This is a genomic window from Arthrobacter sp. ISL-72 (assembly GCF_018613755.1).
GTDB lineage: Bacteria > Actinomycetota > Actinomycetes > Actinomycetales > Micrococcaceae > Arthrobacter.
Genome location: NZ_JAGGPP010000013.1, coordinates 225109 through 339711, shown reverse-complemented (window position 1 = coordinate 339711; position 114603 = coordinate 225109). Strand labels below are relative to the sequence as shown.

Annotated in this window: 105 protein-coding genes and 6 pseudogenes (2 of these 111 cut by a window edge); 60 read left to right on the top strand and 51 right to left on the bottom strand. The window is 64.2% G+C overall.

The features are described 5' to 3' along the window. The 4 genes in view from J7I92_RS13800 to J7I92_RS13785 are tightly spaced (at most 37 nt apart) and all read left to right on the top strand, a layout consistent with a single transcriptional unit that may run on beyond the window. Window positions 1–387, top strand: the 3' portion of a protein-coding gene (locus J7I92_RS13800; protein ID WP_214841310.1) for an ABC transporter ATP-binding protein. Its footprint begins 465 nt before the window's first position; only the last 387 of its 852 coding nucleotides appear in the window; the start codon falls outside the window, past its left edge; it ends in the stop codon at window positions 385–387. Further along, window positions 384–1640 (top strand): MFS transporter, encoded by a 1257-nt coding sequence (locus J7I92_RS13795; protein WP_214841308.1) that lies wholly within the window; start codon window positions 384–386, stop codon window positions 1638–1640. Before J7I92_RS13800 ends, J7I92_RS13795 begins: the two co-directional genes overlap by 4 nt. Window positions 1641–1677: 37 nt before the next feature. Beyond that, window positions 1678–3210: an ABC transporter substrate-binding protein gene (locus tag J7I92_RS13790; protein WP_214841306.1), complete on the top strand. Its 1533-nt coding sequence runs from the start codon at window positions 1678–1680 to the stop codon at window positions 3208–3210. After that, window positions 3210–4997 (top strand): ABC transporter permease subunit, encoded by a 1788-nt coding sequence (locus tag J7I92_RS13785; protein WP_214841304.1) that lies wholly within the window; start codon window positions 3210–3212, stop codon window positions 4995–4997. Before J7I92_RS13790 ends, J7I92_RS13785 begins: the two co-directional genes overlap by 1 nt. 28 nt (window positions 4998–5025) lie before the next feature. Here J7I92_RS13785 and J7I92_RS13780 read toward each other — a convergent pair whose 3' ends face one another. Continuing rightward, on the bottom strand, window positions 5026–5289 hold the full coding sequence (locus J7I92_RS13780; RefSeq protein WP_214841302.1) for a hypothetical protein: 264 nt from the start codon (window positions 5287–5289) through the stop codon (window positions 5026–5028). 184 nt (window positions 5290–5473) lie between these two features. Between J7I92_RS13780 and J7I92_RS13775 the strand changes: the two genes are divergently transcribed. Next, window positions 5474–6346 carry a class I SAM-dependent methyltransferase gene (locus tag J7I92_RS13775; RefSeq protein ID WP_214841300.1) on the top strand — a complete coding sequence of 291 codons (873 nt, stop codon included), beginning with the start codon at window positions 5474–5476 and terminating at the stop codon, window positions 6344–6346. A gap of 105 nt (window positions 6347–6451) precedes the next feature. Here J7I92_RS13775 and J7I92_RS13770 read toward each other — a convergent pair whose 3' ends face one another. Further along, the gene (locus tag J7I92_RS13770; protein WP_214841298.1) at window positions 6452–6946 is read right to left on the bottom strand and encodes a hypothetical protein; all 495 of its coding nucleotides are present in this window, start codon (window positions 6944–6946) and stop codon (window positions 6452–6454) included. Window positions 6947–7130: 184 nt separating this feature from the next. Next, window positions 7131–8772, bottom strand: a pseudogene (locus J7I92_RS13765) (alkaline phosphatase D family protein). Window positions 8773–9164: 392 nt separating this feature from the next. On the opposite strand from J7I92_RS13765, the gene J7I92_RS13760 reads away from it, so the two are divergent. From J7I92_RS13760 to J7I92_RS13750, 3 genes are all read left to right on the top strand, one after another. Next, window positions 9165–9656, top strand: coding sequence for a hypothetical protein (locus J7I92_RS13760; RefSeq protein ID WP_214841296.1), 492 nt, complete (start codon window positions 9165–9167; stop codon window positions 9654–9656). Window positions 9657–9798: 142 nt separating this feature from the next. Further along, entirely contained in the window at window positions 9799–10104 is a 306-nt protein-coding gene (locus J7I92_RS13755; protein WP_214841294.1) for a DUF1905 domain-containing protein, read from the top strand. Window positions 10105–10185: 81 nt separating this feature from the next. After that, window positions 10186–10578, top strand: coding sequence for a DUF6176 family protein (locus tag J7I92_RS13750; RefSeq protein ID WP_214841292.1), 393 nt, complete (start codon window positions 10186–10188; stop codon window positions 10576–10578). Window positions 10579–10753: 175 nt separating this feature from the next. On the opposite strand, the gene J7I92_RS13745 is transcribed toward J7I92_RS13750, so the two are convergent. The 12 genes from J7I92_RS13745 to J7I92_RS13690 all read right to left on the bottom strand — a co-directional run bounded on the left by J7I92_RS13745 (window position 10754) and on the right by J7I92_RS13690 (window position 21483). Beyond that, a complete protein-coding gene (locus J7I92_RS13745) occupies window positions 10754–11986 on the bottom strand; it encodes a Gfo/Idh/MocA family protein (RefSeq protein ID WP_214841290.1) in 1233 nt (410 codons plus the stop codon). Window positions 11987–12044: 58 nt separating this feature from the next. Further along, a complete protein-coding gene (locus J7I92_RS13740; protein WP_214841288.1) occupies window positions 12045–12788 on the bottom strand; it encodes a ThuA domain-containing protein in 744 nt (247 codons plus the stop codon). A 1-nt stretch (window position 12789) separates the two neighbouring features. Further along, window positions 12790–13893, bottom strand: a complete 1104-nt coding sequence (locus J7I92_RS13735; RefSeq protein WP_214841286.1) for a Gfo/Idh/MocA family protein — start codon at window positions 13891–13893, stop codon at window positions 12790–12792. Window positions 13894–13964: 71 nt separating this feature from the next. After that, window positions 13965–14864 carry a carbohydrate ABC transporter permease gene (locus tag J7I92_RS13730; protein WP_214841284.1) on the bottom strand — a complete coding sequence of 300 codons (900 nt, stop codon included), beginning with the start codon at window positions 14862–14864 and terminating at the stop codon, window positions 13965–13967. Then, window positions 14861–15805 carry a carbohydrate ABC transporter permease gene (locus tag J7I92_RS13725; protein WP_214841282.1) on the bottom strand — a complete coding sequence of 315 codons (945 nt, stop codon included), beginning with the start codon at window positions 15803–15805 and terminating at the stop codon, window positions 14861–14863. Before J7I92_RS13725 ends, J7I92_RS13730 begins: the two co-directional genes overlap by 4 nt. A 2-nt stretch (window positions 15806–15807) precedes the next feature. Further along, complete coding sequence (locus J7I92_RS13720; protein WP_311380351.1) at window positions 15808–17187, bottom strand: ABC transporter substrate-binding protein; 1380 nt, start codon at window positions 17185–17187, stop codon at window positions 15808–15810. 211 nt (window positions 17188–17398) lie between these two features. After that, window positions 17399–18397 carry a LacI family DNA-binding transcriptional regulator gene (locus tag J7I92_RS13715; protein WP_214841280.1) on the bottom strand — a complete coding sequence of 333 codons (999 nt, stop codon included), beginning with the start codon at window positions 18395–18397 and terminating at the stop codon, window positions 17399–17401. A 198-nt stretch (window positions 18398–18595) separates the two neighbouring features. Beyond that, the gene (locus J7I92_RS13710) at window positions 18596–18799 is read right to left on the bottom strand and encodes a cold-shock protein (RefSeq protein ID WP_190606256.1); all 204 of its coding nucleotides are present in this window, start codon (window positions 18797–18799) and stop codon (window positions 18596–18598) included. 237 nt (window positions 18800–19036) lie between these two features. After that, a complete protein-coding gene (locus tag J7I92_RS13705) occupies window positions 19037–19384 on the bottom strand; it encodes a PRC-barrel domain-containing protein (protein WP_214841278.1) in 348 nt (115 codons plus the stop codon). Continuing rightward, window positions 19371–19778 carry a hypothetical protein gene (locus J7I92_RS13700; RefSeq protein ID WP_214841277.1) on the bottom strand — a complete coding sequence of 136 codons (408 nt, stop codon included), beginning with the start codon at window positions 19776–19778 and terminating at the stop codon, window positions 19371–19373. The genes J7I92_RS13705 and J7I92_RS13700 overlap by 14 nt, the downstream gene beginning before the upstream one ends. After that, window positions 19775–21004, bottom strand: coding sequence for an Nramp family divalent metal transporter (locus tag J7I92_RS13695; RefSeq protein WP_214841276.1), 1230 nt, complete (start codon window positions 21002–21004; stop codon window positions 19775–19777). Before J7I92_RS13695 ends, J7I92_RS13700 begins: the two co-directional genes overlap by 4 nt. Next, a complete protein-coding gene (locus J7I92_RS13690; protein ID WP_214841275.1) occupies window positions 21001–21483 on the bottom strand; it encodes a hypothetical protein in 483 nt (160 codons plus the stop codon). Before J7I92_RS13690 ends, J7I92_RS13695 begins: the two co-directional genes overlap by 4 nt. 176 nt (window positions 21484–21659) lie before the next feature. On the opposite strand from J7I92_RS13690, the gene J7I92_RS13685 reads away from it, so the two are divergent. The 10 genes from J7I92_RS13685 to J7I92_RS13645 all read left to right on the top strand — a co-directional run bounded on the left by J7I92_RS13685 (window position 21660) and on the right by J7I92_RS13645 (window position 32928). Then, complete coding sequence (locus tag J7I92_RS13685) at window positions 21660–22433, top strand: alpha/beta fold hydrolase (protein ID WP_214841274.1); 774 nt, start codon at window positions 21660–21662, stop codon at window positions 22431–22433. Window positions 22434–22551: 118 nt separating this feature from the next. Then, complete coding sequence (locus J7I92_RS13680; protein WP_214841273.1) at window positions 22552–22938, top strand: TfoX/Sxy family protein; 387 nt, start codon at window positions 22552–22554, stop codon at window positions 22936–22938. 430 nt (window positions 22939–23368) lie between these two features. Continuing rightward, window positions 23369–23659, top strand: a complete 291-nt coding sequence (locus J7I92_RS23950) for a hypothetical protein (protein WP_251039880.1) — start codon at window positions 23369–23371, stop codon at window positions 23657–23659. Between the two features lie 33 nt (window positions 23660–23692). After that, window positions 23693–23968 (top strand): trehalase-like domain-containing protein, encoded by a 276-nt coding sequence (locus J7I92_RS23945; protein ID WP_251039879.1) that lies wholly within the window; start codon window positions 23693–23695, stop codon window positions 23966–23968. A gap of 18 nt (window positions 23969–23986) precedes the next feature. Next, entirely contained in the window at window positions 23987–25558 is a 1572-nt protein-coding gene (locus tag J7I92_RS13670; protein WP_311380343.1) for a glycoside hydrolase family 15 protein, read from the top strand. 217 nt (window positions 25559–25775) lie between these two features. After that, a complete protein-coding gene (locus J7I92_RS13665; RefSeq protein WP_214841271.1) occupies window positions 25776–27218 on the top strand; it encodes a DUF3375 domain-containing protein in 1443 nt (480 codons plus the stop codon). Continuing rightward, a complete protein-coding gene (locus tag J7I92_RS13660) occupies window positions 27215–27889 on the top strand; it encodes a DUF4194 domain-containing protein (protein WP_214841269.1) in 675 nt (224 codons plus the stop codon). The genes J7I92_RS13665 and J7I92_RS13660 overlap by 4 nt, the downstream gene beginning before the upstream one ends. Beyond that, entirely contained in the window at window positions 27886–31293 is a 3408-nt protein-coding gene (locus J7I92_RS24220) for an ATP-binding protein (RefSeq protein WP_214841267.1), read from the top strand. Before J7I92_RS13660 ends, J7I92_RS24220 begins: the two co-directional genes overlap by 4 nt. Beyond that, window positions 31283–32524, top strand: coding sequence for a Wadjet anti-phage system protein JetD domain-containing protein (locus J7I92_RS13650; protein WP_214841265.1), 1242 nt, complete (start codon window positions 31283–31285; stop codon window positions 32522–32524). The genes J7I92_RS24220 and J7I92_RS13650 overlap by 11 nt, the downstream gene beginning before the upstream one ends. 95 nt (window positions 32525–32619) lie before the next feature. Continuing rightward, complete coding sequence (locus J7I92_RS13645; protein WP_214841263.1) at window positions 32620–32928, top strand: hypothetical protein; 309 nt, start codon at window positions 32620–32622, stop codon at window positions 32926–32928. Window positions 32929–33562: 634 nt separating this feature from the next. Here the strand turns inward: J7I92_RS13645 and J7I92_RS13640 are convergent. After that, window positions 33563–34201 carry a LysE family translocator gene (locus J7I92_RS13640; RefSeq protein WP_214841262.1) on the bottom strand — a complete coding sequence of 213 codons (639 nt, stop codon included), beginning with the start codon at window positions 34199–34201 and terminating at the stop codon, window positions 33563–33565. A gap of 100 nt (window positions 34202–34301) precedes the next feature. Between J7I92_RS13640 and J7I92_RS13635 the strand changes: the two genes are divergently transcribed. Then, window positions 34302–34535 carry an HNH endonuclease gene (locus tag J7I92_RS13635; protein ID WP_311380358.1) on the top strand — a complete coding sequence of 78 codons (234 nt, stop codon included), beginning with the start codon at window positions 34302–34304 and terminating at the stop codon, window positions 34533–34535. Between the two features lie 366 nt (window positions 34536–34901). On the opposite strand, the gene J7I92_RS13630 is transcribed toward J7I92_RS13635, so the two are convergent. Continuing rightward, window positions 34902–35051 (bottom strand): hypothetical protein, encoded by a 150-nt coding sequence (locus J7I92_RS13630; RefSeq protein WP_214841261.1) that lies wholly within the window; start codon window positions 35049–35051, stop codon window positions 34902–34904. Window positions 35052–35410: 359 nt separating this feature from the next. Between J7I92_RS13630 and J7I92_RS13625 the strand changes: the two are divergent. Next, window positions 35411–35866, top strand: a pseudogene (locus J7I92_RS13625) (DUF4383 domain-containing protein). Between the two features lie 107 nt (window positions 35867–35973). Here the strand turns inward: J7I92_RS13625 and J7I92_RS13620 are convergent. Both J7I92_RS13620 and J7I92_RS13615 read right to left on the bottom strand, forming a co-directional pair. Further along, entirely contained in the window at window positions 35974–36822 is an 849-nt protein-coding gene (locus J7I92_RS13620) for a triacylglycerol lipase (protein WP_214841260.1), read from the bottom strand. 402 nt (window positions 36823–37224) lie between these two features. Next, on the bottom strand, window positions 37225–37803 hold the full coding sequence (locus J7I92_RS13615; RefSeq protein ID WP_214841259.1) for a dihydrofolate reductase family protein: 579 nt from the start codon (window positions 37801–37803) through the stop codon (window positions 37225–37227). Between the two features lie 170 nt (window positions 37804–37973). Here J7I92_RS13615 and J7I92_RS23930 point away from each other — a divergent pair, with 170 nt between their 5' ends. Together J7I92_RS23930 and J7I92_RS24630 are read left to right on the top strand one after the other, a co-directional pair. Continuing rightward, window positions 37974–38345, top strand: a complete 372-nt coding sequence (locus J7I92_RS23930; protein ID WP_251039878.1) for a nuclear transport factor 2 family protein — start codon at window positions 37974–37976, stop codon at window positions 38343–38345. Beyond that, entirely contained in the window at window positions 38284–38514 is a 231-nt protein-coding gene (locus J7I92_RS24630; RefSeq protein ID WP_396020387.1) for a styrene monooxygenase/indole monooxygenase family protein, read from the top strand. Before J7I92_RS23930 ends, J7I92_RS24630 begins: the two co-directional genes overlap by 62 nt. Here the strand turns inward: J7I92_RS24630 and J7I92_RS13605 are convergent. The 3 genes and pseudogenes from J7I92_RS13605 to J7I92_RS13595 form a co-directional block, all read right to left on the bottom strand. Next, a pseudogene (locus tag J7I92_RS13605) lies at window positions 38435–38791 on the bottom strand (DUF4440 domain-containing protein); the annotation flags it as partial. The gene J7I92_RS24630 and the pseudogene J7I92_RS13605 sit on opposite strands and share 80 nt — an antisense overlap. A 108-nt stretch (window positions 38792–38899) precedes the next feature. Then, a complete protein-coding gene (locus tag J7I92_RS13600) occupies window positions 38900–39370 on the bottom strand; it encodes a sensor histidine kinase (protein ID WP_214841256.1) in 471 nt (156 codons plus the stop codon). 538 nt (window positions 39371–39908) lie between these two features. After that, window positions 39909–40814, bottom strand: a complete 906-nt coding sequence (locus J7I92_RS13595) for a LysR family transcriptional regulator (RefSeq protein WP_251039877.1) — start codon at window positions 40812–40814, stop codon at window positions 39909–39911. Between the two features lie 275 nt (window positions 40815–41089). Here J7I92_RS13595 and J7I92_RS13590 point away from each other — a divergent pair, with 275 nt between their 5' ends. The 3 genes from J7I92_RS13590 (at window position 41090) to J7I92_RS13580 (ending at window position 44724) form a co-directional block, all read left to right on the top strand. After that, window positions 41090–42208, top strand: a complete 1119-nt coding sequence (locus J7I92_RS13590) for a PrpF domain-containing protein (RefSeq protein WP_214841253.1) — start codon at window positions 41090–41092, stop codon at window positions 42206–42208. A 25-nt stretch (window positions 42209–42233) separates the two neighbouring features. Beyond that, entirely contained in the window at window positions 42234–43679 is a 1446-nt protein-coding gene (locus J7I92_RS13585) for an SLC13 family permease (RefSeq protein WP_396020390.1), read from the top strand. A 262-nt stretch (window positions 43680–43941) separates the two neighbouring features. Next, entirely contained in the window at window positions 43942–44724 is a 783-nt protein-coding gene (locus J7I92_RS13580; protein ID WP_214841252.1) for a GntR family transcriptional regulator, read from the top strand. Between the two features lie 17 nt (window positions 44725–44741). Here J7I92_RS13580 and J7I92_RS13575 read toward each other — a convergent pair whose 3' ends face one another. Then, on the bottom strand, window positions 44742–46019 hold the full coding sequence (locus tag J7I92_RS13575; protein ID WP_214841251.1) for a S8 family serine peptidase: 1278 nt from the start codon (window positions 46017–46019) through the stop codon (window positions 44742–44744). Between the two features lie 239 nt (window positions 46020–46258). On the opposite strand from J7I92_RS13575, the gene J7I92_RS13570 reads away from it, so the two are divergent. The 4 genes from J7I92_RS13570 to J7I92_RS13555 are packed head-to-tail and all read left to right on the top strand — an operon-like array spanning window position 46259 to window position 53049. Continuing rightward, window positions 46259–47707, top strand: coding sequence for a DUF3375 domain-containing protein (locus J7I92_RS13570; protein ID WP_214841250.1), 1449 nt, complete (start codon window positions 46259–46261; stop codon window positions 47705–47707). Continuing rightward, on the top strand, window positions 47704–48357 hold the full coding sequence (locus J7I92_RS13565) for a DUF4194 domain-containing protein (RefSeq protein WP_214841249.1): 654 nt from the start codon (window positions 47704–47706) through the stop codon (window positions 48355–48357). The genes J7I92_RS13570 and J7I92_RS13565 overlap by 4 nt, the downstream gene beginning before the upstream one ends. Beyond that, window positions 48354–51749 carry an ATP-binding protein gene (locus J7I92_RS13560; protein WP_214841247.1) on the top strand — a complete coding sequence of 1132 codons (3396 nt, stop codon included), beginning with the start codon at window positions 48354–48356 and terminating at the stop codon, window positions 51747–51749. Before J7I92_RS13565 ends, J7I92_RS13560 begins: the two co-directional genes overlap by 4 nt. Next, on the top strand, window positions 51739–53049 hold the full coding sequence (locus J7I92_RS13555) for a Wadjet anti-phage system protein JetD domain-containing protein (protein ID WP_214841245.1): 1311 nt from the start codon (window positions 51739–51741) through the stop codon (window positions 53047–53049). The genes J7I92_RS13560 and J7I92_RS13555 overlap by 11 nt, the downstream gene beginning before the upstream one ends. 3 nt (window positions 53050–53052) lie before the next feature. Here the strand turns inward: J7I92_RS13555 and J7I92_RS13550 are convergent, their stop codons facing one another. From J7I92_RS13550 to J7I92_RS13520, 7 genes are all read right to left on the bottom strand, one after another. Next, on the bottom strand, window positions 53053–54060 hold the full coding sequence (locus J7I92_RS13550; protein ID WP_214841243.1) for an Lrp/AsnC family transcriptional regulator: 1008 nt from the start codon (window positions 54058–54060) through the stop codon (window positions 53053–53055). A 100-nt stretch (window positions 54061–54160) separates the two neighbouring features. Next, a complete protein-coding gene (locus J7I92_RS13545; protein WP_214841241.1) occupies window positions 54161–55402 on the bottom strand; it encodes an amidohydrolase in 1242 nt (413 codons plus the stop codon). A gap of 65 nt (window positions 55403–55467) precedes the next feature. Continuing rightward, entirely contained in the window at window positions 55468–56199 is a 732-nt protein-coding gene (locus J7I92_RS13540) for a hypothetical protein (protein WP_214841239.1), read from the bottom strand. Between the two features lie 22 nt (window positions 56200–56221). Beyond that, window positions 56222–56956: a DUF5058 family protein gene (locus J7I92_RS13535; RefSeq protein WP_214841237.1), complete on the bottom strand. Its 735-nt coding sequence runs from the start codon at window positions 56954–56956 to the stop codon at window positions 56222–56224. Window positions 56957–57280: 324 nt separating this feature from the next. Continuing rightward, entirely contained in the window at window positions 57281–57607 is a 327-nt protein-coding gene (locus J7I92_RS13530; RefSeq protein ID WP_214841235.1) for a type II toxin-antitoxin system PemK/MazF family toxin, read from the bottom strand. Then, on the bottom strand, window positions 57604–57807 hold the full coding sequence (locus J7I92_RS13525; RefSeq protein WP_214841233.1) for an antitoxin MazE-like protein: 204 nt from the start codon (window positions 57805–57807) through the stop codon (window positions 57604–57606). Before J7I92_RS13525 ends, J7I92_RS13530 begins: the two co-directional genes overlap by 4 nt. Before the next feature lie 52 nt (window positions 57808–57859). Beyond that, on the bottom strand, window positions 57860–58615 hold the full coding sequence (locus tag J7I92_RS13520; RefSeq protein WP_214841232.1) for a FadR/GntR family transcriptional regulator: 756 nt from the start codon (window positions 58613–58615) through the stop codon (window positions 57860–57862). Window positions 58616–58796: 181 nt separating this feature from the next. On the opposite strand from J7I92_RS13520, the gene eat reads away from it, so the two are divergent. From eat to J7I92_RS13485, 7 genes are all read left to right on the top strand, one after another. After that, complete coding sequence (gene eat / locus J7I92_RS13515) at window positions 58797–60236, top strand: ethanolamine permease (RefSeq protein WP_214841231.1); 1440 nt, start codon at window positions 58797–58799, stop codon at window positions 60234–60236. Window positions 60237–60310: 74 nt separating this feature from the next. Continuing rightward, on the top strand, window positions 60311–61693 hold the full coding sequence (locus J7I92_RS13510; RefSeq protein ID WP_214841230.1) for a glutamine synthetase family protein: 1383 nt from the start codon (window positions 60311–60313) through the stop codon (window positions 61691–61693). Next, window positions 61674–62438 carry a gamma-glutamyl-gamma-aminobutyrate hydrolase family protein gene (locus J7I92_RS13505; RefSeq protein WP_214841229.1) on the top strand — a complete coding sequence of 255 codons (765 nt, stop codon included), beginning with the start codon at window positions 61674–61676 and terminating at the stop codon, window positions 62436–62438. Before J7I92_RS13510 ends, J7I92_RS13505 begins: the two co-directional genes overlap by 20 nt. After that, window positions 62419–63786, top strand: coding sequence for an aldehyde dehydrogenase (locus tag J7I92_RS13500; RefSeq protein WP_214841228.1), 1368 nt, complete (start codon window positions 62419–62421; stop codon window positions 63784–63786). The genes J7I92_RS13505 and J7I92_RS13500 overlap by 20 nt, the downstream gene beginning before the upstream one ends. Before the next feature lie 22 nt (window positions 63787–63808). Continuing rightward, window positions 63809–64588 (top strand): 3-oxoacyl-ACP reductase, encoded by a 780-nt coding sequence (locus tag J7I92_RS13495; RefSeq protein WP_214841226.1) that lies wholly within the window; start codon window positions 63809–63811, stop codon window positions 64586–64588. Window positions 64589–64671: 83 nt separating this feature from the next. Continuing rightward, window positions 64672–64854, top strand: coding sequence for a hypothetical protein (locus J7I92_RS13490; RefSeq protein WP_214841224.1), 183 nt, complete (start codon window positions 64672–64674; stop codon window positions 64852–64854). Between the two features lie 45 nt (window positions 64855–64899). Beyond that, window positions 64900–65061, top strand: a complete 162-nt coding sequence (locus J7I92_RS13485; RefSeq protein ID WP_214841351.1) for a hypothetical protein — start codon at window positions 64900–64902, stop codon at window positions 65059–65061. A 29-nt stretch (window positions 65062–65090) separates the two neighbouring features. Here J7I92_RS13485 and J7I92_RS13480 read toward each other — a convergent pair whose 3' ends face one another. Further along, a complete protein-coding gene (locus J7I92_RS13480; RefSeq protein ID WP_251039875.1) occupies window positions 65091–65699 on the bottom strand; it encodes a TetR/AcrR family transcriptional regulator in 609 nt (202 codons plus the stop codon). Window positions 65700–65732: 33 nt separating this feature from the next. On the opposite strand from J7I92_RS13480, the gene J7I92_RS13475 reads away from it, so the two are divergent. Continuing rightward, on the top strand, window positions 65733–66797 hold the full coding sequence (locus J7I92_RS13475; RefSeq protein WP_214841222.1) for a DMT family transporter: 1065 nt from the start codon (window positions 65733–65735) through the stop codon (window positions 66795–66797). A gap of 389 nt (window positions 66798–67186) precedes the next feature. On the opposite strand, the gene J7I92_RS13470 is transcribed toward J7I92_RS13475, so the two are convergent. Continuing rightward, window positions 67187–67735 (bottom strand): TetR/AcrR family transcriptional regulator, encoded by a 549-nt coding sequence (locus J7I92_RS13470; protein ID WP_214841220.1) that lies wholly within the window; start codon window positions 67733–67735, stop codon window positions 67187–67189. 114 nt (window positions 67736–67849) lie between these two features. Between J7I92_RS13470 and J7I92_RS13465 the strand changes: the two genes are divergently transcribed. Beyond that, entirely contained in the window at window positions 67850–69259 is a 1410-nt protein-coding gene (locus J7I92_RS13465; RefSeq protein ID WP_214841218.1) for an MFS transporter, read from the top strand. A gap of 166 nt (window positions 69260–69425) precedes the next feature. Here J7I92_RS13465 and J7I92_RS13460 read toward each other — a convergent pair whose 3' ends face one another. Both J7I92_RS13460 and J7I92_RS13455 read right to left on the bottom strand, forming a co-directional pair. Further along, window positions 69426–70436, bottom strand: a complete 1011-nt coding sequence (locus tag J7I92_RS13460) for a nucleoside hydrolase (RefSeq protein ID WP_214841216.1) — start codon at window positions 70434–70436, stop codon at window positions 69426–69428. A gap of 44 nt (window positions 70437–70480) precedes the next feature. Next, window positions 70481–71914, bottom strand: a complete 1434-nt coding sequence (locus J7I92_RS13455) for an MFS transporter (RefSeq protein WP_396020386.1) — start codon at window positions 71912–71914, stop codon at window positions 70481–70483. A 134-nt stretch (window positions 71915–72048) separates the two neighbouring features. Here J7I92_RS13455 and J7I92_RS13450 point away from each other — a divergent pair, with 134 nt between their 5' ends. The 9 genes and pseudogenes from J7I92_RS13450 to J7I92_RS13410 all read left to right on the top strand — a co-directional run bounded on the left by J7I92_RS13450 (window position 72049) and on the right by J7I92_RS13410 (window position 78404). Continuing rightward, a complete protein-coding gene (locus tag J7I92_RS13450; RefSeq protein WP_214841214.1) occupies window positions 72049–72921 on the top strand; it encodes a ribokinase in 873 nt (290 codons plus the stop codon). Between the two features lie 20 nt (window positions 72922–72941). Continuing rightward, complete coding sequence (locus J7I92_RS13445) at window positions 72942–73418, top strand: GNAT family N-acetyltransferase (RefSeq protein ID WP_396020385.1); 477 nt, start codon at window positions 72942–72944, stop codon at window positions 73416–73418. Continuing rightward, window positions 73351–74006: pseudogene (locus J7I92_RS13440) on the top strand (DeoR/GlpR family DNA-binding transcription regulator); the annotation flags it as partial. The gene J7I92_RS13445 and the pseudogene J7I92_RS13440, both read left to right, overlap by 68 nt. Window positions 74007–74307: 301 nt before the next feature. Next, window positions 74308–75945, top strand: a complete 1638-nt coding sequence (locus tag J7I92_RS13435) for an AAA family ATPase (protein ID WP_214841212.1) — start codon at window positions 74308–74310, stop codon at window positions 75943–75945. A 4-nt stretch (window positions 75946–75949) separates the two neighbouring features. Next, window positions 75950–76378, top strand: a complete 429-nt coding sequence (locus J7I92_RS13430; RefSeq protein WP_214841210.1) for a hypothetical protein — start codon at window positions 75950–75952, stop codon at window positions 76376–76378. Further along, window positions 76378–76599 (top strand): hypothetical protein, encoded by a 222-nt coding sequence (locus J7I92_RS13425; protein WP_214841208.1) that lies wholly within the window; start codon window positions 76378–76380, stop codon window positions 76597–76599. Before J7I92_RS13430 ends, J7I92_RS13425 begins: the two co-directional genes overlap by 1 nt. Beyond that, complete coding sequence (locus J7I92_RS13420; protein WP_214841206.1) at window positions 76596–77357, top strand: helix-hairpin-helix domain-containing protein; 762 nt, start codon at window positions 76596–76598, stop codon at window positions 77355–77357. Before J7I92_RS13425 ends, J7I92_RS13420 begins: the two co-directional genes overlap by 4 nt. Beyond that, complete coding sequence (locus J7I92_RS13415; RefSeq protein WP_214841205.1) at window positions 77354–77977, top strand: 4Fe-4S single cluster domain-containing protein; 624 nt, start codon at window positions 77354–77356, stop codon at window positions 77975–77977. Before J7I92_RS13420 ends, J7I92_RS13415 begins: the two co-directional genes overlap by 4 nt. A gap of 79 nt (window positions 77978–78056) precedes the next feature. Next, window positions 78057–78404: a PH domain-containing protein gene (locus J7I92_RS13410; protein ID WP_214841347.1), complete on the top strand. Its 348-nt coding sequence runs from the start codon at window positions 78057–78059 to the stop codon at window positions 78402–78404. A 344-nt stretch (window positions 78405–78748) separates the two neighbouring features. Here the strand turns inward: J7I92_RS13410 and J7I92_RS13405 are convergent. Continuing rightward, a pseudogene (locus tag J7I92_RS13405) lies at window positions 78749–79637 on the bottom strand (IS5 family transposase). Between the two features lie 344 nt (window positions 79638–79981). Between J7I92_RS13405 and J7I92_RS13400 the strand changes: the two are divergent. Beyond that, the gene (locus J7I92_RS13400) at window positions 79982–81052 is read left to right on the top strand and encodes an IS110 family transposase (RefSeq protein ID WP_214841203.1); all 1071 of its coding nucleotides are present in this window, start codon (window positions 79982–79984) and stop codon (window positions 81050–81052) included. A gap of 277 nt (window positions 81053–81329) precedes the next feature. After that, a complete protein-coding gene (locus tag J7I92_RS13395) occupies window positions 81330–81515 on the top strand; it encodes a hypothetical protein (protein ID WP_214841202.1) in 186 nt (61 codons plus the stop codon). A gap of 349 nt (window positions 81516–81864) precedes the next feature. Here J7I92_RS13395 and J7I92_RS13390 read toward each other — a convergent pair whose 3' ends face one another. Together J7I92_RS13390 and J7I92_RS23925 are read right to left on the bottom strand one after the other, a co-directional pair. Further along, window positions 81865–82113 carry a hypothetical protein gene (locus tag J7I92_RS13390; protein WP_214841201.1) on the bottom strand — a complete coding sequence of 83 codons (249 nt, stop codon included), beginning with the start codon at window positions 82111–82113 and terminating at the stop codon, window positions 81865–81867. Between the two features lie 692 nt (window positions 82114–82805). Beyond that, window positions 82806–83018, bottom strand: a complete 213-nt coding sequence (locus J7I92_RS23925; protein ID WP_251039922.1) for a hypothetical protein — start codon at window positions 83016–83018, stop codon at window positions 82806–82808. Here J7I92_RS23925 and J7I92_RS23920 point away from each other — a divergent pair. Next, window positions 82938–83207 (top strand): HNH endonuclease signature motif containing protein, encoded by a 270-nt coding sequence (locus J7I92_RS23920; RefSeq protein WP_311380327.1) that lies wholly within the window; start codon window positions 82938–82940, stop codon window positions 83205–83207. The two genes, J7I92_RS23925 and J7I92_RS23920, sit on opposite strands and share 81 nt — an antisense overlap. A 228-nt stretch (window positions 83208–83435) precedes the next feature. Here J7I92_RS23920 and J7I92_RS13380 read toward each other — a convergent pair whose 3' ends face one another. The 10 genes from J7I92_RS13380 to J7I92_RS13335 all read right to left on the bottom strand — a co-directional run bounded on the left by J7I92_RS13380 (window position 83436) and on the right by J7I92_RS13335 (window position 101641). Then, window positions 83436–86861, bottom strand: coding sequence for a DEAD/DEAH box helicase family protein (locus J7I92_RS13380; protein WP_251039873.1), 3426 nt, complete (start codon window positions 86859–86861; stop codon window positions 83436–83438). Window positions 86862–87051: 190 nt separating this feature from the next. Beyond that, window positions 87052–88836 (bottom strand): DUF262 domain-containing protein, encoded by a 1785-nt coding sequence (locus tag J7I92_RS13375; protein ID WP_214841200.1) that lies wholly within the window; start codon window positions 88834–88836, stop codon window positions 87052–87054. 22 nt (window positions 88837–88858) lie between these two features. Continuing rightward, window positions 88859–90055 (bottom strand): restriction endonuclease subunit S, encoded by a 1197-nt coding sequence (locus J7I92_RS13370; RefSeq protein WP_214841199.1) that lies wholly within the window; start codon window positions 90053–90055, stop codon window positions 88859–88861. Next, on the bottom strand, window positions 90052–91548 hold the full coding sequence (locus tag J7I92_RS13365) for a class I SAM-dependent DNA methyltransferase (RefSeq protein WP_214841198.1): 1497 nt from the start codon (window positions 91546–91548) through the stop codon (window positions 90052–90054). Before J7I92_RS13365 ends, J7I92_RS13370 begins: the two co-directional genes overlap by 4 nt. 329 nt (window positions 91549–91877) lie before the next feature. Beyond that, window positions 91878–95033 carry a DUF3427 domain-containing protein gene (locus J7I92_RS13360; RefSeq protein WP_214841197.1) on the bottom strand — a complete coding sequence of 1052 codons (3156 nt, stop codon included), beginning with the start codon at window positions 95031–95033 and terminating at the stop codon, window positions 91878–91880. 372 nt (window positions 95034–95405) lie between these two features. Continuing rightward, entirely contained in the window at window positions 95406–96059 is a 654-nt protein-coding gene (locus tag J7I92_RS13355) for a DUF2290 domain-containing protein (RefSeq protein ID WP_214841195.1), read from the bottom strand. Next, on the bottom strand, window positions 96052–98184 hold the full coding sequence (locus J7I92_RS13350; RefSeq protein ID WP_214841193.1) for a DEAD/DEAH box helicase: 2133 nt from the start codon (window positions 98182–98184) through the stop codon (window positions 96052–96054). The genes J7I92_RS13355 and J7I92_RS13350 overlap by 8 nt, the downstream gene beginning before the upstream one ends. Window positions 98185–98539: 355 nt before the next feature. Then, window positions 98540–99361, bottom strand: coding sequence for a nitrilase-related carbon-nitrogen hydrolase (locus tag J7I92_RS13345; RefSeq protein ID WP_311380325.1), 822 nt, complete (start codon window positions 99359–99361; stop codon window positions 98540–98542). Between the two features lie 50 nt (window positions 99362–99411). Further along, entirely contained in the window at window positions 99412–100665 is a 1254-nt protein-coding gene (locus tag J7I92_RS13340; protein ID WP_251039872.1) for an APC family permease, read from the bottom strand. 97 nt (window positions 100666–100762) lie between these two features. Beyond that, window positions 100763–101641, bottom strand: a complete 879-nt coding sequence (locus J7I92_RS13335; protein WP_214841191.1) for a carbon-nitrogen hydrolase family protein — start codon at window positions 101639–101641, stop codon at window positions 100763–100765. A gap of 95 nt (window positions 101642–101736) precedes the next feature. On the opposite strand from J7I92_RS13335, the gene J7I92_RS13330 reads away from it, so the two are divergent. Continuing rightward, window positions 101737–102510, top strand: a complete 774-nt coding sequence (locus J7I92_RS13330; RefSeq protein ID WP_214841188.1) for a FadR/GntR family transcriptional regulator — start codon at window positions 101737–101739, stop codon at window positions 102508–102510. Between the two features lie 10 nt (window positions 102511–102520). Here J7I92_RS13330 and J7I92_RS13325 read toward each other — a convergent pair whose 3' ends face one another. Continuing rightward, a complete protein-coding gene (locus J7I92_RS13325; RefSeq protein ID WP_214841186.1) occupies window positions 102521–103873 on the bottom strand; it encodes a hypothetical protein in 1353 nt (450 codons plus the stop codon). A 61-nt stretch (window positions 103874–103934) separates the two neighbouring features. On the opposite strand from J7I92_RS13325, the gene J7I92_RS13320 reads away from it, so the two are divergent. The 4 genes from J7I92_RS13320 to J7I92_RS13305 all read left to right on the top strand — a co-directional run bounded on the left by J7I92_RS13320 (window position 103935) and on the right by J7I92_RS13305 (window position 106640). Continuing rightward, entirely contained in the window at window positions 103935–104162 is a 228-nt protein-coding gene (locus tag J7I92_RS13320; RefSeq protein ID WP_214841184.1) for a hypothetical protein, read from the top strand. Between the two features lie 151 nt (window positions 104163–104313). Beyond that, a complete protein-coding gene (locus J7I92_RS13315; RefSeq protein ID WP_214841182.1) occupies window positions 104314–105414 on the top strand; it encodes an endonuclease NucS in 1101 nt (366 codons plus the stop codon). A 361-nt stretch (window positions 105415–105775) separates the two neighbouring features. Further along, on the top strand, window positions 105776–106114 hold the full coding sequence (locus tag J7I92_RS13310; RefSeq protein WP_214841181.1) for a hypothetical protein: 339 nt from the start codon (window positions 105776–105778) through the stop codon (window positions 106112–106114). 16 nt (window positions 106115–106130) lie between these two features. Beyond that, complete coding sequence (locus tag J7I92_RS13305; RefSeq protein WP_214841179.1) at window positions 106131–106640, top strand: hypothetical protein; 510 nt, start codon at window positions 106131–106133, stop codon at window positions 106638–106640. A 153-nt stretch (window positions 106641–106793) separates the two neighbouring features. Here the strand turns inward: J7I92_RS13305 and J7I92_RS13300 are convergent, their stop codons facing one another. Beyond that, window positions 106794–108206 carry an amino acid permease gene (locus J7I92_RS13300; protein ID WP_214841177.1) on the bottom strand — a complete coding sequence of 471 codons (1413 nt, stop codon included), beginning with the start codon at window positions 108204–108206 and terminating at the stop codon, window positions 106794–106796. A gap of 52 nt (window positions 108207–108258) precedes the next feature. Then, complete coding sequence (gene hisC / locus J7I92_RS13295; protein WP_214841175.1) at window positions 108259–109356, bottom strand: histidinol-phosphate transaminase; 1098 nt, start codon at window positions 109354–109356, stop codon at window positions 108259–108261. Between the two features lie 93 nt (window positions 109357–109449). Here hisC and J7I92_RS13290 point away from each other — a divergent pair, with 93 nt between their 5' ends. From J7I92_RS13290 to J7I92_RS24625, 4 genes and pseudogenes are all read left to right on the top strand, one after another. Further along, the gene (locus tag J7I92_RS13290; protein ID WP_214841173.1) at window positions 109450–109962 is read left to right on the top strand and encodes an Lrp/AsnC family transcriptional regulator; all 513 of its coding nucleotides are present in this window, start codon (window positions 109450–109452) and stop codon (window positions 109960–109962) included. Window positions 109963–110071: 109 nt separating this feature from the next. Further along, window positions 110072–111730: a thiamine pyrophosphate-binding protein gene (locus J7I92_RS13285; protein ID WP_214841171.1), complete on the top strand. Its 1659-nt coding sequence runs from the start codon at window positions 110072–110074 to the stop codon at window positions 111728–111730. Between the two features lie 323 nt (window positions 111731–112053). Continuing rightward, window positions 112054–112484 (top strand): annotated as a pseudogene (locus J7I92_RS13280) (VOC family protein); the annotation flags it as partial. Continuing rightward, the gene (locus J7I92_RS24625; RefSeq protein ID WP_214841345.1) at window positions 112461–113231 is read left to right on the top strand and encodes a DUF6994 family protein; all 771 of its coding nucleotides are present in this window, start codon (window positions 112461–112463) and stop codon (window positions 113229–113231) included. The pseudogene J7I92_RS13280 and the gene J7I92_RS24625, both read left to right, overlap by 24 nt. 203 nt (window positions 113232–113434) lie before the next feature. Here J7I92_RS24625 and J7I92_RS13270 read toward each other — a convergent pair whose 3' ends face one another. Next, on the bottom strand, window positions 113435–114169 hold the full coding sequence (locus tag J7I92_RS13270) for a hypothetical protein (RefSeq protein ID WP_214841169.1): 735 nt from the start codon (window positions 114167–114169) through the stop codon (window positions 113435–113437). A 194-nt stretch (window positions 114170–114363) separates the two neighbouring features. Between J7I92_RS13270 and J7I92_RS13265 the strand changes: the two genes are divergently transcribed. Further along, window positions 114364–114603, top strand: the beginning of a protein-coding gene (locus tag J7I92_RS13265; RefSeq protein ID WP_214841167.1) for a PEP/pyruvate-binding domain-containing protein. The gene runs 2415 nt beyond the window's last position; only the first 240 of its 2655 coding nucleotides appear in the window; it begins with the start codon at window positions 114364–114366; its stop codon lies off the right edge, out of view.

Here is a 114603-nt window from a genome sequence, read left to right as displayed (position 1 = left end):
GTGGACCTGGACGCCGCGATGCTGCGGAGCACGCCGAGGGAGCTGTCCGGCGGCCAAAACCAGCGCGTCGCAATCGCCCGCGCACTGGTGGTCTCCCCGAAATTCCTGCTCGCCGATGAGCCCGTCAGCGGCCTGGACCTGCCCCTGCGCAACTCAGTCCTGTTCCTGTTCCGGGACCTGGTCAGCCGTGACGGGCTGGGCCTGCTGTTCGTCTCGCATGACCTGGCCGCCGTCGCCAGTATTTGCCCGCGCGCCGCGGTGCTCTCGGCCGGAAAGATCGTGGAGCAGGGTGCCACCGCGGAGGTGTTCGCCGCTCCGCAGCATCCCTGCACCCGCGAGCTCATCGAATCCATTCCCCGCCCCGCAAGGACACTTACAACCGCATGACCACCACCGCCGCCCCGGCCGTCGTCCACGCTCCCGACGCACGGCTGCTGCTGACCAGCCAGCTCATCTTCAACATCGGGTTCTACTCGGTCATCCCCTTCCTGGCCGTCTCCATGAGCAAGGACTTTGCCATGGGAGCGACGGCTGTGGGCATCGTCCTGGGTGCCCGAACCTTCGCCCAGCAGGGGATGTTCCTGGCCGGCGGCGCCATCGCGGACCGGTGGGGTCCGCGGTACGCCATGATCGTCGGCTGCCTGATCCGCGTCGCCGGCTACGTGCTCCTGGCCGCGGCCGCCGATTTCCCGCTCTTCCTGCTGGGGGCCGTTGTCACCGGGATCGGCGGGGCGCTGTTTTCGCCGGCCCTGGAGAGCCTGCTGGCCGGCGCCGAAGTCCGGCGCAAACCCAGTGCCACCGCGGACCGGCCCACCCTCTTCGCCCTGCTGGTGATCTTCGGCGAGATCGGCGCGGTGGCCGGCCCCTTGGTCGGCGCACTCCTGCTCGGGATCGGCTTCGACGCGGCGCTTTACCTCGGCGCGGCCATTTTCACCGTGATGGCATTCGTGTTCTGGCGCCGCGTACCGGCCGGCCGGCCCGGCGCTACACCAACCAAGCGGCGCCCGGAACTCCTCTACTGCCTGACGCAGAAGCGCTTCATCGGGTTCGCGGCCTTCTACAGCGGCAACCTGCTGGCCCACAACCAGCTCTACTTCGGCCTGCCTGTTGAACTGGAACGCAGCGGCCTGGGTACAGGGTGGCTCGGTGCCCTGTTCGCCTACGCATCCCTGCTCACCATCGGACTTCAGTGGCCGGTCGCGAAGCTCATGCGCCGTGCTGCCCCGCAGACGGCCCTCACGGCCGGTTTCGCCGTGCAGGCCGCCGGGTTCGCAACAATTGCCGTCCTGGCGACGTTCCCGCAGGCCGCCGAACTGAAGCTGCTGCCCGCCGTCGTACTGGTAACAGGACTGTGCCTGGGGCACATGTGCGTGGCGCCGGTGGCCATGGACCTGGTGCTGGAGTTCGCCGGCGGCCGGCCCACCGGCGCCTTCTACGGTCTGCTCGCCAGCTGCGGCGGGGTGATGGTCCTGGCAGGCAACACCGCGCTGGGCCCAATGTACGAACTTGCCGGCCAGCCGTCGTCGGGTGCCGGAGCCTGGCCGTGGCTGCTTATTGGACTTCTTGCCGCCGTTTCCGCCGCTGGCATCCGCCGTTTTACGCCGGGACGCACGACGGCGGACGCCGGCCTCCGCGCCTGAGGCGCCCCTTCAGCCGCACCCAACTAGAAAGACAACGATGATCCTTCCACGCCCTAAAACCATCCTGACCGTCCTGACCGCAGCTTCCCTCGCGGTGAGCCTCAGCGGCTGCTTCTCGGCAAACAGCGCCTCGGACGGTGCCGCCGCCGGCAACGACGGCCGCATCCGGGTGGCGATGCTGCAGCCGCCGCGCTCCGGCCTGACACCGCTGAGCGACGACGCGTTCAAGCTCTCCCGCTGGAAGACGGCCGAGACCCTGGTGGTCCTGGACGAGCTCGGCGACGCCCAGCCGTCACTGTCAACATCCTGGGATCAGCTGGACAGCAGGAACTGGCGCTTCGAGCTGCGGGAAGGGGTCACGTTCCATGACGGCACTCCCCTCACCGCAGAGCAGGCGGCGGCATCGCTGACGGCGGCCGCCACCGCCAGCCCCAAGCCGCGGATCCTGGACGGCGTCGAGCTGACGGTCCGGACGGACGGTGCGAACGCCGTCGTCGTCATCACCGCGACGGACGATCCGCTGGTGCCGCAGCGGCTGTCCAGCCCGCAGCTGTCCATCCTGGCGGCATCGGCCTACCAACCCGGCGACGTGGTGAATCCGGTCAACGCCGGCACCGGTCCGTACGCCCTGGCATCCGTCGACGGAACCAGCTCCGCCACGCTCAACCGCTTCGACGGATACTGGGGTGAAAAGGCTGCTGCGAGCGGGGTGGACGTGCAGTTCGTGCCGGACGGCACCGCCCGTGCCGCCGCGCTGCGGACCGGAAGCGCCGACGTCGTCGAGGCCATTCCGGTGGGCCAGGTGGCGCAGATCGATCCCGAGCTTGTCCACGAAGTGCCCATGCCGCGAACCAACACCCTGTACTTGAAGAGCAGGACCGGCCCGTTCGCCGATCCGGCCGTCCGGGCCGCCGCACGCGAGGCGCTGGACCGGGCCGCGGTCGTGGAGCGGGTGTACGAGGGCCGGGCCAACACCGCCGAGGGGCTGCTGGGACCGGCACTGCCCTGGGCCGCGGACGAGCGCAAGAACGCGTCCTATGCCAAGGCCCTCGAAGGCCGCAGCAAGGCGGCCCCCGTCAACGGCGTCCGCATCTCGCTGGGGACCTTCACCGACCGCGCCGAGCTGCCCGAAGTGGCCGTCCAGCTTGAGCAGCAGCTGGAAGCGGCGGGGTTCATCGTGGAACAGGACGTGCGCGAATACAGCCATATCGAGGCCGACGCCCTCGCCGGAAAGTTCGATGCCTTCATCCTGTCCCGCGCCACCGTGCTCGATTCCGGCGACCCCGTGGCGTACATGTTCAGCGACTTCTCCTGCAAGGGCTCGTTCAACATCTCGCAGTTCTGCGACCCGGCAGTTGACTCGGCACTGGTCACTGCGGCCGCTATTCCGGCGGGATCGGAACGCCGGACGGCGATCGGCACGGCGGAGGCCATGATCCTGGCCCGCGACGTTGCCCTCCCGCTGCTGCACGAACGCGTCATCCAAGGTGAATCAGCCCGGATCGCGGACGTGGAACGCGATCCCCGCGAGCGCGCGCTGATCACCGAACGGACGGGAATCGCGCGCTGATGCCGATTTCAATTGGGGGGAAGGATTTCTGGACGACCGCGGCGTCCCGCGCCGTTGCGCTCGGAGCCGTGGTGGTGCTGATCGGCCTCCTGCCGTGGCTTTCCGGCCAGAGCCCCGAATACACCATCCTGCGCGCCCGGTACGCGGACCGCGAGGCGACGCCCGAGACGCTGGCGATGATCAGGGCCGAGCTCGGCCTGGACCGCGGCCCGGTGCACGTCTTCCTCGGCTGGGCCGGGGGTGTGCTCCGGGGCGATCTCGGCAACTCGTGGATCACCAACACGCCGGTGGGCCCGGGAACGCTGGAGAGTCTGGGCGTCTCCGTCACCCTGATGGGCTTCGCCATGGTGGTCGCGGCGGTCACGGCCGGGTGCCTTTGCCTGCCCGCCGTGGTCCGCGGCCTGAAAGGCGTTCCGGCACGCGGTGCCGGGGCGCCGGCGGCCGCGCTGACAGCGGTGCCGGAGTTCCTGCTGGCCGCGATGCTGCTGGTGATCGGCGCCGTGTGGCTCGGCTGGTTCCCGCCGTACGGGTGGGACGGCATCCGATCCGCGGTCCTGCCTGCGCTGTCGATGGGGCTGCCAGCCGGCGGGCTGATCGGGCGGCTGCTGGCCGACGCCGTCAGCGGAGCCTTCGCCGAGAAGTGGGTGGCAACCTGGCGGATGGCCGGAGCCGGCAACGGACAACTGGCCGCAGCGGTGTTCCGGCGTGCCTTGCCTTCCGTGACGGGCCAGATGGCCCTGGTGCTGGTGGGGCTCACCGGCGGCGCGGTGGCGGTGGAGAAGGTGTTCGCCATTCCGGGCCTGGGCCGTGCCGTCCTGGGGGCGGCGGGCGCGCAGGACATCCCGGCGCTGCAGGCGGGGGTCCTGGCACTCTTGGGTCTTGCCGCCCTGGTGGGTGCTCTGGCTGCCGCTGCCCGCCGCCTGCTGCTGGGCCCGGCGCTCCGTTCGGGCACCCTGCCGTCTCCGGCGACCGCTGAGGAGGCCCGACGGCGGGACGGTGCGGTGCCGCTGATCACGGCGGGGCTGCTTGCCGTCATGGTGGTGGCCGGCCTGCTCCGCGATCCGTTCACGTCCGGCTATGCGCGTCTGGCGGCGCCCAGCATGATGCTTCCGTTCGGTGCCGACGCCAGCGGCCGTGACCTGCTGGCCCGGGTGGGCCATGGCGCCGTCACGACGCTGGGGACGGCGTTGCTGGTGGCGCTTGCGTGCCTTGCCATCGGGCTGCTGATCGGGCTGTTTCCCTCGGCGGCGACCGGGCTGCTGGAGGTCACGAATGCCGCCCCGCCCGTCCTGGCCGGCCTCATCGTGGCCGTCATCACCGGTCCGTCCGCGCACGGTGCCGCCGTCGCCGTGACCGTGGCCAGCTGGGCTCCGCTGGCCGCGCACACCGCGGCGCTGGTCCAGGAAGCCAGGGCGCAGCCGTATGTCCGGATCCTCCCTGTCCTGGGGGTTGGGAGGATTTGTATCCTGTGGCGTTATGTCCTTCCCGCGGTGGTGGCTCCGGTGTTCCGGCACGCCATGTTGCGGGTTCCCGGCGTGGCATTGGCCCTGGCGGCCCTGGGCTTCCTAGGGTTGGGTCCGCGGCCGCCGGCTCCGGAGTGGGGGCTGGTGCTGGCCGAGGGCATCAACTATGTGGAGCGGGCGCCGTGGGCTGTTGTTGCCCCGGCGTCGGCGCTGGTCCTGGCATCGGTGCTGGCTGTGTCGCTGTCGAGCCTCGGGTGGCGGCGGGGTCGGGGTGCTCAGGCTGGGGCTGTCGCGCCTGAGCCGGCCGGAGCGGTTGGCCTTTGACCGTGGCCTGAACCTGCTGGCGCCCCGCTCAGCCGCCCATGCCGGGGCGGACCGGCACGAAGTCGATCTTGTTTCCGGAGCCGGTCTTCTTCGGCGACCGCGAGAAGCCCTTGGCGTCCAGGTGGTTCTGCACCCGGTATTCGGCCAGGGCTTCGTCGTAGGCCTGGTTGAGGCGGCGTCCGGTGAGTTCCTCAACAGTGCCGTCGGCAAAGGTGACGGCGACGAGGACGCTGTCCGGGAAGTGCCGGTTCATCCGGATGAAGCCTTCGGCATCCTGCTGGAGTTTGATCACGGTGGTCCGCCTTCGGTATGTGGGCTTCCAGTCTCCCGCAATTTCCGGCGGGAGAGCTAACAAAGCCGGTAACCCCCGGCACCTTTACATCCCCTCCGTCCGCGGCCACAATGACTCACATCACAGCCTCATACGGGGCCCAGTGCCCTGTCACCCACAACCTGCCACAGCAGAGGGGCACATCATGAATGACAAGACCGACACCACCGAAGCGGACCGGGAACTGAAGCAGAAGCACCGGGCCATGTGGGCGCAGGGCGACTACCCCGCCCTCGCCGCCGAACTGATTCCGGACCTCGGCGCCATCCTCGTTGAGGCCTGCGGCATCAAACCCCGCCAGAAGGTGCTGGACGTGGCCGCCGGTGCCGGCAACGCGGCCATCCCGGCCGCGATGATGAATGCGGACGTCACCGCGAGCGACCTCACCCCGGAAATGTTCGACGCCGGCCGCCACCAGGCCGCCGACCGCGGCGTTGAGCTGGAATGGAAGGAAGGGGACGCGGAGGCGCTGCCGTTCGCCGACAACGAGTTCGACGTCGTCATGTCCTGCCTGGGCGTGATGTTTGCACCGCACCACCAGGCGAGTGCGGACGAGCTGGTGCGGGTCTGCAAACCGGACGGCACCATCGGCCTGATCAGCTGGACGCCGGAAGGGTTCATCGGGAAGATGTTCGCCGCCATGAAGCCGTTCGCTCCCCCGCCCCCGCCCGGCGCCCAGCCTCCGCCTCTGTGGGGCAGCGAGGACCACGTCCGCGAGCTCTTCGGTGACAAGGTCACCGATATCCACACGACCAAAAAGACGGTGACCATCAGGAGCTTCCACCATCCGGAGGACTTCCTGCACTACTTCAAGTCCCACTACGGCCCCACCATCTCGGTGTACAAGTTCCTGGGTGAGGACGGCGAGAAGAGCGAGGCACTGGACAAGGCCCTGACGGAGCTGGCCGACACGTTCCTGGACGCCCACGGCGACGCGACGGCCCAGATGGAGTGGGAATACTTGCTGTTCACGGCCAAAAAGGTGCGCACTCTGGAGACTACCGGGGTCGGGCCGTAACCGGGCCGTGCCGCCGTCGTCGGGAGCGTTAAAAACCCAAGGCCCGGATGGGGGTTCCGGGCCTTGGACGTGTGGGGAACCGGCGTCAGCGGCCCCGATAGAGCGTCAGTTCGACATTGAAGTGACGCCGCTGTAGTACCAGCCGGTGTACGGCGACCAGACGCCGTTGCTGCCTTCCTGGAAGCTGACCTTCTGGTAGAGCTCCTCGTTGCCGATCTCGCCGTCCACCAGGGTGCGGACGTTGGAGATGGTCACGGCGCCGCTGTACTGGTTCAGGTGCCGGCTGAAAGTCGAGGTACCCAGGTGGTCGTCGCCGTTGGGCCAGTCGTCCTGCTCCCAGCGCTGCTGGGTGATGTTGATGTAGCGGTCGGTGTTGCAGTAGACGCGCATCCGGTAGTCCACCAGCTTCACGCCGGAGGAGTTGTGGCCGGCGAACACCGGGGCGAGCGGGGTGACCGAGCAGGCGTAGCTGGTGCCGGCCGCCTGGGCCGGGGCGGCCAGGGCGAACGGTGCCGCGACCACGCCGAGCCCGAGGGCGGTCAGCAGGGCGATCTTGCGGCGGACGGGGTGGGACTTTTGGGTGGTTGATGCATTGGACATGGACGTGCTCCTGAGGGAAAGATGCGGTGTGGATGAGGTGAGCTGCCCGACACTTCCTGGGCCTCGGATTCCCCGTGATTTCGGTGAATCCGATGTATCCATGGTGGCTCCGGGCACCCCTCCCGCACTTCCGTGCTAGCACTGAAATCTACTGGCCAGTATCCAACGGGCCTTGTTCCATCCGCTACCGCTCCGGGTGTAGGTCCTTGCTCCACAGGACGGTGCCGTTGGCGTTGCGGAGGCTGACGGTGAAGACGTCGTCCTCGCCGAGGTCCACGTGGCCGAAGAACTGGTTCTCGCCGGTGCGCGGGGACTGGTTGGCGTAGGCGCCGGTCTTGAAGAAGGCCCGCTCGGGGCCGAAGGTGCCGTCCAATTCACCGGGGCCGAAGCTGCCGGCGTTGATGGGGCCGGCCACGAATTCCCAGAACGGGTCGAAGTCGGTGAAGCTGGCGCGCTCCGGCGAGTAGTGGTGGGCGGCGCAGTAGTGGACGTCGGCCGTGAGCCACACCACGTTTTTAACCCGGTTGCGCTTGAACGCGGATAGCACCCCGGCGATCTCGAGCTCCTTGCCCAGGGGTGCGCCGTCGTCGCGGTTGGACAGGGATTCCTGGTTCACCGGGCCGTCGGGGACGATCAGTCCGAGCGGGAGGTCCGCGGAGATGGCCTTCCAGGTGGCCCTGGACTTGCTGACTTCACGGATGAGCCAGTCGGCCTGCTCCTGGCCAAGGATATGGGTGAGGTGCGTTTCCTTGCCGTCGGTGTTGGGGTCCTTGAAGGTGCGCATGTCCAGGCAGAAGACGTCCAGCTGGGGGCCGCGTGAGATTTTGCGGTAGATGCGGGCGGGTTCGAAGCCGGTGCTGCCGTCGCCGATCCGGGTGCTGAGGCCGGAGACGGGCTGGTATTCCTGCCAGGCCTGGCGGCCGCGGGCGGCGAGGACGTCCACGCGTCGTTCGGAGTAGCGGGGATCGGTGAGGATCTCGCCGGGGTACCAGTTGTTGGTGGTTTCGTGGTCGTCCCACTGGGCGATCACCGGCACCTCCGCGTACAGCGCGCGGATGTTGCGGTCCATGAGGTTGTAGCGGTGCCGGCCGCGGTACTCTTCGAGGGTTTCAGCCACCTTGGAGACCTCCTCGGTGACGATGTTGCGCCAGATTTGCCCGTCGGGCTCGGTGACCTGGGCGGCGATGGGCCCGTCGGCGTAGATGGTGTCGCCGGAGTGGATAAAGAAGTCCGGCTTGGTGGCGTGCATGGCCGCGTAGCCGCGCATGCCGCCGATCTCCTCGTTGATGCCCCAGCCCTGGCCGGCGGTGTCGCCGGTCCAGACGAAGCTCTGTTGGCGCGGTGCCCGGCCGCTGCAGTCCGGTTCCGTTTGCGGGCGAACCGGGGGCGGTGTTGAAGGAGCCCTGCGCGGTTTCGCCGGCGTTGCCTTCGGCGTCCTCGAAGTGCAGGGTGAGGGCGAAGCGGGTGCCGGCCGGGAGCTGCTCGGCGTTGATCCGGGCGGTGAAGTCGGTGGCTTCGCTGGCGGCGCTCCCCCGCAGCACCCGCTGGAAGGCGCGGCCGCCGCTGAGCGGGGATCCGTCGTCGTCGACGGCGAGCAGGCTGGCCGCCAGCCGGCCCGGGCCCGACGCGCGGGACCACAGGACGCCTGAATCGGCGGTGACATCGCCGGTGGCGATGCCGGACGGGATCGTCAGGCGGTGGCGGACCAGCGGGATGGCGGACGGCCGGGCAGCGCTTGCCGTCCCCGTGGTGGCGGGCACGACGGCGGCAGCACCGGCCGCGGCCAGCGCCCCTTTGAGGACATTTCGGCGGGTGAAAGCAGTCATGCGGTCAGCGTGTACGGCGCGGGTAAACCGGCGGTGGCGGCGGTGTGAACGGTGCTTGAGGGTGGCGACCGGGGAATCTTGAAATCTACCTTGGTGGCTCAAGCCAGTTCAAAAGATATCGGAGAAATTAAATCAATTCCCTTCACAAATGCACGGGCCAGCCGCTAATATCCTGCTACGACGCATCCCTAAAAATTCCGATGCCGAGAGTTGCCCCTTACTTTCGAGTAAGGACTAATGAGCGAATTGGTGCAGTGCACTGCCCGCGGGGGGTACTCATTCGCGTCATTCTCCTAGTGAGAAAGTCGCCTCCCTTGAATATCCGATGTGGAATGCGCGCATTTAGCTGACAGGCACTTAGATGCGCCACCAACACTTTTGAGGAGTTCCTCATGAAAAGGTTCCTTACCCCAGTGTGTCTTCTGGCAGCCATCGTCGCCGCGGCAACGCCCGCGACCGCGGCGCCGAGCGGACCACCCACCGCTTTCACAGAGAACGGCAGCCTCCCGGCAAGCGTTTGCGGCTTCCCGATCTCCTATACCCTCACGGGCAAGACCAAAGTGATCAAATCCCCCACTGGACGAACCATCATCACCTCGCCAGGACAGAAGATCACCCTGGTCAACGAAGGTACTGACGCGAGCGTAAGCTACGTCATCACGGGTGTACGGCGGGAGACGCTGGTGGATGTGCCTAATACCGATGTCGACACCATCGAAACTGTGGTGACCGGCAGGAATATCGTTGTGAACTTCGAGTCCGCCCGCCCGGGCTTGTTTGTGCTCATTGGTGAATTCAACTATGCGATCAACACCAACTTCGAGGAAGTAAGGGTCTTCAGTGGAAACGGCCAAGTGATCGATATTTGCGCCGCTCTCGACTGATCCTGCTTTTCAGTAACAAATTTCCCGGGGACCACGTGCTTTTAATTAATGAATAACACCCTAAGGACACTCGGGCTGAACAAAGCTGGGCCCGTTGGCAGCGAAACCAACGGGCCCAGCCGGCGCCTGCCATACTCGGTGAGTGACGACGTCGTACTCGTTCCAGGGGGAGCTGTGGCACTATCCGGAGGAAGCCGGGTGGCATTTCATCACGCTGCCGCAGGACCTGGCGGATGAGATCAGGGACGAGGCGGCTCCGTTCCGCAAGGGATTCGGCTCGGTGAAGGTCACGGCGTTGATCGCCGGGCAGCGCTGGTCCACGTCGATCTTTCCGGACAGCAAGAGCAACTCGTACCTCCTGCCGGTCAAGAAGAGCGTCCGGACCGCGGCGGGCATTCGGGCCGGTGACGAAGTGGATGTGGAACTGGTCTTGGAGCTTGCCAGCTGATTTAGACGTCCGGCCGCATCGACCGCCCCACTTGCCGAAGGCTCTATACCGCCGCTTGCTGCAGGACTACTATGCAGCTTCATGGAATGCATTACGTGGTTTGTGCCGATTCTGCCGGGAAAGCTGGACGAGTGGAAGGCACTCATCGAGGAGATAAACGGCCCGGGCAAAGAGGAATACCGGCGCTCCCATGAGCGCCTGGGCCTGACCCGGGAAGTGGCCAGCCACATGCAGACGCCGCAGGGGGATTTTGTGGCCATGTACCAGGAAGCCGAAGATCTCGCTAAGGCCTTCCATGGGCTCGCCGCTTCAAACGATCCCTACGATGTGTGGTTAAAGGAGAAACTCCAGGAAGTTCACGGCATCACGGCTGAAATGCTGCAGGGCCCCCTCCCCGCGTCGCTTCTCTTCGACGTTACGACTTCGACTTCAGGGGCGGCTGACCGACCGGCTGCCCGGCCAGCCGTTCTCTGAGCCGAGCCGCCTTCGGGGCTACCAACGGCTGCGGCGTACGATTCCGCGGAACTCGCCATTGAAGCCGGATCCCCGCTCGCGGCGGAGTACGTCGACCGGCGGGGCGTTCTCCGAAGTCGGCGGCAAGCCGGAGTTTTTGTCCAGATAACGTCGGCAAAAGGCACTTTTGCTCGCGTTATCTGGACAAAAACTCCTTGGGATCACCGGGAGAGGGCCGGAAGTCGAACGTCATCTGGTCCACCCGCGTAACGGTGCTCTTGTTGTTGGCAGATTCTTCGACGGCAGCCAGGACCCGCTGTACGGCCAGTCCCTCTTCGAACGACGGCGACGGCGGGGTTCCGCCGTCGATCGCCAGCAGGAAGTCCCGGATCTGGTGGGTGAAGGTGTGTTCCCAGCCGATGATGTGCCCTTGCGGCCACCACGCCTCCAGATAGGGGTGTTCCGGTTCGTTCACGAGGATCCGCCGGAAGCCCTGCTCCCGGACCAGCGCCGTGGCATCCAGGAAATTCAGTTCGTTCAGACTCTCGAGGTCAAAGGTCAAGGCCCCTTCCGTCCCGTAGACCTCAACCTTGAGGCTGTTCTTCCGACCGGTGGCCACGCGTGACGCTTCCACTGAGGCGCCCATACCACCGGTGAGCCAGAAGGTCGCCCATGCCGCGTCATCTACCGTGACCTCCTCCAAACCGCTCGGGCCGGGGCGCTGTGTGACGAATGTCTTCAGCACCCCCGACGCCTCAAGAATGGTTTGACCCGTCAGATAATGGATCTGGTCGATGGCGTGGGAAGCGATGTCACCCAGAGCACCGGAACCGGCCGTTTCCTTGCGCAACCGCCAGGTCATGGGTGATTCGGCGTTGGAGAGCCAGTCCTGGAGGTAGGCGGCGCGGATGTGCCGGATGGTGCCGAGCCGGCCCTCGGAGATCAGCTCGCGGGCCAGCGCCAACGCGGGGACGCGGCGGTAGTTGAAGCCGATCATGGACTGCACGCCGCGTTCGCGTGCCGTTGCGGCGGCCGCCGTCATGGCTTCGGCCTCGGCCAGGGTGTTGGCCAGCGGCTTCTCCACCAGCACGTGTTTGCCGGCCTCCAACGCGGCGATGGCAATCTCGGCATGCATCCAGCCCGGGGCGCAGATGTCCACGATGTCGATGTCGTCGCGCTCCAGAACGGAGCGCCAGTCGGTCGCGGACGCGGCCCAGCCGTACTTAGCGGCAGCGGCCGCCACCTGCCCGGAATCCCGGCCCACGAGCACTTTCTGTTCGAAGGCCGGGACATCGAAGAAGCTGGCCACATTCCGCCACGCATTCGAGTGGGCCTTCCCCATAAAGGCATAGCCGATCAACGCCACGCCCAGGGGGCGCGAAACCTGCGGGGAAGGCATGAGGTCAGACGGGTGTGCAGGGGTGGTCATGTTCTGGTTCCTCGAAGTTGGCGGACGGGTAATGCGGGTTGACGAAAGGGCGCTAGGCCTACTCGAACCAACCCCGGGCAGGGTTGGAGACCTCCGGCGCTTCCCGGAACTGTTCCGGCTGCGCCACCCAGCCAACGCCGTTTGCGATGACCTTCCGGATCTGCGGCTGGTGGTAGACCGGGTATTCCTGGTCGCCGGGGCTGAAGTAGAAAATCCGGCCCTTGCCCCTGGAGAACGTCACGCCGGAGCGGAACACTTCGCCGCCGGCGAAGGAGCTGATGAAGATCAGGTCATCGGGCTCCGGGATGTCGAACAGTTCCCCATACATTTCCTGCTTGGGGATGACGATGGGGCTTTCGATGCCGGCCGCGATCGGGTGGGAAGGCTTGACCGTCCACACGAGTTCGCGTTCACCCTCGTTGCGCCACTTCAGTGAGCAGGTAGTGCCAAGCAGTTTGGTGAAGATCTTCGCGAAGTGCCCGGAGTGCAGCACCACCAGGCCCATCCCGCCGAGTACGTGGCGCTGAACGCGTTCCACCACTTCGTCGCTGACTTCCTGGTGCGCGATGTGCCCCCACCACAGCAGCACGTCGGTGCGCGCGAGGACTTCCTCGGAGAGCCCGTGCTCCGGGTCGGCCAGGGTGGCCGTGGAGATTTCGGAGTCCGGGTAGTAGGCCCGGAGCCCCGCGGCTATGGCGCCGTGGATGCCTTCCGGGTACATCTCGGCCATGGTCTCGGGCTCATTGCGGGCCTCGTGGACGCCCTCGTTCCAGACGACTACCTTCAGTTTCTTGTCAGACATATCAGAGCACCACTTCACGCTGTTCGAGGGCGGACTTGTAGCAGGCATCGAGCACCAGGGCCCGGGTCAAGGCTAGGGATCCGTCGTGGATTCCCCAGACAGTCTCGCCGCCGCGCACAGCGGCGATGAAGTCGTCGACGACGGCCTGGTGGGCACGGCCGGGTTCGGCCACCACCTCGAAGTCGGCGTTCTTGCCGTCCTTATCTGCGAAGATGCGCACCTCCGCCACCGGGTTCTCGGAAGCGCCGACAGCGCGCAGTTCCGCTCCGCCGTCGGTGCCGTAGACGGTGAAGTCGATCAGGTCACGCGCGTCACGGTAGCTGGCCCACCCGGCTTCCAGGATGAGGGTCCCGCCGCCCTCCAGACGGATGAACGCGGACGCGAAGTCTTCCACCTCGAACTTGTGGCTGGAGCTCGTCGCGGTGTAGCGGGCGTTGCCGCCAAGGCCGCGCGGGCCGAGCTCGGAATGCGTCGACGCCGAGACCGCCAGGACCTTCGGTTCGCCCAGGAGGTGCAGAGCATAGTCCAGGACGTGGACGCCTATATCTGCCAGCGGACCACCGCCGGCGAGTTCGGGGTTGGTGAACCAGCTGCCGAGCATCGGGATGCCCTGGCGGCGGAGCCAGGACGCCTTTGCGTAATACGGCCGGCCCAGAGTGCCGTCATCGATGACTTGCTTGAGGGCCTGGATGTCACCGCGGCGGCGGTGGTTGAAGGCGACGTCCAGGACCCGGCCGGCCTTGCGGGCAGCATCCACCATTTCCTTGCCCTCCTTGCCGTTGCGGGCCAGTGGCTTTTCACTCAGCACGTGCAGTCCGCGTTCCAGGGCTGCAATGGAAATCGGGGCGTGCAGGAACGTGGGGACTGCCACGCTGACGGCGTCGAGTCCTTCAAGTTGAATCAGGTCTTCCCAGCGGGCGAAGGCGTGCGGAATACCGTATTCCGCCGTCATCTGGGCAAGGAGGTGTTCTTCCATGCCGGCGACGGCGACAATTTCGACGCCCTCGATGTTGCTGTAGGCCTTGAGGTGCTGCTGGCCGGCCCAGCCGATGCCCACCACCCCCACCTTGAGGGTTGCGGACGGGGCCTGCTGCTGAATGGTCACGTTGTTCCTGTTCTTTCTGTGATTGTCGTTGGAGTGCGTGGGTGGGTGTGGATGCCGTGGTGGCGGGCGGCTTAGCCTTTGACGGCGCCGGCCGTCATCCCGGACACGATGCGCTTCTGGCATACGAGCACGAGGATGACGAGCGGGACGGTGATGATCACCGACGCGGCACTGATGGTGCCCAATGGCTGGTCGAATTCGCTGGTTCCGCTGAAGAACGCAATCGCGACCGGGACCGGGCGGGCCTCCGGCGAGGTGGTCAGGGTGACGGCAAGGAGGAATTCGTTCCACACCGAGATGAACACCAGGATCGCGGTGGTGGCGAGCCCCGGGACCGCCAGCGGCAGGATGACCTTGCGGAAGGTGGTGAACGGCGTGGCGCCGTCCATGTACGCGGATTCCTCGAGCTCACGCGGAATCTCCTTGAAGAAGGAAGTCAGCGTGTAGATCGCCAGCGGCAATGCGAAAGTCAGCTTCGGGATAATGAGGCCCAGGAGCATGTCGTACAGGCCGATTTCGCGCCAGATCGAGAACAGGGGGGCAGCGATGGCGATGGCCGGGAACGTGGTGACCGAGAGGATCAGCGTCAGGATCATCGCCTTGCGGCGCATCTTGAGCCGGGCCAGGGCATAGGCGGCGAAGGAGGCAAATACCAGCGCCACCGTGGTGGTGACGACGGCGATGATCACCGAATTGCGCAAGGCCAGGAGGAACTCGGCGTTCTGGAAGACCACCAAATAGTTCTCGAAGGTGGGCTGGCTCGGGAAGAGTTCCCCCTGGGACAGGCTCGCTCCCTTCTTGAGCGAGGTGTTGACCAGCCAGTAGAACGGTATGAGCGAGAAGCCCATGACGGCAAGCACGAACACCCATACGAGCGGGTGGAGTTTCGCTTCGCCGCGGAGCCGGCGCTTCGGTGCCCGGGGGCGGTCGGCGGGTGCCGCCGTCGTGCGCTCTGCAGTCAGCGTGCTCATTGTTCCTCCTTGGCGACTTCGCGGATATTGCCGCCGGCGAAGCGGATGTAGACAACGGAGACCACCATGACGGTCAGGAAGGTCAGGAGCGACAGCGCCGAACCTTCGCCCACCAGCCGGTTTTCGCGCAGCTGGGTGTAGGCCAGCATCGACATGGACTCCGTACCGTTGGCGCCCCGGGTGAGCACGAACGGCAAGTCGAAGACACGCAAGGCATCCATGGTGCGGAAGATCGCCGCGAGGACGATCGCAGGGCGCAGCAGGGGCAGGGTGATGTGCACAAAAGCCTGCCACTTGCTGGCGCCGTCGAGCTCTGCTGCCTCGTAGGTCTCCGCGGAGATGACCTGCAGGCCGGCGAGGATGATGAGGGCCGCGAACGGCGTCGTCTTCCAGACGTCGGCCAGGACGATCACTGTCATCGCGTATCCATGCTCTCCAAGCCAGACGACGTCGCCGCCCGGCAGCCCTAGGGCTGAGAGGACGTTGGTAACCAGGCCCATGTTGGGCTGGAACATGGTTTGCCAGGTGATGGCACTGACGACGGTGACGATGGCGTACGGCAGCAGAACCACGGTGCGCAGGAGTGCGCGGCCCCTGAACGCTAGGTTGAGCAGCAACGCCATGGCGGTGCCGAGCACCAGCTCCAGGGAGACCGAGAGCCCCGCGAATAGGAAGGTCTGGCCGAAGGACGCCCACCATTCAGGGCTGCTCAGGGCCGTGACGTAGTTCTCCAAGCCGACGAAGCGGGAGAGACCTGCAGTGCGGACGCTGTACTGGTTCAGCGACAGCCAGGCCGCATAGCCGATGGGAACCGCCGCCACCAAAGCCATGAGAACCAGGGACGGAGCGGTCATGCGGACCGCGAGCCGCCGCTCCGCCTGGTCGCGGCCGTTCCCGCCGCGGACCGGGCCGCGGCGGGGGGCAAGTGTCTTGGTTGCCATGATCAGAAGCTCGCCTTGGCTGCGGTGATTTCCTCGGCCATCTTCTTCACGGCGTCCTCAGTGGAGGCAGTGCCGGAGAGGACGGCGTAGACGTTCTTGTAGATCGCCTGGGAGATCTGCGGGTAGACCGGGGAAATCGGGCGGGGCTTGGCACCTTTCACCGAGGCGAGCAGTTCCTTGGCGAACGGCATCTTCTGCAGAACCGCCGCGTCGGAGTAGGCGGCCTCATTGACCGGGGCCTGCGAGTAGTCCATGGCCACGTGCTTCTGCCATTCCGGAGTGGTGGCGAAGTCAATGAACGCCACCGCCCCGGCCTGGTTCGTGGAGTGGGCCGAGATCGCCAGGTTCCAGCCACCCAGCACGCCGGAGGCCTTGCCGCCTTCCCAGGCCGGCAGCGGCGCTACGCCGAAACTGCCCGCCAGCGGCGTGGCGTTGAGCAGGCGGTACACATGCGGCCAGTTGCGCTGGTAGCCAAAGTTGCCGGACTCATAGGCCAACCGGGCCGGGTCCTCGTTGTACGTCAAAACGGCACGGTCCGCCGAGCCGTCCCTGAGGCCGTTGCTCATGAAGTCGAGGACCTCACGGGTCTGCGGGGAGTCAATTGTGACCTCGCCCTTGTCATTGAGCACTTCACCCCCGGCGCTGTACAGCATTTCAAGGAAGTTCACCGTCAGGCCCTCGTATTGCTTGCCTTGGTAGACGTACCCGTTGCCGGGGGCCTTGGCTGCTTCCGCATAGAGCTGCTGCCAGGTCTCAGGCTTGGCAACCTTGTCCTTCTGGTAATAGACGAGTCCCGCGTTGGTGAAGAACGGAGAAGCCCAGTACTTGTCGTCGTATTCGGTGGTTTCCACCGTGGACGGGATGAGGCGGTCCCTGTTGGCCTCAACGAGTTTGGTCTGGTCCAGCAGCCACCCCTGCGAGGCGAACTCGGAGGTCCAAATGACGTCCGTGACGAAGATATCGCATTCAGTGGACTTGCCCTCGAGTCGCTGCACAGCCTGCGTGCGGGCTTCATCGGTGGTAGCTCCGATCTCGGTGTACTTGGCCGTGACCTTGCCGTTCTCCTTAGTGAAGGCCTCTGCTGTGCCTTTGTAAATACCGGAGGCGTCCTTGCCGCCGCAGACGTTTATGCTGCCGGTGGCAGCATCCCCCGACGCCGGATCGGCAGCTGCCGCCTTTTCCGCGCCTTGGGTGGCCGCACCGCCACCGCATCCGCTCATCACCAGGCCCGCTGCCATGACCGCAGCAACGGCGATGGCGCGCCGGCGCCGCGCGGCACGTCCGGACAGCGCGGCACCTCCGGACAGCGCGGTCCTTTGCGCGGCGGCTTTGGATGGTGCGTTGTCCTCCTGGAGCGGAGAAGCAGGTCGAATCAAGTCCACGAGTGGCTCCTTTAGGGGTCTGTGGGCAGTGGAAGCTCAGTGAGGCGGCAGCGACGGGGTCTGCCACGCACCCTGAACATGGCTTCTTTGCCGGATGCTTCCTTGCTATTTGGAATCGATTCCAAAAACGGGATAGATGTCTGCTGCGAGTTCATGGAATCGATTCCAAAATAGTGTGACAGGGACCACGCGGGGCTGTCAACCCTTTTTCTTAGCCCTTGGTCGAGTCCCGTACCACGAGTTCATGAGGGAGGAAAGTGCGGCCGCGGCGATGTGCGCCGGGCACTGTCATCCGTGTCAGGAGTTCGGTAAATGCCACGCGGCCCATCTCGTAGGCCGGCTGCCGGACAGTGGTCAGCTCCGGGACGCACATTTCCGCCTGGGCCGAGTCATCAAAACCTGCCACCGCGATGTCGTCAGGCACCCGCAAACCAGCATCGGTGAGTTCGCGCACGCACCCGGCTGCCACGATGTCGGTGCCGCAAAACACTGCGTCCGGAAGATGCTCCGCCTCCAGCAGTTTCCGGGCCAGGCTGCGCCCGGCGTGGAAGCCGAAACTGCCCTCACCGAACAGCATCCGGTCCGGAGACAAGCCCGCTTCGGTGACGGCCTGCCGAAAGCCTTCCTCGCGGAGCCGTCCTGAGCGGGCATTTTTGTTCCCGATCATGGCCAGCCTGCGGCCGCCGGTTTCAACCAGATGGCGCGTGATGTCGTAAGCGGCCTGGCGGTCGTCGATGGAAACGCCGAAGGCGGCCTCGGCGTCGACGATCTCGCAGACCTGAACGACGCTCAGGTGTTCGGCCACGGCCTCGACATCCTCATCCGCCATCGTCGGCGAAAACAGGATCAATCCGTCCACGGAGCCATTCCGCAGCATGTCCACCAGTTGCTGTTCCCGCTCGAGGTCCCCGGACGTCGCCGCGATGAGGCTGACATAGCCCGAGTCAGCCGCAGCGTCCCCCACACCGCGGAAGACTTCACTGATCACCAGTGAGTCCAAATTCTTGGCGAGGGCCAAAACACGCATTGTCCGGTCCCGGCGAAGGTCGCGGGCAGAGGCAAGCGGCCGGTAACTGAGCTGACGGATTGCCGCAGTGACCTTTTCCTTGCTCGACTCACTGACAGCCGGACTTCCGTTTAAGACGCGGGACACCGTCCCGACGGACACTCCCGCTGTCCTGGCGACGTCCTGCACTGTCGCTCGCGCCATTCGATTTTGTCCTTCCGCGAGCAGTAACGGTGGTCCTCGCCGCCACGCCACTGCCGTGCCTTACAGGCGCTCCTCAGCATAGCCGTACGGTGACGGCCCGCGCCGCCAGTAGCACAACAGGGTTAACAAAAGCAGGGCCCGCCGATGGCGGGCCCTGCTTGAAATATGAAACCCTGAGGCCCCAGGTTCTCTAGGAAATTAGAGAGCCTGGATGTTGACGGCCTGGGGACCCTTGGGGCCCTGCTCGGTTTCGAAGGAAACCTTCTGGTTCTCTTCGAGGGAGCGGAAGCCGCCGGAGTTGATCGCGGAGTAGTGCGCGAAGACGTCCTGCGAGGAGTCGTCCGGGGAAATGAAGCCGAAGCCCTTTTCAGCGTTAAACCATTTGACGGTACCAGTAGCCATTATTTTTGTCCTTCGTGAAGGTGGAGGAAAAGTCCCGACTTTCGGGTCCTCCGGTGTGGGGTGTTCAAAACCGCTACTTCAGAAGAACGCGGACTTTCGACCGCGCGTACTGCCTGAACTACCAACTGCATAAACACAACAACAGAAACTACTCTACAGGAGTTTTCGAGCGCCCCGAGCCACGCCCCGAACCAGCACCCCGAACCGGCCGCCCCAGCCACGTGCGAATCAGCCCGATCACTCCTGCCCATCGCCGTCCAACGCGGGGCTGTAGGCGGTGTACCCGCGCCGCAGCCGGACCGACCCGTCGCCGATCATCGCGATGTCCGCCCACATCACCAGGAAGGACCCGCTGTGCCGCCACCGCAGCAGCGCCGGCAACGGCCACGGCTGGGTTAGGCTGTTCCGCTCGTAGCCAAGGAAGGACGACCAGCTGTGCGGGCTGACCACCAGTCCCAGAAGGCGCGCGTCGGCCATCAGCTGGGGCGGTACGCCGTCCACCACGAACCGGGCGTCGGCCACGCGCCCAAGCCTCACCCCGTCGTCGTCGAACACGGGGGTCCCCAGGAGGTCACCGAGGATCACGGCTGCCTCCCGGAATCCGCGCGATAATCTTGTCGCGGATCCAGCGCTCCACCCAGTCGGCATCGAGGTTCTGCCCGCTGACGCCGAGCCGGACCACCACGCCGACGTCGGCAACGTCCTTCCAGGGGATGCGGATCAGCCGGGACGACGGCGGCCTGCCGCCGAAGATGCGCGTCCCCAGGATGGGGCCGGTCAGCAGTGCGGTGATGACAGGCGCCGGCGTTCCCTCGGGAATCTCGGGGCCGGAACCGGGAGGGCTGAGTTCGAGGTCGTCCACTGTGGTGACGGGGACGCCGTCGTTGTCCAGCACCTGGCGGTCCAGCAGGTGCAGCTGCGCGTCCAGGGTCCGTCCGGCAACAGGCGGAACCGGGACCAGCGGGCGGGGCGTCTTCATGAGCCGGCTCCTGTCACAATCATGAGCGGTATGGCCGCCAGCGAGGCAGCGAGGATCACCACGAGGTAGATCATGGCCAGCACATTCACTCCCCTGCCGTTGACGTGCCCGCCCATGTATTGCGGGTCGTTCGCCACGATGAGTATGGGCAGGTACGTTAGCGGCAGCGCGACGGCGGAGAACACCACCGAGTATTCGGTGATGAGCACGGGGTCCACGCCGGTGGACAGGACGGCCACGCCGATCAGCAGGCAGATGATCATGGACAGGTGGAACCGGGCGGCCTGCGCGGGGCGCCGGAATTTGCCCCACGACCAGCCGAAGAACTGTGCCAGGGTGTAGCCGCTGGACAGCGTCGTCTCCAGGGCTGCTCCGAACGTGGCAGCCACTAGGCCAACCAGGACAAACGCCAGCCCGAGCTTTCCGGCGCCCTCCGCCACCGGGAGGATCACCTGGGAGATGGAGGTGACGGCAATGCCAGCCGGCAGGAGCACGACGGCGGCGCAGGCGGCGATCGCCACGGATAGCAGCCCGCCGAGCGGGAAGCCGACCAGCACGTTGATCCGGGACTGGATCAGGTCCTTGATGGTCCAGCCTTCCTCCACCGCGCCGGAGGAGAAGAAGAACACCTCGTACGGCGTCATGGCGGCGCCGAACAGGGCAATGGCGAAGTACCAGTAAGCGGCGCCGGTTTCCTCGTCCGGGACAGCCGGTGCCAGGGCCTGCCCGGCCAGGGAGCCCCAGTCAGGTTTGAGCAGGAACAGCGCCACGACGAAAACGATCAGGGCCAGTCCCAGGAGCCCGGTGACGTTTTCCATGATGGAGAATTTGACCCGCCAGATGACCAGCCACACGGCCACCACGGCCACCGGAATCAAGAGGAGGTAGTGGACGCTGGTGGCCAGCTGCAGGGCGAGGGCGATCCCGCCGAGTTCCGCGGTCACCGTCATGAGGTTGATGAAGAAGGACGCGGACAGGTTCGCCAGGCCGGCCCGGGGCCCCAGCCGTTCACGGATCACCTCGAACGTTGCCCGGCCGGAGGCGGCTGCCACCCGCCCGGACATGTTGGCAAAGATGCAGATGCCGGCGACGCCGACGCCCACCACCCAGATCAGGGACAGCCCGAAGCGGGATCCGACGACGGCGTTGGTCACGAGGTCGCCGATGTCCACGAACCCGCCGATGGCGGTCAGGATGCCGAGGGCCACGCCCAGGATGCGCTTCATTTCCCGCCGGCTTTCGTTTTCAGCCCGTTCAGGGCTTCCTCGGCTGCGGCGAGCGCGCGGTCCCCGTCCGACAGGGACGGACCGCCGTCGTCGCTGGACACTGCGTCCCGGGCTGTGGTGAGGCCGGCGGTTGACGTATCCAGGACTTTCAGCGCTTCCTCCCGAAGCTGCCGGTCCTCGGCAGTGCTGGGCGCGAGCCGCAGAACGGTGTCGCGGCTGGTCTGCACTTCCTTGAGGGCGTCGTCCAGCGCGGTGGAGGTGGCGGCCCGCGTCAGCTGGCCGTCCATCTCCAAGCGGGTGGCGATCCGGGCGGTGGCAATGGCTGAGGCCGTGTCTTCCGCGGCGGTGGAGACGGTGTCACTGATCCCGCCGGCGCCGCAGGCCGTAAGTAAGCTGAGCGCCCCGAAGCAGCAGGAGATGAGGGCTTTTCGGGTGGCGCCCCGGTGGCGGGTCCGTGGTGTGGCTGGCTTCGTCGGCACCGGCGCCTCCAGCCTCCGGGCAGGCCCGGTTCATCCGAGTTGCCGTACTGTTGACGACCCCAAATTTAGTTGCCTTAGTGCAGGTATAGCACTCCGCGGCCAGAATTTGTACGGATCCGGTGGTGATATCCGGCCTGGCAGTAGCAGGCCCTGCCGGCCCGGCGTATGGTTCTGCCATGCCACCGATTCGGGCCATCCTGCTTCCCGGGAGCGTGCTCCCTGCCCAACCTGCCTACGACGCGCTTATCGAGGCCCTGGGCCCGGACGTCCACGCCTTCGCCAAGGATCTGGAGCTGTATGCTGACGACGAGCCTCCGCCCGGCTGGAGCCTGGACGCCGAAATCGAAGGCGTCCTGCGGGAGGCCGATGCCCGTGGGTGGGAGACGTTTCATCTCACCGGATATTCGGGCGGCGGCGCTGCGGCACTCGCGTTTGCCGCCAAACATCCCGAGCGCCTGTTGAGCCTGGCCCTGCTCGAACCTGCCTGGGCTGGAAGCTGGGACTGGAGCCCCGCGCATGCCGAGCTCTGGAAGAAGTACGAGCAGCTGGAGACACTTACTCCGGAGCAGTTCCTGCCTGCCTTCATGAGGCTTGCAGTTAAGCCCGACGTCGTCCTTCCACCACCACCGCCGGGTCCCCCGCCGCCGTGGATGGCCAAACGGCCCGCCGGTATCAGGGCGTTCCTGCGGACCTTCAAAAGCTACGACTTGGACAGGGCCCGTCTGGCGGCCTTTCGCGAGCCGGTGTTTTTCGCCCTTGGCGGCCTGAGCAACCCGGATGACTACGGCGAGATTGCGCACCGGCTGGCAAGGGTCTTCTTCCCGGACTTCCACCTGGAGGTGTTCCCCGAGCGCCATCACTTCGACCCGCCGCACCGGATCGAGCCGGAGCGGCTGGCGGAGTTGCTGCGGAGGCACTGGGAAGGCGCGGAAGGCAGCACGCCGGCCTAGGGCTGAGGATCGCCATCACCGGCGTCGAGCCGGATGCTCCAAAAGACCTCGACCGGGTGCACGAACGGGCATATCCTGCACACAGGTTCCGCCGACCTGCCGCCAGGAGATGATCGCCATGGAAATGCCCAAAGCGTCCGACGCCGACAAGGAACACTTCCGCTCCGTCATGCCGGACCACCCCGAGGTGGTCGTCAAGCCGATGTTCGGCAACCTGGGAGCGTTCGTCAACGGAAACATGTTCGCCGGGCTGTTCGGCCCCACGATCGGCGTCAAGCTCTCGGACGAGGACAGGGAGGTGCTCGAAAGCACCGAGCGCACCGTCCCGTTCGGACCCGCCGAGCGTCCCATGGGCGGCTACACCGGCCTGCCCGAAGTGTGGAATGCCGAGGGCGACGGCGACGCGACCCGGGCAAAGGCCTGGGTGGAGAAGGCCTTCGAGCACGTCGCCACGGTGCCGCCCAAAGAGCCGAAAGCAGCCAAGCCCAAGGCCGCGAAGAAGTAGCCTTCCACGCAAGGACCTCCTGGTCCCAGCCAGGACGCAGAAACGGCAGGAGGACGCGCATAAACGCGTGTCCTGTGACCGATTCGCTGTCCCGGAACGACCGAGGACTCACCTCCCCATCGTGACCTGGTCTTGCCTGCCGCTCATCCCGCATTCTAAAATTAACTAATCTAGTTTTAGAAGGAGCGTCATGGACTCATCCCAGGCGGCAACCGTGCCGATGCAGCGGGCCGGCGGCGGTTGAGATGGACTGGCAAGGCTGGGCGCTGTTGGGGCTGCTCGCCACCACAGCCCTGACCGCGGTGATGATTGCTTTCCAGATGGCCGGCTGGACCCGGCTCGACCTGCCGCTGGTCCTGGGCAGCCTTGTCACGCCGGACCCGGACAAGGCGCGCGTCGCCGGCTTCTTCATCCATCTGGCGGCAGGCAGGTGTTCGCCCTCGGTTATGCGGCCGTTTTTGCGCTGCTGGGCCGGGCGACCTGGTGGATCGGCGCCCTGCTGGGGCTCCTGCATGTCGCCGTGGCGCTGACCGTCATTCTGCCGCTGCGGCCCGGCATCCACCCCAGAATGGCCAGCACCAGGGCCGGTCCGGCCAGCCGGGCAGCCCTTGAACCTCCCGGCCTGCTGGGCCTGAACTACGGGATCCAGACGCCGGCGGTGGCCGTGGCAGCCCATCTGGTCTATGGCTCCCTGCTCGGGTTGCTCCTCACGGTCCCCTGACGCCAGCCAGCGCGAGAGAAGGTGCACGACCAAATGGAAGCCGTCAACGTGGACTCCCCCGCCCTTGCGGACTACGGGCTGCTGCTGGGAGACACACGCACGGCCGCGCTGGTCTCGGCCGACGGCGGCGTCGACTGGCTTTGCGCGCCTACCTTCGACGGCGATCCCGTCTTCGGCGCCCTGCTCGGCGGCCCCGAAGCGGGCACCTTCCGCACCGGCCCCGCCGTGCCCGCCAAGCCCCTCGCCCGCAGGTACCGGCCCCACACTGCGACGCTCGAGACCGTCTGGGCCGCGGACCGCGGCACGTAGTCGCTCACCGAAGCAATGGTGGCGGAGGTCTCGGGCCGCCTGCTGCCCACGACTCTCCTCATCCGGCGGCTGGCGGCCGAGGGCGGGCCGGTGCGGGCCGCCGTCGAATTTGACCCGCGCTTCGGCGAGCGCCACCTCCGCCCCCGCGTCCGGCAGGGACTGCACCTGGTCTGCGAATGGGGCGCCCTGGCCGTGTCGCTCGGCTGCAGCGGCGGGCTGCGGGTGGAGCCGGGTACGACGACGGCAATCACCGTTGAGCCCGGGCGTCCCGTTGTGATGGTGCTCGCCATGGCCTACACGGAACCGCTGATCTGGGTTGACCCCGAAACCGCCTGGGACCTGGTGGAAGATGACGAAGCCCGCTGGCGGGAGTGGTCCTCAGGCATAAGCGGGAATGTCCCGTTCCGCGAAGCGGTCCTGCGGAGCCTGCTGACGCTGAAGCTGCTGACCTACTCCCCGTCAGGCGCCCCCGTCGCTGCCCCGACTACGTCCTTGCCGGAGGATCCCGGGGGCATTCGGAACTGGGACTATAGGTACGCCTGGCCGCGGGATGCCAGCATCGGCATCGCCGCCTTCCTCGGCCTGGGCAAGGACGCCGAGGCCCTGAATTTCCTGAACTGGCTGCTGCATGCCAGCCGGCTGGAGCGGCCCCGGCTGCCGGCCCTGCTCACCCTGACCGGAGGACACGTCCCCCGCGAGCGCACTCTGAAGGGCTGGCCGGGCTACGCGGGCAGCGCTCCGGTGCGGGTGGGCAACGGGGCCGCGCACCAGCATCAGCTCGACGGCTATGGCTGGGTGCTGGACGCTGCGTGGAACTTGGTCGGGCAGGGGCACCGGCTCAATTCGGAGACGTGGCGGGCAATGCGCGGTTTCACCGACCTTGTGGCGCGGCGCTGGCCGGAACCCGACGCCGGCATCTGGGAAATCCGGGCTGATGCGGCGCACCATGTGCATTCCAAGATCATGGGCTGGCTGGCGCTGGACCGTGCCTTGCACATCGCCCGGACACATCGCATCAGTGCCCGGCGGCGGCGCCGGTGGGAAGCGGCGAGAGACGCGATCTCCGCCGATATCAGGACCAGGGGCTTCGACCCTGCCAGGAATACGTACACCCGCTCGTATGGATCCGCAGATCTCGACTCGGCCCTGCTGATCATGCCTGTAACGCGCTTCGAGGAGCCTGCTTCTGCAAGGCTGAGGGGCACGGTTGACGCGGTGCGGGCGGAGTTGTCGGCCGGCTACCCCTTCCTGTACCGCTACCCGCCGGGCCAGGACGGACTGCCCGGGGATGAGGGGGCCTTCCTGCCCTGCTCCTTCTGGCTGGCCCAGGGCCTCGCCCTGACGGGAAGGGCCGCGGAGGCCGCGGAAATGTTCGAGGCGCTGTTGGGGAACGCCAGCCCACTTGGTCTATTCAGCGAGGAGATCGATCCCGCCACGGGGGCCCTGCTCGGAAACTATCCACAAGCGATGACCCACGCCGCACTGATTCAGGCAGCGCTGGCGATCCGGGACGCGGCGCAGGACGAGCCGCTGGTTGAACCTGTCGAAACCCGGCCCGCCGAGCACCCAGTCAGGACGCAAGATCGGTAGGAGGACACGCAAGTCCGCGTGTCCTGTGGCCGATTCCGCGTCCTCGAGCGGTGCATGAGGGAAGCCCCGTGCCCGTGTACGGCGCGCCGCCAAGTTTCAACTACCCCGCTTCATACATGCTCCTCTAATCGGCTGACGACTCTTCCTCCCAAGAAAATGTCCGTCGTGGCCCGTAGAGTGAAACCCAACGACGTGACGCACCAAACACGGGAACGGAATGGATTTCTACGCCATCAATTCCCTGCGTGAAAACCATGCAGGTTGGTCTCTGTTGCGCGCCCAGAACGCCCCGCTGGCACTGACGTTCTTCATGGCCGCCTTCACCGGGCCCAACCAGCGCAACCTGGGCCGCCAGCAGCTCATCGACGTCCTGGACGACGTCCTCTTCGGCCTCCGGGACAGCGAGGGCGAGGACAGGTTCCCGCGCCTGGCCGGCGAATACCTGGATGACTGGGCCGCCGACGAACGCAAGTGGCTGCGGAAGTACTATCCGCCGGGCGAGGACGAGCCCCACTACGACCTGACCGCAGCGGCCGAAGATGTTGTCCGCTGGGTGGAGAGCCTCCGCGGCCGGGACTTCGTGGCCACCCAGTCCCGGCTGACCAGCATCTTCGCCGTGCTGAAGCAGCTGGTCCAGCAGTCGGAGACGGACCCTGAAGTGAGGCTTGCCGAATTGCAGCGCCAGCGGGACGGGATCGACGCCGAGATGCAGCGGATTCGCGACGGCAACATTCGCGTGATGACCGGCCCCGAAGCGTTGGACCACTTCCAGCAGCTCACCGCCCTGGCCAAGGACCTGCTCTCCGATTTCCGCGAAGTCGAGCAGAACTTCCGCAAACTCGACCGGCAGGTGCGGGAGCAGATCGCCACTTGGGACGGAACCCAGGGCGAACTGCTGCAGTCCATCTTCGACAACCAGCAGGACATCAGCAGCTCGCTCCAAGGCCGGACCTTTCAGGGCTTCTGGGACTACCTGATGTCGCCCCAGCTGCGCACCGAGCTGCAGGACCTGCTCCAGCGGGCCACCCTGATCGAGGCCCTGGCCCACAGCGGCAACCTCCACACCGTGACCAACCTCCACCAGGACTGGCTGCCCGCTGTCGAACAGACCCAGGCCACCGTCCGCCAGCTGTCCCAGCAGATGCGCCGCCTGCTCGATGACAAGGTGTTCCTGGAAAACAAGCGCATCATGCAGCTGATCCGGAGCATCGAATCCGGTGCGCTGGGCACCCGCGAGGCGCCGCCGTCGGGCGCCTTTATGGAGATCGACGCGCCGTCCGTGGACGTTGTGTTGCCCTTTGAACGGCCGCTGTATGAGCCCAGCCGCAAGGTGACGGTGGACGATTCCGTCGAAGCGGCCGATGACGCAGATGTAGACGCCGCCGCCTTGTTCAGCCAGTTCTATGTGGACACGGAACGCCTGAAAGCCAACGTGGACGCCGTCCTGGCCGGAGCCGAGCAGGCCACCCTCGCGGAGGTCACCGAGGCGTATCCGCTCACCCAGGGGTTAGCCGAGCTGGTGGCGTACTACCAGCTCGCCACGGAGTCGGACTGGGCCACCATCAACCCGGATCAGTCCCAGCACCTGTCCTGGCAACTGCCGGACGGCAGCATCCGCGAAGCCACCATCGAACAAATCATCTTCGGAAGGCCGGCATGAACCCCGCCACCACCAACCCCGCCGCCCTCGAAACGGAAAGCCGCACGCCGGAGGAACTGCCCGCCGTCGTCACCCGGCTGTTCAAGGGCGTGCTCTATTCGGAGACTGACGAGAAGGTGTGGCAGTCGCTGCTCGGCCTGACCTCCCATGTGCGCGACTACGTTGCCGTGCTGGGCCTGGATCTGATCCTGGACGAATCCGAGGGCTACGCGTTCCTGAGGTCGCGCGAGGATCCGGACGGCACACTCCCCCGCCTCATCGCCCGCCGCACCCTGACCTTCAACGTCAGCCTGCTGCTCGCCCTCCTCCGCCGCCGCATGATGGAGTTCGACATCAATAGCAGCGAGGTCCGTCTGATCATGACAGAGCGGGACATTGCCGACATGGTCTCCGTGTTCCTGCCTGAATCCAGCAACCAAGCCAAAGTCCAGGACCGGATGGGCGCGGACATCAAGAAGGTGGTGGAGCTCGGCTTCCTCCGCAAGCTCAAGGGGCAGAGCGACACGTACGAGGTGGCGCGGATCCTCAAGGCGTACGTGGATGCGCAGTGGCTGGAGGAGTTCGACGCACGGCTGGCTGACTACCGGGCGACGGTCGCCGGCGAGCCGCTCGCCGACGCGGTGACCGGCAGCGCAGCAGCCGGCAGCGCGCCCGAGGAGGAGGACAAGTGACGGCGGACCTGGGCACGGACCTACAGGAGAGCCTGTTCAGCCTGGATGAGACAGCGGCCGACGGCGGCACTCCCCCGGGCTTCCGGCTGCACCGCTTGGAGCTGCTCAACTGGGGCACGTTCCACCAGGGGGTGCGCACGTTCCGGCTGGACGGGGCCAACAGCCTGCTCACCGGGGACATCGGTTCCGGCAAGTCCACGGTAGTGGATGCCATCACCACGTTGCTGCTGCCCGCCCACAAAATTGAATACAACAAGGCCGCAGGGGCGCAGAAGAAGGAACGCTCCCTGATGTCCTACGTGCGGGGCTTCCACAAGAACGCGCGGAGCACCGGCGGCGAGTACTCCAAGCCGGTGGCCCTGCGCGGCACCGGCCAGCTGACCGTCGTGCTGGGCGTCTTCCATAACGCTGTGCTGGGCAAATCGGTCACCCTGGGTATCACGCTGTGGGCCACTCAGGAGGCCGGGCAGCCCCTCCGCTTCTACTCACTGGCGGAGGCGGACCAGTCCATAGTGGCGGACTTCAGCAACTTCGGCCAGGACCCGCTGCAGCTGAAGAGGAAGCTCCGCGCAGCAGGTGCTTCGGTCCATGATTCCTTCGAGCCGTACTCGGCCGCGTTCAAGCGTCAGTTCGGCATCAGCGGGAACCAGGCCCTGGAACTGTTCCACCGGACGGTGTCAATGAAGCAGGTGGAAAACATCACCTCTTTCGTGCGCGGCAACATGCTGGAAGAGGACGACGTCGCCACCCGGATCACCAATCTGATCCACCACTTCGACGACCTGAAGAAAGCCCACGACGCCGTCCTCCGCGCCAAGGACCAGATCGCCCTGCTGACGCCCATCCGGGAGGGCGCCGCCCAGCACGCCAGGCTGAGCGCGGACGACGACCTCGCCCGGAAGCAGCGCGACCAGCTGCACCCTTGGTTCACGGACCGGAAGCTGCAGCTGAGCCTCGAGCACCAGGACGAGCTAAAGCAGACCGGCGTGCGGCTGCAGGAGGACTCGGCCCGGCTGAACGGCGAGATCAAGCAGCTGCGCCGGGACCTCGCCGGGGTTGAGGAGGACATCCGCACCAACGGCGGCGGCAGGCTGGCAGCGATCGACGCCGACCTCTCGCGGCTCGCGGCGGAGTCCGCGGCCCAGCGGCAACGCTTCGAGGCGTACACGGCCGCCGCCGCCGAGCTCGGCCTGCAGGCACCGGAGGACCGCGTGCTGTTCGATGCGAACCGGGCCAGCCTGGTGGAGGTGGAGCAGGACCTGGCCCGGCGCTCGGACGCGCTGCAGGAGGACCGCACCCTGTTCTCCATCCAGCAGTCCGAGCTCAACACCAAGGCCGCAGAGATCGCCGCCGAGCTCACCAGCCTGCAGGCCCGGCGCAACCTGATCCCGCTCCCCCAACTGGATATCCGCCGTCGGCTCTGTGACGGAACCGGAATCCCGGACACGGAGCTGCCCTACGCCGGCGAGCTGCTCAAGGTCCGCGACGGCGAGGCCGCCTGGGAGGGCGCCGCTGAACGGACACTGCGGGGTTTCGCACTCTCGCTGCTGGTGCCGGTGGAGCACTACGCCCCGGTCAGCGCGTGGGTGGACGCCAACAACCTCAGGGGCCGGCTGGTGTACCTGCGGATCGGGGACTCGCATGCGCCGAAGACCGCTGAGTCCGGGACCCTGGCGGCCAAGATCGCCATCAAGCAGGGCACCCCGTTCCGGGATTTCCTGCTGGACGAGCTCAGCAGCCGGTTCGACTACTTCTGCTGCGAGAACCTGACGGACTTCCGCCGCTACCCCAAGGCTCTGACAGCCAACGGCCAGCTCAAGGGCGGCCGGGGCCGGCACGAGAAGGACGACCGCAAGGACCTGGCGGACCGGCGCAATTACGTGCTGGGCTGGGACAACCACGACAAGATGGCCCGGTTCCGCACCGAGCAGGACGAGGTGCAGGGCAGGCTGAAGGTGGTGGCGGGCCAGCTGGCGCGGGCCAACGAGGCGCTCGGCGGCCTGGGACGGCAGAACCGGCAGCTCGGCGTGGTGGGCTCGGTGAAGGAGTTCGGCGAGATCGGCTGGCAGGCCACGGCCCGCAGCATCGAGGAGTTGAAGGCGGAGAAGCGGGCGCTGCAGACCACCAGCGATGTCCTGCAGCAGCTCATGGCCAAAAAAGAAGAACTTACCGATCGCCTTGACCGGACGCAGTCGCGAGCGGACAAGAACCAACGCAACATAGGGACTAATGACGGGGCCGTAAAGGACATCGCCGAGGCGATTGACGAGTGCCGCGCTGTCCTGGCCGAGACGCCGGTGACGGACGACGCCGTGGTGCTGGCCGCCGTCGGACGCCTCGCCGAAGCAGCACTCGGCGACAAAGCGCTCACCTACCGGAACACGGGCAGCGTGGAAAGCACCGTGCGGAGCGGGCTGACGGACACCATCGACGCGCTGGCCAAGCGGATCGCGCGCGCTGCCGAAAATACCGTCCGGCAGATGGCGGATTTCCGCAACAAATACCCGAATGAGACCACTGACTTCGACGCCGCCCTGGAGGCCGCGGCCGACTATAGCCGGCTGTTCGAACAGCTGGTGGGCAATGACCTTCCCCGGTTCGAGGCGCGGTTCAAGGAGTCGCTGAACCAGAACACCATCCATGAGGTCGTGGCGTTCAATGCGTTCCTGGATAGCCGCCGGCAGAACATCATTGACCGGATCGGCGAGATCAACCAGTCGCTGGCGGGCATTCCGTACAACACGGGCCGGCACATCCAGCTGGAGCACCAGGCCACGTCGGACCAGGACGTGCGCGAGTTCGGCAGTGACCTGCGGGCGTGCTCGGAGGGGACCATTGGCGACGAGGACCAGTACTCGGAGCAGAAGTACCTGCAGGTGGAGCGGCTGATTGAGCGCTTCCGGGGCCGGGAGGGACTGAGCGACCTGGACCGGAAGTGGACCGCCAAGGTGACCGATGTGCGGAACTGGTTCACGTTCTCGGCGTCGGAGAAGTGGACCGAAACCGGCGAGGAGTACGAGCACTTCACCGATTCGGGCGGCAAGTCCGGCGGGCAGAAAGAGAAGCTGGCGTACACCATCCTGGCCGCAGCGCTGGCGTTCCAGTTCGGGCTGGGGTCCGGCAAGGGCGCCGGCAGGATTGCGGGCAGCGGCCGGAGTTTCCGGTTCGTGGTGATCGACGAGGCATTCGGCCGCGGCTCCGACGAGTCCGCGCGGTACGGGCTGGAGCTGTTCCAGCGGATGAAACTGCAGCTGCTGATCGTCACCCCGCTGCAGAAGATCCACGTGATCGAGCCGTTCGTGTCCCACGTGGGCTTCGTGGCGAACACCAACGGCGACGATTCCCAGCTGCGCAACATGACCATTCAGGAGTACCGCGAGGAGAAGGAACGGCGTGCCGGCTGAATCCTGGACCACCCTGGCGGGGCTGCGGGCCCAGTCGCTGAAGGCGTGGACCAGCGGTGCGCTGCTGCGGGAACTGCTTGTACCCTCCGGTGCTTATCCCCGGCGGCGGTCCTTGAAGCGTCCGACGGCGGCGGAACTGTTGAGCGAGTACGCTGCGGTCCGGGCGTGGGCGGCCGAGCTTTCCGCCGGGGCTGGCGAATACCAGCTGGAAACGGTGGAGACGGGCCGGCGAACTGTCGGATCCAACCGCATTCCGGCCGCGGCGGTGTTTTCCACGGTAGAGGACGAGATCGCGTTTCTGGGAAAGACACGGGAGGCTTCGGCTTTTCGCGGGATCGCCGCAGGGCTGGGTGAGCTGGATCCGCTACTTCCGGCGTGGGCGGCGCGGTATCCGCTGAAGCTTGTGGAGCTGGGGCCCGATGCGCTGACGGCGGCGCGGGCTGCCCTGTGGCTGCGGGACAACCCGAAGCCGGGGTTCTACGTCCGCCAGCTGGGGCTGCCCGGGGTGCACACGAAGTTCATTGAGAGGCACAGGCAGGTCATCGGTCAGCTGCTCGCGGCTATGGCGTCCGCTGCCGTTTCCGATCCGGACGACGAGGAACCCCTGATCGGGTTCTCGGAGGGCGATGCCGCTTTGGAGCAGGGTGCCGGACGGACACCGGCGGCGAGATTCGCACGCCGGCACGGGTTCCTGCACCCACCCGAGCTTGTCCGCTTCCGCATCCTCGATCCGAGCGTTGACGTGCTCGGCGGCGCGCGGGACATCACCGTAACGGCCGAGGCGTTCAGTACCCTCCGGCTGCCGGTGGACACCGTGATCGCCACCGAGAACCAGGTCAACTTCCTTGCATTGCCGGACCGCCCCGGGGCGCTGGCGCTGTACGGGGCCGGCTATGGCTTCTCGTCGTTGCGGGATGCTGCCTGGCTGCGGGACTGCAAGATCTTCTACTGGGGCGACATCGATACGCACGGCTTCCGGATCCTGGACCAGCTCCGCGCGGTTCACCCGCACGTAGAGAGTGTGCTGATGGACGAGTCGACGTTGCTCGCTCATCGTGACGCCTGGGGATCGGAGCCGTCACCTTCGAGGGCTGTGTTGACCCGGCTCACGGCCGAGGAGGCTGCGCTGTACGAAGGGCTTGTGAACGACAGCTATGGTCCAACCGCCCGGCTTGAACAGGAGCTGATCAACTGGGACTGGGCACTCGAGCGCCTAAATCCCGCTGGTTGACCCGGTAGAAGCCGAACCCGCGAAAACCCGGCGGCTGGGCCTGTCGAAACCGGGCTATCCCAACCAAAACGAGGGCCAGCCAGATAGAATGGGCCATGGTGCTCTTTCCCGCAATCGGGCTCCTGCTGTGGATTGCCGCCCTTTTCGCTGGCTTGGTTCTGGCCTCCATCCTCTGGTTCCTGTGCCAATCGATGCTCTGGCTTCTGGACCTGAAGGACCTGCTCACTCGCCGGAAGAATGCGGCCGCCTCCAGGCGGAAGGTGCCGCCGGCCCACAAACCGGCCGCCCGTGAACTCACGTCCGACATGATGCCCAAATGGACCGCGGCGCATCGGCGCTACGTGGACGGCCAACTGTCCCATTGGCAGGAGCAGTTCGACGCCCTGAACTCCCGCAAGTTGTAGGCCGCAGGCAAAGGCGGGCCAACGTCCCGACTCGGAGATCGGCCCCGTGACCTCCGGCGCCATGATCCTGTCAGGCGCTTTTCCCGGCAGCAGCGTCGCGAAGGCACGGCACGGGCAGGCGGGCAGTGCGAGATGGAAGCCGGGGCCCGCCGTCGTTGTTCCCGTCACGCGGAGCACGCCGACCACTTCTACCCGTGGTCTGTAAGTCTTTACCCGGTTGCTCTGTGAGCGGCTGGCAGGCTGGTGCTGTGGTCGGGCTGGGGTGTGACTCACCCATGGTATTGCCTCCGATTTGAGCTTTCCGGAGTGCGCCTTCTTGGATATGTCCGCCTAGCCGGGCCCGGAATCGGTTCTGTCTACAGCGGTGGCCAACAAAGCCATCTACACAATCGCGTTGATCAGGATGAACCGCGACCCTCAAACCAGGGATTACGTAGCCAGACGGACAAGTCAAGGCCGTACGAAAAAGGAAATCATCCGCAGCCTCAAGAGATACATCACCCGGCATATCTACCGTCAGCTCAACACCATAGGTGGCCCGAATCCCGTCCCGACGCTCGAGGTAGGTTCCGCCGTTGTTTAAACGCTGACGCCGGCCGCGCGGGCCGCCGTCAAGGGCTGAAGAAGCAAAGGATCAGTGACGGTTGCCGGTCACTGCGGCGGAGACCCCGACGCCGATGATCGACAAGCCACCGATCCGGCCGAAGGTCGTCATGCGGCGCGGAGACTTGGCCAGCCAGCTGCGGGCACGGCCGGCGGCTAGAGCCCACGCGGTATCGGTGATCAGCCCGATGAATAGCGGGACGATACCCAGGATAAGGATCTGGGCAGTGGTGTTGCCTACCGAGGGGGCGATGAACTGCGGGACGATCGCGGTGAAGAGGACGAAGCTCTTGGGGTTGGTCAGGCCCACGATCGTGCCGGCACGGACCGCAGCCAAGGGAGTTTCAACCCGGGAGGTGGCTTCTGGCGCGTCGGATAGGGTGCCCGCGTGCCGGAGTGCCTGGAATCCCAGCCAGAATAGGTAAAGGATGCCTGCCCACTTGATGGATTGGAAGAGCAGTTCCGAGCGTTCCAACAAAGGACCGAGACCAAAGGCAATGGCGACCCCAACCAGGTAGCAGCCGATGGCATTGCCCACGACACTGGACAAGGCATTCGCGCGGCCGTGGCTGAGGGCCCGCCCCACCACGAAGAGCACGCTCGGCCCCGGAACGGCGATGAGCACCACGCAGGCAAGAGCCATGACGGTGGCTTGACTCAGAGTGACCATCCCAAAATCATAAAGTCCCCCGCCCTGGCGCATGGAATCACGCTCAGCAGGTGGAACGCTTGGGCCATCTCTGGTCGATGCACTCGACACTTGACGGAACATAGAAGCATCCAAGGGCGGCTCCACCAGCCTGCAGAATTTCGTTGCCGCGTGTAGCCGGTGCAACCGGTCGAAGGGGGCGCATATCCCGTCGCCCGCCAGGCAGGAACGGCTGGAACGACGACGGCGGAGGTACGTTCCGTCCGGCTGCGGTGACCGTCGGCGAGCGCCAGCCGCTCCCCTGACTGCCCCCTGGCGGGCCCGCAGACCATGTCGGACGGGACCTCTAGAATGAGCATTCTCCAGCAGGTGCGTGCGGCTCTCCTGCTCCGTGACGGATCCGTGGGACGTGACGTCTGACGGATCAGGAACGGGAACGTAGTGGCCAGTCCGCCGGCGGCGGTCTCCTCCTTCAGCATCCGTGCAAGGCCCAGCTGCATCGGGACGAACGATTGCCGAAGAGCACAAGGGGGCTGAAAGCCGAGGACCTCTGAAGCCATCGCCTCGTCTAGAACCGAATTGGCCGGGCCAGATTCAGTCCCCGTCGTAACGGGCAAGTGCTTCTATGTAGACTGCGGCGGTTTCATGGTCGCCCCTGTCGGTGTATTTGGCGATGATGTTCGCTAGATCCCTTTTGACGGCCCAACGCGCGTCATACGGTTCACGACGACGGGGAAAGTAATCGTTCATGGTTCCCGTCGCCTAACGAGTCTTCACGGTCCAGCAGATAGCGCAGAAATGCTGCCTGGTTGTCAATCTCCCGCTGTTTGCGCGGGGAAACCCAGTCCGGTAGTTCTTTGTCATCAGCCATGATGTTCACTCCTTCCAGTCATGAATTCATGCTGACCCTGTTCGAGCAAGATGGGCGAAGGTTTCGGGCAAGATAGGCGAAGGTCCTGTGGGTGGCACCCCTCCGCGCCGCATCCGCGGCACACGCATGCGATACAGACAATTCCAACGGTGCGGCGTCAAAGGAAGTTGACGTGGTTACCGGTGGCGATCACGGTGTCCGCCGGCAGCTGCAGCGGTTTGAATACTGCGATCCCCAATTGTTTATCCATGGACCCATCCGGAATGCGCTGGCGCCCAAATAGCTGGCATAACCCCTTGGGTTAGCTGGCAAAAAGACCGGCTGATCCATAAAACAGATACCGCATCAAGGAGATCATCATGGCAACACACACCAGCACCGGCACCGCCACACGCACCAACGTCCAGAAGGCATCAATGCTGGTCGGCGCCGTGTTCCTGCTGGTCGGTGTCCTGGGCTTCGTCCCCGGCATCACCAGCAACTAAGGCGAGCTGCAATTTGCCGGCCACCACTCCGAGGCCATGCTGCTGGGCCTCTTCCAGGTCTCAGTGCTACACAACGTCGTCCACCTCCTCTTCGGCGCCGCCGGCCTGCTCCTGGCCCGCAGCGCCACCGGCGCGCGCTCCTTCCTCCTCTACGGCGGAATCGTGTACCTGGTCCTGTTCGTCTACGGCCTGGTGTTCGACCAGGAATCCGCGGCGAACTTCGTCCCGCTGAACGCCTTCGACAACGGACTGCACCTGCTGCTCGGCGTCGGCATGATCGCCCTCGCGCTGGTTCTCACCAGGGGCCATGCCACGAAGGTGCGCTCCTGACCATTTCTCTCTGGGGAAACGCAGGCCAACGCCCGACGGCGGGACTCACCCGATGGTGAGTCCCGCCGTCGCGCGTTCCCGGCTTTCGTCCGGGCCGCTCACGGCAGCTAAATGCAGCTGGGCTGGTAGGCCGGGTCGGCGGGGCCGGAAGCCTGTGCCAATGCGTTGGCCACGAGCTGGTGGACCACGGGGTCGTTCGGCGTCTGGTCGTGTTCGAAGAGATCGGCCGGGCACTTGTCCTGGATGGTGATATTGGCGACCTGCCGGGCCGGGCCGCTAAGGAACTGGCTGTTGTAGGGAATAACCACCTCGTCATGGACCGTGGAAATGACGGTGTAGGAGGGTCCTGCAACGGTGTCGCCGACGGAATTGAGCTTCTGCATGAAAGTCGATCCGGCCTGCTGGTCGGCGCAGGCAGCACAGCCCAGGCCGGCGTAGTCCGGATCAGGGACAACCCCCGGCGGCGGAACGATCACACCTTCCGTGCCGTGGTTCGAAGGTGCGATCCCGACCAGGTGGTGGACATACTTGGCTCCGCCCAGAAAGCCCATGTAGTAGCGGGGCATCATGCCACCCTGGCTGTGGCCCACGAGATCCACTTGTTTGGCCCCGGTGGCAGCACGTACCGCGTCAACGAACGGGGCAAGTTCCTTCGCGGATTCGGTCACTGGCGCGGTGGCATACACGCCGTTCGTCTCGCCGTAGTTGAGGGCAAAAACGCAGTACCCGGAGCCTTTCAGGTAGGGCGCCAAGGTGGACCAGTTCTTCGCCATGCTCTCGAAGGTCCCAGGCACCAGAACCACGGGGTACGGGTGCTGGGCGGACGGCTTGCAGGACCAGTCGTTGGCTCCGGGCGGGGAAATTTGAACGATGTCCGCCTGGGCGGGAGCCACGGCAAGGGTGCCGGCAAGGACGGCGGCTGCGGCGATAGACACGGTTCTGGTAAGCAGTGACATAGAAACCTCGTTGTTCGTGTGTCAGGGGGTGGGCCAGATGTTGATTTTTCGCAGCCAAGTCTTGGCTGCGGTCCTCAAATGCTAGGCATCCCGGAAGGACGTGCGGCACTAACTGCACGAATGTGCGCGGAAGAGGGGCGCCGGGCGGAGCCTCTCCCCCACGGGCGAAACACCCGCACTCACATCAAAGCTACTGGTCAGTAGCATTTGGTCAGAGGGCCGGCGGGGTAAGAAACCGCCTGGACCATCTGCACAAACGTTCATTGGCACGTCCGCGCTCCCGGCCAGACTTCCACGTCCGGCTCGGCGGTTATCGGGTTGGTCGTAGCGTTCGGAAGAAGGCGCGCAGGCGAACCTCCGGGTCAGGTTCGGCTCCTTGACGGGGTGCGGTCCATGGCGGACTCAGACATGCAGAGTGGGCCGGTAGATGAGCTCTTGGATGTTGCCGTCGAGCGTCCGGCTCTCAATCAGCTGGAGGTCGAAGTCGGCCGCACCCTGGAAGATCGGGTCCAGCCCGGTCTGTCCGGTAATCACAGGGAAGATCGTCACCTGGACGCGGTCGACCAGGCCGGCGGCCATCAGCGCCCGGTTCATCGACAGGCTGCCGTGCGAGCGCAACGGCACATCGGACTCCTCCTTGAGCCGGGCGACGACGTCGACGGCGTCGCCGCTCACGACGGTCCCGTCCGGCCAGTCGAGGGGCCCTTCCAGTGTGGTCGAGACCACCGTGGCCGGCAGGTTCCTCATCCGGGTGACCCATGGGTCGCGCACGTCGGACTCCTCGGTGCTCGAGGCCAGCATCTCCGCGAACATCCGATATGTGTTGGCCCCGATGACCATCCGCTGCTCCTCGCCGTACAAGGCGAAGCGGTGGTCGAGCAGCTCGGGGCCTTGCTTGCCCCAGTAGCCGGTCCAGTTGCCGCCGGCGGCGCCGAAGCCATCGAGGCTGGAAAAGACGTCGAAGGTGTAGGTAGCGGTCATGATTGTCTCCTCGAGCGCGGTTGATGGGTGTGGAGGGACACGGCCAAGACGGCGGCAAGGATCAGCGTAGTCAGCAAGACGGCGGCGAGGGAACGGCCGGGGGTCCTTGCCACGGCGGATTGCCCCGCCGTACCGTTCCTTGACGACCGTCCACTCCGAAAGGACCAATCATGACCGATACCGAGATCCGCGCGTTCGGGCAGCACTGGGCCGACGCCGAGGTGCGCGGCGATGTCGACGCCCTCGACGCCATGACCGTCGCCGACTTCACACTGGTCGGCCCGCTCGGGTTCGTCCTCGACAAACAGCAGTGGCTCGACCGCTACCGCAGCGGCGATCTGGTCACCTCCTCACTCACTTGGGACGACGTGGTCGTGCGCGAGTACGCCACCACCGTCGTCGCCATCGGTCGGCACACTCAGCAGGCGGCGTACCGCGGGACGCCGTCCGACGGAGCCTTCCGGGCGACGCACAGCAACTTTGATCATCTTCGTCTTCCCCGCCCTCACCGCCACCGGCCACTGCGAAATCATGGTGTTTGAAGGAGTGCCCGGCGGGCCTACTGGACTACCGACTCGGGCGCCTGTGCACCAACTCGGGGATCGGCCTGACGGTGGACAAGCAGCCATTCGTTGCCCTCACGCCGATAAATGTTCGTCGTGCGGAGAGCCACGTCGTCCAGATCGGCCCGTCCTGCAACCCGAACCCTGAACCGCTCGATCAGCACCACATAGGCAAGATCCCCGACGACGACGGTGCCCTGGTTTTCCATGGACACGACCTCACCGTCACGGTAGATCGCCGCTGCCTTAGCGATGCTGGCCGCCACATCGTCCCACCCCCGGGATACGCCGCCCAGCGGATTGGCCAGGGTCACGTCGTCGTTCTTGGCGAAAAGCGCCTGACAGGGCACAGGATCGCCCTTCATAATGTCGGCAAGTGCGGCACGCAGACGCTCGACGACGCCCTCAAAGTTTGAAGCAACCATCACGCTCACCACTCCCACAGGACTACGCCTTCTGGCGCTGCCCTCAGTATGCGCCCGGTCCCGGATAGCGCCTCGTGGCGGGTAGGCCGCGGTTCAGGGCGTCGGCCGCTAATCCAGAGGAAGCGTGATGGTCACGCGCGTGCCGTTGCCGGATTCGGAGTCAATGGCGATGGTGCCGCCGGCTTCGTGGACGGCGATGGTCATCAGCCGCACACCGAACCCACGGTGCCTGCTGCTAGGCGCCTGGCTCTCAAAACCGATCCCGTTATCCGTGATGGTCAGCCGGATGCCGTGGTAGACGGCCGCCAGCCGAACGGTCAGCTCGGTGGCATGCGCGTATTTAAACGCGTTGGTGAGTGCTTCCTGGGCGGCGTGGTAAAGCAGGGCGGCACAGGCTGCCGGTATTTCGATACCGTGATGCGGCGTCTCCCACCGGATATAGGTTCCTCCCTGGCGAAGGGGGGTGGTCAGCCTGTCGACGCATCCGGCGAGCCCCAGCGTGTGGAAGTCAACGGGGCGGTCATCGGTGATGACGCCCCCAGTCGCGGTGAGTTCGTCCAGGGTTAAGGCTTGACTCATGGCACTTCCTGCTTTCTAGTTCTTGCAGCCTCTGTTGCTTCCCTCGCCGGCTTCGGTGGAGCCTCATCCGGTGTTGTTGAATTTAGGGTGACTCCGTCGCATCAAGGATTCGGGCAGTTATCCGCAGTACTAGTGCAGGTTTGGGGCAGGAATCGGTGAGCGGGTTCCTGCCCCAAACCGGTCCTGCGGGAGCAGGAGCTGATCCGCTGGGACTGGGAATCGGAGGCCTATCCGCTTTCCGAAGTTGGCACGCCGCACTGTTGTGAGCTTATCCACCACTGGCTGACTTGCTCCAAGCCGGAGAGCTGTTCGGGATCAACCATCAGCCTCAGCAGCGGGGCTTCCGTCAGGTGGAACGTCAGCGGCAGAGGGGTGACCGAGTCTGAGGCCGCAACAGGTCACCCTGGATGATCACAGCTCCGCTGGTTCTCACCAGGGGCCATGCCACGAAGGTGCGCTCCTGACCATCCCCCTCCGGGAAAACGCACGCCAACGCCGCAGGAGTCGGTGGCTGCGTTCAGCCAAGGTGCTGCCGTGGCTATAGGTAGTCTCCGGATCGTTCACGGGCGATTTCCAAGAGGGTTGAGTGGAAGGCGACCTCTGCCGGGGCGTAGACCTTGTCCTGACGCTGCGCCAGGAGTATCCGCCGCAGGGGTGCGGCGTCGCCGAGGCTGAGCACCTTTACATCGGGGTGCTGCAGTGCCACGGCCGTTTTGGGGACCATGGCCACGCCCATTCCGACGCTGACCATGGCTTGGGCTTCCTGGTAGTCGTTGGCCAGGAAAGCAATGGCTGGTTCGAACCCGGCTTCGTGGGCCGAGCGCTGCAGTACCTCCACTGCTGGATGCGCTTCCGCGCGGACGATCCAGGACTCGTTGCGGAGATCCTCCATGCTTACCTGCTCCCGCTCGGCCAGCCGGTGGCCCCGGGCTACCAGGACCACGGTGCTCTCACGGAAGACTTCGGTTACTCGGATGGAGTCGTCGTGAAAGGGGTTCCAGGGGTAGTCCCAGAGCAGGCACAATCCGGTGACTCCGGATTCGAGGTCTGCCACGAGTTCATCGAAGCGGGCGCTGCGCAGCGAGAGGCCGATGGCGGGATAACGCTTCTTGAACGCCCGGATGACGATGGGCATGAATGATCCGGCCAGGGTTGGGAACGTACCGACCGTCAGGGATCCGCGCTTGAGGCCTGCGATCTGGTTCAGGTCGGACTGTGCTGCCTGCATTTGCCGGACGATCTTGCGCGCGTGGCCCGCCAGCATCTGGCCGGCCTCCGTGGGCACCACACCGCGGGAGCGCCGGTTGAGCAGGGGCTGCCCCACTTCCTGTTCCAGCTTGCGCAGTTGTTGCGAAACCGCGGAGGGACTGTACATCCGGAGCTCCGCCGCCGCGGTGATCGATCCCTGCTCCACTACCTCCAGCAGCAGGGTAAGCCGCCGCATATCGAATAAATAGTCATCTTCTTCGTGAAGCAACGCTTAATCCTTCCGCAGGTTTGGTTCATTGCCTACATTCATGTCAAAAAATCTGGCGTCGCCAGCAGTGTAGAGCGTGCTCAAGAGGGGATTCGCTATGGAAAGTATCCTTTGAGCGGAATTGATTGAAGCAATTCTACATCCCCCTTCGATTATTGAACATTGTCTTAACGTGTGAGCTGGCTCATGCTCGTTTCAGGCGCCGATACCAAACGAAGGCACAAGGAGATGTGGGTAAAACAATGAGGTTAGAAGCGGAATGGATGCGCGGAGGCACCAGCAAGTGCTGGGTCTTCGAAGCCGAGCACCTTCAGGACGGCGGCGCCAGCCTGGATGTGTTGCTGCCGCGCCTGTTCGGGAGTCCCGATTCCCGGCAGATCGACGGAGTGGGTGGGGCTACCTCAACCACGAGCAAGGCCGTGATCCTGCATCGACTCCACGGGGACGGCGTTGACGTTGAGTTCACCTTCGCACAGGTAGGCATCGAAGAAGCTGCAGTTGACTGGGGCAGCAACTGCGGGAACTGCTCTGCCGTGGTCGGCCTCTACGCCCTCGAGAAAGGGTGGGTGGTTCCCAACGGGGACGTCACCCGGATCGTCACCCGCAATACCAACACCGGACAAATCATCGTGCAGCGCGTGGCCACGCCCGCCGGCGCACTGCCCGACGTTCCGGCCGCGGAGATGCCCGGGGTGCCCTTCCCCGGTCACCTGGTGGGGCTCGGCTTCCAGGACCCCGCCGGTAAGACCACCGGTGCACTGCTGCCCACCGGCGCAGCGACCGACACCATCATGGCCGGAGGAACGCGCTGGACCGTGTCCATGGTGGATGCCGGAGCGCCAGTCGTCATCGTCCGGGCCGTGGACCTGGGCCTGGACCCTGCGCGGTACGACAGCTGGCAGGCCGGGCTGGAGCAGCAGCTCGGCACGCTTGAGCAGATCCGGCGGCAAGCAGCGGTGCGGATGGGCTTGGCTCCGACCCCCGCCGCGGCGGCCCGTGCAATCCCTAAGCTCGCCGTCGTCGGCGCGCCCGCCGCATCGGACCCCGCGTGCGACGTCAACGTCATGATGCTCTCGATGGGCAAGCCCCACCCCGCCCTTGCCATCACCGGCAGCATTGCACTGACCCTGGCCGCCCGCACCGGCGGCACCATACTGCACACCATCACAGGCGAAGCCTTAGGAACCACGTTGCGCCTCCGCACCCCCGCCGGGGTCATCGAGACCTGGAGCGAGGAGCACGACGGAAACCTGCTGGTCGGAGTCGATCGCACGGCCCGCACCATCGCCACCACCATCATCCATCTCCCCGAGGTTGCCGGCAGCACTGTCGCTGCCTCCTTCGCGGGAGCCTCACTCTAAGGAGACCATCATGACTGAAACTGGCATGACTGAAACTCGGGAGCGCAACGCTACCCCCGCAAGTGACGCACCGGGCGGCCGTCCCGACCGTACCAGGCGCCGGCGTCGTATCCTGCTGATGGCAGTGGCCGGAGCGGCCATCCTGGGCTTGATCGCTCTCGTGTTCGGGGGTGGCATCTTCAACCAGGCGGCCACCACGGAACCGGAGCCGACCATGACCGCAATCCAGATCATCCCGCTCATCATCCTTGTGGTGATGTTCGTCGTCGCCACCAAGTGGCCGCTGAACATCGGCGTGATGGGGCTGGTGGCATCGTTCGGCGTCGGCTATTTCATGCTGGGGATGTCGGACAAGCAGATCCTTGAGGAGTTCCCGGCCAGCATTGTCCTGACCATCATCGGCGTCACCTACTTCTTCAGCATGGCCCAGCGGAACGGCACCATTGACATCATCGTCAAGAGCTGTGTGCGCCTGGTCCGGGGCAAGACGCTGCTGCTGCCGTGGGTGTTCTTCCTGATCGCCGCCGCGCTGACTGCACTGGGCACCTTCTCCCCCGCGGCCATCGCGCTGCTGGCGCCAGCGGCCATCGGCTTTGCCTACGAGTCACGCATCCACCCCGTGCTGATGGGCGCGTTCATTATCAACGGTGCCCACGCCGGCGGCTTTTCCCCGTTGTCCGTGGCCGGTGTCCTGGTGCACGACATCGCCTTGAAGAATGACTTTCCCATCTCCCAGGGCGCACTCTTCGCCGCCAGCTTCGCCCTCAACCTCATCCTCTCCGTCCTGACAGTCGTCCTGTTCGCCCTCATCGGCAAACTGCGCGACAGTCACGGCGGCCAGCACGCCGACGTCGACACCTCCTCAACCGGCCGTCCGCACGGCCAGCAAATCCTGACTCTGGTCCTGATCGCCGTGATGCTGGTGTGCACCCTTGGCTTCCACATGCCGATCGGCTTTGTGGCCCTCTCCGCCGGCCTCCTGCTGGCGTTCATCAACATCAAGGAACACCGGACGTTCATCGGCGGCGTCTCCTGGTCCACCGTCCTGCTCGTCGCCGGCATGATCACTTATGTCTCCCTGCTCCAGCACGTAGGCGTCATCGATACCCTCGCCGAGCAGGCCCTCGCCCTGGGCGCACCGCTGCTCATCGCACTGGTTCTCTGCTACGTCATCGGCGTCGGCTCAGCATTTGCTTCCTCCACCGCGTTGCTGACGGCTTTCATCCCGCTGGCCGGTCCGCTCCTGGCCACGAGCTCGCTCAGCGCCTCCGGAACGGTTGCCGCGCTGGCCATCTCTGCCACAGTCGTGGACGTCTCCCCCTTCTCCACGGACGGTGCACTGGTGGTAGCCAATGCCCGCGAGGACGACCGGCAGCGCGTCTACCGTCAGCTGATGTTCTACGCCGGCGGGGTGGTGCTGGTGGCCCCTGCGCTGGCATGGGCGCTGCTCGTACCCACCGGCATCATGTGACCGCCGGATCTACATCCGGCAAGCGGACGGGACGGCCTGCACTCCATCGCAACAGGTAGCCCGAAAGTCGGGCGCAGGACCAACCCGGACGCACCAGAGGCAGGGCCACTTACAGGTGGCCCTACCTCTGGTTTGGAACATGGATGCAACTCCGCGGACAGCAAGGGCGGGCGCGGTCGGGTGAACCAGCCGCACTTGTCCAACAAACGCGTCCCACTTGCTAGGCTGGACTCCCCCGAACAACACCCAAGCGAGGCATAACGTGCACGAGGACGCCGCCAGGTTCCTGTCCCAGCCGGTGGAGGCCCAGCCAGGCTCGCCGCTCCGGGTCGCCGTGTACTCCCGGATCGCCGAGGCCATCCGCAACAACCTGCTAACGCCCGGTTCCATGCTCCCCACCGAAACGGAACTCGGATCCGACATGAGAGTCAGCCGCACCGTGGTGCGCGAAGCATTGATGCTGCTCGAGGAGGACGGGCTCATCCGGGCTCGCCGCGGGGTCGGCCGGTTTGTCGCCGACACTCTCCCCCGGATCGGCATCGAACGCATCCGCCCCTTCGAGGAAGTCCTCGGCGGCCCCGGCCAGCACCTCGAAATCAAGCGTATCCAGGTGGTGCGGCAGCCGGCCTCCGAGTTCGCCGCGCCCGGCGTCGGCGTCGAACCCGGCAGCGACGTCTGGCTCTGGGAGTCCGTCCTGATCCGCGACGGCGAGCCCGTCGCCCACCTGCAGGAGAACGTCTCCGCCCAGCCTGTGAGGCTGGGCAAAGCTGCCGCCGCGCCGTTGGAAATCGACGACGACGGCGGCACCACCCTGCTTGCCAGCCTGAACAAACGCTTCGGCCGGGTCCTCGGCCCCGGCGAGTGCCAGATCGGCCTGAGCCAGGTGGGGCCCAGCCGGGCCAAGCTGCTGGACCTGCGGGCCCCGGACCCGGTCCTCGTGCTGACGCAGTACGTCAGGCACGCGAACCGGCCCTTCTACCTGGCCAAGTGCCTCATTGCCGACCGCGCTGGCCACCTGTCCGTCATGCAGTCCCTCCAGTCCTGACCGCAACCGCGCGTCAGCTACGGGCAGTCACTACCGACGGCTTTGCAGGCGTTCACGCGGCCGTGCTCCCAGTAGCTGCCGGTGCCATTGATCTCTTCTGCGGAAGATTCAACGTTTAGGCGGACGGATGCATTAGTCGCGTCAACATGTGAACTCCAGGCAAGCGCGGCAGTGGCCGCAACCATCGGTGAAGCCATCGACGTACCGCTGGCGATGTCGTACCCCGTGGACCGGCCGTTCTGCGTACCCAGGACGAAGTCGCGGTTCGGGAAGGTCGAGTAGACGTTGACACCCGGCGCCGCGACATCCACCCACTTGCCATAGCTTGAGAAGGACGCTTTGGCGTCATTGTTGTCGGTTGCAGCAACGGCAATAACGTTCGGATATGCGCCCGGGTAGATCTTGGCCTGAGTACCGGCGTTGCCTGCTGCGGCTACGATCACCGCACCCTGGTTCCATGCATTATTGACGGCAGCTTCGAGGGTTCGTGAAGAGACGCGCTGACCAAGGCTCATGTTGATCACCTTGGCACCGTTGCCAGCGGCCCAGCTGATGCCGTTTGCAATGGCTGAGCTGGAGCCGGACCCGCTGTCATTGAGCACTTTGACATCCAAGATGGTGCATTCCGGGCACACGCCAGCGACACCGATCGTGTTGTCGGCCTTGGCGGCGACGATACCCGCGACGTGGGTGCCGTGGCCGTATTTGTCTTCAGGATTTGCTTTGGGATCTTCCTTGGTTTCCGCACTAACGAAGTTCGCGTATCCAACAACCTGGGATGCGATGTCGTCATGGACGTTTGCGACACCTGAATCGATGATGGCAACCGTGGTGCGGTTTCCTTTGGTGACCTTCCAAGCTTCGACCGCGTCGACATCAGCGTCGAGCTTGCCCTCGGCCACGGTCAGCGTGTTGGCGGTGTTGGTAAATGATTGGGGATCGTTTTGCAGGGCGTACTGGCGAGGGAAGTACTCGTCGTTTGTAGCGGCGGTGACGAGCTCGTCCGGCTCGGCGTACTCAACTGCCGGGTTCCGGCTTAAGGATTGGATGAGTTGAAGTTCTTTACCGGCCGGTACCTTGATGAGATGAGCGCCGGTGCTGCCGATACCGGGGCCCTGGCTGAGGCCATGCTGTCGCAGTACGCCGGGTGCCGCGCGGTCGTCGTGGAACTTGACCATAATTCGCCCCGCAATATGGGAGGACTGGGGGTCCGCCGCATTGCTCGGGGCCGCTAATGTAATTCCGCCAAACGCCATCATTGCGGCTGTAAAGCCTGCCATCATAAGTTTTTTCATGGAGTTATCTTGCTGCAATCTGCATTGGCTAGATAGTGTCCGGCCCTACATGACGCTGCGGTCCGGGACTGGAGTGCCAGGAACATGCGGTCCTGTTTGACTGCGTTCGCGATGGGGACGGAGGAGCCTCCCGCCAGACAGGAACAGATGGCCGGGCGGGACTCGTCCTCCACAGCAAATGTCCGCGGTGCGCCTTAGAGTGAATTGACGGCACGTGGGCCGGAGACACCGAGGACCGGATGGACTACTACGCAATCAACGCGCTGCGTGAGAACCATGCAGGCTGGTCCCTGCTGCGCGCCCAGAACGCCCCGCTCGCGATCTCGTTCTTCATGGCGGCCTTCACTGGCCCCAACCAAAGAAACCTCGGCCGACAGCAGCTCATCGACAGCCTCGACGACGTCCTCTTCGGCCTGCGGGATGCCTACGACGAGGACAAGTTCCCGCGCCAGGCGGCGGAGTACCTCGATGACTGGGCGGCCCCCGAACGAGCCTGGCTGCGGAAGTACTACATCCAGGGCCAGGACGAGCCCCGCTACGACCTCACCGCGGCGGCGGAGGACGTGGTCCGATGGGTGGAGAACCTGCGCGGGCGGGACTTTGTCGCCACCCAGTCGCGGCTCACCAGCATCTTCGCCGTCCTCGAGCGGCTGGTCCAGCAGTCCGAGACGGACCCCGAAATACGCCTCGCAGAACTCCAGCAGCAACGAGACAACATCGACGCCGAGATGCAGCGCATCCGGGACGGCAACATCCGCGTCATGACAGGCCCCGAAGCGCTGGACCACTTCCAACAGCTGCGAGCCCTGGCCAAGGACCTCCTCTCGGACTTCCGCGAGGTCGAGCAGAACTTCCGCAAACTGGACCGCCAGGTCCGCGAGCAGATAGCCACCTGGAACGGCACGCAGGGCGAGCTGCTCGAATCGATCTTCACCAACCAGCAGGACATCAGCAGCTCCCTGCAGGGCCGGACGTTCCAGGGCTTCTGGGACTACCTCATGTCGCCGGAGTCCAGGAGGAAGCTGCAGGAACTCCTCCAGCGCGCGACCCAGATCGAGGCCCTCGCACAAACAGACAACCTTCACGCCGTCACCAACCTGCACCAAGACTGGCTGCCCGCCGTCGAGCAGACCCAGGGCACCGTCCGCCAGCTGTCCCAGCAGATGCGCCGGCTGCTCGATGACAAGGTGTTCCTGGAGAACAAGCGCATCATGCAGCTCATCCGCAGCGTCGAGTCCGGCGCCCTCGCAACAAGGGAGCAGCCCCCAGCAGGGGACTTCATAGAAATAAGCGCCCCGCACGTGGACATCACCCTCCCCTTCGAACGCCCGCTGTACGAGCCGAGCCGGCGGGTCATGGTCGAGGACCGGATCGAAACCACCGACGACGCCGACGTGGACGCCGGCGCCCTGTTCAGCCAGTTCCACGTGGACAAGGAACGCCTCAAGGCCAATATCGACGCCGTCCTGGCCGAGGCGGAGGCGGAGCAGGCCACGCTCGCCGAAGTCACAAAGAAACATCCCGTCGAACAGGGGCTCGCGGAGATCGTGGCCTACTACCAGCTGGCCACGGAGTCGGACTGGGCCACCATCAACCCGGACGCCGAGCAGCGGATAGCGTGGCAGCTGGACGACGGCAGCATCCGCGAAGCCACCCTCGAACAGATCATCTTCGGAAGGCCCGCATGAATTTGGCAGCGAATTTCCCAGCCACAGCGGAAACGGACAGCCGCACGCCCGAGGAACTTCCCGGCGTCGTCACCCGGCTCTTCAAAGGCGTGCTGTACGCGGAAGGGGACGAGAAACTGTGGCAGTCGCTGCTGGGCTTGTCCTCCCAGGTCCGCGACTACGTGTCCGTGTTGGGGCTGGACCTGATCCGGGACGAGTCGGAGGGCTACGCGTTCCTGAAGTCGCGCGAGGATCCGGACGGCACGCTCCCCCGGCTGATCCCGCGCCGGCAGCTGACCTTCCACGTCAGCCTGTTGCTGGCCCTCCTGCGCGGCCGCATGCTGGAGTTCGACACCAACAGCAGCGAGCTCCGGCTCATCATGACCGAGCAGGAAATCGCGGACATGGTGGCCGTCTTCCTGCCCGAATCCAGCAACGAGGCCCGGGTCATGGACCGGCTCTCCACGGACATCCGGAAGGTGGTGGACCTCGGCTTCCTGCGCAAACTCCGCGGCCAGCCCGGCACCTACGAGGTTGCCCGCATCCTCAAGGCGTTCGTGGACGCCCAGTGGCTGGAGGAACTCGACGCGCGGCTCGCGGACTACCGCGCGACGCTCACCGGAACTGGGCTCACCGGAGCGCCGGTCACCAAAGAGGAGGACGGCCAGTGACCGCCGACCTGCAGGACATCCTGTTCAGCCTGGAGGAAAAGACGGACGACAGCGGGGCTCCCCCGGGCTTCCGGCTGCACCGTCTGGAGCTGCTCAACTGGGGCACGTTCCATCAGGGCGTGCGGACGTTCCGGCTGGACGGCGCCAACAGCCTGCTCACCGGTGACATCGGCTCGGGGAAGTCCACGGTGGTGGACGCCATCACCACCCTGCTGCTGCCCGTGAACAAGATCGAGTACAACAAGGCGGCGGGCGCGCAGAAGAAGGAACGCTCGCTGATGTCGTACGTGCGTGGCTTCCACAAGAGCACGCGCAGCGCCGGCGGGGAGTACTCCAAGCCGGTGGCCCTGCGCAGCACCGGCGCCCTGACCGTGGTGCTCGCCGTCTTCCGCAATGCGGTGCTGGACAGGTCGGTCACCTTGGCCATCACACTCTGGGCCACCCAGGAAGCTGGGACACCCAGCCGCTTCTACTCGATCGCCGAGGCGGACCAGTCCATCGCGCGCGATTTCTCCAATTTCGGCCAGGACCCCGCCAAGCTGAAGAAGAAGCTCCGCGCCGCCGGCGCCGCCGTGCACGACACCTTCGACCCCTACGCCGCGGCCTTCAAGCGTCAGTTCGGCATCAGCGGCAACCAGGCCATGGAGCTGTTCCACCGCACGGTGTCCATGAAGCAGGTGGAGAACATCACCTCCTTCGTGCGGACCAACATGCTGGAGGAGGACAACGTCGCCGGGCGGATCGGCAACCTCATCCACCACTTCGACGACCTGAAAAAGGCCCACGACGCCGTACTCCGGGCCAAGGACCAGATCGCCCTGTTGACGCCCATCAAGGAAGGTGCCGCGCAGCACGCGAACCTGAGCCGCGAGGACGAGCTGGCCCGCCAGCAGCGCGACCAGTTACATCCCTGGTTCACGGATCGGAAGCTGCAGCTAAGCCTGGAACACCAAACGGAACTGGAACGCACCGGCGAGCGGCTGCAGGAGGACAGCACCAAGCTGCGCACGGAGATCGCCGGAAAGCGGCACGACCTGGCCGCAGTCCAGGAGGACATCCGCACCAACGGCGGCGGCCGGCTCGCAGCCATCGACGCCGACATAGCAAGGCTCGCCGTCGAGTCGAGAACCCAGCGGCAGCGCTTCGACACCTACGCTGAGGCGGCGAAGGACCTGGGCCTGCGCCCGCCCGAGGACAAGGTGCTCTTCGACGGCAACCGTGTGCGGTTCGGCGACGTCGAAAAGCAGCTTGCCGAACAGTCCGATGAGCTGCAGGACCAGCGGACCAACCTGATTATCGCCCGCACCGAACTCAACACGCGGCTGGCCGGAATCGGCAAGGAACTGCGCAGCCTGCAGTCCCGCCCCAATTTGCTCCCGATCCCCCAACTGGAGCTCCGCCGTCGGCTGTGTGACGGCACGGGCACTGCGGAAGCGGCCCTGCCGTACGCCGGCGAGCTGCTGCGGGTCCGCGACGGCGAGGGCGCGTGGGAGGGCGCGGCGGAACGCACGCTGCACGGCTTCGCGCTGTCGCTGCTGGTGCCGGCCGAGCACTACACGGCCGTGAGCAGCTGGGTGGATGCGAACAACTTGCGCGGCCGGCTGGTCTACCTGCGGATCGGCGAATCCCTGCCGGCCAGGACGGCGGAGCAGGGCACGCTGGCCGCGAAGATCGCCATCAAGCCGGGCACGCCGTTCCGCAACTTCCTGCTGGACGAGCTCGCCACCCGGTTCGACCACTACTGCTGCGACACCCTCGAGGACTTCCGCCGCTACCCGAAGGCGCTCACCGTCAACGGCCAGCTCAAGGGCGGCCGGGGCCGGCACGAGAAGGACGACCGCCGGGAGCTCACGGACCGGCGCAACTACGTACTCGGCTGGGACAACCACGACAAGATCAGCCGCTTCCTCGCCGAGCAGGACGAGGTCCGGGGCCAGCTGACGGTCACGGAGGCGCAGCTGGACAAGGTCAACCTGTCTTTGGGCGGCTTGGGCAAGAACCAGCGCCAGCTCGGTACCATCCAATCCGTGGCCGATTTCGGCGAGATCAGCTGGCAGCTCACGGCCCGGCGGATCGAGGAGCTCAAGGCCGAGAAGTCCGACCTGGAGACCGCCAGCGACATGCTGAGGCAGCTCACCGCCAAGGAGTCCACGGTGGCCGCGGAGCTGGAGCGGCTGGAGGAACGGGCCGGCAAGCTGCGCGAGCGGCTGGGCGAAAATAATAAAGACACGAAAGACATCGTCGAGGCGATCGCTGACTGCCAGGAGACTCTCGCCGAGACTCCCCTGACGGACGACGGCGGGGTGCTGGCCGCCGTCGAGCATCTCACCCAAGCGGCGCTCAGGGACAAAACGCTGACATACAAGAACACCGGCTCGGCGGAGAGCTCGGTCCGCTCCGGGCTGACGGATACCATCGATGCGCTGTCCAAGCGGATTGCCCGGGCCGCGGAGGGCACCGTCCGGCTGATGGCGGACTTCCGCAACAAATACCCGAACGAGACCACGGACATCGACGCCGCGCTCGAGGCCGCCGCGGACTACAACCGGCTGCTGGAGCAGCTGGTAAGCAACGATCTGCCGCGGTTCGAGGCGCATTTCAAGGAGTCGCTGAACCAGAACACCATCCACGAGGTGGTGGCATTCAACGCGTTTCTGGACGGCCGCCGGCAGGACATCGTGAACCGGATCGGTGAGATCAACCAGTCGCTGGCCGGGATCGAGTACAACCCGGGTCGGCACATCCAGCTGGAGCATCAGAACACTTCGGACCAGGACGTGCGCGAGTTCGGCGTGGACCTGCGGGCGTGTTCGGAGGGGACCATCGGCGACGAGGACCAGTACTCGGAGGAGAAGTACCTGCAGGTGGAGCGGCTGATCGAGCGCTTCCGCGGCCGGGAGGGCCTGACGACGCTGGATGAGCGGTGGACGGCCAAGGTCACGGATGTGCGGAACTGGTTCACGTTCTCGGCGTCGGAGAAATGGACCGAGACCGGCGAGGAGTTCGAGCACTTCACGGACTCGGGCGGCAAGTCCGGCGGCCAGAAGGAGAAGCTGGCCTACACCATCCTCGCGGCGGCGCTGGCGTTCCAGTTCGGGCTGGGGTCCGGGGCCGGCGCTTCCAGGAACAAAAACAGCGGCAGGAGTTTCCGGTTTGTGGTGATCGACGAGGCGTTCGGCCGAGGGTCGGACGAGTCGGCGCGGTACGGGCTGGAGCTGTTCCAGCGGATGAAGCTGCAGCTGCTGATCGTCACGCCGCTGCAGAAGATCCACGTGATCGAGCCGTTTGTCTCGCACGTGGGCTTCGTGGCCAACGCCCACGGGGACGATTCCCAGCTGCGCAACATGACCATCCAGGAGTACCGCGAGGAGAAGGACCGGCGTGCCGGCTGACGCGGGGCGGGGGCGGGCGTGGACGACGCTGGCGGGGCTGCGCGCCCTGTCGCTGAAGGCTTGGAACAGCGGAAGTTTGTTGCGCGAGCTGTTGGTGCCGTCCGAGGCCTACCCCCGGCGTCGGCCGTTGAAGCGTCCGACGGCGGCGGAACTGTTGGGCGATTACGCTGCGGTCCGCGGGTGGGCGGCTGAGCTGTCCGCGGGGGCGGGTGCGTATTCCTTGGAGACTGTTGAGGCAGGGCGGCGCACGGTTGGTTCCAACCGGATTCCGGCCGCGGCCGTGTTCTCGACGGTGGATGACGAGATTGGGTTTGTGGGGAAGGCGCGCGAGGCTGTCCTGTTTCGTGGCCTTGCCGCGGGGCTGGGCGAGCTCGATCCGTTGATGCCCGACTGGGCGGCGCGGCGTCCGCTGAAGCTGCTGGAGCTGGGCTCCGATGCGCTGACGGCGGCGCGGGTGGCGCTGTGGCTGCGGGACAACCCGGAACCGGGGTTTTACGTCCGGCAGCTGGGGCTGCCCGGGGTGCACACCAAGTTCATCGAGCGGCACCGGCAGGTGATTGACCAACTCCTGGTGGCGGTGGCATCCGGGTCCGCTTCCGGGCCGGATGATAAGGAACCGGTGGCCGAGCTCCCGGAGGGCGAGGCCGCCTTGGAGCAGGGCGGCGCAGGACGGACCCCGGCGGCGAGGTTCGCCCGCCGGCACGGGTTCCTGCATCCGCCGGAGCTGGTGCGGTTCCGGATCCTGGACCCGGAAATTAAGGTGCTGGGCGGTGCGCGGGACATCACCGTGACAGCTGAGGCGTTCAGTGCGCTGCAGCTGCCGGTGCACGCCGCGATCACTACCGAGAACCAAGTGAACTTCCTGGCGCTGCCGGACAGGCCCGGGACGCTGGCGCTGTACGGCGGCGGCTACGGGTTCTCGTCTCTGCGCGATGCCGCGTGGCTGCGGGAGTGCAGGGTCTTCTACTGGGGCGACATCGATACGCACGGCTTCCGGATCCTGGACCAGCTCCGCGCGATCCATTCGCATGTGGAGAGTGTGTTGATGGACAAGGCAACGCTGCTGGCGCACCGGGAGGCGTGGGGATCCGAGCCGTCACCGTCGGAGGCTGTGCTGACCCGGCTGACTCCGGCCGAGGCGGCACTGTATGAAGCGCTTGGCAACAATGCGTTTGGCCCGGCCGTCCGCCTCGAGCAGGAGCTGATCAGCTGGGATTGGGCGCTGACGCGTCTGCGCCGAGTTCCTCACTATGGCAGGGCTGACAACGTTCATGCCGGGCAGCGAGCCGGGCACCATTGATGGTTACTGGGGGCCACGAGTCCCCGCGCCGCCGGCACGCGGCAGCTTCCCGTCCACGTAGGCAACCGTGCTGCGTTTGAAGATCCCGGCCACGAGTGAGACGTCCACGCCGGTCACGCCGGGATGCGCGGCAATCCCCTCCATCATCCTGCGCAGTTCGGCGAGGGTCCGGGTGGCGGTCTGGACGAGGATGCGGCCGGAGACATTCGCGGCCCAGCGTGTGGCCGGGAGGTCGGCAATGTACCGTCCGGCGGCGTCCAGCGCGGGGGCCTCGGCGCGCACGGTCAGGATTCCCTCCACCGGATACCCGATGGACGAGGGGTCCAGGATGGCACGCACGAAGACCGCGCCGTCGTCGATGAGGGTCTCAAGCCGACGGCTCGCGGTCGCTTTGGAGACGCCGAGCCCGGCGGCCAGTTCGTCAATGGTGATGCGGCCGTTGGCGCGCAAAAGCTCTGCGAGGGCGCGGTTCTGCTCATCGAGCTGCGGCATCCCCAGCTCCGCGTACCTGGTGGCGAACTGCGGGTGTTCGGAGGGGCTGAGTGCCTCGTACTGTTCCGGGGTGAGGACGTCCGGCCGCCAGCCCGACACCGTGCGGTAGTACTCGAAGACCGGCTCGAGCGAGAGGTCCCGCACGCCGTCGAGCTCGGCGAGCTCGTCGTACAGGAACGGGCCCACGGCGACGGGTTCGAGGAAGAGCTCAACGAGGCATTCGGTCGCCCCGGCCAGAGCGCTGATCCAGTGCGTCTCGGGCCGTTCGGCGAGCCAGCTACCGGCACTGGTAACGGCGGACGGCTCGGCGGCGACGCGGAGCATGTAAAGGTCTACGGGCGCGAGCGCGGCGGGGCTGGGGAACGACTGGACCCGCACCTCTTCGGAGGCGAGCAGTCTGTTGCCGCGGCGGGCCACCGTGCGCTCCTGCTGCCCGAGCACCTCGGCAATGAGCCGCCACGGCGCCCGGCCGTTGCGGATGAGGGCCGCCACGATCTGGCGGTCAAGGTCGTCGAGCATGCGATTCATCCTCTCATCCCTCCGGCCCTCTCCCGGACAGCCTCCCCCGCGCTTCAGGCGGATGTACGACGGCGGATGCGCACCCGCCGTCGTACGTCACTTACTTGCCCAGGTACTGGAGCAGCACCGCGATCGCTGCGCCGGTGCCGTTGACCACGGCGAGCTCGGCGTCGGGCGCGAACTGCGGCGAGTGGTTGCCGGCGGGCGCGGCGCCGTCGGCGAAGGCCTCGGCGGGGAACGCGCCGAAGGACCAGAACACCACGGGGACGCCGATCGCGTCGCCCAGCCAGCCGGCGTCCTCCGAGCCCATGCCGAGTGGGGAGTCGATGACGGAGCCGGCGCCGAACGCGGCTTCGAGCGCCGCGGTGGCACGTGCGGTGTGCTCGGCATCGTTGAAGAGGCGCGGGAAGCGGTTGATCTCAACAATGGCGGGCTCGTCGATGCCGGACGCGGCGGCCTCCGCGGCGACGATGCGGCGGATGGAGCCCAGGACGTGCTCGCGGACGCCTTCGTCGGGGGTGCGCACGTTGACGCTGAACTCGGCGGTCTCCGGGATGATGTTTTCCTTGAGGCCGGCGTGGAACGTGCCCACGGTGACCACGGCGGGGGTGATCGGGGCGAGCTCGCGCGAGACGATGGTCTGGAGGCGCAGGACCATCGAGGCCGCCGCGACGATGGGGTCGAGGGATTTCTCCGGCTGGGAGCCGTGGGCCTGGCGGCCGCGGACGGTGATCCGCCACGAGTCGGCGAGGCTGGCCATGTTCCCCGGGCGCAGCCAAAACTTGCCTGCCTCGAGGGGCATCACGTGCTGGGCGAGGACCACTTCGGGGCGCGGCGCGCGGTCCCAGAGGCCGTCGTCCACCATCGCCTTGGCGCCCCACGCGGTCTCCTCGCCGGGCTGGAAGATGAGCACCACGGTCCCCTGCCAGGCGTCGCGGTTCGCCGTGAGGTACTGTGCGGCGGCCAGGGCCGCGGTGATGTGGGTGTCGTGGCCGCAGCCGTGCATGGTGGGTGCCTCGCTGCCGTCGGGCAGGGTGCCGGTGGCGGTGCTCGCGTAGTCAAGACCGGTGGCCTCTGCGATGGGCAGTCCGTCCGTGTCGGCGCGGAAGCCCACCACCGGGCCCTCGCCGTTCGTCAGGAGGCCGACGACGCCGGTCCCGCCGGAGCGGAAATGCTCGATGCCCAGCTCGGTCAGGCGGGCCTCGATGGCTTCCGCGGTACGGTGCTCCTCCGAGGACAGCTCCGGCGCGCGGTGGTAGTCCTTGTAGATGGCGACGTGCTCGGCGATGAAGTCTGCGGGGACCTCGATGCCGGTGGCGAGGGCGACGGTGGTGTCAGTCATGGTGGCCTTTCGTATCACTCAGGTTCTGTTCAGTTCGGTGGTGCCCGCGGGGCCCGGTGCCTGGCTCAGTGTCCGATGGAGGACGGCGCCCCGGTGTCTGCGGGCGTGTCGGTGCGCTTGCGTGCGTACCAGGCCACGAGGATCACGCTGACCACGGAGATGGCGGTGGCGTAGTTGGCGAGCCCGGGCGCGAACCGGATCACGCCGTAGACCACGATGGCCGAGACCACGGCGGCGATGATGGTGGTCCGCACGTTCTTCATGGCCACCACGGCCTGGACCGTGACGGCGCCGAAGACGGCGGAGAGGATGTACAGGCGGGCCACCGCCACCACACCGGCCGGCAGGAGGCCCAGGAGCCAGGTGCCGAGGAAGCCCACGAGGATGATGAGCGTGATGATGTGGACCAACGCCGCCCCGATGATGGCAGCGCCGGCGATCAGTTCGGCCCGGCGGGTGCCGGGCTTCTCGCCGAGATCGGTCTGGGCGATGATGGCAGACGGGAGCAGCTTGTTGGCGATGTTGCCGATCATGAACGCCTGGTACATCGCGGAGCGTCCGAGGATGGGGTAGTACGAGACCGGCTCGACGACGGCGATGATGCCGAAGGTTGCGAAGACAATGCCGAAGGCGGTCCACACCTCCTGGCCAGTGATGCCGAGGCCTGTGCCGAACGCCGTGAAGAGGGCGGCGGCGAGGGAGACGAGGAAGCCGAGCCCCAGGGTGATGGGGCCCCAGATGGAGGTGGTGCGCTCGAACTGGGCGAGCCCGTCGAGGGATGCGGTCTTAGTTGACATGAGCGGTTCTCCTGGGCTCGGGCTACTTGGCGGTGACAAGGAAAGCGGCGGCGAGGGCAACGAAAATGGCGATGCCGAGGCCCCACTCGTGCAGCCAAGCCTTCTTGAAGAACTTCGCGGCCGCGAGGCAGAGGCCCATCACGGCCGCCGAGATGAGCAGCGTGAGGATGTGGACCCCGGATTTGGTGGTCTCGGTGAACGCAAGCGTCATGAAGGCGGCGAGGATGGCGGCGGTGGGGACCACGGTCATGACGGCCGGATTGACCTTGCGCAGGGTCTTGTCGCCCTTGGCCAGGATGGGAGTGAGGATGAGCGCCGTGAGCATCCACACGAGTCCGCCGAGGGTCATGGCAGCGAAGCCGATGGCGAAGACCTTCTGGGTGTAGGTGGGGCCACCCAGCTGTGCGCCCTGCGATTGGGCGGCGAGGCCGGCCGCGGCGACGTCGAACGCTGCGGAGCCGACGAGTCCGATGCGCGTCAGCACGGCCGGGGTGCTGAAGAGCGGGAGGAGCGAGATGGCCACGAGGGCGACGGCGAGCGAGGGGCCGATCGCGGCGATGCCGCCGCGGCGGACCGAGCCTATGACCTGCGAGTCGGTGAGGTTGGCCGAGTCGGCGGCCTTGCGAATGGCCCGGAGGTAGATGACGGACTGGAGCACGATGACGGCGAATACGGCTGCCGCGCAGATCCAGAGGACGGGGTGGAAGGACACCGGCGTGATGTCGGTGGAACCCGGGTCAACGGCGAAGCTGTGCATCCGCACTCCTTGGGGTGTCAGTGATGACGTAGGTGTGATGCCGACCCAGTAAGGCTGTGATCCGCATCATGATTTTCCGATTTCCATCATGAAACGGCATCGGATGTCTACAAGTCAAGCAATTTTGGGAATTTGTGTCGATTAAGACCCCTGGCTCCTGCCTCGCTGGGCGGTGACTGTGGCTTGATGTGGCATCTCCGAGGCCGACCACGCCCAGACCCGGCCTAAGGAGCTTATGGCGCGGCGCGGCCGGGACGTGGGGGTTGCGGCTGAGGTGGCGCTGTCAAAGGTTGGGGTGACCGACAGGCAATGACGCCGACTGTGTCAGCGTGCGAGGCCGAGAAAGACTGCAAGCGACTGCTCGACAGCCACCACGGTTTCGGAATCGATCCGGCCTATCCTGTGCCCGAGGTTGGTTCGGCGCACCGTGGTCAGCTTATCGACCATGATTTGGCTTACGCGATCCAGACCGTTCAGTTGGCCAGGGTCGACTGTCAGCCGTAGCAGTGGAGCATCCGTGAGGTGAGACGTCAGTGGTAGAAGAGTAACGGACTCCGACTCCGCGAAGAGGTCGTCCTGGATGATGAGTGCCGGCCTGGGTTTCTGGGCATAAGTTCCGCCGGATACGGTCCATAAGTCGCCGCGGTTCACTCCGGCCAGTCTTCTGAGATCTGTTCGACGAAATCCTGGTCGTCTTCAGCACGGTCGGAGGCGGCGACAGCGCGCGCTTGACGCTGGGCCTCACGCTTGAACTCGTCCGTTCGCGCATCGGGCACCCACATCTGGATTTGGCGAAACCCTCGCTCGCGCATGGCTAGCCGATGCCGCGCGACACGATCCCTAACGCTCATAGAATCCACGTTACATGTAACGCACGCAGCTGTCAGCGGTTAGTTGCGGCCCTCAGGGAACGTCGGATGCCGCGACTGAAGAGTTCTCCGGCGAGACCAGGAATCCATGGAGCAACGACGCCGTTCCCTGCAGGTGATCGAGGGTAATCTGATAGGCGCCATCCGCATCGCCGCGGAGAATAGCGTCAACAATTTCCTGGTGCTGCCGGTTGGAATGCTCAAGGTTGGGCTCCAGGAACGGGATGCGGTCTAGAAGGTCGCTGACCCGTGCACGGGCGTCTGCTACGGCTGCAACGAGGCTTGGCGATCCACACAATTCCGCAATGGCCACGTGAAACCGCGCGTCCTTCGGCCTGTACAGCTCCACCGGAGCCCCTGCCACATCGGCCAAGGTATCCAGCAGATGACGCCGCTGCCTTGGAGACAGCATGGCCTTGGCGGCGAGGGACGCGGCGGCCGGTTCCAGCACGGCGCGGCAGGTCAGAACGTCGTTGACTTCCGCAGGGTCCAGATCTGCGGCGTCTCTAAGTTCCACGAGCCTTCGGGCCGATACATAGGTTCCGCCAGACCTGCCGCGGCGGATTTCAACATAGCCTGCCTTTTGAAGCTCCGCTAAGGCTTCGCGCAGCGTCGCCCGTGACACGCCCAGCAAATCCGAGAGCTCCCGCTCGGCGGGCAACTTGTCACCAACGCCGAAGATCCCCAGCTTGATGTTCTGGAGCAGCCGTTCGATGGTTTCTTCAAAGGCGTTTCCCTGCCGGACCGGCCGTAAGAGCGTAGTGGGGACCTCAAGCGCTGCCTCTTCCATGTGACCATCCTAGCGCGGTCTAATAAAATGCCTTTTACCCGCCGCGGTTTGCGCCGAAACCGCGCCTGTTTTCAAGGAAAATCAGGATCTTCTTGACTCTTGCCGGTGACTTGCACCACACTGACAGAGGACTTTTGGACTAATTACAGACCATTAAGACCCTTGGAAGAAGGGAAATCGCATGTCATCACGTCCCTTGGAGCAGCCCGTCAACGACGACGAGGGCTACCTCCATCACCGTCAACTCAAACGTGGAGCGGCTGGGTGGGTCCTACTGGCGGGCCTCGGTGTTGCCTATGTCATCTCCGGAGATTTCGCCGGCTGGAACCTGGGCCTGGCCCAGGGCGGCTGGGGCGGTCTCCTCATCGCATTCATTCTGATGGGCATCATGTACACCTGCATGGTGTTCGGATTGGCCGAACTGTCCTCGGCACTGCCAACCACCGGGGCAGGCTACGGATTTGCGCGCAGGGCACTTGGGCCGCTGGGCGGCTTTGCCACCGGGATGGCCGTGCTGATCGAATACGCTGTTGCGCCCGCCGCCATCGCCACCTTCATCGGCGGCTACGTGGAAGCCCTGGGCCTGTTCGGCCTCACCAACTCCTGGCCGGTCTATCTCATCACCTTCGCTATCTTCGTCGGAATCCATCTCCGCGGAGTCGGCGAAGCGCTGAAACTGATCTTTGCGATTACCACAATCGCCGTCATCGCTTTGGCTGCCGTGGTCATCGGCCTGGTACCGCATTTCAACGCGGCAAACCTCTTCGATGTCGTGCCGGACGGTTCCCCGACCTCCAGCGCATTCCTTCCCATGGGCATCGGAGGTGCAGTCGGAGCCCTCGTGTACGCCATCTGGTTTTTCCTCGCAGTCGAAGGTGTACCGCTGGCTGCTGAAGAGACAGCGAACCCCAAGAAGGACATGCCGCGGGGCATCATCGTTGCCGTGGTGATTCTCGTGGTCTTCGGAGCACTGATGCTCGTCCTGGTTCCCGGCGCGGCCGGGTCAGAGGCGATGGGTGTCTCGAACAACCCGCTTCCGGAAGCGCTCCGCCTGGCCTATGGGGGTAACACGTTCCTTGCTGACTTTGTGAACTATGCAGGGCTGGCGGGCCTGGTGGCCAGCTTCTTCTCCATCATCTACGCCTACTCGCGGCAGCTCTTCGCCCTGTCCCGCGCCGGGTACCTTCCCAAGTGGCTGTCATTGACGGGCAAGAGGCGGACCCCGTACTGGGCGCTCATCGTGCCCGGCGCCCTCGGATTCCTTCTTGCTGCCGCGACCGGCAACGGTGCCCTGCTCATCAATATCGCGGTGTTCGGAGCGACCGTCTCGTATGTGCTGCTGAACCTGTCGCACATCGTCCTGCGGGTAAAGGAACCCGGCCTTCCCCGGGGATACCGGACCCCAGGAGGTGCCGTCACCACATCCGTCGCCCTGCTTCTAGCTGCTGTTGCCGTCGTTGCCACCTTCGTCGTCGACGTCCTGGCAGCATCTATCACCGCCGCAGTTTTCGCCGCCGCCCTCCTTTACTACTGGTTCTACAGCCGCCACCGGATTGTGGCAGGGGCACCCGAAGAGGAATTCGCACAGCTCGCGGCAGCCGAAGCCGAACTCAGCAACTGAAACGCCCTCCCCGGCCCAGTTCGGCGGAGAGCACCTATTACGTCCAACACCCAGATCGAAGTTACGGAAATCAAATGACCAATCAAATCGCAGGGAAAAACTCCCAGGCACAGCTGACCGTCGAGGAGCTGAAGCAGAAGGTTGCCACGGGTGAAATCGACACCGTCGTCGTAGCCATCACCGACTCCCTGGGCCGGCTCCAGGGCAAGCGCTGCGGCGCAAGGTCCTTTCTGGAGGATGTCCTCGGACATGGCGCCGAAGGCTGCAACTACCTCCTATCCGTTGACGTGGAAATGAACACGGTTGATGGATACGCCATGTCTTCCTGGGCCAACGGCTACGGGGACATGGTCATGCGACCCGATGTCAGCACCCTCCGGCTTGTGCCGTGGCTGGAGGGCACCGCGATGGTCCAGTGCGACATCCTCTGGCTCGACGGCCGCCCCGTCACCCAGTCCCCGCGGCAGATACTTCGTGCCCAGATCGAACGCCTTGAGACGCTCGGATACCGTGCCCATATCGGCACGGAACTCGAGTTCATCATGTTCGACGACACCTACGCGGAAGCATGGGACAAGCAGTACGTCGGGCTGAAGCCCTCAACCCGCTACAACGTTGACTACTCCCTGCTTGCCACGGCCGGCCTCGAACCGGTCATCCGCGACATCCGAAACAGCATGGAAAGCGCCGGGCTCGTCGTCGAATCCTCCAAGGGGGAATGCAACCACGGCCAACAGGAAATCACCTTCAGGTATTCAGAAGCGCTCCAAGCCTGCGACAGCCATGCGTTCTACAAGAACGGTGCCAAGGAGATTGCAGGAAAGCATGGAAAAAGCATCACCTTCATGGCCAAGTACAACGAGCGCGAGGGCAGTTCCTGCCACATTCATTTCAGCCTGACGGACCTGGACGGCAACCCGGTGCTTCCCGGTGACGGCGAGCATGGCTTCAGTCCCGTCATGGAACACTTCGTCGCAGGTCAGCTGGCCGCCATGAAGGAACTCTCGTACTTCCTGGCGCCAAACATCAACTCGTACAAGCGCTTCGTCGAGGGCAGCTTCGCGCCAACGGCGATTGCATGGGGACTGGACAACCGCAGTTGTGCGCTGCGCATCGTGGGGCGTGGACCCGGCCTCCGGGTGGAAAACCGTGTAGGCGGCGGCGACGTCAACCCTTACCTGGCCGCGGCAGCACTTATTGCGGCAGCCATTCACGGCATCGAGAACGAGTTGCCCCTTGAGCCCATCATGGTTGGGAATGCCTACGAGTCCACTGCGGACCGGATCCCGACGGCGCTTCGTGACTCGCGCGCCCTGCTCGTCAACAGCGAAATCGCCCGCAAATCCTTCGGAGACGAAGTGGTGGATCACTACGTGCACGCCGCCGACGTCGAGCTGAAAGCGTTCGACAGTGCCGTCACAGATTGGGAGCACAAGCGTGGCTTCGAACGTCTCTGATTCCTACCGGCCGCGAATCGGCCTCACCACCTACTACCAGCAGGCAGCCTGGGGAGTCTGGCAGGCCGATGCGGCCATCCTGCCGGGCACCTATGTACAGGCAGTAGTCGCCGCCGGCGGCACACCTGTCCTCCTGCCACCCGTCGGCACGGACCCCACAGTGGTCGAGCTCCTGGACGGGCTCATCATCGCGGGCGGATCGGACGTGGACCCGGAACAGTATGGCGCCGAGCCCCATGAACTGACCCGCGCCCAACCAGCACGGGACGCCCACGACATCGCCCTGACCAGGGCGGCGCTGGCGACCGGACTTCCGCTGTTTTCCATCTGCCGCGGCGCCCAAATCCTCAACGTGGCACTGGGAGGAACGCTGATCCAACACGTCCCGGACGTCAATCCGCAGGCAGCGCAGTACCAGCCGGCACCGGGTGTGTTTGGGAACGTCGAATTCACCACAACACCCGGAAGCATCAGCGAGAGCCTGCTCGGGCCAAACGCCAGCGCCCCCTGCTACCACCACCAGGCCATGGACAGGATCGCGGACGGACTCTATGTGACGGCGGCAGCGCAGGACGGAACCGTACAGGCACTCGAAACGACAACGGGCGGATGGGTGCTGGGAGTGCAGTTCCACCCCGAACAGAACCCGGACGACCTGCGGCTTTTCACGGGATTTGTTGAAACAGCCCGCAACTACCGAAAAGAACGAATGGAGAATGCAGTCGATGTCCACCAGCACGTTTGATGTCCTGAACCCGGCCACCGAAGAGATCATAGAAACAGTCCTGCTCGCCACACTGGAGGAAACGGACCGGGCAATCGAAAAGGCCGCGGCGGCCTTTGAAACGTGGCGCCACATCTCACCCGCCGACCGGGCACTGTTGCTGCGCCGCTTCGCCGCTGCAGTGGATGCCGACCTCGAGAACCTCGCCCAACTCGAAGTGGTCAACGCTGGCCATACCATCGGAAACGCCCGGTGGGAGGCAGGAAATGTCCGGGACGTCCTCGCCTATTATTCCGGCGCCCCGGAACGCCACACCGGCCAGCAGATCCCTGTTGCCGGAGGCGTCAATGTCACCTTCAACGAGCCCCTGGGTGTTGTGGGAGTCATCGTCCCGTGGAACTTCCCGATGCCCATCGCCGCGTGGGGATTCGCTCCGGCGCTGGCAGCAGGCAACACGGTGGTTCTCAAGCCTGCCGAACTGACGCCGTTGACGGCCCTGCGCCTCGGGCAGCTTGCGCAGGAAGCCGGGCTGCCTGACGGTGTACTCCAGATCATTCCCGGAAAGGGATCCGTCGTGGGAGAACGCTTCGTCACCCACCCGGCTGTGAGGAAGGTGGTTTTCACCGGTTCAACAGGCGTCGGCAAGCGGATCATGGCCGGCTGTGCGGAGCAGGTCAAGCCAGTGACCTTGGAGCTGGGCGGCAAAAGCGCCAACATCATCTTCGCCGACGCAGACCTGGAGGCTGCCGCGGCAGCGGCGCCGGGTGGGGCCTTTGACAACGCCGGCCAGGACTGCTGCTCCCGATCCCGCATCCTGGTGCAGCACGACGTCTTCGAAAGGTTCCTCGAACTGCTTGAACCTGCCGTCAAGGCGCTGAAGGTCGGGGATCCCCGGAACGAGGATTCATTCATGGGGCCGCTGATTTCCGCCGCACAACACCGCACGGTCGCAGGCTTCGTGCCGGATGGAGCGCCCATCGCGTTCCAAGGATCAGCGCCCGAAGGCAAGGGATTCTGGTTCCCGCCCACCGTCCTGACTCCGTCCCGCGAGGACCGAGTGATGCACGAGGAGATCTTTGGCCCGGTTGTGGCAGTAGTCCCCTTCAAGGACGAAGCTGACGCGCTCCGCCTCGCCAACGACACCATCTATGGCCTGTCCGGCTCCATCTGGACCAGGGACATAGGACGGGCCCTGCGCGTAGCCCGCGGACTGGAATCCGGAAACCTCTCCGTCAACTCCCACTCATCCGTCAGGTACTCCACACCCTTTGGCGGATTCAAGCAGTCAGGCCTGGGCCGTGAGCTGGGACCCGACGCCCTGAATGCCTTCACCGAAACCAAGAACGTCTTCATCTCAACCACCGACTGAACACAACACAAGGAAAAGCAAAATGATTGAAGTTATCTCCAACCGACTCAAAGGCCGCAGCGCAGTCATCACCGGGGGCGCAAGCGGAATCGGACTGGCAACCGCACGTCGGTTCGCCTCCGAAGGAGCACACGTTGTTATCGCCGATCTCGATCCGACCGCCGGACAGCGGGCCGCCGACGAAGTCGACGGACTATTCGTCAAAGTCGATGTCACCAGCGAAGAAGAGGTCAAGAACCTCTATGCGGTGACCAACGAAACCTACGGAAGCGTGGACATCTCGTTCAACAATGCCGGCATCTCCCCTGCGGACGACGCCTCGATAATCGATACGGGGATCGACGCATGGCGAAGGGTCCAGGAAGTGAATCTCACTTCCGTGTTCTACTGCTGCAAATACGCCCTGCCGTACATGCAGGCGCAGGGCAAGGGATCCATCATCAACACGGCATCCTTTGTCGCCGTAATGGGTGCTGCCACTTCCCAGATCTCATACAGCGCCTCCAAGGGCGGCGTACTGTCGATGAGCCGCGAACTGGGTGTCGAGTTCGCCCGGCAGGGCATCCGGGTGAATGCCCTGTGCCCTGGCCCGGTCAACACGCCACTGCTGAAAGAGCTCTTTGCCAAGGACCCCGAGAAGGCCGCCCGCCGGCTCGTCCATGTTCCCCTCGGCAGGTTCGCTGAACCCGAGGAGTTGGCCGCTGCCGTTGCGTTCCTGGCCAGCGATGATGCCTCGTTCATCACCGCTTCCACCTTCCTTGTCGATGGCGGCATCGCCGGAGCCTACGTAACCCCCGAGTAGGAAGCGACTCCTCATTGAGGGCCACGAGCGGCATGGCCCTCCGGACTCGAACAGCACACCGGGCCGCCGATGGTTGACAGGACATGCTGGCAACCATCGGCGGCTCTGGCCGGGTCCTCGAGATCAGGCGAAACCCGCACCGCGGCGATTGCCGCCGTCGTACTTCCCGAGGAATCAAACGACAGCAGCATCTCCACCAGGTGCGGCGCGAAGTCGCCGTCGAGCGCCAGCACCACCCGGCAGGGGGCGCCGGGCTGTTCGGGTAGTCCTGTAGGGCCGCGCCGCCCAGTGGAGACGGATTCGCGTCCGGGCTGATCTACGGCCGGATTCAGGGACTCTCCGTAAAGGAGGCCTTAGAAATCGGTGTAGCCCATGGCGCATTGGCCATGACTACCCCGGGCGACAATTCCACGGCGACCCTGCAAGAAGTCCTGGCAGCAGCCCAGGGTCACGGCTCATCCACACACCGTTAGGCAGTGACATGGCGCTAGACGCCAGGAGACTAGCTGGTGGCGAGCAGTCGCGCTGCTGCGTCTCGCCCTACCGCGAAGGGCTGCGGGAAAGTACCCATTCCCATTGTCACGAGCCCGCCCTCGTACAGAAGCATCAACGAGTCGGCTGTCTGGGCAGGATCCGCAACGGACGCTTCCCTGCACAGCTGCTCGAGCAGGTCTCTCAACCATTTCTTTTGGCGGATGGCTTCCGCCGCGATGGGGTTCTCCGGGTCATCCGTCTCGGCCCGCGCGTTGATCGCGGAACACCCTTTGTCGCTGTTGTCGATGGCCCACCGCCCGGAGATGTCGAAGATCGCGAGGATCCGCTCGGTGCCGCCTGCGGGTACCTGCGCGAGTTCATTTTCGAGGTACTCGCGCCACCGGGCGTCCCGCCGTCGGAGGTAGGCCACCGCCAGCGCCTCTTTCGAACCGAACTGGTCGTACAGGGTTTTCTTGGTTACGCCGGCCGCCGCGGCGATCGTGTCCACCCCTACCGCGTGGATTCCTTCTCGATAAAACAGCTCGGACGCGGCGCGCAGAACCCGTTCCGCTCCCTTCGTGTACTTGGGCAGCTCATTCGTGTCCCGGGGCTGCTCCTCACGGCGATCTTTCATCATGCATCTACTATACCGTTCTGTATACTAATTAGCATGAGTAAACAGAACGGTATACCTCAGCGCATTGTCCTGATCGGAGCTTCCGTCGCGTTCGTTCTCAGTTGGAGTTCCGGTTTTCTCGTAGCCAAGATCGGCACCGCCGGCGCGCCGGCGCTTACGGTCGTCTTCTGGAGATTCCTCATTGTCGTGGTGATCCTGGCGCTCGCCGTCGCCGGAACCGCCCTCCGAGTAAACATCACCCATCGTCGTGCGGCTGGCATCGGTTCGAAAAGCCGGTCTGGGAGCTCCTCCCGCGGCTCAGTCCTTCCCCGCGCGGACCTGCCCGCCTGGCGCGACATCCGCCCCCATCTCGTCATCGGATTCTTCGCCCAATTCGGCTACGTCGTGCCTATCTACCTGGCCATCGCCGCCGGTGTCTCGTCGGGGACCACCGCGCTTATCGATGCCATCCAGCCCCTTGTCATCGCCACCCTCGTGGGACCGCTCCTCGGGCTCCGCGTGCGTGCCCTCCAATGGCTCGGCCTGGTGTTCGGCGCCAGTGGCGTCGCCCTGATCGTGACTTCGGACGCATCCGTAGTCGCGTCTCCAGGCCCCGCCTATTTGCTCCCGCTCGTCGCCCTCGCGAGCCTCGTCACGGCCACATTCCTGGAACGCCGCACCGCCGCACGCCTCGGTGTCTTTGCCACCCTGTCCACGCATGCCGCCGTCACTCTCGTGGCGGTCGCCCTGCTCGGGTCCCTCGCCGGAACCCTAACCCCACCGGCCACCCCTGACTTCTGGATCTCCACCCTGGTGATCGCGATCGTCCCCACCCTCATCGCCTACGCCCTGTACTGGTTCCTCCTCCGCCGGATCGGCATCACTACGCTCAATGCCCTCCTCTTCCTGGTGGCCCCGACCACCGCTGTAGCCGGGGCTTTCCTGTTCGCGGAACCGTTCACTCCCGCCACCCTCGCCGGCTTGATCCTCGGGTCCGCCGCCATCGCTCTGGTCCTGTGGCCCGAGCGTTCCTCGGCGCATTCCCGCTGCGCTTCTTCCGCCGATTCGGTCGACGCCGATTTCCAGACAGGCGAAGCGGCCCCTTCACCAGCCCGGTGAGGCGGTTCACGCGTCAATAGCGCCGCCAGGGTATGGCGCGGCGGATGGCCAGTGTGAAATGGAGGCGGGCCCCGGCGACATTGTTCCCGGACCGCAGAGCACGGCCAACATTTCTATCCATGGTCCAAAGGCGGGCCCACCAGCCTGCAAAATTCTTCGCCGCCTGCGCCAGATGTAACGGCGCGAAAAGCGCCAGGCTTCCCTCCCCCGGCCAGCAGGAAAGACTGGAACGACGACGGCGGGACTACATTGGGTTCGACGGCGCTGTTTGCGTCGGCGAACGGCAGCCCCTCCCCTGACCGCGCCCAAACGCCGATGACAACATGGAACTGGCTTCCATCAGGCTCGTCACGGCTTAACCTGAACGCTGAATGCGGTCTCTGAACCCGTCAGGGAGCGAGCAGTCCGTCAGCGACCACCGCGAGCATGGAGGCCACTGCGTCGGCGGGAAGCTCGCTGTTGTCGGCCACTGCAGCCATGCCGCCAACAAGCCGACTTATTTGCATTGCCTCGACCCCGGGGCGCAGGGCCGAGTCCAACCCGTCAATCAGGCGCTGATTCGCATTGAGGTAAGTCGTGCATTTTGCCGCGAATGGAGACCCGGGATCGCCCAGCGCAGCGGTGATCCGCGCGGCCGCACCCTTGTGCTCTGTCAGCATCGCCGCATAGTCGGTCAGCCAGGTCAACAGCTGCTCCCGCGCGGAGCCGTCGAGCGAAAGCGCCCTGTCGACTGCCGCGTTGACCTTCCCCGCCCAGGCCTCAAGGACCGCATCGTACAGCGACTCTTTGGCCGGGAAGTGCCGGTACAGCGTGCCGGCGCCCACCTCGGCCCCTTTGGCCACCTCGTCCATTGAAACGGCGTCGAAGCCTTTGGCGCGGAATAGCGCACGTGCAACCTCCACGATCCGATCGCGGTTGCGTTGAGCGTCAGCGCGCACAGAACACCTCTCAAAACATGGTTGCCAAACGGAGAGTGTCTCCGTATAGTTCTAAACGGAGCATCTCTCCTTTTAGTGTACGTCAGCCCTTCGGCTAGAACAGGACACCATCCCATGACATCCACAATCGCCACACGGGCGCCCGCCGGGATCGCGCCATCCGGCGGCCGCGCCGGCAGCATTGGTCTCTGGCTGGTCATGCTTGCCCAACTCATGCTTGTCCTCGATGCGACCGTCGTAAACGTCGCACTCCCCCACATCGCCACCGACCTCGATTTCACCCCGGCCCAGCTCAGCTGGGTCCTGAACGGCTACGCCGTTGCCTTCGGCGGCATCCTGCTGCTCGGCGGACGGATCGGAGACGTCTTCGGCCGTCGCCGCACGTTCCTGGTGGGCGTGGCAGTCTTCACTGTCTTCTCGCTGCTCGGCGGCCTGGCCACCTCACCCCTTCTCCTCGTCATCGCACGCGCACTCCAAGGCCTCGGTGCCGCGTTCGCCGCACCAAGCGTGCTCGCGCTCATCACCACGAGCGCGCGGGACGACGGCGCGCGGAACCGGGCGCTTGCATTGTTCTCCGCCGTCGCCTCGATGGGCGGCGCGCTCGGGCTCATTCTTGGCGGCCTGCTCACCGACATCGCCAACTGGCGGTGGACCCTCTTTATCAACGTGCCGATCGGCGTCGTCGTCCTCGTTGCCGTGCCGCGCCTCGTCGCCGAAACTCCCCGGAGACCCGGGCGCTTCGACATTCTCGGAGCGGTGACCGCAACGGGCGGCGCGGTCGCCATCGTGTGGGCTCTCCTCCAAGCGGGCGACGCCGGCTGGTCCAGTCCCCGCACGATCGGCGGGCTGGTGGTCGGCGCAGCGCTGATCACCGTGCTCGCCTTCACCGAGCGGAGAGTGGCCCACCCCCTGCTCCGCCCGCAGCTGCTCCGCAGCCCGAGCCGGGTGGCGGCGCTGGCGGCGATGGCGGCCACCTATGGCGGGATGCTGGCGATGTTCTTCCTCATGGTCCAGTACCTCGAAAATGATCTGCACCTCACGCCACTGTTGACGGGGCTGGCGTTCCTGCCGATGCCCCTGAGCATCTTCGCGATGTCGCGGATCGTCCCGCGGCTGGTCGAGCGCTTCGGGGCCGTCCGCCTCGTCGTCCTCGGCACGGCCCTTCGCGTCGTCGCCTTCCTGCCGCTCACGCAACTGAGTCCGAACACCCCCTTCGCCATCGTCATGGTTGCCCTGCTCTTGACGGGAATCTCAGCCGGCATGACGTTCATGCCGCTCACGACGCTCGCGCTTCGCGACGTCGAACCCGAGCACGCAGGGTCCGCCTCTGGGCTTTTCCAGACAATGCAGCAACTTGGCGGCGCCGTCGGACTGGCCATCGTGGCTTCGACTTACGCGGCCTTCGCTAGCCCCGGCGACTTCCTGACCGGCGGACGGGCTGGGTTCTGGTCGGCGACCACCCTCTCCGTCCTCGCGCTGGCAGCCGTCGTCGGGCTGGTCATTAGACCTCGGAAGGTGGCATGAGGGCACCCGTTCGCTGGACGCCCTAGGTCCGAAGCCATCGCCGCCACTACGTTCAGGCACGCGAATCCGCCCTTCTACCCAGCCAAGTGGCTGATCGCGGCACGCGCCGGGCACCTCTCGGTGATGCAGTCCATCCAATCCTGACCGGCATGGCCAAGACGCCCGCTTAGGCGACCGCTGCGCCCACGGCCACTGCCGCCGTCGTACTTTCAAGATCCGCAAATCCCTGCAGCACCTCCACCAGGTGCGGCGCGAAGTCGCCGTCGAGCGACAGCACCACCTTGCACCGGGCGCCGGGCTGCTCCGGATAGTCCATGTACCGTCCTCGCAGGTCGCACACGGTCTGGCCACGGCCGGGACCGTCGGTGGTGTCGACGTCGACATGCACCACCGGGGCGACGGCGGCTTTGACGCCGCCCACCGCGAGCGCCGCCGCCAGGGGGTCGTGCATCGCGGAGCAGGCCCGCCCGAACAGGCTCTCGTAGAAGCGGAAGTAGTAGCCCAGCATCTCCCCCAGGGCCTGCGGGACCGGATGGCAGGTGTCGAGCAGTTCCTGGCGGTGGCGTTCCTCCAGCACGTTGGACATGGTGACGTCCAGCGGCACCAGGGTCACGTTCCAGTCGGCGGCCAGGACTTCGGCGGCGGCCTCGGGGTCGTTGGCGATGTTGGCCTCGGCCACGGGGGTGATGTTCCCGGGGGCAAACGCGGCCCCGCCCATGATGGTGATCCCCTCCACCAGCCGGGGCAGTTCCGGCTCCAGCCGCAGCGCTTCGGCGATGTTGGTAAGCGGGCCGATGGCCAGGACCCGCAGCGTGCCGGGGTGTTCGTGGGCGAGACGCACCAGCATTTCGGCGGCGGTGCCGGGGACCAGTTCGGCGGCGGCCGCATCCAGTTCGACGCCGCCGATGCCGTTGTCGCCGTGGACCCACGGCGCCCCGCCGTGGAACTCGCCTGCCTGCGGATCGTGGGCTCCGAGCGCGACGGGGACGTGCGCGTGCCCGGCGAGCTGGACCAGGTCCAGGGTGTTGCGGGCGCCGACGGCGGCACTGACGTTGCCGCTGACGGTGCCGATCCCCCGCAGATCCGCCTGCGGGGAGGCGAGCAGGTAGGCCAGGGCGAGGGCGTCGTCGATGCCGGTGTCGCAGTCGAGGTAGAAGGGGTGGCTGGTGGTGGTCATGGCGGTGTTTCTCGTTTCGTTGGTGCCGGGTGTGAGGTGGGGTTTCAGAGCTTTTCGCCCTTGGGGGCGGCGACGAAGAGGCTGACGATGAACGCGAGCGCGGTGATGGCCACCGAGATCCAGAGGGCGGTGGCGTACCCGGCGGAGGTGGCCTGTGCGGCGAACGGCGCAACGATCACGACGCCGAGGCTCGCCCCGATGCCGAAGGAGGCGCCGTTGATGCCGGGCAGGGCGGCGGGGGCTTCCTTGGGTGAGAGCAGGACGGAGAGTCCGTTGATGGCGGTGAGGAAGAAGCCGTTGTAGAAGATGCCCAGGGACGCGACGGCGATCATCACCGCTACCTGGTTGTCGGAAAATGAGGCGGCGGCGATGGCGCTGGCCAGGCTGAGTCCGGTGCCGGCGCGGAGGGTCTTGATCCAGCCGCGGCGGTCGGCGAGCCAGCCGGCGAGCGGGGCCGCGAAGACGCCGATGAGCGCGGCCGGGGTCAGGAACAGCAGGGCGGAGACGGACGCGCTGAGCCCAAAGCCGTGGACGGTGTCCTGGCTGAGCAGCACCACGGTGAAGTTGATGACGGCGAAGATGCCGGCAAGGCCCAGGACAGTGGTGGCGATGACGGGCCAGACCTGGCGGGAGCGCAGGTGGCGGGTGGCGATGAGGGGGTGGCTGCGCTTTTTCTCGATCATCCAGAACGCGGCGAAGGACGCCACGGTGCCGGCCAGCAGGGCGAGGGTGCTTGGGGCGGTCCAGCCGGCCGCCGAGCCGCCGGACACGAAGTAGGTCACGAAGACCAGGAACACCGAGAGCGAGCCCGCTCCCCACCAGTCCATGGCGCCGCGCACGCCCTGCGGCCGGCCTTTCGGGACGGTCTTGACGATGCAGCCGGCGGCGATGGCGGTGAGCACCAGCACGACGACGAAGATGGACCGGAAGCCGAGGGTCTCGGCCATCAGGCCGCCCACGTAGCCGTCCAATCCCCCGACGCCGCCGTTGATAGCGGCGATGATGCCCACGGAGGTGCCGAAGACGCGGGCCTGCAGGTTCTCGCTGAGGACGATGTAGGCGAGCGCGAAGACGGCGCTGGACACTCCCTGCAGGAACCGGCCCGCGGTGAGCAGCGGCAGCGTCGGGGCGGCGATGCAGAGGAGGGTTCCGGCACCCATGATGCCGAGCACCAGCAGCAGTGCGGCGCGGCGGCCGATGAAGTCGCTCCACCTGCCGATCACCGGGCCGGCGATGGCGCCGGCGAGGAAGAACATGGACTGCACAGGCGCGGCGCTGTCCGGGCTTAGGCCGAAGGAGGCCGCGATCTGCGGCAGGGCTGGGGTGACCATGCTGGCGTTGAGCTGGAAGGACAGGACGCCGAGCAGCAGCGTGGAAATGAGGAGGGCGGCGCGGCGGCCGGCAAATTTCGGTTGGTCCTGGGTGTCCGGGGGCGGCGCCATGGTGGCTGGTCCGGTGACCGGTGCTGGGGTGTTCACATCAAACTCCTTTGTTCTCCGGGCTGTTCCTGCCCTTGGGTGAGTTGTTATACAACCATGTATGACGCACAAGTACAACTGTGCCGTACACTATTTCCTATTCCAGCCGCCTTGGTTTTTCGATAGGACTTTCCATGAGCACTCGACTTCCTGCCGTCACCGTCGTCGGCAGCATCAACCTCGACATCATCGCGACGACGGCCAGGATTCCCTCCCCGGGTGAGACCGTTGGCGGTGGCACCCTGACGCAGCAGGCCGGCGGCAAGGGAGCAAACCAGGCGGTAGCCGCTGCCCGCTTGGGCGGTAGTGCCCGGATGATCGGCGCGGTGGGCGACGACGCCCAGGGCCGCCTTATGCTGGACGCGTTGTCCGGCGCCGGCGTGGACACCGCGGACGTCGCAGTGCTCGACGGCGACACGACAGGTACCGCGCTGATCGTCGTGGACCGCGACGGCGAAAACCAGATCGTGGTGTGCCCGGGCGCGAACGCTGAGTTTTCCTTGGAGGGTGTGGAGTTCGGGCCGGACGAGACGGTACTGTGCCAGCTCGAGGTCGGCCTGCCCGTGGTGCTGGAGGCTGCCCGTCGTTCTTCGGGATACTTTGTGCTGAACGCTGCGCCGGCCATGGACCTGCCGGCGGAGCTGCTGGAGCGCTGCGACCTGGTGATCGTCAACGAGACCGAGTACGAGCTGATCCCGGCGCTGGCCGAGGCCAAGCTGGTCGCGGTGACGTACGGGAAGGACGGCTCGGCAATATTCGAGAACGGCCGGAAGGCAGCCGAAGCTCCTGCGTCTACCGTGACTGTGGCGAACACTGTGGGCGCGGGCGACGCGTTCTGTGCTGCCCTGGTCATGGCGCTGCGCAGCGGGCTGGGCTACACCCGCGCGTTGGCCGTGGCCAACGCGGTCGGTGCGGACGCGGTGGAGGATCCGTCGTCGCAGCCGGAGTTGGCACAGCTGAACCATTACGTCGAACGGACCGCCGCTGCCGCAGTCAGCGCACGGTAAACGTCGCATTCAGGCGGGCGATGCCGCCGGACTTTCCGGAGGTCCGCCGTATCACCCGCGACGCCTACCTCCGCGCCGAGCACGCACACGTGTGGGTGGCGGAGGCCGCCTGGAAGGTGGTGGCGGCGGTGACGCTGGCGTTCGCCGTACAGCCGTACAGCGAGATTGCTGCCGAGGACGAACTGGAGTTCCGGATGCTCGCGGTGGACCCGGCGCACCAGGGCGGTGGCGTGGGGCGCGCAGTGGTCGGCAAAGTGGTGGACCATGCCCGGCAACTGCCCGGCATCGAGGCCATCAGCATCACGAGTGCCACGTTCATGGAACGCGCCCATGGTCTCTACCGGTCGCTGGGGTTCCGCCGCGCACCCGAGCGGGACTGGTCGTGCCGGGCGAAGACGTGCTTCTCTGACTGTTCCGGATTGGGCTGTAGGCGCTGGTCCTGCCCTGGGTGCCCACCCGGAGGCGTCGCTGCTGCAGCGCACCGGCGAGGCGTTTGAGCAGAAGCACGCCATCGCCCGCTGGGCGGCGTCCGTGATCCGGCCCGGGGAGAACATCCTGCTCGACGCCGGCTCCACCGTGGGTGCCCTGGCCCACGAGCTGCGGGGTTTCGAGAAGCTGTCCGTGACGACGCCGGGCATCAACACCATGCAGGAGCTGGCGGATTCGGAGGGCAGCGGGGTGGACTGCCTGGGCGGCCGGCTCCGGAGCCTGAGCCAGAGCTTCGTCGGGCCACTGGCTGAAGCGACCCTGGAGCAGATGAGTTTTGACCGCGTGTTCCTCGGCGCTGACGCCGTCACCGCCGAGGAGGGCATCTGCGAAGCCGACCACACCCAGACCCGGCTCAAGGAGCTCATGGCCCGGCGCGGCCGGGACGTGTATGTGTTGGCGGACTCCTCCAAGCTCGGCCTGCGGCCATTCCACGCGTGGGCGCGGCTCGCGCGCTGCCTTGGACCTTGATGACGGACGACGGCGCGGACCCCGAGCAGGTGCAGAAGTTCCGGGACGCGGGGGTTGAGGTTGAGGTGGCGGCTGTGGAGGTTGAGCTAGTCGAAACCCGTCGGTTGAGCTTGTCGACACCCTGGTAGTTGAGCCTGTCGACACCCGTGCATAACCAAAGACGCGCTTATGGCGGACTTCCGGGTGCTGGTCGAAGGGACCACGCCGGGTGCGACTTATTCGACGAAGGCGTCGTGCGAGATCCAGTACGGTGTGCCGTGGTTTGTCTGCGGCTGAGCCTGCCGAAACCCTGGAGTGCTTGGACCTCCTGGGTTGCCTCGGAGCCAAAGGAAGTAACAGCCGTACATTGTTGTCCCTCTGTGCACTTCAAACGCCCTGATGCTGGGATAAGCTTCCCCAAGTTGCGACACACGAACTCTGGGGGCAAAAGTGAATGCAAGGACGCCGTTAGTCTTCGGCGAGACTCTGGTCGAGCTCATCCGGGCGCGGCACCCGATCCTGCTGGTGGAGACCCACGAGGGCAACCGTGTGATCGCCGCGGCGGAAGCTGTAGCGACGAGTCCGGACCTTCGGCGGTCCCGCCGCGTCGTCATGTACACCGTCTCCAAAGGCCTGCACGCCCCGGGCCAGTCCGGAAAGCCTACGGCCCCTGACGCTGCCCTGGCAGAGGCGATCAAGGCCCCGGAGCCCACTATTTTCGTGTTCTTCGACCTTCACCACTTCCTTGGGGCGCAGGGCCGGCCGGCCGAGCCGGCGATGGTCCGCGCGGTCCAGGACGCTGCCGCGGCGTTCCGGACCGGAGATGTGCCCCATACCCTCATTATCGTCTCCCCCGGTTTGACGCTGCCGGCCGATCTGGAGAAGGAAGTCACCGTCGTCGACCTTCCACTGCCGACGGCTGGCGAAATCGAGGGCGCCCTGGACGAGATCGTCACCGCGAACGCCGCGTCGATCGTTGTGGATCTCAGCCCGGATGACCACCAGAGACTCATCCAAGCTGCTCAGGGCCTGACCCTCGGCGAGGCCGAGAATGCCTTCGCCCGCGCCATTGCCTCAGATCGCCGGCTTGACGCGTCGGACATCGCCCTGGTCCTTGACGAAAAGCGCCAAACCATCAGAAAGTCCGGGCTACTGGAATTCATCTCCGCCGAAGGAACGATGAATGATGTTGGGGGCTTGGAAAACCTGAAGAAGTGGTTGAAGAAGCGCAACGGTTCTTGGCTGCCGGAGGCGCAACGCTGGTCCATCCCCGCACCGAAGGGCGTCCTCATCACAGGTATCCCCGGCTGCGGAAAAAGCCTGACGGCCACCTGCATGGCTACGCTCTGGGGACTGCCCCTACTTCGGCTTGACGTTGGCCGTGTCTTCTCCGGCCTGGTGGGCTCCAGCGAGCAAAACATGAGGGGTGCCCTAAAGCTGGCTGAGGCCGTGTCCCCTTCGATCCTGTGGATCGACGAAATTGAAAAGGGCTTCGGGTCGAGCGGCAGCGGAGACTCCGGCACCAGCCAACGGGTCTTCGGGACCTTCCTGACGTGGATGCAGGAAAAGAAGAATCCGGTATTCGTCATTGCCACGGCCAACAAGATTGATTCACTCCCGCCGGAGTTCCTCCGCAAGGGCCGCTTTGATGAGATCTTCTTTGTCGACCTCCCGACGAAGGAAGAACGGCTTCACATCTGGCGCATCCAGCTCGAAAAAAGGCTCACTGCGTCTTCGGCTGCCTCTGGCGATTTCGAGATCACCGCCAGTTCGCTGGGTTTCCTGGCCGAGCAGACCGAAGGATTCTCCGGCGCAGAAATCGCCGAAGCTGCGGTCAGTGCATGCTTCGAGGCTTTCTCCGAACGTCGCAGACTCAATGAAAAGGACCTGAGCAGGGCGATCTCCAACACGGTCCCGCTCTCTATCACCCAGGCCGAACAGATCAACGCAGTTCGTGAATGGGCGTCCAAACGTGCCGTGGCGGCAACATCGACCAGCGCACGGGAGGACTACTCGACCAGCGGCACCGCCGCCACAGCCGACGTCAACTCCTGGCGCGGTGGCCGGCAGATCGATTTCGGGGAATAGCCCCATGAGTCTCGAGCTGCTTCTGATCCCCGTGGGGATCGCCGCCGTTGCCGCCATCCGCGAGGCCCGTAGCACCGACTTATGCGAAAAGTGCAAGACGACCCGCATTAAGGACGCCCAGCTCCTGCAGGACGCGCTCCTTGTCATGGGTGCAACCCACTTGAGCGTCGCCGAGGAACGCATTACCGGCAAAAGCCCCTATGGAAGGATCACCTTCCAACGGATCGGCGAGGTCTTTCTGGGCCGGGTCGATAACGCCGCGGACGAGGTCACCGGGAACATGCTCGCCTCCCTGGACATGAGCGTCGGTGCACTGCTCCAACAGCGAACCGTGGACTCGCTGCATGCCCGCGCCGCGGACATGGGCATGGTCCTCGTCTCACAGACAGCAGCCAACGGCGAAGTTCAACTCGTTTTCGAACAGGCGACGTGATGCAGAAGAAGACTTTTACCATCACCGTTTCGGCATCCGGATCCATAACCGCCGAGACCCACGGCCCGGGACCGGGCTGCACGGATGACCTCGCCGCGATCCAGGCCTTATTGCCGGACGCGGTGATCTCCGATTCCCGGTTGACCCCGGCCTACTACCAGACAGTCAACCAAGAGGTTGCTACCCAACACCTACATTACGAGGCGGACAGCGAACGATGACTCCGGAAGAAAAACTCTGTTCACGCACGTGGCGTCTCCGAAACAGCGCCGGGCTCCTCTGGAGCATCCTTTCCTTCGGCTTGTTGACCGGCGTCGGCTTGCTCATTCGCGGAATAAAGGCCAAGAACAAGCTGTGGATCAAACTAGGCATCGGATTTCTGGTGCTCGGAGTCGGCCTCATGGTGGCAACGGGCACATTCGACGGCGGCACCAAAGAAGCTCCCAAAACCTCTGTGGCGAGCACCATCTGGGGATGGATCTGGTTCACGAGCTTTGTCGGCGGACTAGTGGCGTCCTTTGTTACCAATAAGAAGTGGCTGATCTGGAAGGCCCACACCAGCGACGTCAAATGGTACGCCCAAGCCGGTGTATCGCAGCCGGCAGGGAACCCATCCCCGGCCCGCGGATATGACCCCAACGCGGCGGCCGGAGCCTTCGCCTCACCGGCGCCGTCCGTCGCTCCGCAGGCTTCACCCAACGAGGCCCTCGACGTGAATACAGCAACCGCCGGTGACCTCGTCACCGCGTTAGGCGTGGACCAGTCAACCGCCAACCGCATCATTGACGCGCGGCAGCGCGTGGGCTCGTTTACTTCCTTCGAGCAGCTCATGTCAAAGGCCCAGGTGCCGCCGCACGTGCTCATCCCCCACCGTTCAAAGCTCACCTTCGGTGCCTCGCAGCACAGCGCGCCGGCCCCCTCACCGGTGACGGCGCCGATGAACAGCGGGACCCAGTCAGCCCGCCGGCTCGACCTTTGACCGACGGGCACCTTCAGGTCGCGCGTGTTCTGCACGGCACCACCGCCGAAGGTCCGGGTCTGCGGACCGTGGTCTGGTTTCAGGGCTGCAGTATCCAGTGCAAGGGCTGCATCAACCCGCACCTGTTCAGTCCCCGCGGCGGCGCCCGGACGCCCATCGCAGAAATTGTCGATCAGGCCGTCGCTGCGGGAGTTGAAGGGCTGACGCTTATCGGCGGGGAGCCGTTTGACCAGCCTGCCAGCGGTGCCGCCTTGGCAAGGGCGGCCCAAGAGCGGGGCCTGGGAGTCATCGCGTTCTCCGGCTACGAGTACGAATCCCTGCTGGGCAGGGACGATGTCACAAAGGCCTTCCTCGCAGCGACCGATCTGCTCGTGGACGGTCCCTATCAGGCCCGAAACCCGGAGACCCACCGCGCCCTGGTGGGCTCCGGCAACCAACGCTTCATCCACCTCAGCGAACGATACAAAGCGTACAATCCCGAGGTCGTAACTAACCGGGTTGATGTTCGGGTGCGTCCCAATGGCTCCATCGACGTCGCCGGCTTCCTGGACACAGACGGCCTCGAGGACCTTCTGCAGACAACGGAAACCAGTAGGGCGGTTCGCGGGAGGCAGGCTTGATCCGGTCCCGCCCATCACCCACACCGAGCCCACACCAATCAAAGGAGCAGCCGTGGAGGCAGCAGCAGTGACCACATGGATGTTCGTCGCCGAATGTCCGATTCCCAACGATGTCGTTGAACTAATGGTCCCGGGTGAGCAGCCGGTGGCCGCCTATAAGACATTTCGCGACAGTGCCATTTTTACGACCAAGCGATTGATCGTCCGCGACGCCCAGGGAATGACTGGCAAGAAGGTGGAGGTGTATTCGCTCCCCTACTCTGCGATCAACATGTGGTCCTCGGAGAATGCCGGAACATTCGACATGGACGCTGAGCTCGAGCTATGGACGCGGGCTGGCCACATCAAAATTAAGGTGGGCAAGAAGGCGGACGTGCGGCGTCTGGATATGCTGATCGCTCATTCGGTGCTTGGCACTCAGCACTGACCCACGGCCGCCAGGGTTCTTCGCGTTGTCGGCGCGATAAGCGCGGGCGTGCCCGTGAGGCCGGATGGCCGCACTGAGCGATTCGACAGGGAGCGCAGTGCTGCAACGCGCCTCCCCGGCGTGGATGGTCTGGGTGGGCTGCAGCTGTAAGTTGCGACCGCGGCACGCGTTTCCAGCGGATGACATATGAGATGTGGGCCTTCACGCTGGTACGGCGTCTCTACGACCCGGAATTCTTGGTTGGCCGTGCTTATTGTGCGGCGTGTTCTTCGGGTCCGGTCCTTTTGGCATCACGTTCGGCGTGTTAATCATTGATTGTGGCTGCTGTGGCTAGGCCGTGTCTGCTAATTGTGTACGCGGTGGAATGTGACTATCGCGGCGAGTAGCACGCCGCCGAGGAATGTGGTGGCGTACTTGTCGTAGCGGGTTGCGATTCCGCGCCAGTGTTTGAGGCGGTTGAAGCCGCGTTTAACGGTGTTGCGTTCCTTGTAAGTTGCCGGGTCGAAGGCCGGTGGCCTGCCGCCGGCCGATCCTTTGGCTTTCCGTCGTTCGATCTGATCTGAGCGCTCCGGGATGGTGTGCCTGATCCGGCGGGTGCGCAACTCGCTGCGCGTCGAGGGGTGGGAATAGGCCTTATCGGCCAGCAGTCGGAACTGCTTGACGTCCTGGATCTTATGGGCGTCAAGCAGCGGCAACAGTTGCGGATTATCACCGGCCTGGCCGGGAGTCAGCAGCATCGTGACCGGCGCGCACGCCCGGTCGGTGAGAGCGTGGATTTTCGTTGTCAGCCCGCCTCTGGAGCGTCCGATCGCGTGGTCAGCCGGCTCCTTGGGCAGAAACTTGTAACTCGACATAGCCCCCTGTGTGGTCCGGATCGACCTTCAGCTTGGGCGCTCCGGCTGCATGCTGATGGGCCCGAACACTGGTCGAATCAATGGAGAGCAGTGACTCCAGCTCCGTGTCCTGGGCCCCGGTTGCGGCCTTGGCCGCCGCGAACATCCGCTCATAGGACCCGTCGGCTGACCAGCGTCGGTGGCGTTCCCATACCGACTGCCAGGCACCGAACTCAACCGGCAGATCACGCCACGGCGACCCGGTGCGAAAGCGCCAGCAAATGCCCTCCAGCGTCAAACGGTGATCATTCCAGGGCCGCCCCCGTCAACCCCCTGCCGTCGCGACTACAGGCTCAATCACCGTCCATAACTTATCTGAAACCACATTCGAACGAACCATCCATCCAGCCTCAAACATCGGAAGCCGAATATTTAGCAGACACGCTGTGAGTCTTAGAAGTGGCTGGTCTGGGACTGGCTGGCAGGGTTGATGCTGGTCGCCCGGCCCTGTTCGTGACTCAAGACACGCTCTGCCCCTTCGGGGTGCTCTGCTAGGGACTTGTCCGTCCAGGGCGGGGTGGCTGGCGCCGATCCGGCCCACCTCGGTGACTTGATCAGAAGGTTGCCCGATCCCGCTGGGATCGTGGCTCATCACAGTGCTGCCCCGAAGTGACTTCCTCCCAGGTCGGCGCCGGCCCGTAGCGGCCGGACCGTTGTCCTCTCTCAGGAAGGAATCCGCTAACAATGACCATCGTCGCGCATGCTTACCCATACGTCGTTGGAGTCGACACCCATGCCCGTAACCACGCCATGACGGTCCTCGCCGCTGCCACAGGCGAGATGATGGCGGCAGAGCAGTTCCCTGCCACGCCCGCAGGAATGGCACGCGCTCTCGCTTGGGCCGCCCGGCGCACCGGCGGGGACCTGGGCACCCTGTGGGTCATCGAAGGCGCCGCCAGCTATGGTGCTCGCCTGGCCCGCACCGTCACAGATGGTGGCTACCAAGTTGTCGAGGCCGCGCGGATGAACGCCCGCTCCAACCGCGGTATCGGCAAGTCCGATCCTTTGGACGCCCACCGCATTGCCTCCGCAGTCCTCCCCCTGGACGTCACGGAACTGCGCCACCCCCGCCGTGACGATGGAGAGCGGGCCGCACTGCGGGTCCTGGTTGCTGCCCGCGACCATATGACCGCCGAACGCACTGCAACCCTTAACGCGCTGATCGCGCTGGTGCGTGTGGTCGGCCTTGGAATCGACGCCCGCAGAGGGTTGAGTTCCAAGCAGATCGCCGAGGTCTCCCGCTGGCGCATCCGTGACGAAGAGATCGGGCTCGCGACCGCTCGCAATGAGGCGGTCCGCCTGGCCAAACGGGTGGCCGAGCTCGACGGCGACATCGCGGCCAACACCGCCACGATGACAGACCTCGTCCGCCAAAGTCGAGCGGCCGTGCTGCTGGAGAAGACCGGTATCGGGCCCGTGACCGCGGCGATCGCCCTGACCGCCTGGTCCCACCCTGGACGAGTCCGCTCCGAAGCCGCGTTCGCCGCCCTCGCTGGTACAAGCCCCATACCTGCTTCCTCTGGGAACACCGTCCGCCATCGACTCAACCGAGGCGGCGATCGGCGCCTGAACCGTGCCCTGCACATCGCAACGATCACCCGCATGACCCACGATCCCGATACCCGCGCCTACGTCGAGAAACGGCGCGCTGACGGCCGCACTACGAAGGAGATCCGCCGATGCCTTAAGCGCTATCTGGCCCGCCAGATCTACCGAGCGCTAAACACAGCCGGCGCCACACCCAGCCCGGTTTGACAGACATAGAGGGGTCCCTAGTCCGGCCGCGCTGCAAAGGACCGCCCATTCTGGTTGAGCTTGATTTGAGTGCAGCAGCCGGCGGCAACGTTACTCTCATATTGATTACGGACCTCATGCGGCTGACCAAAGTGACCCTCGTAGTGCAGCTGCGCCGTTGATTCTTCAAAAAGGCCGGAGAATCCCCGTTTCCGGACGAGTAACTCCATGCCGGGCATTTCGCCCCCCGTATAAGAGTGTGCCGGGCAACGGGCGACACCGGACGAAGCATACTGAGGTGTGGGTGGCAGCGGCCTTCGGCGCGATGGTCCTGTCAGTGATGCTGGCCTTCGCAGGTCAGCCGCACAGTGAGATCGCACTCAAACGCGACGGCTATGTACCCGGCGATGACGTGCTTCAGTGCGTGCTCCGCTTGAAAGTGAAGGAGGGCACGAGCTACCCGTCCCCGATCATTGGGGGCTGACAGCCGGATTTGTGTGTTAGTGGTGGAAAGATCCCGCGAACGAGGTCCCTTTATGCAGCGGTGTGGCCCATTCGCTTGAAACATAAACAGTTGTGTCCTTGACTAATTCTGTAATCCCAGTTTGCATATTTAATGCAAGATTAGGTGTTACGCTCAGCAAGCAATTCTCAACCTGATTTATGGGGGCATAAATGAATACACACTTTCGACGCAATGTAGCGCCAAAATCGAGCAATTATGGGACTGCCAATTTGGACCGTCCACCGCTGCGTTCAAGGACCTCTCAAGGGCGAGTGGCTAGTGTGGCCCTAGCTGTGGCCATGATCACTTCACTGACGGCATGCGGAGGTCAATCGGCAGCCTCAATCACGACGCCTCTGGCCAGCGAGTCCGCTTCCCCGAGTGCAACGCCGACACCCACTCCAACTGCACCAGCGTCATCCGGCTGCGTCACGGAAAACGCGACCGAAAAGTACCCGCCGAAGGTCTTCATCTGCACGAAGAGCGACGCTGGAAAGCTGCTGTGGATGGAGCAGTCAGAATCAAAACGGGTAACGGACGCGCGGGCGGCAGCGGCGGCGAAGGCAGCTGCCGACAAGGCAGCGCAAGAAGCTGCAGCTAAGGCGGCCCAAGAGCAGGCCGCTGCGGAAACAGCCCGTCAACAGGCTGCGGCCGCGGAGACGGCGCGCCAGCAGCAGGCTGCCGCCGCGGCAGCTGCAGCCGCAGCAGCCGCCAAAGCCCAGGTGCCCGTGCAGCCTGCCGCCCCGGCGGCTCCGTCCGGATGCGATCCAAACTATGCAGGGCCGTGTGTACCAATTGCATCAGACGTAGATTGCGCCGGAGGGAGCGGCAATGGTCCCGCGTACGTACGCGGACCGGTCACTGTCGTGGGATCGGACATCTACGGTCTCGACAGCAACCATGACGGTGTGGGATGCGAGGGGTGACCTGCTAGTCCACCGGAAGCAGGTCCGTCGCCTACGGCTTCCAACGGCCGTAGGCGACGGACTCGGATAACGCCTCGAATAGGGCGTTTGAGCCCAACCGCGTTTGGGGGTTCTGTCATACCGGCCGCAACGATGCGCCGGTGCTGTGGTGAGTCTTGAGGGGAAGACATGCTGGAACTGAAAAGAATCTACTGGAGCCGCCAGGTTCTGCGATTGGCATACGCCGCTGTGATTGTTTGGTTGAGCGTCGCCGTGGTCCTGGCGCTCATGCCGAAGACGAACGGAGACTACGGCGCGAGCGGATCGTCACCTGCTGACGTACTGCGCGGAATGTTCGACTCCGTCATCGCCGCAGTCGTAGCGCCTGGGTTTTCTTGCTGTCATCCTGATCATTGCGGCTGCCATCATCAGCGGCCGTGACACACACCGCCGTGATCCGGTCCGGCGCTTCACGCGCCAACAGCGCCGCGCCGGCATGGCGCGGGCTGGCGGCCAGTGTGAGATGGAAGCGGGGTTCCGGCGTCGTTGTTCCCGGCCCGCCGAGCACGGCGACCACTTCTATCCTTGGTCCAAAGGCGGCTCCACCAGCCTGCAGAATTTCGTGGCTGCCTGCGCGAGGTGCAACCGCGCTAAGAGCGCCAGGATTCCCTCGCCGGGCCAACAGGAAAGAATGGAACGACGGCGGCGGGAGTACGTCACCCAAACAGGTTCCATCGGCGTCGGTGAACGGCAGCCGCTCCCCTAGCCGGCCGTCGCGGTTAACAGCCGGCCTATCACGGAGCTCTTAACGGCCTCCTCATGGCTGCGTAGGCACATGCACCGCCGGTCAACAGGACCCTTACTCAGCGGTCTCCACGCAAGCGTCCTGGCCGGCATTAGACGTTTGTCGATGCCTCTGCCGACTCAGGTACTTCGTGGTGAGGTTCATGTGCCATGTCCGCAGCCTCCCTAAGATCCTCGCCTGAGAACCGCACTACCCCACCATCGCCGAAATGCGGACCCGTTTCAGCGCCTCTGCTAGCAGATCGACGTCCGTATCCGGGAACAGGCTCTCCGGCCCGGCAGGAGCGGCGTCACTGTAGGGAGACTCGTACAGCGCACCGACGTCCACAACGCCGTTCTCCGTGAGTTGCTGCACGATCATGTCAACGAAGTGCAGCTGGTTGGCATTGAGAGTCTTCTCCCCCACGAACTCGGACAAGGAATCCAAGGCCGCCTGGCGATCCATGCCCACGAGTGACCTGACAAACAGCCCTAAGCCCTCGGCTTCGGCGGTGGCGGCTTCAAGTTCCTCGGGTGAACCTGCGCCGCTCTCGATCAGCATGCGCTGGAGTTCAGTCAAGTCGGTCTCGGTCAGCGGCAGCCCGCGGCGGAGGCGATGGATGGCCATGTGGTCCAGAAAACCCTGGAGGTACATCCGGGCCTTCTCGCGGTAACGGGCCAGATCAACTGATCCGGTCACGGTCCCCTTCAGCTCACCTTCCACAATCTCGCCGAGGGTGTCTTCGAAGTTCATATAGACCACTTTGCGGCGCTTCTTCTCGATCAGGTGCACCAGCCCCCGGAGCCGCACTCGGATCAGCTCCAGCCATTGCGGTGAGACCTGACCCCATTCTTCGCCCTCCAGAATCGACTGGATTAGGACCATCTGTGCCGCGATGGCAGGGATGTTCGGCTGATCATTCAGGGCGGACGCAATCTCGACGATCTTCTTACGGTACGGCTCGACGGCGGCCGCCGAATTTAGCGAAGCCAGCTGCGCCTGGTACATGAGCAGGTCGAAGCGTTTGGCTTCCTCCGTGTCGGCGGCGGAAGCCAGCGTCGCCAAGGGGGCCAGCTTGGTCTGCAGCTCCGTCAGGTCTTGCGTGCCAAGTGCTGCCCAGGATTCGGCTTTGGCGAACTTCTCCACCCACTGCAGCTGCGGGCGTACCAGGAAGTTCTCCCGGGGCAACCCCGCTACCTGGCCCATAAGACCGGACTGGAGCGCCGGAACGAAGTCGCCGTCGAGCCCGGCAGTGCGGGCTTCGGCCAGCAGATGTGTCCGGACGGCGAAGCTGCGCTGCGCCAAGGACTGTCCTAGGGATCCTTCGGAACCGGGCAGCTCGGCGTTGAAGTATTCAATGTTCTGGCAGACGTCGAAGATGAAGAAGTCCTGCTTGTCCTCACCGGGTCCGTACAGCTCCGGCCTGAGCCGGGTGCCGCGGCCCACCATCTGCCAGAACTTTGTCTTGGAACGCACCACCTTGAAGAAGAGCAGGTTAACCACTTCGGGCACGTCGATGCCGGTGTCCAGCATGTCCACGGACACGGCAATGTGTGGACTGTCCTCGGTGCGGGCGAAGGCGTCGATCAGGGTTGAGACGTAGTTGACGCTGTGCGTGATGATCTTCGCGAAGGTGCCCCCGTACTGGGGGTAGTTGGTGTTGAACCGTTCGGCGATGAATTCGGCATGCTTCTGGTTCTTGGCGAAGATGATCGTCTTCCCGAGCCGGTCTCCCCCGGCGACCTTGTGCCCGCGGGTCATCAGCACCTCGAGTGCTTTATCCACGGTGTTGGCGTTGAACAGCCAAGTGTTCAGGATGGCCGGATCCACGGCGTCGGGGATCTCCCCGTCCTCATCCCATTCAGCGGAGTCCCACTCCGCCTTTTCCTCCTCCGAGAGTTCCTCGTAGCGAATTCCTTCGACCGGGAACTTCAGCGGAATGGACACGGTCCGGGGAGGGACGAGGTAGCCGTCGGAGATGGCCTGCGTGAGTTCATAGGCAAACGTGGGGACGTGGTCCTCGATGTCGAACAGGGAGTAGGTGTTGCGGTCCACTTCGGACTGCGGTGTGGCAGTCAGGCCCACCAGATACGCATCGAAGTAGTCGAAAATGGCCCGGTACTTCTGGTACACGGAGCGGTGTGCCTCATCGATGATGATCAGGTCGTAGTGGCCGATCCCGAACCGTTGCTTCAGGACCTTGCCATCGTCCGTCCGTTCGTTGATCAGGTTCATCATCGTCGGATAGGTGGCGATGTGGATGCGGCTTTCCGCCTCCACATCGCGGCCCAGCACCACGGGGGATGATCCAGGGAGATTGGTTTTGAAGGCGCGGGCGGCCTGGTCGACCAGGGCGACGCGGTCTGCCAGGAACAGTACGCGTTTGGCCCAGTTCGCCTGCATCAGCAGGCTGGAGAGCGCGACGACGGTACGCGTCTTGCCGGAGCCCGTCGCCATCACCAGCAGCGCCTTGCGTTCCTTATCGGTTTCCAAGGCGTCGGTGACCGCCCTGATGGCCGCCTGTTGATAGCTGCGGCCTGCGATCTCGGTGTTGATGGCCGCCGTGGCCAGAGGTTTGCGGGTGATGCGGCGGTCCACCATGAGCTGGAGCTGGTCCCGGGTGTGGAAGCCTTGGACCGGCCGGGGCGGGTAGCCGGAGGCATCGTCCCAGATCCAGTGCTCGTAGCCGTTGCTGTAGTAAATGACCGGGCGCTGGCCCTTCCCCGTCTCCAGCGCGTCGGCGTAGAGCTTGGCCTGCTGTTGCCCCTCATAGGCTGACTTGGCTGACCGTTTGGCTTCGACGACGGCGAGGGGCTTGCCGTCCGATCCCCACAGAACGTAGTCCACGAACCCTGTTCCGGTGGTGGGGCCGGCGTGGGTGGGCATGTGGTGGACTTCGAATTCCCGGTCCTCGGCCTTGTTCAACGCCCATCCTGCTTCGCCCAGGTACAGGTCGATGTAGACCCGCGTTTCCGCTTCGGAGTAGTCGTGGCTGTCCGGGAGCTTCTTGTTTTCTTCCTTCGCCCGAGCGATCTCCGCGCGCAGCGCCGCGAGCTGGGACAGCAGTTGCTCGTTATCCTGCTTCTGTGCGGCCAGCGCCGCATCCTTGGCCGCCAGTTCTTCGGCGAGTTTGGCCGTCTGGTCCGCGGTACGGGGCTTCTCGGCAGGCGCCGGAACACCTTGTTTCGGCGTCGGGCTGAGGAGTTGCCCATTGAACGTGACACTGGCGGGCGGGCGGTTGACAGGATCCCGGGTGTAGCGGAGCGCTAGCCAGATGCAGACGTGGAAAAGCTCCCGGATGGTCTGCTCAGAGTGCTGGACCGTGATAGCAGCATTGGTATGAATGGCACTATTCGCGACCTTGCGGATGAGGTGCAACTTGCTCACGATGGTCTCGCCCGCAAGCCTCTTGAACGTCGGTTCCGACATCAGAGCGTTGAGGTCACCCTTGTAGGGCATCGTGAGAGAGCCATCAGCTTCGTAGAGCCAGGCCAGCAGTGCTTCGACGGACCGCCGCGCGTAGAGCAGCGAAGACCGCGGGTCGCGCCGGGCATACAGCTCGGCAAGTCGCGCTTCTTTTGCGATCCGTGGCCACTCCGCCTGCAGTACAGCGAAGTTGCTGTCCAAATCCCCCAATGCCACTCCTTTGTCAATCTTCTGTTTGGAGCCTAGCCGATGCAGCCTGCCGCTTCGCAGGGCAACATCCGTTCCAGCGCAATTTCGCCTAGTACGCCCAACGACTGGCCGGTCCGGCAGGAACGCTTGCAGAAACCTGGACGCGCGGAAACGCCCTAGCCTCCGCCGGCGGAGTCTAGGAACTTCTCAACTACTTAAGCCGGAAGTAGTTGAAAGCCGCGTCAACCAACCGTTGGCTTCGCCGGATTATGTGCTGCTTCGTCCAGGTCGATTCGCTGATCACGTCATCATTGATTCGAAGCATATTCTTTAACCCCACAGAGTTACCGTTGCTGTCTCTAGCATCGAGTTTGTCGAGGAACGATTTATTGCTAAGCGTTGCATTGAAACGCGTGATGCTCAGATTCCCTAGAGTGTGAACGTGTTCCGCCTGCACGGCTTTCGCCACCTCTGGGGATCCGCCCAACATGTCAACCCAGGATGCGGGGATATTGGCACCTTGGGGGAAGATGTGCTCAACGGACCAGGCATGTCTCTTTCCCTCCATTGCCCAAAGATCTACGCGTGTCTCGTCCGTCATGCTCGCCTCCGCAAGCGAACACAGAATGAAGCGGGTCATGTCGTAGGCGTCTTCGTAAGCGTTGCCAGCGAGCTTTTCGCGGAACAACTCGTCGGACGACGAAATGCCGACCAGCCGTTCACGCAGCATTTCGAAAATGGGCTCGCCGACGCCATGGTGCAGTTGGTGGGTGATGGCCATGAAGAGACGCTGGAGCTCATAGGTAGCCGGCAGTCCCGTAACATTTCGGCGAACGAAGAAGGCAACCAGCAGGTCGCAAATCGCGACTAGATCGCCATCGGTGAGATTCAGGCGGCCCTGATTCGTCATCAAGTACATGAGAAGCAAGTGCGATGGCGCCCCCTGCGCCCTGCGAAGCCGGATCAATGCGGCGTTCAGCGCAGGGTTCTCGGAGCTCCGTGATCCGCCAGCAATTTGGCTGTAAACCTCGGCTGCTGCACTTATTCGGCTGACAAATTCCTCATGTCCATGCTCGATCAGCTTTTCGTAGATGCGGATCAGGTTGGACCTTGTAGCCACCGGCTCGTTGACCACGTCATTCAGTACTTCTTTGAAGGCGTTGTAATACTGGCGGAAGAACCGTTCTTGCAAGGAGTAGTCGTCCCCCAGCAGGTCGATGATGCCCATCCATTCCTCAAAGACCGCTTCCACAGCCAGTGCGTCTTTCCCATGCGTGGAGGCCAGCAGCTTGTTCTTGATCAAATCGATCGGCGTTAGCTGTGCACCGCGGTTATTGAGCGACTCGAAGAGGACGTAGGCGTCCGAATGATTCTTAACTTCGATCTTGACCAGCACAGCGGCGGAGACCTGCTCAACCATCTTCAACAGCTGGACATGGGCCGGCTCCTCAATGCTGAGGCGAGCTTCAATCTGATCCACGAAATAGCGGTAGCATTTCATGATCCGTCGGTTGCCCAGGTTGCCTGGCTTACTCTTATGCTGTTTGACGACGCCTGCTTCGCGAAGAACGGCGACATAGTCACCAGCATTGTTGTTCTGCCGTTGCGGAGTGAGCCTTGGGTGGTCCGTCGGATCCTTGAGGACAAGCTTCCGCCGCAGATTGATCAGGGATGCGTTCTCATCTTCATCGAGATTGTCTTTACGCAGGGCCAAACACGAATATAGTGCCGTGAGCAGAATGGACAATGTGGTCATTCGCTGTTGACCGTCCACGAGTTCCAACTGGGCGATGTCCGTGGCGTCCTTTTGCTGGTTGATGCAGATGATCGAACCCAAGAAATATCCCTCTGGGGCGCCCAGTACATCGTCAATCAAGTCCTCCCAGTGCGACTTGGACCATGTGTATTCGCGCTGATAAGGGGGAATGACATAGACAATCTTGTGGTCGACGCCCAGAAGGCTTGAGACGGCACAGTCTTTCACTGAATCGATCATTGGCGGTTCTTTCGATGGGTGTTTAGAGCTGGCCGCTAAAGGCGCGGTGCTGGAGAGAGGCGAAAAGTGCATCGAGCTCGGCCAACTGGTCGCTATGGCGGTCTCTGAGTCGATGAATCATAGCAACGCGCCTCGCAAACTCCTCTTGGAGCCGAAATGGCGGTACAAGGAGCGGGAAAGCCTTGAGTTGTGTCATGTTGATGGACGCGATCCCGGTTGTCTGCTTTGCCGATTTCAGAAAGTACGACTTTCCCCTAGAGCTGCCTACGATCCAGTTTAGAAAGAGTGGATGAATTACGTGCTCCCTGACGACTCGAACCCTGAAAACATGATTCTGATGAATGGACAATGGCAATTGCTCTGCCCACAACGTGCCTCGGCCGAGTTTGTCCGGGTCACCGCCTTCGGTCAGGAGTAGGTCATCCTTTCGTAGCTTGAGCCGATCGATTTCTTCAGGCGTAGCGTCAATGTACTTAACTGTCTCGAGCTTCAAGCTCATGTCTTGCACATTCGAAACGGCCATGTAGGGCACGGTCGTCAGGTCTTGTCCGTTTGTCCTTCGACCCTTGGTGATTCCGGAAGAAATTTCTGCCACATCGGCCAGTTTCGTATCACTTTCCCACCCTCTGTCATTCAGCGAAACGTTGCCGAACATGTTGTGGAAGAGGGACTGAGCAAGGACGTCAAGTTGCGCCAAGGCCTGACGGCGTTTGGTACGGAGCTCGTCGGCCTTGTCCAGGATGGACACAATCCGCCGCTGCTGAACTATGTCTCTTCGCGGCGCCGGTATCAATTCCAGGTCCGACTTCCGAAGGGCGGGCACAGTTGTTGACGCGGTCATGGAGTACATGTTTACCGTTTGCAGGAAACGAAAGAGATACCCAGGGTCCACGCCAGGTTTTGGAACCGCCGCCATCGCATTGTTATCAATAACTACCGAACAGCCGGCCATCACACGGTGTTCCTGACGGATGGCCTCCCCGATTTTCGCAAACAGAGTACTGCCTGCAGGAACCGCGCGGGCTTTTAGGGCCGTCAGATCCACCTCGTCTATATAGTGACCTGCAGTTGTCAGGACATTACTGCCGGAACGTCCTACACGTGAGATGTCACCGACTTTGGCAAATGGAAGCTCCCCAAGGCTTCTCCCTTGATACATCTTGGGAAAACCAAAGCCCGCACGAAGGTCAGCCAAATCTCCTAGCTGCGTGGTATTCATTTGAGAAGTTCTTTCAGCTCGCCGAGGCCGACGGTGATCTCGAGTTCAAGATTTTCCAGCTCGGCAATGATGTCGGCCGGTTTCTTGTGGTCGATTTCTTCGTGCTCAACTTCTTTGTACCTGTTGAGGGAGAGGTCGTAGCCGTTTTCGGCGATCTCGGCTTTCGGGACGAGGAAGGACTGGTCGGTGCGTGTCCGGGCCGCCTCCGTCGTCGTCCGCGTCTGCCACCGGGCCAGGACGTCGTCGAGGTCCGATGATTCCAGCGGTGCGCGCTTGTCGTCGAGGCTGAAGCCGTCCGAGGCGACGTCGTAAAACCAGACGTTGTCGGTGCCGCCGGAGTTGGTCTTGGTGAAGAACAGGATCGCGGTCGAAACCCCCGCATAGGGTTTGAAAACGCCCGAGGGGAGTTTAACCACGCCCTCGAATTTATGGTCCTCAACAAGCATTTTCCGCAGCGCTTTGTGCGCTGCGGAGGAGCCGAACATCACGCCGTCGGGCACGATCACGGCGCCCCGACCGCCGGGCTTGAGCAGCCTCAGGAACAGGGCCAGGAAGAGCAGTTCCGTCTTTTTGGTCTTGACCAGGGAGAGCAAGTCCTTGGCAACATTCTCGTAGTCCAAGCTGCCAGCGAAGGGCGGGTTGGCGAGGATGACGTCGTACTTTTCTTCCTCGGAGCTGTGCAGGTCCGCGAGTGAGTCACGGTACGTGATGTCCGGGTCTTCAACGCCGTGCAGGAGCATGTTCATGGAGCCGATGCGGAGCATGGTGCTGTCGAAGTCGTAGCCGTGGAACTGGCCGTGATGGAAGAACTTGCCTTGTTCCGGGCTGGTGAGCAGGTTGGGGTTGTGTTGCCGAAGGTATTCGCCTGCCTGCACCAGGAATCCTGCGGTGCCCGCGGCGGGGTCACAGATGGCTTCCATCGGCTGGGGCGCCGTCATCTTCACCATCAGGTCGATGATATGGCGGGGGGTGCGGAACTGGCCGTTTTGTCCGGCCGAGGCGATCTTGCCGAGCATGTATTCGTACAGGTCGCCCTTGGTGTCGCGCTCGTCCATGGGGATTTCGTCGATAATGTCGACTACCTTTTCCAGCAGCCCGGCGTTGGGGATAGTGAAGCGAGCGTCCTTCATGTGCTGGGCATAGGAGGACTCCTCGCCAGTGGCCAGCTGGACCAGCCCGGTGCGCAGGAATGGGAAGATGTGCTCGGTGAAGACGGTGAACATCTCGTCGCGGGAGAAGTTCTTGAACTTGCTCCAGCGGAAGTCTTGGTACGAGCGGCCCTTCTCATCCAGACCGCTGGGGAAGACCGGGTTCTCGACCGGCTTGCCGGTGCGGTTGGCCTTGTTCTCCGCCCGCGTTTGGTTCTCGTCCAGGCGCTTCAGGAAGAGCAGATATGTGATCTGTTCGATGACTTCCAGTGGGTTGGAGATGCCGCCGGTCCAGAACGCGTTCCAGACCTTGTCTACCTGAGATTTGATTTCGCCTGTTATCACCGGCTCATCCTATTAGAGAGCCTGCATTGGCTGCGACACTGCTCAAGGACGGCAACCCATCATGTGAGAGCGTTAGGCCCCCCGATCGCAGGGAGCAGCCCCGGGTCGCCTACACCGAGATCCCAAGCGACGTACATGCCGTCACCGCCTTGGTTGGGGCCTGGCGGCGAGCTGATTCTCGGCCCATGGCATCGCCGTCGAGCGTTCCGGCATGACAACGGTTCAGCTTACAAGTCCCTTGGACGGGGGTTCCGGAGATCTCTTCGGTATCCATAAGGGAAGCCCGATCTCCCGACGGCAAATGATTGTGAGTTTTGCCGGTACGACCATCATTGCGCCACCGCTGCGGCGGTCGCAAAGACATCCGCCGGCATCGGCCGGTGCAGCTTCCAGGTAATCCCAATCGGCTTCTCACCAGCGTGCTTTAGATGGTCCAGTTGTCCGAGACAAGTGTATGGAACCGTCAGACCTGTCTCGTCCTCTGACGTATCGCGCGTAAACAGCAGAATCTGCGAACTATGTCCTGCACGGTCTAGATAGCGTCTTCCGGTTGGACTTCCAGAGGACGTAGCGTTCTGGGACTCCCAGTGAAATTGTTCTAGGCCGACGGCATAGTCCTTGTACATCGTTGTCGCCGAGTGCTTCTTGTCATCCTTGTTGAGCGTGACGAAGAAGGCATCAGTGGACGTCGCAGGGCACCAGGCAACGCCCTCGCGGTGCTGCACGTTCCTGCCGAGCTCCAGCGACCCGTACTGCAGGGCTGCCAGGACCTCTTCGCGCCGGTAGGTCGCGTGGGAAAGCAGCGGCACGTGTTGCAATCCCGCTCCGAGCCCCTTCGCGGCGTGCTTGGACGCGTCCACTCCCAGCTTCACGATCTGGCGGATCTCGCTGCAGACAAACTGGTAGCCGCGCAGGTAGTCCAGGCCGGCGTCGTACGACGGGAAACCGCCGCCGTCGTCCCAAAGCGTATAAAACAGCATCCGGGCGAATGTCTGTTCCCTCATTCCGAGCTCCGCGTAGCGGGGCGCATCAGGCCGGACCAGCATCGAGTACGCCGCGGCGCGTTCCGGATCGTCCACATGGATGAGCGCAGCCATCCGGCCCAAGAGCTTGTTCTCATCGGCATCCGAGAGCTCCTGGATCCTCCCGCTGAGAACCGCCTCCAACGGCGAGTACCCTTCGATCAGCCCCGCCTGTCGTAGGTACCCGGTCCACGAGTCCCTGGTCGAACGGTAGATCGACTTCACCTCGTTCCCGGACTGCTCCAGATAAGCCTCCAGCTCCGTCTCCGCATACGAGGCAATGTCCCGGACCAGCTGCGCCCGGTTGAACCGAAGCTGTGCCTTGATGTTGTCCAGCACTACCTTCTGCGCCACCCGGTCCAGCACGATCTGGGAGCCCGACGGCAGGTACGGGAATTCGTCCTCGACCGCCTTCTCCAGCTCCTTGCGCCCGTAGCCGGTCAGCGCCCGGTAGCGCAGATCGAAGCGGAACTCACGCCGTTGTTGTCCGATGAAGTCCATGACCGTCAGCACCGCCTTGCCCTCGGCGCGGCGCAGCCCCCGCCCCAGCTGCTGGAGGAAGATCGTGGCGCTCTGCGTGGGCCGGAGCAGCAGGATGGTATCCACCTGCGGCAGGTCCAGGCCTTCGTTGAAGAGGTCGACGGCGAAGATGCAGTTGATCTCCCGCCGGCGGAGACGCTCCAGCGCCGCCGCGCGGTCGGCGTCGTCGGTGCTGCCGTCGACAGCAACGGAAGCGATGCCGGCCCGGTTGAACACTTCGGCCATGTAGTGGGCGTGCTGGACCGAGACGCAGAACCCGATGGCCCGCATCTGGTCGGTGCTGGTCACTTTGTCGCGGAGTTCGCGGATCACCTTGGCGGCGCGGGCATCGTTGCCGGTGTAGAGGTTGTTCAGCTGTGTGGTGTCGTAGTTGCCGCGCTTCCATTCCAGCTGGCTGAGGTCGACGTCGTCGGAGACGCCGAAGTAGTGGAACGGCACCAGCAGGTCAGCGTCCAGGGCGTCCCAAAGCCGCAGCTCGCTCGCAGTGCGGCCGTCGAAGAACTCCTTGGCGACGTCCACGCCATCACCCCGTTCCGGCGTCGCGGTGAGCCCGAGGAGCTGCTGCGGCTGCAGGTGATCCAGCAACCGACGGTACGTGGGCGCCATGGCGCGGTGGAACTCATCGATGACGACCACATCGAAAAAGTCCGATGGCAGCTGTTCAATGCCGAGCGATGACAGCGACTGAACTGAGGCGAAGATGTGCTTCCACTGCCGGGGCTTGTGCACTCCGACGTAGAGTTCGCCGAAGGCGCCGTCCTGCATGACGTCGCGGTAAGCGCGCATCGCTTGTTTGAGGATCTCCTGCCGGTGGGCGACGAACAGCAGCTTCAGATCTCGGCCGGCAGCCTCGCCCAGGCTTTTGTAATCCAGGGCCGCGATGACGGTCTTCCCGGTGCCGGTAGCAGCCACCAGGAGATTGTGGTTGAAGCCCTTGAGCCGTTCGGCTTCTAGGTCTTCGAGCATCTCCTCCTGGTGGAGGAACGGCTGAACTTCGAGCCCAGTGGCCGCCCCCGGGATTGCCGTGCGCCGCCCTCCGTTGCGTTCCAAGGCAGCGTCCAGCTTTTCGCCGTCGCGTTCCGGATCATAGCTCTGGAAGGCGCGTTGCTCCCAGTAGCTGTCGAAGGTGACCTCGAACTTCTGCAGCAACGCAGGTGTGCCGACAGAACTGAGCCTGACGTTCCATTCGAGGCCGTCCAGAAGTGCAGCCTGGCTGAGGTTCGAGCTGCCGACGTAGGCGGTATCGAACCCGGAGTTCCGGCGGAACAGCCAGGCCTTGGCGTGCAGGCGGGTTGCCTGGGTTTCGTAGTTAATCCTCACTTCGGCGCCGTAGCGCGTGACGAGCTCGTCGATGGCGCGGCGTTCCGTGGCGCCCATGTACGTGGTGGTGATGACTCGGAGTTTCGCGCCACGCTCCTTGAGCTGATCGAGCGCCGGGTGGAGCAGGCGGAGGCCTGTCCAGCGGACAAAGGCGCAGAGAAGGTCGACAGTGTTCGCGGACTCGATTTCTGCCCGGAGCTCCGCGGCTAGGTTCGGTTCGTCCTTGCTGTTGGTGAGGAGGGCCGAATCACTCAGCTTGGTGGTCGGGCGGCGAAGTTGTCGGCGCTTGAGTGCGTCCGGACGGTGGAGTGACTGGAGCTGGGTGGGGCCGTCTGCGATGCGGTCCGTATTGTTCAGTTCCTGTAGGAGCCGGTTCGCTAGGGCGACCCTGTCCGTTGGCTTGGCTGCGGTGAGGGCCCGTCGGACGGCGTCGGCGACGTGGCGGGAGAGGACGTCCGGGGCGTCTTCGTCTACGACGTCCGCGAAGGTCGGCTGAAAATCCGGCTCGTTGTTAAGGAGATCGCCGAGTGCATCTGTGTTGAGCAGTTCGTATAAGCCCTCGTGCAGCTTCTCCGCTGCCTCTCCCCCACTGAAGTTAGTCACTGCGCCAGGGTAAGGCGTAAAACTATGAAAAGCGAAGTAGGTATCGACGCCATTCAGCGATTCGGTTGTGCATCGCTAATTGACGGCGTCTTGGGGTTAACAATATCTGGCCGCTAGGCGCATCGATGGGAAACATTAGAGCGGAACAGCATCCCGAGCCAAGAAAGTATCTGTCTATTCACCCATCGCTTCGGTCGAGCCCTCATATTGATTTGGTTCGCAATAAAGTTCCAATACCTCGACATCGCCGATCACGAATAAGGGCGAAAGTCCAAACAAACACTCAGCCTTCCTTATGCGATCAGCGCCACCTCATCTGCGAGAGTGCCGCTGGATAGTTGACAAGCCGTTCTACGCTGGACCCTTCTGCGTTCACCAGCGTAGGTGCAAACCTTGGCCGTCTTCCTCAGATATGCAGTCGGAACCAAGGGACCCCGACGACACTGCTGAAAAATAGACATTATGGGCGATGTGCAGTTTCGGATAAAAGTGCCGATAAACAAAATCAACAAACCTTCCTATCCGTATCGGCGCAGCGCAGGCAATACGACAGGTTGCAGAATTGATCGTCAAATGCGAGGCGGGATGACCTGGCTTCGCTTGCCCCGGAGCGAAATCAAAGCGCACGGGCGAACGCAGCCTTATTTCACTCAGCTTCTCAAGCCTATATAGTTCAACGGCATCCCCCGGTGTCATTTCCGAAAGAAACTCTGGTTCGATATCGAATGGGCACGGAACATATGCCAGTCGATGCCCCACAACTTCTCCAAGTTCGAAATCGTATGTAATCTGAAGCAAAGATCCGTCGATCAAAATTGCAGAATACTGCCCGTCCAGAATCCACTGGTGATACTGACCGACAGTTGGATCTCCTCTATATGAAAGAAAACCGCTACCGCTCCCCGAAGCCCAAGATATCGTCGTCAGCGTCTTAGATACTGCGTTGGTAAAGTACGCAAGCTTCTTCTTCTGAAGGTAATCCAGAACATTCTGGGTCTCCTGATGGAGACTGTTCCAATCACTCATCGCTATCAGTTAGTAGTCTTCTCATCGGATTTCTGGCACGGATTTCAGCGGGAATATCATCCAAGGACAAAGAGCCACTTTCAAGCGCTGCAAGGAACTGCTCGAGAATCCCTTCTCCCGGAGAATCTGTACTCGGCAACTCTTCCTCTTTATGCCTCAAAATGTTCAGGGCTTCGGCGCTAGGAATGCGAAAATCTAGTTTATAGTCAGCATTGACGATTTTTTGTATTTCGTCCTCGATGACAGCCATTTTCGGTCCGAAACCACAAACTCTGACCCAAGCCCGGCTTCTGGTGATCGCGGTGAACAAGGTGTTGCGCCGCGACACCTGGTTCTGGCCAAGAACGGTTCGTTGAACATCCATCACATAGACCATAGGAGCCTCGTTCCCCTTGGCCCGATGAATATGAGTGAGCGCCACTGAACCTTCCCGGAAGACTTCGTCTTGGCTCGAGTTCACGCCTACTAAGTGAGCGGGGATCCCTATGCGGGAAAGATTGGATATTATCGCTGCCGCACGAGACTTCGCCGTATAGGCGTCGGGGAGTACTACGAGAATATCGTCAGCCTCAAGTTCGTCGTCAGATAGATTTAGCCGTATTTGCTCGGCGACCCATCGGTCCTGTTGTTCCTCCGCGGTGAAATGATGAACGGAAAGGGCGTCCCGGTCAACAAGCAACGAACGAAAGTACTCGGGCGTGTTCCGACTAGATCGCTGCAGCGACACATGCTCGCCCAGTTCAAGTTTTCCGGCCTTGACTTCGTACCCAATTTCGGACCAGAGCCGTGGGTTGTCGGGATGTTGGACAAGACCATCAGTTCTATATACGCCTATTCCTAGGCCATGGGCAACGGCCAAGGCCCAAGGGGTGTTTCGATAGCAAACGGGAAGAACGATATCCGTCTGCGGCGCATTCTCTGCTTGGTGGAGGCTGACCAAGCTCTCACCGTCATCGCCCACACCGAAGAGTTCGTCTGTGTCTGGCATCATCGAATCGGAAAGCTTTTGAAGTTCATCAAAACCCCATATAATGCGTTTAGGTTCCCGAGTAAAGAGATAAATCAGTTGAAAAAATTCAGGCGGAAAGTCTTGAGCTTCATCAATTAGGACCGCATCAAACAATGGATTAATATTTGAGCCTCGAGCAATATCTAGAAGCTCCTTGCAGATGCCCTGAAAGGCATTTTCCCGACCAAAAACCCCGCTAGCATAAGCAAAATCGCGAACGGGAGCATTGAGGCTCGTGGCAATTCGACTATAGATACCCTGTTTACTTGCAGAGCCCCATGAATGCAGGACTTGCAACTTGCTAGCATCGGGTCGGTCATTCATGTGTTCGAAAGTAAATCTAGTAATCAAGTCATCGATTTGTTGGTATAAAGCTCGCGACTGAAAGGTAAACGCTATATCCCAGCCGGGATTCTTCGCATGGAGAAAAGCGGCCTTCAACGCCAGGACGACTGTCTTACCAGAACCTGCTAGACCGCGAATTCGCTGCGGTCCGTCCGGTGTTTCAATAGCTGCGGCTTGCTGCCAACGGTCAAGATTTGCGATCGATTTCTCGATGATCTTCAGTTTGGATCCTCGCGAGCCCTCGCGGCTCACATCAACTCGCCTTTTCATCGGTTTGATATTTGTGACTCGCTGCAGGACGGAGAGTAGCTGGGTCACTAGCGATCCATCTAGCGGATCGAGCCCTTGAAGCCACTGTGCAAGGTCACCGAACGCAAGGTATGCGCCTTCGGTGTCGGGAACTTCTCTGACTTGGTTCGGAAAAAGAGTCACGGTGTTGATCTCGAACGCTAACCCGCGTCTCTGCCTGAGTGACTCGTATCGGCGCAAATGGGCTTCAAGGCCGGTAAAGAGGCGGTCTTGATCGGCGATCAGATCTTCCCAGCCGGATTCAGCGGAAGGGCTTTCGTCTGAAAAGCGGAATGCAACAATTCCGTGATCGGCGCTGACGAGGATCGCATCGACATTTATGGGTTCATCTGCAGTGGCTAGGAGGGGATAGCCTAGGTAGAGCGTTCCTGAACTATTCAATTCCTTTAGAACAGCTATCAGCATTGCTGCCGCGGCCTGATTCTTGCCCGTCCCCATGATGATTGTCAGGTTCTTCGTCATGCTTTACCTCTTAGGTTGGTTCCCTGAGAATCATAGGCTGTCGCCACGTCCAGCGTTGACTCGTGACTAAATGTCGCAGGATCAGGTTGTCCACTGATCCTCGGACAAGGAGATGGGCCATGGCACGGGAACCCCACGTCCACACTCACACCGATTGGGGCAACGGATGTGGTCGGCCCCGTTTACGAAAAATACAACAAGAGTCCACGCCCCCGTTTGGTCTAGGTGCAGCAGATCACGAAACCGATGAGGTAAACCGTTTGGGTTACGCGCTTCCATCCAACACCGCCACCGGCAGCGACTTTTACAAAGGCGCCGCCCGGCCTCGACGAACTCCTCCACCAGGAACCGGACCTCACCGCCATCGTCGCTGAGCGACGAGATGGGCCTGTAGCCTACAACCGCCGCTGCCGGAACATCGGGAACAGCTCCCGAACCCGCGCCACCGCCGCAAGCGAGACATCCACCGCCCGAACACCGGGCTCCAGCCCGAGATCGGCTTCAACAAACCCCATAGGATCCACCAGCACGCTCCTGCCCACGGACACCGGCGGCGTCTGGCACACCCCCCTGCCACGTACAGGCTGTTCTCGATGGCGCGCGCCGCGTTCAGCGCCAGCCACTGCTCTGTCTTGTGCGTGCCCGGCACCCAGGACGAGCAGACCAGCAGGACCTGCGCGCCGGCGTCGGCCAGCGACCTGGCCAATTCCGGGAACCGCAGGTCGTAGCAGGTCATCAGGCCGAAGCGCGCTCCCCCGAAATCGAACACCACCGGGCTGGTGGACGGGCCCGGCTTGATGAACGTCGACTCCCCGAAACCCTGCGCGTCGAAGAGGTGGATCTTCCGGTAGACGGCCCGCCGCTCACCATCCGGCCCGAACGCCACCAGCGTGTTGTACGCCTTACCCGGCTCGTTCGAGGTTTCCACCACGCCCGCCACCAACGCGATCCGGTGGCGGCGGGCTGTCGCGGCTAGTTTCTGGCAGACGGGACCGTACAGCGGCTCGGCCATCTCGGGGAACGTCGCGTCCACCTTCTTTTTCTCGTACGTGGCGTACTCCGGGAATGCGACCAGCGTGGCCCCGTCGGCCGCGGCCGACGCAGCGAACCGGTCGATCGCGGCGAGGTTGGCCTGAATGTCGGTCCCCGACTCCAGCTGCCCGAGCGCTATCCTCACGGTTATTCCTTCCCTCTGGTCAGGCGGCGATCCAAGCTTAGGCTTCGAACTCAGGCGGCCGCCTCAACGGTCGCCTTCTCCGTGGCCGTCATTTCCGGCGGCGCCGCCTTGAAGCCGCGCGTGATCAGGGCAAGGACCACCACGCCGAGCACCAGCCAGGACACTCCCAGCGTAATCGCGTTGCTGTCCAGCTGGGATAGCAGGTAGGCGCAGACGATGGCGCCCACCACCGGGACCGCCACATAGGAGATGGGGTTCAGCTGCTTCCCGGCACGCCGTTGGCGCACGTAGTGGAACACCACCGAAACGTTCACCAGCGTGAAGGCGGTGAAGGCGCCGAAGTTGATGAACGACGTCGAGGTGGCCACGTCCAGGAAAATGGCAATCAGGCCGACGGCGCCGGTGATGACGAGGTTCACCACGGGGGTGTGGAACTTCGCATTGAGCCGGCCGAACACGGCCTTGGGCAGGACGGAGTCCCGGCCCATCGCGTACAGCAGGCGGGAGGCGCTGGCCTGCGCTGCGAGGCCGGACGCGAACTGCGCCACCACCAGGCCGGCGAGGAACACGGCCCCGAACAGCTGCCCGCCGATCTGCAGGGCGATGGAGCTGGCCGCGGAGGCCGAGTCCTCGAACACGCCGCCGGGGTGGACCAGCTGGGCCACGTAGGACACGGTCACGAAAGTGCCGCCGCCGATCAGGGCGATGAGCATGATGGCGCGGGGCATGTTCTTGCGCGGTTCGATGGTCTCCTCGGTGAGGGTGGTGACGGCGTCGAACCCTAGGAACGAGTACGCGGCGATGGCGGCACCGGCGGAGATGGTGGTGAAGCTGGAGGTGTCGTTGAAGAACGGCTGGGTGCTGGCCAGGCCGCCGGCGCCTGAAGTAGACACCACGTTGCCGATGGACAGCGCCAAGAACAACACGATGACCAGCAGCTGGAACGCCATCAGCACGTAGTTGGCCTTGTCCGCCACCTTAATGCCCAGGATGTTCAGGAGCGTGGTGATGAGGATGAAGCCCACGATCCAGACCCCGATGGGGATTCCGGGGAACTGCGCGGTCAGATAGGAGCCGCCGATGAGCCAGATGACCATGGGCAGGAAGAGGTAGTCCAGCAGGATGGCCCAGCCCACCAGGAACCCCACCCTGGGATCGATGGACCGGCGGACGTAGGTGTAGACGGAACCGGCCACGGGGTACGCGATGGCCATCCGGCCGTAGCTGTGCGCCGTGAACAGCATGGCGACCATGGCCACCAGGTAGGCGGCCGGCGATGCCCCGCCGGATGCCGAAGATCCCAAGGACGATCAGCGGGGTCAGATATGCCAGGCCGAACAGGACGAGGCTGGGCAGTTTAAGCGTGCGGGTGAGGGTGGGGGAAGTTGTCACGGTGGTTCCTTAGGCGTTGAAGGTCTGGGGAGCCCAGGTGGCCGGGCTGATCCGGCCCTGGTAGACGGGCAGTTCGACGGCGTCGTCGCCGTCGCGGAACTGCGACCAGGGGCGGTTGAGGTTTTCGGTGCCGTGCGTTCGGACGTGCTCGACGGCGGCAAGGTCCAGTTCCGCGGTGAGCAGCATCGGTGCATCATCGGGGGCCTCGGCCAGGGTGTTGCCCTCGGGGTCGACGATGATGCTCAGGCCTTTGCCGGTGGGGCCGGCGCAGTTGACGCTGACCACGAAGACTTGGTTCACGATGGCGTTAGCCTTGGCGAGCACCAGCTCCTGCCGGCGGTCCGGCGTCGTGGTTTTGACGACGTTGAGGATCACCTCGGCGCCCATCCAGGCGAGCTGGCGAGACACCTCCGGGAACCACGCGTCGTAGCAGATGTTCAGGCCCACCCTGCCGACGCCGGCCAGGTCCACGGTGGTGAACCGGTCGCCGGGGTCGTAAGGCTCGAACGGGCGCCAGGGGAAGACCTTCCGGTAGTAGCCGGCAAGCTCTCCCTCCGGGGACAGGACCAGCTGGGTGTTGAACAGCTGCCCTTCCGGACCGCGCTCGCACACGCTGCCCGGGACCAGCCAGATGCCCAGGTCGCCAGCGATCTGCCTCAGCTCCTTGACCCGGGGTCCGTCCAGCGGTTCGGCGGAGGCCTGGAGCATTTCGGTGCGCTGCTGGTCCGGGTCGGAGTCGCCGAACAGGTGCAGCTCCGGGAAGACCACCAACCTGCTGTGCGGCTGGACGGCGAGGGCGGCTTTGACCTCGTCCGCGAAGGCCGGGACGGGTTCACCGATGAGGCGTGGCCGGGCTTGGGCTGCGATGACGGGAAGGGTGCGTTGCATGAGTTATCTCCACGTTGGGGATGTGATCTGCACTATATTAGATCAGAATGATCTAATTATGGGAAGAGGGGACGATGGGCCGTAAAGTAGCGGTTATGACCCGTCAGTTGGAGGACACCGCCGACACCTCGCCCATCGGCGCAGGCAGGCTGGCCGGCATCGACCGCCGCAGCGCCATCGATGCCGTGCGGCTGCGGATCGGCATGGCGATTTCATTGGGGCTGCTGAAACCAGGCGAGCGCCTGCCCGACCAGGAGGACGTGGCGCTGGGTCTGTCCGTCAGCCCGATCACGGCGCGCCGCGCGCTGGCGAGCCTGGCGGAGCAGGGCGTGGTGGTCCGCCGCCGAGGCCGGGCCGGCGGAACGTTTGTGGCGGATGAGCCTCCGCAGAGCGTGCTGGCCGAACTCTCGGCGTCGCCGGCCGAATCCCAGGCCGTGAACCGGCTGGTGGACCGCAGGCTGCTGTTTGAATGCGCCGTGACGCACTACGCGACGCTCAACGCCACGGCTGAACAGCTTGATGAGCTCGACCGGCTGACCCGCGAGATGGCAGAGTCCGCGGACTGGTCCGACTACCACCAGGCGGACGAGCAGTTCCACCAGCTGGTGGGTACCGCGTCAGGGCTGGGCACCGCCGTCGAGGCGTACCACGAGACACTGACGGAGCTCTACGCCTACTTCATCCCCTACCCCATCGAACTGCTGCACAAATCGAACTGCGACCACGTCGCGCTAGTGGCGGCGCTGCGGGCCGGCGATGTCAGTGAAGCGGTGGAGGTCTCGCGCAAGCACGTGGACGTGCTGCACCGGACGATGTTTATGGGGCTGGCGAACACCGGAGCCGGCTCCCCGTTTGAGGCACCGGATTGAGGGGCCCACGTCACCGATCCTCCGGCTTCCTGTCACGTCCCGCCTGAGTCGACCCTTCGTCCTCTGAGTCACTTGCTTCTTCAGGCGGCAGAGCAGCTACCGGCACAACAGCTTCTTGAACCGCATCCTCAAGTTCAGATTCCCGCCGAGTCCGGATTTGTTCTGCAAGCCCCAAGACCGAATCTTCCACAGCCGCACCGATCGCTTTGGGTGCTGATGCAACTCCGGTCGTGACTGCCGTAGCCGCACCGACGACACCATCGCCGATTTCTTGCGCTAAGTCGAGAATCGATTCATGCCATGCGCGGCGCTCCATGTGTTCGGTGATTGATGGCATCCCGAAGGCTTCTGAGAACGCGCCAAGTAGCTTCTGGATCTTCGCTGTCGACTTCTCGATTCTGGCTGCGGCGAAGGGACTCGTGACACGGTTGAATGCATCAACATTTCCAGCATTTTCGGCAACATCAGCAAGAGCCCGCACACTTTCCTTAGTCTTCGCCAAACGTTCTTCGCTTGCCCTCTTAGTGACTGCGGCGTGGCTCGCCACCGATGCCCCGTCATGGGTTCTGGCATGCGCAACTTCCAGTGCATCCATGCGAGCCATATTCGCCAGGCAGACGGCGGTGAGCACAAGCCAGTGCTGGAGCTCTCCGGCACTCGCAAAGTCGGCACCTTCGACCTGCTTTTTGAAGTTGTCGACGGAAAGTCTTCGCGTCAGCGAGTCGATATGTTCAAGAGCCACTGCGTGCGCTTGAGACAGTTGCGTCGCATGAGTCGTCACTTGGTCCCAGGATGTTGCCGTAATGTTCCCGGTCTCTTCGAAGACGCCGTAGCTCTTTGAGAGGACGTGAGTAATACCCTGCACATTGCCCATCTCACGGGTACGGCTGTCCTGAAGCACCCGTTCAAGTTTGACGTCGAGTGTCTTGACCAGGTCCTCGAGGTTCTTCACGGCCATGCGCAAGGCCATAGCGGCAGCAAGAGCGTGAACGTTGGCCGCCGATGCCGGGTTGATGCCGCCAGCCTGGACCAGCTTAGCCACGGCCTCGAACCTGCCCTCTCCTCCGCGCAAGGCTGCGCTGAAGACGCCATTGATGGGAGAGTTGAAGGCGCTGAGCTCGTGAAACTTGGCCAGCGATTCCGGCGTCATTTGGAACCAGTTGCCCGTGAGCGTCATTCCAACGGCGCCCAGGCCACTGACAGCTGCTGCTGAATCGGCCATGGCCTGCCCCACTGGGACAGGCTCTGCGGGGTCGATGTCTAGGCGGTCAAACAGTAGGGCCAGCGCCGCCGGATCTCCCACAGCAATCGCCGATTCTCCGTCCACGTGCAGCGCGATTTCCCCGGCATCTTCTGGTTTCATAGGCACATTCTCACACAGTGCTAATCTCGCATGACGAACTGCCAATGGTACGGAGAACAAAATGGCCGAGATAGGCAACAAGGCTGCCGCCGCGTTGAAGAACGGCGGCGCCAAGGCGAAAAACGGCGCAGCCAAGCTGTACGCCATCGCAAAGGACCCAGCCGTGCAAGCACGAATCAAGGGACTGGCCGACGACGGCAAGAAAATATACACGGCGGTAACAAGCCCCGAGGCCAAACGGGCCTACCGGCAGGCAGCAGAAATCATCAAAAAGACTCGGAAAAAGTAGCGAGCATCCCGCGCCAACTTTCATTGGCGCCTGCACTCATCGGGCGAAATGGGCAGCCGATCAATTGGCCCCGGTTCCTGCAGCCGAAGCGCTTTGCTACCGCTCAAAGTCGCGAAAGCGGCCCGCATCAGTCTTAACGAAAGGAATCACGTTGCCTCTAGAAATCGGCCTCTGGCGCGTTACAGACAAGGCAGTCCAGTTGGCGCCAGCCAAGATGCCGCTGGAGTCCCGTCTGGAACAACTCATTCTCGACGATCCCGCAATCCTCGAAACCGAACTACTCCTGATCGGCCATCAGGTTCTTACCGGCCATGGAAAACTCATCGATATCCTGGGTATCGATTTGGAAGGCACCGTTCACATCGTTGAACTCAAACGGGACAGGACTCCGCGCGAAATCGTCGCGCAGGCTCTGGACTATGCCTCATGGGTTCAAGGCCTCTCAAACGAAGACATAAGAGACATCTTCAATAGGCACAACCCTGGCACTGATTTCGATATCGCTTTCGCCGAACGCTTCGGCGGAACCCCGACACCAGATGACCTCAACGAGGCGCACTCCATCACCGTTGTCGCAAGCGACCTGGACGACAGTACTGAGCGTATTGTCGAGTACCTCAGTTCGACTTATGCCGTGCCAATCAATGTCATGCTATTTCGCTACTTCTCCGACCAGGGCAATGACTATCTGGCGCGAACGTGGCTTATCCCGTCAACCCGACAGGCCGCTCCCTCGGGGAAAACACAACTACGGTCCAGCAAGGCCGCCTGGAATGGCTCTGACTGGTACGTAGCATTCGGGATGGAAGACTCCACACGCGTTTGGAACGACGCTCAGAAGTACGGCTTCGTATCCGCTGGCGGCGGCGAGTGGTACTCACGGTCGCTGCGAAAACTCCCTGTTGGGGCCCGCATTTTCGTGTACGTCCCTGGCCACGGCTACGTCGGCGTCGGGACAGTGACCGGTCCTGCTGTACCAGCCATGAATGCAAAACTCATGGAGAACGGGAACGACATGTACTTCAGCCAACTCGACCTTCAGGGCGACTACGGACTCCATACGACTGCAGTGGACGATGGTACTGACACCCACGAGTACATCGTGCCTGTTTCCTGGGCGCACACTGTCAGTCTTTCGAACGCTTTTTGGCTTAAAGGTCTCTTCGCAAACCAAAACAGTGCCTGCAAGCTGCGCCACGAGCTAACTCTCACGGAAGTTAGCAAGGCGTTCGGTTTGGATTCCAAAGTCTGACGTCCACAACAGAGCAGCAAAATGGCGTGGATAGACTCTCCAGAGAAGGCATCCGCGGGACAGCGCAAGGCGCGGTCCCGCCGTCGTGATCTCCCCACTGTGCGCCCTGCAGAGCAACCAGTTGGAGGAATTCTGGGCGAGGACAAGGAGGCCGTGGAGAGTCTCGCGCAAGCACGTGGACATCCTGCACCGGACGATGTTTATGGGGCTGACTCGATAGGTGTGTCGATACGCACCAGGTTATTCATTCAGGTAGCAGGCTCCCTATCCGCAAAGTGGTGAAGATACCACCGAAGGTAGGGCATGGCCCTAAACGTCAGTCGGGCGACGATCTACGTTTTGGGCCGATAAGGTTCTAGACATGTCAGACAGCCCTATAACACCGCCGGCGAAAAGCCACTTTTCTACCCTTCAGCAGTGGATGATTGGTCTGTCAGTTCCGGTTGTGCTCGCCCTGCTCACCGTTCTGTTGCTTCCATTCGTGGAACAGGCAGACGAGGAAGTTGAGTTGACCTACGGCGTGGAGATCACTGAGACGACCGGATCGCTCATCAATAAAAACATCATCTTTACCGATGATGACGGGAACCGCCTCAAATGCCCGATGCCGAGCAAGAGCGATCTCAAGAATAAAGCCCCGATGGAATGCAAGGATCGCAACGGAGCCATCCATACGATCGAAGCAATCAAGCCCGTATAGCCACCGAAAGGGACACATGAAAAGCGGCCTGATTGCAGCACTCTGCGCATTGGTCTTGGCACCAGCTTTGATCTCCTGCATGCCAGGACAACGTACCGACCAGAGCGATAGGTTGAGGGAGGTCAAGCCGATGATCAGCTCCGCCGTGGATGAAATCCAGGCAATGTTTCCAGAAGCATCCGTCCAGACCTCGGATAGCCCTGATGAGCTATCCAGCTGCTCGCGTCCCAAGGACAACAGCCACGACGGGGAATGGAAGTCCGATGATATGAGGTGGATTAAGCTCAGCGGCGAGGTGGACCAGACCCAACTTCTGGATAACATCCTCAAGCACATGACAGCCGAGGGGTGGAAGCCTGGTGATAACCACTTCACCAACGGTGTTGATCGGCTCGAACTGGCGCATGCCGACGGCGGGTATATCTTCCTGTCCTTTGACGTGAGGTCATCGAACACTGTGGAAATACACTCCATGTCTGACTGCTATTACCTCCCCGACTACAGTTATAAATCGGAGTTTCAGTAATGGCTAAAGACTCCTAATTCATCCCCCGCGTTCCGGCGTATCGGATTATGTCTGAATTCTGTTGCCCGGCATACCACGCCAAGGGCGCGCCCGGCCAAAACCGGACGCGCCCTCCTTGCGCTTGAACCCTCGAAGTGGTTCCCAGCGCGCGTTTCAGTCGATGAGCACCGGCTCCTTGGAGCTCTCCGAAGACTCGACAACCGGCGAAACCTTCCCGGAACGGTGGTGTAGCCAGTTGCCCACCGCCAGAAGCGCAACGAGTCCGAAGGTGCTCAGGAGCTGGGGACGGGAGTCCTCGCCGATGAAGCCCACCGTGAAGATCGCCGCGAGGATGAGGAGACCGATCCCCGTCAGCCACGGAAAGCCCGGCATCCGCAGCGGAAGCTCCGTTCCCTCGCGGTCGGCGCGGAGCCGCAGCGCGAGCTGGGCCAGGAGCGCGGACGTCCACACCAGCAGGCACGTCGAACCCACAATGTTGAGCAGGACTGGAAGGACCTTCTCGGGGAAGGCCAGCTCCAGCACAACCGTGACAACGCCGAAGGCAACGCTGGCCAGTACCGCGACCACCGGAACCCGTGCCTTGGACACCGAACCAAGCAAACGAGGCGCCTCGCCCCGCTCAGCCAGGGAGAACGCCATACGCGAGGCACCGTAGAGGTTGGCGTTGAGTGCGGAAAGCAGCGCTGCCACGGCTACCAGGGTAATGGCGGTGGCTGCGCCGGGCATGCCGGCGGCCTCCAACACCGCGGCGAATGGGCTCTTCAGGCCTGCAGAACCCACGGGAACCACCGCCGCAATAACGAAGATCGCGCCGATGTAGAACACCAGGATGCGCCACAGCACCGTTCGGACTGCCTTCTTCACACTGCGCGCCGGCTCGGCGGTCTCGGCTGCCGCCACGGACACGATTTCGGTGCCACCGAACGCGAACGCCACCACGAACAGCGCCGTGGCAATCCCGGCGAAGCCGCTGGGCGCGAATCCGTCGCCCATGAAGTTCGTCAGGCCCGGCGACCGGACGCCCGGCAGCCAGCCGAATAGAAGCGCGGCGCCCACCAGGAGGAACCCGACGATCGCCGCCACCTTGAGCAGGGCGAACCAGAACTCGAACTCGCCGAAGTTCTTCACGCTGGTCAGGTTGACCGCGGTGAGCACCACGATGAACACGAAGGCCATCAGCCACACCGGCAGGGCGGGGAAGATCGTGGCCAGCAGGCCTGCCGCGCCGAGAGCCTCGGCCGCGATGACCACCACCAGCTGCAGCCACCACAGCCAGCCCACCGTGGCGCCGGCCACCGGACCGTAGGCCTTGGCAGTGTAGACGGAGAAGGCGCCGCTGTCCGGATTGGTGGCAGCCATCTCGCCGAGGGCCCACATCACCAGGATGATGAGCGTGCCGGCCACGAGGTAGGAGATCAGCACCGCCGGGCCGGCAGCCTGGATGCCCGCCCCGGAGCCGATGAAAAGGCCCGCGCCGATGGCGCTTCCCAGGCCCATCATGGTTAGCTGACGGGGTTTGAGGGCCGCGCCGAGCGCGCGGGCAGACGTCTTTGTCTGTTGTTCCATGGGGATTCCTCTGGTTGTAGGTGGAACGGATTGGGAGAAGGTCATTCGGTTGTCAGGCCGTGTGGGCTTCGAGGAGCCGGAGCACGCGGTCGTTGGAGGCGGGGTCGGCAACGGTGATCCGCACGCCGTCCCCCTGGTAGGCCCGGACCAGGATGCCGGCGCTGTCGAACGCGTCCACCAGCACCGCCAAAAGGCGACTATCGGCGCGGATCCACAGGAAGTTGGCCTGGCTCGGCTGCAGCTTCCAGCCCTGGGCTGCCAGCTGCGCGGCCATCCGCGCCCGTTCCTGCTTCACGGCGGCAACGCGCGCTTCCATCTCCTCCCCCGCGTCCAGTGACGCGACGGCCGCCTTTTGGGCCAGCGCGCTCACGGCGAAGGGCAGGGCGGTCCGGCGCAGCCCCTCTGCAATGGCCGGCGCCGCCACCGCGTATCCCACCCGCAGGCCAGCGAGCCCGTAGGCCTTGGAGAACGTGCGCAGGATGCAGACGTTCGGGTACCGGCGGTAGAGCGCCAGCGAGTCCGGGCCGCTGCCCGCGTCGGCGTACTCCACGTAGGCCTCGTCGATCACCACCAGGATGTCCGAGCGGACGGTCTGCAGGAAGGCCTCGAGGCGTGCATGGCTGATCGGCACGCCGGTGGGATTGTTGGGGGTGCAGAGCAGGATCACCTTGGTGCGCGCGGTGACGGCCGCGGCCATGGCATCAAGGTCGTGGCCCTCGGCATCGTCCAGCGGGATGCGGACCGGCCGGGCGCCCGCCAGCTCCACCAGGATGGGGTAGGCCTCGAAGGAGCGCCAGGCGAAGACCACTTCATCCCCGGCGTCGCACAGCCCGGTGATGATCTGCTGCAGGACGCCCACGCTGCCGGGTCCCACCGCCACCTCCCCGGCGGTGACGCCCAGGTGCCGGGCAAGCCGTTCACGGAGTTCGACGGCGGCCATGTCCGGGTAGCGATTCATCCGGCCGGCCGCTTCGGCCACCGCAGCCGTGGCCGCGGGCAGTGGGTCGTAGTGGCTTTCGTTGCTGGCGAGGGCTGCGATGTCCGCGCCGGCACTGGGCCGGCCCGGGACGTAGGACGGGAGGCCGGCCACCGCGCCACGAAGGGTGGGCAGTACGGTTTCGGGTGCGGCCAGGAGTTGATCAGGGGTCATGAAGACCGATCATGATTGTGACCCGGCCCACATTGCAAGATACGCTCAAGCCATTGGGACTTCTGCTCAACTTCTAGTACCTCTGGTGAAAATATGACCATCGCGAACACTCGCACGCTCGATTCGCTCGACGGCCGGATCATCCTGGCGCTCGACAAGGATCCCGAAGCCAGCGCCCTGGCACTCTCCCGGACACTCGGCGTCGCACGGAACACCGTCCACGCCCGGCTGGCACGGCTGGAGCGCAGCGGCGCCCTCCGCTCCTTCAGCCGGAGGCTCGACCCTGCCGCACTGGGCTACGAACTCATGGCCTTCCTCTCACTGTCCATCAGCCAGACGCGGACCGGAGCGGTGGAAGACGGACTGGCGGCCATCCCGGAGGTCATCGAGGTGCACGCCACCACCGGCGACGCGGACCTCATGGCCAAAGTGGTGGCCCGCGGCACCGCCGACCTCTACCGCATTACCAACCAGATCCTGGAGATCAAGGGGATCCAACGGACCAGCACGGCCATCTCCGTGCTGGAGCTCATGCCGCCCCGCTACGACGGCCTCCTGAGCCGGCTGTCAGAGCAGGAATCCCGCGCTCCGGACAAAGCGCGGTGACGCACGCCACAAGTGGTCATTTTGTCAGTTCGCTCATCTTCTGCTGCCAAAAGTCCCAGCCGGTGCCGGCTCTCTTGCCTATCCGATTCCTGGCGCGCACGATTCCTGCATGACTTCACTTACCGTCTCCGGCCGTGTGGCACAGGTTCTCAGCAGCTACGTCAGCGATGTCTTCGGCGTCATGGGCAACGGGAACGCCTACTTCCTGGACGCCGCGGAAAATCAGGGCCTCCGCTTCTCCCCCGTCCGGCATGAAGGCGCCGCCATCGCCGCGGCCGACGCCTACTACCGGGCATCCGGACGCCTCGCCGCAGGCACCACCACCTACGGCCCCGGCTACACCAACGCACTCACCGCCCTCGCCGAGGCGGTCCGGGCGCAGATCCCCGTCGTGCTGGTCACCGGGGACGCCCCGAGCAGCGGCGCCCGGCCCTGGGACGTGGACCAGACTGCCATCGCCGCGGGCCTTGGCGCGGCAACCTTCACCGTCACCCGCGACGCCGCGGGCTCCGTCACCCGGCAGGCGCTGGAGTACGCACTCACCCAGCGCACCGCCGTCGTGCTTGCCATTCCCTACGACCTCGCGGCACTGGAGGCTGAGGACGAGGACCTTCCGGCGCCGCCCGCACCAAAGCTGACGGACGACGTCGACGGCGGCCTTGGGCAGGTAGCCCGCCTGCTCGCCGGGGCCAGGCGGCCGCTGATCCTGGCCGGCCGCGGTGCGCACCTCGCCGGAGCCGCGCCGGAGCTCGGGGAGCTCGCCGACCGCCTGGGCGCGCTGACCGCCGGAACCGCCCTGGCGCTCAACCTCCTCCAAGGCGAGGGGTACCTGGGCGTGGCCGGCGGCTTCGGCACGGACGCCGCGGCCGGGCTCATGGGCGAGGCCGACGTGGTCCTGGTGGCCGGGGCCAGCATGAGCCCGTTCACCATGCGGTTCGGGCACCTGCTCGGCCCGGACAGCACCGTCATCCAGATCGACACCGCGCTGCAGCCCACGCACCCCCGGGTGGACCTGTTCGTCAGCGCTGACGCCAAATCCGCCGCGGGACGCCTCCTTTCGATGTTGGACGGTGTGGCTGCGGCGGACGCGTGGCGCGCGGAAGCCCGCAAGCGCCTGGCCGAAGGACCGGGCCACCATGCAGGCTCCATGGAAACCGTGGACGGCCGGCTTGATCCGCGCGCCCTGGCCACGGCACTGGATGCGGTGCTGCCGGAGCGCCGCACCGTGGTCCAGGACGGCGGGCACTTCATCGGGTGGGCGCCCATGTACTGGAACATCCCGCGGCCGCAGGACCTGGTGATGGTGGGAACCGCCTTCCAGTCCATCGGGCTGGGACTTGCGAGCGCCGTCGGGGCAGCCCGCGCAGTGGAAGACGGCCGCACCCTGGTGCTGGCCTCGGGCGACGGCGGTTTCCTGATGGGCCTGTCCGACCTCGAATCGCTGATTGCCGCGGCACGCAGCGCCATCGTGGTGATCTACAACGACGCCGCCTACGGGGCCGAGATCCACCAGTACGGTTCCCAGGGCCTGACCGAAAAGCCCATGCTGATCCCCGAAGTGGACTTCAGCGGGATTGCCCGCGCTTTGGGTGCTGAGTCGGCGATCATCCGCTCGCTGGACGACCTTGCCGCGCTGCAGGACTGGATCGACGCCGGCGCCAAGGGAACCTTCGTGGCCGACTGCAGGATCACGTCCACCGTCCGGGCCCCGTGGCTGAGCGAGTGGATGCAGGCCTCGCAGGCCGAGAAGGCGGCGATGGCGGGGTAGCCAGGTCGGCCGCACCGGGTCAGGCCGCTGAGACGCTTCAGCACCGCTGCCCCCTTCGTCCCGTATTGCGTTTGAGCATCAATAATCACGCCGAAACAGGAGTACCACCAGAGACCGGGGCTACCTTGCGGTTGCACTCATGCTGAACAATGGCTGAGCCAATGGTGCTGAAGCGGTGGGTATTGCGGTGCCAAACTTATTCATTTCGTTTTTTGTTTTTTCAAAAACGCAGTGACCAAAAAAGGAGCCGCGAAGCCGACGGTCACGGACAAAATGTGGAACCGCTCTGGAGCTAGTCTCGCTGCCTTGGTAGCTTTCAACTTATGATCATCAAATTTGAGAATGTTGGTATAGCTGTTCGCGATATCGAAGCAGCAATCGCCTTTTCACCGACCTCGGCCTTACACTCATAGGCCGTGACACGGTCAGCGGCGAGTGGACCGAGACTGCTGTCGGGCTTGATGGAAACCACGCCAAGATTGCGATGCTCCAGACCTCAGACGGTCATGGTCGACTCGAGCTCTTCGAATACATCCACCCCGAAGCGATCCAGTCGACTCCAACTCGTCCCAACGACATCGGCATGCACCGCGTGGCCTTCTCGGTCGACGACATCGATAAGGCCCTTGAGGTAGCTGCAAAACACGGATGCCATCCGCTGCGGGGCGTGGCGACGTACGGCGACGTTTACAAACTCACGTACCTCCGCGGCCCCAGCGGAATCCTTGTGATGCTCGCCGAGGAACTGAAGAAGACTGACGCCCGAATCGGCCCAAACGATATCGACGTCACGTTCGACTTACGCTCCGACACGCCACCAGGCAAAGACCCGGATGCCGCCAGCCCCACCCTCCGCAGTTACCACCAACGGCTTTGGAGCAAGCCTTTGCCTCTGCAAAATGGTGCGCGGTTCGACCTGGCCGCAAGCAACCCGCGCAGATACCTGCATCACAAATCCGAGCTGGGCGAATTTTTCCTTTCGAGTGACGCAATCATCCGGACATTCCGCCGGCACGTGGGCGCCGCCTCGATCATGGCGCAAATTCCGGAGGAAGATCAGGAAGCCTTCAGCCGTCAGGGCTACACGATCGGTGGAATGATGGTCTTCCCCGGCAACAGGATCAACGGCAAGCAGACGATTAACCAACGCAGGGGAACTCACCCCCTCATCGCCGACCGGTTCGATCTGACTCTCGAGTGCATACGGCGGCACTATCTCCGCCAAGACAGTCCACTCAGCGACACACTGACGCTGTATGCGGACTTCTTCAACCTTTTTGTCGACTTCCGGGGCTACGTCAACTTCTTCCTGCTCCAGGACCTGGTCACAAATGACTACAGCGCAATCCGGTTCTTCCCGCCGTTCACCGATGTCCCGCCATTCACCGACGTCACGACTCCGGCCATACCGACTTCACTCCCTGAGTATGTCCTTTATAGGCAAGCCAGCCTCGAGTTCATCGCTGCACGGAACGCGCGGATCGCTGCCTTTGGCGCTTAGCCCGACCTATTGCTGCGACGCGAGCAGAAAACCCTGGCTACACCCCGTTGGCCGCCGTCGTTGATTTACGACGGCGGCCCGTTGCGAAGGTGCCAATCCCCCAACTGCCCGCCCGGCCACGATGGCAGAAGCCGGCATGGTGGCGATTGAGAGTGGAAGGGGCCGACGGCGGCACTCGGCACGTTCCCTAGGCGCAACGGAGATCAGGGCTGGCCGGCGGGAACGAGCCGGTAGGCGAAGCTGCCTTCCAGCCCATCGCTTGGGCTCATTGTGAGGTCCGCTCCCTGAGTCGGCAGCAGCAGGGGCGTCTTGACCGGCTGGCCGTCGCACGGGACCCGGACGGGGGCGAGGACTTCAGCACCCGCCGACGTCGATACGGACAACTCAGCCCACGGTGTTCCTGCACAAACAATCTGCAGTTCGTACCGGCCCGGTTCTGCCAGCAGTGTTGCCGTGGTGGTGGTGTTCCCGCTGCTGGCCCCGCGAAGCTCGCCGGGAACTTGCGGCTGCAGCTGCTTCGCTGACCAATCTGACAAGTCCTCCAACTCCGAGGCCCTGCGGTCCGTGTTGGCCTCCACCTTGACCCCCGTGGCGGACGGTCTGCCGGTGGGCGGAATGGCGCTGATGGTGATGGGCCCGCCGTCGTGCCTCAGAAACCGGTCCAACGGGGAGTCGCAATCGAAGTCCGACGCCTCCGGCACACCGTCATCCCGCACGATGGTGAGTTTTGCCCCTTGGACCCCGGCACAGGCGCCCGTGACCACATAGTCTCCGGGCGCCAGAACAAGGAACAGTTTGCCGGCCGGCTCCGCCTCGGACGGCATGCCGGGGTCCGTAGGGGACGCCTCAAGAAGGCGCGCCACTTCATTGACGTTGTCCTCGAAGGACCGTTGCGGTGTTGCTGCCGGTGAGGATGCCGGGGCCGGTTGATCCTCCATGCCGGTGTACTCACACCCGGCAAGGGCAGTGGCCAGAACGGCCCCAACGAACGCAGTTCCTCGACGCCGAGCCGGCATCCCCCCACGAGCTGACATGCGTCCGAGTCTATGGCCTCCCGCTTGCGGCGGTGCCAGAATATGGGCACCAGGATTCACTCCAAGCGCCGGACCCCGCGCGGCGAGGAGGCATTGTTATGACCTACATCCAGGGTTTAAGCAACGTCGGACAGGACGACCTCGCTGAGGTTGGCGGGAAGGCCGTGGGCCTGGGCGGCCTCATCCGGGCGGGGCTGCCGGTTCCGCCGGGGTTCGTCCTCACCACCGCCGCGTACGCGGAGTTCGTCAGTGCGAACGACCTCGGGGCAGCCATCCAGGAACTGGCACCGACGTCATCAGAAGCGGTGCCGCAGGACTATGAGGATGCGTCGAGGCAG

Excerpts from the sequence above, each read along its gene's own strand:
- J7I92_RS13790 (WP_214841306.1), top strand. The coding sequence starts at position 1,678 with ATGATCCTTCCACGCCCTAAAACCATCCTGACCGTCCTGACCGCAGCT.
- J7I92_RS13640 (WP_214841262.1), bottom strand. The coding sequence starts at position 34,201 with ATGGTCACTCTGAGTCAAGCCACCGTCATGGCTCTTGCCTGCGTGGTG.
- J7I92_RS13430 (WP_214841210.1), top strand. The coding sequence starts at position 75,950 with ATGAGTCTCGAGCTGCTTCTGATCCCCGTGGGGATCGCCGCCGTTGCC.
- J7I92_RS13615 (WP_214841259.1), bottom strand. The coding sequence starts at position 37,803 with ATGACCGCTACCTACACCTTCGACGTCTTTTCCAGCCTCGATGGCTTC.
- J7I92_RS13510 (WP_214841230.1), top strand. The coding sequence starts at position 60,311 with ATGACCAATCAAATCGCAGGGAAAAACTCCCAGGCACAGCTGACCGTC.
- J7I92_RS13490 (WP_214841224.1), top strand. The coding sequence starts at position 64,672 with ATGCTGGCAACCATCGGCGGCTCTGGCCGGGTCCTCGAGATCAGGCGA.
- J7I92_RS13445 (WP_396020385.1), top strand. The coding sequence starts at position 72,942 with ATGCCGCCGGACTTTCCGGAGGTCCGCCGTATCACCCGCGACGCCTAC.
- hisC (WP_214841175.1), bottom strand. The coding sequence starts at position 109,356 with ATGACCCCTGATCAACTCCTGGCCGCACCCGAAACCGTACTGCCCACC.
- J7I92_RS13545 (WP_214841241.1), bottom strand. The coding sequence starts at position 55,402 with ATGACTGACACCACCGTCGCCCTCGCCACCGGCATCGAGGTCCCCGCA.
- J7I92_RS13450 (WP_214841214.1), top strand. The coding sequence starts at position 72,049 with ATGAGCACTCGACTTCCTGCCGTCACCGTCGTCGGCAGCATCAACCTC.
- J7I92_RS13425 (WP_214841208.1), top strand. The coding sequence starts at position 76,378 with ATGCAGAAGAAGACTTTTACCATCACCGTTTCGGCATCCGGATCCATA.
- J7I92_RS13745 (WP_214841290.1), bottom strand. The coding sequence starts at position 11,986 with ATGACCACCCCTGCACACCCGTCTGACCTCATGCCTTCCCCGCAGGTT.
- J7I92_RS13710 (WP_190606256.1), bottom strand. The coding sequence starts at position 18,799 with ATGGCTACTGGTACCGTCAAATGGTTTAACGCTGAAAAGGGCTTCGGC.
- J7I92_RS13665 (WP_214841271.1), top strand. The coding sequence starts at position 25,776 with ATGGATTTCTACGCCATCAATTCCCTGCGTGAAAACCATGCAGGTTGG.
- J7I92_RS13355 (WP_214841195.1), bottom strand. The coding sequence starts at position 96,059 with ATGAGTGATTGGAACAGTCTCCATCAGGAGACCCAGAATGTTCTGGAT.
- J7I92_RS13685 (WP_214841274.1), top strand. The coding sequence starts at position 21,660 with ATGCCACCGATTCGGGCCATCCTGCTTCCCGGGAGCGTGCTCCCTGCC.
- J7I92_RS13725 (WP_214841282.1), bottom strand. The coding sequence starts at position 15,805 with ATGGCAACCAAGACACTTGCCCCCCGCCGCGGCCCGGTCCGCGGCGGG.
- J7I92_RS13680 (WP_214841273.1), top strand. The coding sequence starts at position 22,552 with ATGGAAATGCCCAAAGCGTCCGACGCCGACAAGGAACACTTCCGCTCC.
- J7I92_RS13715 (WP_214841280.1), bottom strand. The coding sequence starts at position 18,397 with ATGGCGCGAGCGACAGTGCAGGACGTCGCCAGGACAGCGGGAGTGTCC.
- J7I92_RS13785 (WP_214841304.1), top strand. The coding sequence starts at position 3,210 with ATGCCGATTTCAATTGGGGGGAAGGATTTCTGGACGACCGCGGCGTCC.
- J7I92_RS13375 (WP_214841200.1), bottom strand. The coding sequence starts at position 88,836 with ATGATCGATTCAGTGAAAGACTGTGCCGTCTCAAGCCTTCTGGGCGTC.
- J7I92_RS13500 (WP_214841228.1), top strand. The coding sequence starts at position 62,419 with ATGTCCACCAGCACGTTTGATGTCCTGAACCCGGCCACCGAAGAGATC.
- J7I92_RS13335 (WP_214841191.1), bottom strand. The coding sequence starts at position 101,641 with ATGCAACGCACCCTTCCCGTCATCGCAGCCCAAGCCCGGCCACGCCTC.
- J7I92_RS23920 (WP_311380327.1), top strand. The coding sequence starts at position 82,938 with ATGGCGCGGGCTGGCGGCCAGTGTGAGATGGAAGCGGGGTTCCGGCGT.
- J7I92_RS13475 (WP_214841222.1), top strand. The coding sequence starts at position 65,733 with ATGAGTAAACAGAACGGTATACCTCAGCGCATTGTCCTGATCGGAGCT.
- J7I92_RS13350 (WP_214841193.1), bottom strand. The coding sequence starts at position 98,184 with ATGACGAAGAACCTGACAATCATCATGGGGACGGGCAAGAATCAGGCC.
- J7I92_RS13305 (WP_214841179.1), top strand. The coding sequence starts at position 106,131 with ATGAAAAGCGGCCTGATTGCAGCACTCTGCGCATTGGTCTTGGCACCA.
- J7I92_RS13460 (WP_214841216.1), bottom strand. The coding sequence starts at position 70,436 with ATGACCACCACCAGCCACCCCTTCTACCTCGACTGCGACACCGGCATC.
- J7I92_RS23930 (WP_251039878.1), top strand. The coding sequence starts at position 37,974 with ATGACCGATACCGAGATCCGCGCGTTCGGGCAGCACTGGGCCGACGCC.
- J7I92_RS13770 (WP_214841298.1), bottom strand. The coding sequence starts at position 6,946 with ATGTCCAATGCATCAACCACCCAAAAGTCCCACCCCGTCCGCCGCAAG.
- J7I92_RS13730 (WP_214841284.1), bottom strand. The coding sequence starts at position 14,864 with ATGAGCACGCTGACTGCAGAGCGCACGACGGCGGCACCCGCCGACCGC.
- J7I92_RS13660 (WP_214841269.1), top strand. The coding sequence starts at position 27,215 with ATGAACCCCGCCACCACCAACCCCGCCGCCCTCGAAACGGAAAGCCGC.
- J7I92_RS13370 (WP_214841199.1), bottom strand. The coding sequence starts at position 90,055 with ATGAATACCACGCAGCTAGGAGATTTGGCTGACCTTCGTGCGGGCTTT.
- J7I92_RS13420 (WP_214841206.1), top strand. The coding sequence starts at position 76,596 with ATGACTCCGGAAGAAAAACTCTGTTCACGCACGTGGCGTCTCCGAAAC.
- J7I92_RS13550 (WP_214841243.1), bottom strand. The coding sequence starts at position 54,060 with ATGCTCGACGACCTTGACCGCCAGATCGTGGCGGCCCTCATCCGCAAC.
- J7I92_RS13310 (WP_214841181.1), top strand. The coding sequence starts at position 105,776 with ATGTCAGACAGCCCTATAACACCGCCGGCGAAAAGCCACTTTTCTACC.
- J7I92_RS13700 (WP_214841277.1), bottom strand. The coding sequence starts at position 19,778 with ATGAAGACGCCCCGCCCGCTGGTCCCGGTTCCGCCTGTTGCCGGACGG.
- J7I92_RS13525 (WP_214841233.1), bottom strand. The coding sequence starts at position 57,807 with ATGAGCGTTAGGGATCGTGTCGCGCGGCATCGGCTAGCCATGCGCGAG.
- J7I92_RS13480 (WP_251039875.1), bottom strand. The coding sequence starts at position 65,699 with ATGATGAAAGATCGCCGTGAGGAGCAGCCCCGGGACACGAATGAGCTG.
- J7I92_RS13320 (WP_214841184.1), top strand. The coding sequence starts at position 103,935 with ATGGCCGAGATAGGCAACAAGGCTGCCGCCGCGTTGAAGAACGGCGGC.
- J7I92_RS13775 (WP_214841300.1), top strand. The coding sequence starts at position 5,474 with ATGAATGACAAGACCGACACCACCGAAGCGGACCGGGAACTGAAGCAG.
- J7I92_RS13540 (WP_214841239.1), bottom strand. The coding sequence starts at position 56,199 with ATGTCAACTAAGACCGCATCCCTCGACGGGCTCGCCCAGTTCGAGCGC.
- J7I92_RS13645 (WP_214841263.1), top strand. The coding sequence starts at position 32,620 with ATGGTGCTCTTTCCCGCAATCGGGCTCCTGCTGTGGATTGCCGCCCTT.
- J7I92_RS13325 (WP_214841186.1), bottom strand. The coding sequence starts at position 103,873 with ATGAAACCAGAAGATGCCGGGGAAATCGCGCTGCACGTGGACGGAGAA.
- J7I92_RS13520 (WP_214841232.1), bottom strand. The coding sequence starts at position 58,615 with ATGGAAGAGGCAGCGCTTGAGGTCCCCACTACGCTCTTACGGCCGGTC.
- J7I92_RS13465 (WP_214841218.1), top strand. The coding sequence starts at position 67,850 with ATGACATCCACAATCGCCACACGGGCGCCCGCCGGGATCGCGCCATCC.
- J7I92_RS13400 (WP_214841203.1), top strand. The coding sequence starts at position 79,982 with ATGACCATCGTCGCGCATGCTTACCCATACGTCGTTGGAGTCGACACC.
- J7I92_RS13620 (WP_214841260.1), bottom strand. The coding sequence starts at position 36,822 with ATGTCACTGCTTACCAGAACCGTGTCTATCGCCGCAGCCGCCGTCCTT.
- J7I92_RS13630 (WP_214841261.1), bottom strand. The coding sequence starts at position 35,051 with ATGGCTGATGACAAAGAACTACCGGACTGGGTTTCCCCGCGCAAACAG.
- J7I92_RS13585 (WP_396020390.1), top strand. The coding sequence starts at position 42,234 with ATGACTGAAACTCGGGAGCGCAACGCTACCCCCGCAAGTGACGCACCG.
- J7I92_RS13495 (WP_214841226.1), top strand. The coding sequence starts at position 63,809 with ATGATTGAAGTTATCTCCAACCGACTCAAAGGCCGCAGCGCAGTCATC.
- J7I92_RS13570 (WP_214841250.1), top strand. The coding sequence starts at position 46,259 with ATGGACTACTACGCAATCAACGCGCTGCGTGAGAACCATGCAGGCTGG.
- J7I92_RS13600 (WP_214841256.1), bottom strand. The coding sequence starts at position 39,370 with ATGAGTCAAGCCTTAACCCTGGACGAACTCACCGCGACTGGGGGCGTC.
- J7I92_RS13410 (WP_214841347.1), top strand. The coding sequence starts at position 78,057 with ATGTTCGTCGCCGAATGTCCGATTCCCAACGATGTCGTTGAACTAATG.
- J7I92_RS13330 (WP_214841188.1), top strand. The coding sequence starts at position 101,737 with ATGACCCGTCAGTTGGAGGACACCGCCGACACCTCGCCCATCGGCGCA.
- J7I92_RS13760 (WP_214841296.1), top strand. The coding sequence starts at position 9,165 with ATGAAAAGGTTCCTTACCCCAGTGTGTCTTCTGGCAGCCATCGTCGCC.
- J7I92_RS13740 (WP_214841288.1), bottom strand. The coding sequence starts at position 12,788 with ATGTCTGACAAGAAACTGAAGGTAGTCGTCTGGAACGAGGGCGTCCAC.
- J7I92_RS23945 (WP_251039879.1), top strand. The coding sequence starts at position 23,693 with ATGGAAGCCGTCAACGTGGACTCCCCCGCCCTTGCGGACTACGGGCTG.
- J7I92_RS13695 (WP_214841276.1), bottom strand. The coding sequence starts at position 21,004 with ATGAAGCGCATCCTGGGCGTGGCCCTCGGCATCCTGACCGCCATCGGC.
- J7I92_RS24625 (WP_214841345.1), top strand. The coding sequence starts at position 112,461 with ATGCTCGCCGAGGAACTGAAGAAGACTGACGCCCGAATCGGCCCAAAC.
- J7I92_RS13795 (WP_214841308.1), top strand. The coding sequence starts at position 384 with ATGACCACCACCGCCGCCCCGGCCGTCGTCCACGCTCCCGACGCACGG.
- J7I92_RS13285 (WP_214841171.1), top strand. The coding sequence starts at position 110,072 with ATGACTTCACTTACCGTCTCCGGCCGTGTGGCACAGGTTCTCAGCAGC.
- J7I92_RS13565 (WP_214841249.1), top strand. The coding sequence starts at position 47,704 with ATGAATTTGGCAGCGAATTTCCCAGCCACAGCGGAAACGGACAGCCGC.
- J7I92_RS13290 (WP_214841173.1), top strand. The coding sequence starts at position 109,450 with ATGACCATCGCGAACACTCGCACGCTCGATTCGCTCGACGGCCGGATC.
- J7I92_RS13300 (WP_214841177.1), bottom strand. The coding sequence starts at position 108,206 with ATGGAACAACAGACAAAGACGTCTGCCCGCGCGCTCGGCGCGGCCCTC.
- J7I92_RS13575 (WP_214841251.1), bottom strand. The coding sequence starts at position 46,019 with ATGAAAAAACTTATGATGGCAGGCTTTACAGCCGCAATGATGGCGTTT.
- J7I92_RS13750 (WP_214841292.1), top strand. The coding sequence starts at position 10,186 with ATGGAATGCATTACGTGGTTTGTGCCGATTCTGCCGGGAAAGCTGGAC.
- J7I92_RS13590 (WP_214841253.1), top strand. The coding sequence starts at position 41,090 with ATGAGGTTAGAAGCGGAATGGATGCGCGGAGGCACCAGCAAGTGCTGG.
- J7I92_RS13270 (WP_214841169.1), bottom strand. The coding sequence starts at position 114,169 with ATGGAGGATCAACCGGCCCCGGCATCCTCACCGGCAGCAACACCGCAA.
- J7I92_RS13535 (WP_214841237.1), bottom strand. The coding sequence starts at position 56,956 with ATGCACAGCTTCGCCGTTGACCCGGGTTCCACCGACATCACGCCGGTG.
- J7I92_RS13595 (WP_251039877.1), bottom strand. The coding sequence starts at position 40,814 with ATGCGGCGGCTTACCCTGCTGCTGGAGGTAGTGGAGCAGGGATCGATC.
- eat (WP_214841231.1), top strand. The coding sequence starts at position 58,797 with ATGTCATCACGTCCCTTGGAGCAGCCCGTCAACGACGACGAGGGCTAC.